Source organism: Gordonia alkanivorans (assembly GCF_004011905.1).
In the GTDB taxonomy this organism is placed as follows: domain Bacteria; phylum Actinomycetota; class Actinomycetes; order Mycobacteriales; family Mycobacteriaceae; genus Gordonia; species Gordonia alkanivorans.
In genome coordinates, this window is the sequence record NZ_CP027114.1 from 4425170 (window position 1) to 4540512 (window position 115343).

Consider the following 115343-nt stretch of genomic DNA (forward strand, 5'->3'; position numbering starts at 1 on the left):
CGCCAGGACAAGAAGCACCGCGGACGCGAGCCCATCTCGGCCCGCCTCATCGCCGACCTGCTCAAGACCGCGGGCGCCGACCGCATCATCACGGTCGACCTGCACACCGATCAGATCCAGGGCTTCTTCGACGGTCCGGTCGACCACATGCACGCCCTCGGCCAGCTCGCCGGCTACGTCTGCGACAACTACGGCACCGACAACATCACCGTCGTCTCGCCCGACTCCGGTCGTGTGCGCGTGGCCGAGAAGTGGGCCGACGCCCTCAGCGGCGCTCCCCTGGCCTTCATCCACAAGACCCGCGACCCGCTGGTTCCCAACCAGGTCAAGTCGAACCGCGTGGTCGGTGAGGTCGAGGGACGCACCTGCGTCCTGATCGACGACATGATCGACACCGGTGGCACCATCGCCGGCGCGGTCCGCGTGCTCAAGGAGGCCGGTGCCGGCGACGTCATCATCGCGACCACCCACGGCGTCTTCTCCGACCCGGCGGCCGAGCGTCTCGCCGGCTGCGGCGCCAAGGAGGTCATCGCGACCGACACGCTGCCCATCCCGGCCGAGAAGCGTTTCGAGAACCTCACCGTCCTGTCGATCGCCCCGCTGCTCGCGCAGACGATCCGCGAGGTCTTCGAAAATGGTTCGGTCACAAGCTTGTTCGACGGCATCGCCTAGTCTTTCGATTCCCTCTCACCACCGCGCCCGGATGTTCTCACGAACATCCGGGCGCCGTGGTTTTTGTCGTCGTCGGCTCCTTAGGCACCCGCCATCCGCCGCGTCTCCGACGGCGCGACCCCGTACTTGCGTCGATAAGCGGCGGCGAAGCGACCGGTGTGCATGACGCCCCACCGGGTGGCGATGTCGGTGACGGTCGAGGTCCCGCCGCGAGTCAGCAGGTCGTTGTGGATGCACTCGAGCCGAACGTCGAGCACGTACTCCATGGGACTCATCCCCACGCACTCGCGGAAGCTCTGCTGCAGGCGTCGAGCGCTGACCGCCCCGATCTCCGCCAGCTCACCCACGGTCCACGGTCGCGCCGGGTCGGCGTGGATGGCGTCGATGACGCGCTTGACCATGCGCGGGCGGGTTCCGGCCATCGGCTCATCACTCTCGGGCAGTGCGGCCAGCACCAGGGCCGTGGTGAGCATGCCGCCCAGCTGCTCCGCCATTCGCGGGTTGCGCAACAGGATGCCCTCGCACTGCGCGACCTGCTGACGCGCCGACCTCAACAGCCCCAGCCATTCGGCGCCGGCACCGGTGCGCAGATCGAGCTGGCGGGTCAATGACCGGCCCGGGCGGCCGGCGATCCGGTCGATCTCGCGCTGCAGGTAGTCCCGCTCGACCTTGAAACCGATGATCTCGCAGGTCTTGCTCCAGTTGGTGATGACCGTCGAGGTGTCCGGCGGGTTGAGCGTCGCCTGACCTGGTTCGGAGACGATCTCCCGGCCGTCGGTGACCGACGCGATGCTGCCGGACAACGGAACGTTGATGGCCCATGCCCCTGGATGGTCGGTGTCGATCGACACGTCTGCGCCGAAACCGATCCGCGCGAGCACCGTCGGACCGATCGCCGTCGACTCCAGGCGGTAGTGGGAGGCGTCGTCACGGGACAGCGGCCGCAGCTCATGGGGGAAGTACGCGTCCGCGACGACTTCGTGGACCTCATCCCAGTCCGCGATCCCCGACCCCACGACACGACGGGGCGGCGGCGTCGCCTGCGACACCGGCACCCGCGGTCGGTTGGTCCCCGAAATGGGCGGCCCTGCGCTCACGTCGTCCAGCGCAACTGTGACCGCTGTCACGAACTGCCGTCGGGAGCGATCCAGATCGCAACGTTGCGCACATCGGATCGACGGTTCGCAATGCGGATCGACGGGATGTGATCGCGGTCATACGTTTGGTCGCACCGTCACACCAGACACCCCCACCAGCCACTGCCAGAGCAAAGGAGCTGATCCCCGTGGACCAACGCACGATGCGCAACATCTTCGGACAGTTCGCCACCGGCGTCACCGTCATCACCTGCGCGAACGACGAGGGCACCCCGCACGGCGCGACGGTCACCGCGTTCACCCCGATCTCGATCGAGCCCCGCCTCTGCCAGGTCACGCTGACCCGCAAGTCGAAGGCCTGCGGCTACCTCGACGAGACCTCCGGCGCCGCCGCCTACTGCGGCAGCCTCGACGATCCGCACAGCCGCTGGTTCGACGCGACCGCGCGGTTCACGCCGAGCTGCGTACCGCTATCCGCAGTCTCTTGACCGACCATCCGTCCACCGATCAACTCTACTGTCGCACAACCGAAGTGAGGATAACCATGACCGCAACCGACATCGCCCCCGACACCGAGACCACCGAAGCGACGATCGTCGACCGCTCGAAGGTGAACGTCGCCGCCGACAGCGAGGCGAACCGCACCGAGAACTTCGCCTCCAAGCCGATGACCGGCGACGAGTACATCGAGTCGCTGCGCGACGACCGCGAGATCTGGCTCAACGGCGAGCGCGTCAAGGACGTGACCACCCACGAGGCATTCCGTAACCCGATCCGGATGACCGCCCGCCTCTACGACGCCATGCACGACCCGGCGACCAAGGACAAGGTCACCGCCCCCACTGACACCGGCAACGGCGGCGTGACCATGCCGTTCTTCCGCGCACCGAAGTCTGCCGACGACCTGCGCGCCGACCGCGACGCCATCGCCACCTGGGCGCGGATGACCTACGGCTGGATGGGCCGCAGCCCCGACTACAAGGCCAGCTTCCTCGGCACCCTGCACGCCAACTCCGAGCTGTACGCACCGTTCCAGGCCAACGCCGAACGCTGGTACAAGGAGTCGCAGGAAAAGGTTCTGTACTGGAACCACGCGATCATCAACCCGCCCGTCGACCGCCAGCTGCCGCCGGACGAGGTCGGCGACGTGTTCATGAAGGTGGAGAAGGAGACCGACGCCGGTCTCATCGTCTCCGGCGCCAAGGTCGTCGCGACCGGTTCGGCAATCACCAACTACAACTTCATCTCCCACTACGGACTCCCGATCAAGAAGAAGCAGTTCGCCCTGATCTGCACCGTCCCGATGGACGCCCCGGGCGTGAAGCTCATCTGCCGCTCGTCGTACACCCAGCAGGCCGCTGTGATGGGCACGCCGTTCGACTACCCGCTGTCGAGCCGCATGGACGAGAACGACACCATCTTCGTCTTCGACAAGGTGCTCGTGCCCTGGGAGAACGTCTTCATGTACGGCGACGTCGACAAGATCAACGCCTTCTTCCCGCAGTCCGGCTTCCTGCCCCGCTTCACCCTCCAGGGCTGCACCCGTCTCGCGGTCAAGCTCGACTTCATCGCCGGCCTGCTGATGAAGGCCCTCGACTGCACCGGCGCCGGCGGGTTCCGCGGCGTGCAGACCCGCGTCGGCGAGGTCATCGGCTGGCGAAACCTGTTCTGGTCGTTGAGCGATGCCATGGTCAACAACCCCGAGCCGTGGATCGGTGACACCGTCATCCCGAAGCTCGAGTACGGCCTGACCTACCGGATGTTCGCCCAGCAGGGCTACCCGCGCGTGAAGGAGATCATCGAGCAGGACGTCGCCTCCGGCCTGATCTACCTGCCGTCGAGCTCGGCGGACTTCAAGAGCCCCGACGTCCGTCCGTACCTGGACAAGTACGTCCGCGGTTCCGACGGCATCCTCGCCGTCGATCGCGTGAAGGTGATGAAGGCGCTGTGGGATTCGATCGGCAGCGAGTTCGGCGGCCGCCACGAGCTGTACGAGCGCAACTACGCCGGCAACCACGAGGGCGTGAAGGCCGAGCTTCTCATGTTCGCCGACGCCCGCGGCACCGTCGGGGAGATGAAGGGTCTCGCCGAGCAGTGCCTGTCCGAGTACGACCTGGACGGCTGGACCGTGCCGGACCTCATCGGCAACGACGACGTCAGCTTCTTCCGGAACCGCTGACCGACCCTCTCGCACAGCCCTTTCGAACAGGAGACATCATGACCACCATCGAGCGGCCCGCCCCGGTCGCATCAGCGACCACCGTCGAATCCCCGACCGCCGCCGGTTCCGGAAGTGCGGCCACCGCAGCGTTTGCGGGCCATCGGTTCACCGCCGACACCTCACCGGAACGTCTGTCGGCCATCGCATCCGAGGCCTTCGCCGGTTTCAGCGCGCTCATCGACAAGTACGAGATCACCTACGACGAGTACCGGGTCCTCAAGCAGTGGCTCATCGACGTCGGTGAGGGTGGTGAGTGGCCGCTGCTCCTCGACGTGTTCGTCGAACACGACATCGAGGAGGTCAACTCACGGAAGTACCAGGGCACCAAGGGAAGCATCGAGGGTCCGTACTATCTGCCGGATTCCCCGCTGCTGCCCGCACGCTGCACACTGCCGATGCGCAGCGTCGACGCCCGCGAGACACCGTTCGTGATGCACGGCCAGGTCACCGATCTCGACGGCAACCCGATGGCCGGCGCGACGATCGAGATCTGGCACGCCGACGCCGAGGGCTACTACTCGGGATTCGCGCCGCACATCCCCGACTGGAACCTGCGGGGCACGATCGTCACCGACGGTCAGGGCCGCTACGAGATCACCACCATCCAACCCGCGCCGTATCAGATCCCGACCGACGGTCCGACCGGCAAGTTCATCGAGGCCGCCGGGTGGCACCCGTGGCGACCTGCGCACCTGCATCTGCGCGTGGCGGCGAAGGGCCGGCATCCGATCGTCACCCAGCTGTACTTCACGGGTGGGGACTGGCTCGACAGCGACGTCGCCTCGGCGACCAAGCCGGACCTGCTCCTCGACCCGAAGCCGGACGCCGACGGCCGGAACGTCGTGCAGTACGACTTCGCACTCGACCCCGAGTAGCGATCCCCCGCGGAACGGGTACGCGAGCGGTCCGGGTTCTCCCCCTCTGGGGCCCGGGCCGCTTTGCGCTGGGTACGGTGTCTTCGTGGACGCGACGATCTATCACAACCCGAAGTGCTCGACCTCGCGCAAGGCGCTGCAGGCTCTGCGCGACGCCGGCATCGAGCCGACCGTCGTCAAGTACCTCGACGAGCCGTACACCCGTGAGCAGCTGGTGCAGCTGTTCGCCGACGCCGGGCTCACCCCCGCGCAGGCCGTGCGCAAGCGTGAGGCCCTCTACAAAGAGCTCGACCTCGCGTCGGCCACCGATGAGGCGATCCTCGACGCGATGGTCGAACACCCCATCCTCGTCGAGCGTCCGATCGTGGTGACCCCCAAGGGGACCCGCATCCCGCGGCCGTTCGAGAAGCTCGACGAGATCCTCTGAAGGGGTATAGCCATGAGCTACGAAGCCAAGATGATCATCCTGTCCACCGAGAACCTGGACGAGTCCATCGAGTTCTACACCGAGACGCTGGGCATGTCGCTGAAGTTCCGCGACGGCGCCCACTTCGCCGCCCTCGACGGGGGGCCGGTGACGATCGCTCTCGCCACTGCGGTCGACCACCCGATCCCCGGCAAGGTCGTCGTCGGTATCAAGACCGCCGACGTCGACGCCGCGGCGAAGGCGATCGAGGCCGACGGCGGCGCCATCGTGAAGGGCCCGTACGACGACGCGCACGAGCGTCGTGCCGTGGTGTACGACAACCAGGGCAACGGACTCGTGTTCTACAGCCCGCTGAACCGCTAGGCCGCAGCCGGCAGCGGTTTCTGCACCGACGGCAGGGCCAGTGCCGCGATACCGCGCAGCAGCTCCTTCGTCATGTCGAAGTAGTCGAAGTAGTCGCGCCACACCACGATCCGTCCCTCACGGATCTCGAAGCGGCCGCACACCCAGAACTGCAGATGCAGCCGCCCGAAACGCAACTCGTCGACGCGTTCGGTGAGCACGACACCCGCCTCGTCGGAACTCACGTTGAGCATCCGGTAGTTGAAGCCCACCCACGACTTCTTCGCGACACCGCCGAGCACACCGGCCACCTTGCGCTTGCCGTTGATGGTCGGCAGCGAGACGTTGGTGTACGCGATGTCGTCGTCGATGGTCTCCAGCGCGCCGGCGATGTCCTCGCGCGCGAATGCGTCGAGCAGGGCCGTCACGATCTCGATCGGGGTCTGTGAGGTCATGGCAGCCCAGTATGCCGGGACCGCATCCGGCGAGGGGTGCGATGTGACATCTCGGCAGGTCCTCGACTATCCTTGCCACCGTTGTCTCGGCGAGGGTGACCCAGTCACCGTGATCGGCGCGACCATCGCAGTCTCCTCGGGTGCCCACGTGTGGCCCGGTGGGTGTCCGCGGTCGGAATGCGTGCCCGTTGCTCGTCGCGACGGACGAACGACCGCAACCACCGATCAGAGGAGATCCTCATGGCTACTCAGACCTCCAAGCTGTCTGTCAGCACCCGCACCGAGAAGGGCAAGGGCGCCGCTCGCCGCGCTCGCCGCGAGGGCAAGGTTCCCGCCGTGCTCTACGGCCACGGCACCGACCCGCAGCACCTGCACCTCCCGGCCCGCGACTTCGCCGCGATCCTGCGTAACAACGGCCTCAACGCCATCATCGAGCTCGACATCGAGGGCACCAGCCAGCTCGCGCTCACCAAGCAGGTCGACGTCCACCCGATCCGCAACTACATCGAGCACGCCGACCTGCTCCTCGTCCGTCGCGGTGAGAAGGTGACCATCGAGGTCGCCATCGTCGTCGAGGGTGACGCCGCCCCGGGCACCCTGGTCGTGTCCGACGCCAGCGTCGTCGAGGTCGAGGCCGACGCCCTGTCGATCCCCGAGCAGATCGCCGTCAGCGTCGAGGGTGCCACCGCCGGCACCGCCATCCACGCCTCCGATCTGGACCTGCCGGAGGGCGTCACCCTGATCGCCGATCCGGAGACCCTGATCGTCGCCGTGAACGAGGCCCAGGCCGCGGCCACCGAATCCGACGCCGACGCCGCCGAAGGTGCCGAGGGTGAGGCTGCCGAGGCTCCCGCGGAGTCGGAGTGATCCGACCCCCGACTGCTCTACTCGAGTGGTGAAAATCGTTGTCGGACTCGGTAATCCCGGGTCCAAGTACGAGAAGACGAGGCACAACGTCGGCGCGATGGTCGCCGACGGCCTCGTCGACTCGGCAGGCGAGCGCTGGAAGGTTCACAAGAAATCCGGTGCGGAGGTCGCCGAGGTTCGCCTCGGCGGCCAGTCTGTTCTCGTGGCCAAGCCACGCGTCTACATGAACGAGTCCGGCCGGCAGATCGGCCCGCTGGCCAAGTTCTATTCGGTCGCGCCCGCCGATCTCATCGTCGTGCACGACGAACTCGACATCGACTTCGGTCTCGTGCGCCTCAAACGCGGCGGCGGCGAGGGCGGCCACAACGGGCTGCGTTCGATCAGTCAGGCCATCGGCACCCGCGACTACCTGCGCGTGCGGATGGGTATCGGCCGTCCGCCGGGGCGTCAGGATCCCGCCGACTTCGTGCTCAAGCCGTTCCCGTCCGCGGACCGGGCCGAGGTCGAGCTGATGATCCGCAACGGCTGCGACGCCATCGAACTCCTGGTCTCCCAGGATCTGGAGAGCGCACAGAACACCGTGCACGCCTGGTAACCCGACAATCGATCGGTAACGATGTGCCACGGGAATGCGGTACTTCCCAGTAAGTGGCCGGGTGAGTACCGTCGTATGTCGGGTCACATAATCGGAAGGAAGACCATGGCAGTCATCGCGGACACCTCAGGGATCAACAACATCGGCATGCTCGGGATCGGCGCCTATCGCCCTGAGCGTGTGGTCACCAACGACGAGATCTGCGAGCACATCGACTCCTCCGACGAGTGGATCTACACCCGCACCGGCATCAAGACCCGCCGCTTCGCGCGCCGCGACGAGAGCGTCATGGAGATGTCGGTCAACGCCGGACGCAAGGCCATCGCCAACGCGCTGCTGCAAGGCTCCGACATCGACGCGGTCATCCTCGCCACCAACACGCACCTGCTCCTGACCCCGGCCGGCGCGACCAAGGTGGCCACCGAACTCGGCTGCAACGGCGTCCCCGCCTTCGACGTCACCGTCGGCTGCGCGGGCTTCGGTTACGGCATGGCCCTCGCGTCGGACATGATCCGCGGCGGCAGCGCCACCAACGTGCTGGTCATCGGCGCCGAGCAGCTCTCGGTGGCCCTCGACATGACCGACCGCACCAACTGCTTCATCTTCGGCGACGGCGCGGGCGCCGTGGTCGTCGGACCCACCGAGGAGCAAGAACTCGGCCCGGTGGTCTGGGGTTCGGACGGCTCGCAGTTCAACGCCATCCGCCAGGACTTCGACTGGGTGACCTTCCTCGACGGTGACCGCGTCCAGCGCCCCTACCTCCGCATGGAGGGCACCGCGGTGTTCCGCTGGGCCGCCTTCGAGATGGGCAAGGTCGCCGTCCGCGCCCTCGAGGCCGCCAAGATCGGCTCCGAGGACCTCGACGTCTTCGTCCCCCACCAGGCCAACGCGCGCATCAACGAGCTGCTCGCCAAGAACCTCAAGCTCCGCGACGGCGCCGTCGTCGCCAACGACATCGAGTACACCGGCAACACCTCCGCCGCGTCGATCCCGCTGGCCATGGAGGATCTCCTCTCCACCGGCAAGGCGCAGCCGGGCCAGACCGCCCTCCTCCTCGGCTTCGGTGCCGGACTCTCCTACGCCTCCCAGGTCGTCAAGCTTCCGCCGGTGCCGTTCGAGTAAGACACCTCCTACCAGTTGCGGCAGTTGGTCCCGGATTCCGGGACCAACTGCCGCATCTGTTTCAGGCGTCGAGTGCCTGACGGACGCGGTCGACGACGTACCCAGGACGTTCCTTGAGGTCAGCCCACGTGAAGTTCAAGACCGTCCAGCCCTGAGCGATCAGGTCGTTTCGACGACGCCGGTCGCGCTGGAACGTCTCGGCGTCGCGGTGGTACGCCATCCCGTCGATCTCGACGGCGAGCATCTGCTCCGGGAAAGCGACGTCCACGAAGTAGCCCTCGACGGGATGGTTGGACACGAATCCCTCGACCCCTCCCTGTCGAAGCAGATCGACTGCGAGGCGCTCGGCCTCAGAGCGAGCGCCCTCCTCGACCCCGGCGATGAGAGACGCGATACCCGGTGCATCCGCCCTCCTACGACGGCGCTTCGCTGCGGTTCGCAACTGCTCGATCGACACGCGGCGTAACAACAGTGCGGCATCGAGGACCGTGCTGTCCTTCTCGACCGAGGCCTCCAGCACAGACAGCGGCAACGAGGTGACCAGCAGATCATCCCGGGTGACCGTCTCGGCGTCCTCGAGCGCCCGATACCGGATACGAACGCCGTCGACCGACTTCGCGTGCCTCGACCGCGGTGCGGTCACCGTCAGCTTCTTCGGTGGATCTTCGACGATCCCGTGCCACCATGCAGCGCCCAGACCGGACAGGGCGGCACCGCGACCGACTTCGGCGACCGCGAGCCGAGCACGCGTCCTGGCCGTGACCGGGTGGTCGGCGAGCGTATAGACCCCACGCGACTGAGGTGTCCACAGCCCGGAGTCCACACGTCGATGGACACCCGACTTCGTCATCCCGAACTCGAGGGCTTCGGCGATCGTCACGACGCCGTCGCGGGCGAGCGCGTGGCGTCGGAGGCGGGAAGGCGTCTGCACGACGATTGGACGCACCGACCCTCACATCGGTTCCCAGAATATGGGATTGCGGCAATTGGTCCCGTATTCCGGCACCAACTGCCGCAACATCATTGATGGTGAGTTTGGAGCCCTCCCACCAGCCGAGTAGCCTCGAATCTCGTGAGTTCTGACGTCGCAACCGAGGTCAAGCGCCGACGTACCTTCGCGATCATCTCCCATCCGGACGCCGGTAAGTCGACCATGACCGAGGCCTTGGCGCTGCATGCGCGCATGATCAGCGAGGCGGGTGCGATCCACGGCAAGGCGGGACGCAAGTCCACCGTCTCCGACTGGATGGAGATGGAGAAGGCCCGCGGCATCTCGGTCAGCTCGACCGCCCTGCAGTTCAACTATCTCGCCGAGCACAGCGAGCCGGGCATCCCGAGCGTCATCAACCTGGTCGACACCCCCGGTCACGCCGACTTCTCCGAGGACACCTACCGCGTCCTGACCGCGGTCGACGCCGCGGTGATGCTCATCGACGCGGCGAAAGGCCTCGAGCCGCAGACCCTGAAGCTGTTCCAGGTGTGTCGCCACCGCGGCATCCCGGTGATCACGGTCATCAACAAGTGGGACCGCCCAGGTCAGACGCCGCTCGAACTGATCGACGAGATCAGCGAGCGCATCGGCCTCACCCCGACCCCGCTCTTCTTCCCGGTCGGCATCGCCGGCGACTTCCGCGGTCTGCTCGACCGCCGCACCGGCGAGTACGTGCACTTCACCCGCACCGCCGGCGGCGCCAAGATCGCCCCCGAGGAGATCATGAGCGCCGACGACGCGGCCGCGCGTGAGGGCGACGAGTGGACGGCCGCCGTCGAAGAGAGCGAACTGCTCTCCGAGATGGGCCAGGACCACGACCAGGAGATGTTCCTCGCCGGCCAGACCTCGCCGATGATCTTCGCCTCGGCGATGCTGAACTTCGGTGTGCGGCAACTGCTCGAGGTGCTCGTCGAGCTCGCTCCCCCGCCCGCCGGCCGCGTCGACGTCGAGGGCAGGGAACGTCCGGTCACCGACCCGTTCAGCGCCGTCGTGTTCAAGGTGCAGGCCGGAATGGACTCGAGCCACCGAGATCGCCTGGCGTACATGCGGATCGTGTCCGGCGAGTTCGAGCGCGGCATGGTCGTCACCCACGCGCAGACCGGAAAGCCGTTCGCCACCAAGTACGCCCAGGCCGTCTTCGGCCGGGACCGTTCCACCGTCGACACCGCCTACCCGGGCGACGTCGTCGGCCTCGTCAACGCGACCGCGCTGGCCCCCGGCGACACCCTCTTCGACGGCCCGAAGGTGCAGTTCCCGCCGATCCCGTCGTTCGCGCCGGAGCACTTCTCGACGCTGCGCGCGACCACCGCCGACAAGTACAAGCAGTTCCGCAAGGCGATGGACCAGCTCGACAGCGAAGGTGTGGTGCAGGTACTGCGCAATGACACCCGCGGCGACATGTCGCCGGTGCTGGCCGCGGTCGGCCCCATGCAGTTCGAGGTCGTCACCGCCCGCATGAAGGCCGAGTTCAACGTCGACACCATCATCGAACCGCTCGGCTACACACTGGCCCGACGCACCGACGCCGAGAGCGCACCCGAACTCGACCGGCAGCGCGGCGTCGAGGTGTTCACCCGCACCGACGGTGCGATCCTGGCGCTCTTCAGCGACAAGTGGCGCCTGCAGTACATCGAGAAGGAACACCCCGACCTGACGCTGCAACCCCTTGTCGCCGCGGCGGATTGAGCCGATGAGGCGTCCCCTCGTGCGCACCTCCGGTGTCGGCGCGCTTGCCGCGGTGTCCGCGGCTGCGCTCCTGATGTCGGGTTGCGCCGGAAATCCGGCACCGGCACCGACGTCGACAAGCACAGCCCCCACCCCGACCGCGCGCCCGATCGATCCCGCGAAATGCGCGGAGAAGCCGCCGCAGGGCAAGGTCGACCGCGGCGGGCACGACCTCCGATTCCGTTCCGGCGACATCCGGATCGCGATCACCGAGCCGGCGGCCACGACGTCCGGACTCCCGGCCGCCGGAAGCGGCGCGAGCGCCGACAAGGCGACGAGCTGCTACGAGTTCAACCGCTGGGGCCCGGAACGACCCGACGTCCCGCCGGACTCATTGTTGTTAGTGTTCAAGGGAATCGGGACCGACGGCGCCCAGATCGAGTTTCCCATCAGCGAATTGACCGGCGGCACGGTGCCACCCGTGGGCGGCGGACCGCGCCCCACCGCGGGTCCGCTGACCAAGCCGATCAACGCGCAGATCGGCGTCTCCGTCGACGGTGTCTACCACCAGTCCTCGGCGTGCCAGCTCAGCATCAGCGGGATGTCGGGCAAGCTCGCGGCCGGGTCGTTCACCTGCTCGGAGGCCTCCCGCGTCGACGCCAACCCGTTCGCCCCCGACGACGACGTGGCCTACGACGCCGACGAGTCGTCGACGAGCCCGCGGCCCGACACCGGCACCCCGCCGACCGTCGTACTGTCCGGGCGGTTCCAGCTCACGCCGTAGGTTTCGACACGGCTCGTCGCACGCGCTCACGCACCCACGATCCGCGCGACGACCGCCGGATCGACGTCGTCGATCGCGGCGGGGTCGAAGACCGGGTTGCGGTCCTTGTCGACCAGCACCGCCCGCACTCCTTCACGGAAGTCGTGGGTGGCGGTGATCTGTTCTGCCGCATGCAGTTCGCGGTCGAAGCACTCGTCGATCCCGGACTGCGCGCCGGCGTTGATCATCGCGGCCGTCACCCAGAGGCTAGTGGGTGAGGCCTTCTCGAGCAGGCCGATCATCTCCTCGGCCCACTCGTCGCCGATCGCTCCGCGCAGACCGCCGACGATGGCGTTGATGTTGTCGTCGGCGAAGTACTCCCCGACCTTGCGGAGGGGGACGTCGCTGGTTTCCGTGGTCCCCGAAGTCGCCAGCGCATCGGCCAGCGGATCTCCGGAACGGATCGACTCGGCGACGCCGGCGATATCGGCCGATGCCACGAAATGCGTTGCCAGGCCGACGGCCACCGCGTCGATGCCACGGATGCGCGCACCGGTGAGACCGAGCCACATGCCGACGCCCTCGGGCAGCCGCGGCAGGAAGTAGGTGGAACCGATGTCGGGGAAGAAGCCGATCGCGGTCTCGGGCATCGCGATCATCGCCTTCTCGGTGACCACGCGGATCTCGCCGTGCACGCTGATGCCGAGTCCGCCGCCCATGGCCGCGCCGTCGATGAGGCTCACGTACGGCTTGGGATAGTCGGCGACCATCTGATCCAGCCGGTACTCACTGCTGAAGTAACGGGTGATGGCCGCGGTGTCGCCGTCGAGCGAATGCTCGCGGATCGCCCGGATGTCGCCGCCCGCGCAGAAGGCGCGGTCGCTCGCGGAGGTGACGAGGACGGTCTCGATCGAGTCGTCGTCACCCCAGTCGCCGAGCGCGGCGTACATGTCGTCGATCATGGACTGGTCCAGCGCGTTCAGGGCTTTCGGCCGGTCGAGGACGATCTCGCCGACACCGTTGGACACCGAGGTGCGAATGAAGGACATGCCCCCAACCGTAGCGGTGAGGGAAGACAAGCCGGAGAAAACCCGTTGGCAGACCCGGACGCGTCCACTACCGTGGACCCCGCACACGCAGCCGACCCGAGGAGTGATCCCGCACGATGAAGAACTGAAGTGGCCCCGGCCGGCGCGCGATGTCGTTGCGACACCCGTCGGTGAACCCGAACCACTTCAGGAGATCTCGTGTCTACTCCCCTGCCCCTTTCTTCCCAGCCGTCGGTGGTGCTGTCCGATGTCTCATTCGTCTGGCCCGACGGCACCGCGGTCTTCGATCGCCTCAATCTCGCGCTGGGAGCGTCCACCTATTCGCTGATCGGCGCCAACGGCGCAGGTAAGTCGACGTTGCTCGGCCTGATCTCGCAGCGTCTCCGCCCGGCGTCGGGCAGTGTCAGCATCTCCGGGGCCACGTCCGCGCCGGAGGTGGGGATCGTTCCGCAGGACCCGCAGTCGGATCCGGAGTCGACGGTGTCGGCAGCTCTCGGCATCGACGGCATCCGCAGTGCGATCGGTCTCATCGAGGGCGGCTCGGTCGACGCCGACGACTTCGATGCCGTCGGTGACGACTGGGATGTCGAGGAGCGGGCGATCGGACTCCTCGCCCAGATGGGTCTCCCCACCGACCTCGACCGTCGGGTCGGCGCCATGTCCGGCGGCGAGGCGACGCTGCTGTCGATCGTCGCCGCACTCATGCGCCGACCCTCGGTCCTGCTGCTCGACGAGCCGACGAACAACCTCGACACCAGCTCACGGGCAAGGCTTTTCGACGCCATCGGCGCCTTCGCCGGCACGGTGATCGTCGTGAGTCACGATCTCGAACTTCTCGAACGCGTCGACGCGACGCTCGAGTTGTACCGGGGCCGGGTCCGGGTGTTCGGCGGCCCCTACTCGCATTACCGCGAGATCGTGGACGCCGAGCAGGAGGCGGCCGAGGCCGCGGTGGCAACTGCGGCCGGCGATCTCCGCAAGCAGCGTCGGGAGCTGGTCGACGCCCAGATCAAACTCGACCGGCGCGCCCGCACCGCGTCGACCGCTGAACGGGAGAAGCGGGTGCCGAAGATCATCGCGCACTTGCGTCGCGGTGAGGCGCAGGTGTCGGCGGGGAAGCTGCGCAACGCCCATCAGGACGACGTGGCTGCGGCCGCCTCCCGCCTCGACGGGGCGCGCGAGGAGGTTCGGAAAGATCGCACCGCCCGGATCGTGGTGCCGGAGGCCGACCTGGCCTCGCGGACCCAGGTCGTCACCGACGACCGGCTGCGCATCAACGGCCCGGAACGGATCGCGCTGGTGGGGCCCAACGGTTCCGGGAAGTCGACACTCATCGCCGACCTCGTCGCGCGCGAGGCGATCGTGGTGCCGTATGCGTATGTGCCGCAACAGATCGTCTTCGACAACCCGTCGATGTCGATCGCCGGCCTGGTGTCGGCACATCATCCGGACATCAGCACGCAGGAGGTGCGTTCACATCTGGCCCGGTTCCTGTTCCGGGGTGCACGTGCCGACCGCGCGCTCGAGGAGCTCTCCGGCGGCGAGCGTCTGCGTGTGGGTCTCGCAGACGCACTACTCGGCGATCCCACCCCGAAGCTGCTGATCCTCGACGAGCCGACCAACAACCTGGATCTCGACACGGTCAGCCAACTGGTCGCCGCGCTGGAGCTTTGGAGTGGCGCGCTGCTCGTCGTCTCCCACGACGCGGGATTCCTGGATCGGATCGGGATCGACCGTCGCGTCGAGGTGGGCGGGTCGTCACCAGAGCTGGCCCCCGACACATAGGCAGTTCCTCAGGGCGCCTGAGCCGCCCCCACTTTGAGCATGACGGGGCTCGCATGATCGGATGACTGTTGCGCGTCGCAACTCTTCGTCCGATGCGCCGGGAACGATGACGGCTCAGGAGGTCAAGGATGGCCACGATCGAGGTGACCGGTCGGCGTCAGCAGCAGGCTTGGGCCGACAAGGTGCTCCCCCCTGTCGAGGAGGTGCGCCCGGGTCTGTGGTCGATCCCGGTGCCGATGGGCCCCAACCCGTTGCGCTACGTCCTGGTCTACGCCCTCGCGCTGCCCGACGGCGGCCTGGCGCTCATCGACGTCGGGTGGCCGTCGGACGAGTCCTGGCGAGCCCTTGTCGACGGCATCCGCAGCACCGGTCACGACGTCACCGACGTGCGATCGGCGGCCATCACCCACTTCCATCCCGACCACTTCGGCTTGGTCCCGCGCCTGCTCGAACAGACCGACGTGGAACTGTTGATGCACCGCGCCGACGCGTGTCACCTCCGCTATCACTCCGACGACGAGGTGGAGAGTCAGCTCGACGACGCCCGGTGGGAGTTGCGGGTGCTGGGTGCACCGGCCGACGTCGCCGGGCTCGGGCTCGTCGACTTCGTGCGGCTGCCCGACGGCCGGACCGTCGACCGGGAGCTGACCGCCGACGCCCCGCTCGACATCCCCGGCTGGAATCTGCGCGCCATCTGGACGCCCGGTCACACACCTGGCCATCTGTGTTTCGCCGACGACGACGCGGGGATCATCTTCACCGGCGATCACCTGCTGCCGCGCATCAGCCCCAATGTCTCCACGAGTCCGATGCAGACGGAGAGCCCACTCGCGGACTATCTGGTGTCGCTGGCCAACACCGAGAAGATGCGGGACCACGAGGCCCTGCCATCGCATGAATACCGCTTCCGCGGTCTGGGCGCCCGGGTGACCGGACTCCTGTCGCATCACGAGGATCGTCTCACCGAGATCACCGAGGCGGTCGCGGCCCGGCCCGAGTCCACGGCGTGGGAGATCACCCAGGCCGTGAGCTGGTCCCGGCCGTTCAGCGACCTCAACCTCACGATGAAGCGGCTCGCGCTGCGCGAGACCGACGCTCACCTGCTGGTCTTGAGCGAGCGCGGAATACTCGCCTCGACACCCGCCCCCACCCTGGCCGATCTCGCCGACGTCACCGTCGAGCCGGTCCGGTGGTCGCTCTCGCCGGTGTCCGAACACCGCACCGCGTCGAGCCTGTCGCTACCGAACTGACCGCGACCCGTGTCCCCGCCGGTGGACGTCCCACCGGCGTTCCCCACCGATCAGAGGAGGATCCCCCATGAGCGCCGTGCTCACCGAGTTCGCCGACGGAGTCGCCGTCATCACGATCAACCGGCCCGAGGCGAAGAACGCCGTCAACCTCGAGGTGTCCGAGGGAATCGCGGCCGCCATCGACGAGCTCGAGTCGCGCGACGACCTCACCATCGGCATCCTCACCGGCGCCGGCGGCACGTTCTGCGCGGGAATGGACCTCAAGGCGTTCTCGCGCGGCGAGCAGGTCTCGCTGAAGGACCGCGGTTTCGGCGGTCTCACCGAGGCCCCGCCCAGTAAGCCGCTGATCGCGGCGGTCGAGGGCTGGGCCCTGGCCGGTGGCTGCGAGCTCGCACTGTCCGCCGACCTCGTCGTCGCCGCCGAGAACTCCAAGTTCGGCATCCCCGAGGTCAAGCGTGGTCTCGCCGCGGCCGCAGGCGGTCTACTGCGTCTGCCGAAGATCCTCCCCTACCAGGTCGCGATGGAACTGGCCCTGACCGGAGACCCGCTGTCCGCCGCGCGCGCCCACCAGTTCGGCCTGGTCAACAAGGTCACCGCGCCCGGCGAGGCCCTCGCCGGTGCTCGTGAGCTCGCCGCGAAGATCGCCGCCAACGGACCGCTCGCCGTCAAGGCCACCAAGCAGGTCACCTCGATGGCGATCAACTACACCGACAAGGACCTGATCAAGAAGCAGTGGGAGTACCTGACCCCGGTCTTCTCCTCCGAGGACGCCCAGGAGGGTGCCAAGGCATTCGCCGAGAAGCGCGCACCCCAGTGGAAGGGCCGCTGATCCAGACAGTGGAAGGGCCGCTGATCCGCGAAAAGGTCGGTAACTAGAGTGGCTGAGGTGGACCTGCACCTCGTGACCTACTTCGTCGCAGTCGTCGACCACGGAGGGATCACGAAGGCCGCCCAGTCGCTCTACATCTCGCAACCCTCCCTGTCGCAGGCCATCCGGACGCTCGAGAAGCGTCTCGGAGTCACGTTGTTCGACCGGACCGGACGCCGCCTCGAACTGACCGAGGCCGGCCGCAAGCTCGACGACGCGGCGCGGCGCATCCTCGCCGACGTCGAGCGCGCCAAACGGAAGGTCGACGCGGTCCGGGAGCTCCGGTCCGGGCGCGTCGACGTGGTGACGTACGCGGCGTTCAGCATCGATCCGCTCGTGAACGTCGTCCGACTCTTCCGGGAGCGCTTTCCCCGGCTCGCGGTCCGCGTCCTCGCGGCCGACGGTCCGGCCGGTGTCCTCTCCGCGTTGCGGTCCGGCGACGCGGAGATCGGGGTCATCGACTCCTCCGCCGAACACGCGACGTTCTCGGCCATCCCGATGACGGAGCAGGAGCTCGTGGTGGCGTCCCCCGACGCCCTGGTCGCGGGACTCCCGGACACCGTGCCGCGCAGCGCCATCCGGTCGGTCCCATTGGTGATCGATCACAGCGATCAGCACACCGCGGCCTTGCTCGCCGATCTCCTCGACGACGCCGCCGGCAATGTGGTCGTCGATTGCCCGTTGCCCGCGGCGGTCTGGAATCTCGTCGAACGCGGTACGGCCGCAACGGTTGTCCCGCGTACCGTGGGCGACACACAGCTCGCCGGTACCCGGCAGCTCCTACTCGATCCGCCGTTGACGCGACCCTGGGGACTCGTGCTGCGTTCGGGTCTCCCCTCGCCTGCGGCGCTCGCGTTCATCTCCGCGGCCCGGGCCCACTCCGGCCTGAGCCAGGAGCCGACCGAACTCCCGGACTGGTAGGCCACCATGGAATTACGCCAGGTCGAATACTTCCTCGCGGTCGTCGAGAACAAGGGCATCGGCGGCGCCGCCTCCGCGCTGGGTGTCGCGCAACCGACGGTCTCACAGGCGTTGCGGGCACTCGAACGCGAACTCGGCGTCCAGCTGTTCCACCGCATCGGTCGCGGCATGGTGTTGTCGGCGGCGGGCCGCACGATGGTCGGCCCGGCCCGCCAGATCATCCGCGACGTCGACGCCGTCGGCGATCTCCTCGCCGCCGAGGAGGACGAACTCACCGGACACCTCGATCTGCTCGCGTCCCCGGCCACGGCCGTCGGCCCGGTCGTCGACCTCGTCGCCCGCTTCCGTGCCACCTATCCGCGAGTGTCGGTGCGGCTCGGCGACCTGCGTGACGAGACGCGGGCCGCGTCCACCATCGAGGACGGGCACTGCGAGTTCGCCGTCGCCCACCTGCCGATCGCCGGCGACGCGCTCGAGGTCATCGAACTCGGCGAGCAGGAGTACGTACTCGTCTATCCCGAGGGATCCGAGGTCCCGGACGGACCGATCCCGCTGGGGAATCTCCCGTCACTCCCGATGGTGTTCGTACCGCGCGGCCAGTCGGTGGCCGACGAGCTCGAGGAGGCCATGCGGGTCGGAGGCGCCCGGCCACCGGTCGCCGTGCTCTCCGAACATCGCGAGGAACGGCTTCCCATGGTGCTGGCCGGGATCGGCGGCAGCCTGCTGGAACGTTCGATGGCCGAGTCTGCTGCGGACCGCGCCGTCATCCGCGAGACCGAACCCCGCTTCGTGCGGCCGTTCGCGATCGCCTTCGATCCCGCGTCCCTGTCGCCGGTGGGTCAGGCTTTCGTGGAACTCATTCGCGCGCAGGTGGATGAGAACGTAACGGCGCCCCCCACCCCGCCGGCCGAGTAGCGTCGCCCCAGCAGAGCAACGTGACGCCCCACCCCCGTCGGCCGAGTAGCGTCGACCGAGCGAAGCGAGGGCGCCGCGTATCGAGGTCCGTCAAGCAACCCGCTCGAAGACCGCGGCGAGACCCTGGCCGCCGCCGATGCACATCGTCTCGAGGCCGTAGCGACCCTCGCGGCGCTGCAGTTCGCGGGCCAGCGAGGCCAGCATGCGGCCGCCGGTCGCGCCGACCGGATGGCCGAGCGAGATGCCCGAGCCGTGGACGTTGGTGCGGTCGAAGTCGCCTCCGGAGCCGAAACGGCCGAAGCCCCATTCGCGAGTGACGGCGAGCGCCTGGGCGGCGAAGGCCTCGTTGAGTTCGATGAGGTCGATGTCGGCCAGGGTCAGACCGGCCTTGGCGAGTGCCTTCTCGGTGGCCGGCACGGGGCCGATGCCCATGGTGCGCGGCGGGACGCCGGCGAGACCCCACGAGACGAGCTTGACGAGCGGGCGCAGGCCCAGCTTCTCGGCGACCTCGGTGGTGGTGACGATGGCCATCGACGCGGCGTCGTTCTGGCCGCTGGCGTTGCCCGCGGTGACGGTGGCCTCGGGATCGGCCTTGCCCATGATCGGCTTGAGTTTGGCCAGCGACTCCAGCGAGACGTCCGGGCGGGGATGTTCGTCGGTGTCGATGATCGTCTCACCGTTACGTCCGGGAACGGTGACCGGGATGATCTCCTCGGCGAGCACGCCGTCCTTCTGGGCACGGACTGCCCGCGTGTGGGATTCGACGGCGAGCTCGTCCTGCTCTTCGCGCGAGATCTCGTACTCCTTGCGGAGGTTCTCGGCGGTCTCGATCATGCCGCCGGGCACCGGGTAGTGCCTGCCGCCGGCGGTCGAGCGGGCGCGGACGAGGCTGTCGTGCATGGCGATTCCGGTGCGCGCACCACCCCATCGCATGTCGACGGAGTAGAACGAGGCGTTGCTCATCGACTCTGCGCCACCGGCGACGACGAGATCGTTGTCGCCGGCGGACACCTGGTAGGCCGCCTGGATGACGGCCTGCAGACCCGAGCCGCAGCGACGGTCGATGTGCATGCCGCCCACCGTGATCGGCAGCCCGGCGTCGAGTGCGATGACGCGACCGAGGGCCGGCGCCTCACTGTTGCCGTTGCAGTGCCCGAGGATCACGTCCTCCACCTTCTCCGGGTCGATACCCGTACGCTCGATCAGACCCTTGAGCGCGGTGACGCCCAGGTCGACTGCCGTGAGGCTCTTGAACATCCCGCCGTAGCGGCCGATGGGGGTACGGACCGGTTCGCAGATGACGACGTCGCGCATGGGTGAGACCTTTCGCAGATCAGAGTGGAAGTATGTGCGTGAGAACAGGTCTCACATGAAGCGACCGCCGGTCACCTCGAGCACGGTGCCGGTCATGTACGAGGACATGTCCGAGGCGAGGAACAGCGCGACGCTGGCAACCTCGCCGACCTCGCCGGCGCGGTGCATGGGGATCTCCGACATCTTCTGGTCCCAGGCCTTCTGCGGCATCGCCTCGGTCATCGCCGAACGGATCAGGCCGGGCTGGATCGCGTTGACCCGCACGCCGTGGTGCGCCATCTCCTTGGCGGCAGCCTTGGTCATGCCGACGATGCCGGCCTTGGCGGCGGAGTAGTTGGTCTGGCCGACCATGCCGACCTTGCCCGACAGCGAGGAGATGTTGACGATCGCGCCGGACTTCTGCTCGCGCATGATCGCGGCGGCCTTGCGGGTGCCGTTCCAGGTGCCCTTGAGGTGGACCGAGATGACGAGGTCGAAGTCCTCTTCGGTCATGGTGCGCATGGTGGCGTCGCGGGTGATGCCGGCGTTGTTCACCAGCACATCCAGCGAACCGAAACCGTCGACGGCCTCGGCGAGCAGCGCGTCGACCTCGTCGCCGTCGACCACGTTGCACTTCACGGCGCGGGCGACGTCGCGGCCACCGAGCTTGTCGGCGGCGGCCTGCGCGGCGTCGAGGTTGAGATCACCCAGGACCACCTTGGCGCCCGCGTCCACAAAGGACCGGGCGATCTCGAAGCCGATGCCCTGGGCGCCACCGGTCACGACGGCGGTTCGTCCCTCGAGCAGCGGCTGGGCGGTGGTGGATGACATCTTCGGTCCTTCCGATGGGGTTCTGGTGCAGACACCAGCGGCGGCGTGAGGCGCCGGGTGATGCCAGTAATCTAACCCGCGAATCCGGCGTCGAACGCGTTCGTTTCATACGCAACGGCTATCGGAGCGATCCCGGTTTCGTATTGGACCCCTCACCGTGGACGCGCAAGAGTGGCACCATGACCGGAGTGACGCAACAACCGACCGCCACCTCTCAGGTGAGCGCGGAAGACTTCGCCGACATCCTGGCGGCGACTCGAGAATTCGTGCGTGAGGTCGTCGTGCCACGCGAACAGGAGATCCTCGACACCGACGCGATTCCCGAGGATATCCGCCAAACCGCCAAGGACATGGGCCTTTTCGGTTACGCGATCCCGCAGGAATGGGGCGGGCTCGGACTCGACCTGACCCAGGACGCCGAACTCGCCATGGAACTCGGCTACACCTCGCTCGCACTGCGCTCGATGTTCGGCACCAACAACGGCATCGCCGGCCAGGTGCTGGTGAACTTCGGCACCGACGAGCAGAAGGCCGCCTGGCTGGAGAGGATCGCCTCCGGTGAGGTCGTCGCCTCCTTCGCACTGACCGAACCGGGCGCCGGTTCGGACCCCGCGGGCCTCCGCACCAAGGCCGTTCGCGACGGCGACGACTGGGTCATCACCGGGGAGAAGCGCTTCATCACCAACGCGCCGCTGGCCGACCTCTTCGTCGTGTTCGCCCGCACCCGCCCGGCCGACGAGAACGGCACCGGCATCGCGGTGTTCCTCGTCCCGGCCGACTCCGCCGGACTCACCGTCGGCACCAAGGACCGCAAGATGGGCCAGGAGGGCGCCTGGACCGCCGACGTCCACTTCGACGGCGTGCGCGTCCCGAACGCCGCGCTCATCGGTGGCAGCGAGGACGTCGGGTACAAGGCCGCGATGATGTCCCTCGCCCGCGGTCGCGTGCACATCGCCGCCCTGTCGGTCGGAACCGCCCAGCGTGCGCTCGACGAGTCGATCGCCTGGGCCGCGACCGCCACCCAGGGCGGCAGCCCGATCGGGGAGTTCCAGCTGGTCCAGGCCATGCTGGCCGACCAGCAGACCGGCGTGATGGCCGGCCGGGCCCTGGTGCGCGACGCCGCCCGCGCCTGGGTCGACAACACCGACCGGCGCGTCGCACCGTCGGCCGCGAAGCTGTACTGCACCGAGATGGTGGGCAAGGTCGCCGACCTCGCCGTGCAGATCCACGGCGGCAGCGGCTACATGCGCGACGTCCCGGTCGAGCGCATCTACCGCGAGGTCCGCCTGCTGCGCCTCTACGAGGGCACCAGCGAGATCCAGCGCCTCATCATCGGACGCAACCTCTACAAGCAGGGCACCAAGAACGCCCAGCGCTGAGCGCAACGACAACAGCGGCCCATCCTCGCGAGAGGATGGGCCGCTGTTCGCGCGGGACCAATTCCTTCCCGCTGATCGGCCGGCACACGCGGGAAGGAAGCGAGCCCGCGGGAGGGAAACCCTCCCGCGGGCTCGTGGCTCAACCGACGAGGGCGTGGCTCAGGCGTGCGTCAGACGCTCCCGCAGGGCGACCTTCTGGACCTTGCCGGCCGCCGAGGTCGGCAGCTCCTCGACGACGACGACGTCGCGGATCTTCTTGTAGGGCAACACCTGTTCGGCGACGAACGCGGCGACCGCGTCCTCGTCGATGACGTGGCCGCCCTTGGGGACCAGGAACGCCACCGGTTCCTGGCCGACGGGTCCGGCCTCGCGTCCGACGACCGCGGCAGCCGCGACGTCGGGGTGGGTCACCAGGATCTCCTCGAGCTCACGCGGATACACGTTGTAGCCCTTGTAGATCAGCATGTCCTTGGCGCGGTCGCAGATGTAGATGTAGCCGTCGGCGTCGCGGAAGGCGATGTCGCCGGTGTCGAGCCAGCCGTCGACGAACTGTTCCGCGGTCTTCTCGGGATGACCGAGGTAGCCGTCGGTGACCTGTGGTCCGCGGACCCAGAGCTGTCCCCGCTCCCCGGTCGGCAGGACGACCGTCGGGTCGTGGGCGGCCCGGATCTCTACTTCGGTGTCGAAGGTCGGGAGTCCGACGCTGCCGAGCCGGTACTGGCCTTTCGCGGTGAGCGGCGCCGAGGAGACCAGGCACGTCGCCTCGGTGAGGCCGTAACCCTCGACGATCGCCGCCGCGGGAAACGCCTTCTCGAGCTGCTCGAGCGTCACCAGGTCGATCGGGGCGGCGCCCGAGGAGACCACCCGCACCGAGGTCAGATCGCGCGACTCGACGTCGGGGTGGACGGCCAGTGCATGCCACATCGCCGGGCTGCCGGTCACATACGACGCCCGGTGCTGCTCGATCAGCGCGAGCATCCGCCCGGGTTCGAATCGTCCGGCGAACACATGCGTTGCGCCGCACAGCAACAGGAACGTCATGTTGATCAGCGCGTGGGCGTGGAACAGCGGTGACACGACGACGGTCGCGGCATCACCCGGGACCACTCCGCGATCGGAGCCCGCACGCGGTGTCAATCGCAGCAGACCGTGGTCGCCGACCTCGATCGCGTGCCCGGCACGCCACCCGATCATCTGGGTGGCGTTGCCCAGAACGTTGCGATGAAGAACCCGAACGCCTTTCGAGACGCCGGTGGTCCCACCGGTGAACGCCAGATGCGCGACGTCCTCGGAGGTCACGGTGACGGCGGGAGCTTCAGCGTGCCCGGCGACGAACTCGTCGAGCGAGGTTACCCGCACGCCCTCGGCCCCCAGGCCCTCGACCGCCGCGGCCGAACCGTCGACGACCACCACGGTGGACAGCGGCGAGTCGGCGGCGGCCGACAGGAGCCGACCGGACTGTTCGAACTGCGTGAAGCCGGCCACCGCACCCGTTTCGACGATCTGACGATGCAAGCCGGGTACCGGCTGCAACGGGTTGACGAGGGTGACCGTGGCACCGGCGCGCAACGAACCGTAGTAGGAGACAACGAATTCGATGCTGTTGGTGAGGTAGATCAGCACCACGTCTCGTTCGGCGACACCCGCCGACCGGAGCGCCGACGCCACCGCCGCCGACCGCGCGTCGAGATCGGTGTACGTCAGCGTCGTCTCGCCGTCGACCACCGCCGCACGGTCGCCGTACAGCGCGGCCATGCTGGCGGGGACGACCGCCATGCTCGTGTCCGGGTAGTTGAGCGTCGTCGGCGTGCCGTCGCTCATCGCGGTGCCATGCGGATCGCGCCGTCGAGTCGGATGGTCTCGCCGTTGAGGTACGCGTTCTCCAGGATGTTGGCCGCGAGCTGGCCGAACTCCTCGGGGCGGCCGAGACGCGACGGGTTGGGGATGCTCGCCGCGAGGGATTCGCGCACGTCGTCACGCAAGCGGGCCAGCAGCGGGGTGTCCATGGTGCCGGGCGCGATGGTGTTGACGCGGATCAGCTTGCTGGCCAGGTCGCGGGCGGCCACGAGGGTCATGCCGACGATGCCGGCCTTCGAGGCCGAGTAGTTGATCTGGCCGATCTGGCCCTCGAACGCGGCGACCGAGGCGGTCATGACGATGGCGCCACGCTCGCCGTCGATGGGTTCGAGGCGCGCGATGCGCTCGGCACCCAGCGACAGAGCGTGGAACGAGCCGACGAGGTTGAGCTTGATGACGAACTCGAAGTCCTCCGCCGATCCGGCCTTGCCCTCCTTGTCTAGGATGCGCATACGACGCCCCGCGCCTGCGCAGTGCACGAGTCCACGCAGTCCACCGCGCTCGTCGGCGACATCGAGTGCGGCCGCGAACTGTTCGGCGTCGGTGATGTCGGCGGCGGCGAAGGACGCCGCCGAACCCAGACCGTCGGCGACGGACTGGCCGTCGGAGGACGGGAGGTCGATCAGGGTGACCAGGCCGCCGGCGTCGACGACGCGCTTGGCGGTGGCGAGGCCCAGACCGGAGGCGCCACCGGTGATCGCGACCGAGAGTCCCTTGAGTTCCATTGTGCTGTTGTGCCTTTCGAAGTGGGGTGACCCGGATCAGGGGTGTAGGTCAGAGGAGTTCGAGGATGGTGGTGTTGGCCATGCCGCCGGCCTCACACATCGACTGGAGGCCGTAGCGGATCCCGTTGTCGCGCATGTGGTGCACGAGGCGGGTCATCAGGATGGCACCCGAACCGCCGAGCGGGTGGCCGACGGCGATCGCGCCGCCGAGCGGGTTGAGTCGCTCGATGTCGGCGCCGGTCTCGGCCTGCCAGGCCAGCGGCACCGGCGCGAAGGCCTCATTGATCTCGAAGGCCCCGATGTCGTCGATCGACAGACCGGAACGCTTGAGCGCCTTGGCCGTCGACGGGATGGGGCCGGTCAGCATGATGACCGGGTCGTCGGCGGCGACGACCGCGGTGTGGATTCGGGCGATCGGCGTCAGGCCATGCGATTTCGCCGTCTCCGACGACATGATCAGCAGTGCACCCGAGCCGTCGGAGATCTGCGAGGAGTTGCCGGCGTGGATGACGCCGTCCTCGGCGAACGCGGGCTTGAGCTTGCCGAGCGACTCCAGGGTGCCGCCGCGGCGGATGCCCTCGTCACCTTCGAGCACACCGGGGATCGGGGCGAGCTGACCGTCGAATGCACCGCGGTCGACGGCGGCGGCCGCGAGTTCGTGTGAGCGCAGGGAGTACTCGTCGAGGCGGGTGCGGTCGAAACCCCACTTCGAGGCGATGGTCTCCGCGCCCAGGCCCTGGCTGAACTTGTCGATGCCGTAGCGGTCGAGGACGGTGGCCGGCTGGTGCTCGCCGTTGGGGGCCGAGCTGCCCATCGCGACCCGGCTCATCGACTCCACGCCACCGGCGATGACGACGTCCTGCTGGCCCGAGATGACCGCGGCGGCGGCCTGGCTGACGGCCTGCTGACTCGATCCGCACGCACGAGTGACGGTGGTGCCGGGGACCGATTCCGGCCATCCGGCCGCGAGGATCGCGGTACGCGCGATGTTGCCGGCCTGCTCCGACGACTGGCTGACGCAACCCCACACGACGTCGTCGACGATCGCGGGTTCGACCCCGGTCCGCTCGACGAGAGCCTCGAGGACGTGGGCGGACAGGTCGGCCGGGTGGATTCCGGACAGGGCTCCGCGGCGGCGTCCGATCGGGGCGCGGACGGCGTCGACGATCACTGCATCGCGCATGAGGTCTCCTAAGAATGTCGGGCAGTGGATGTGCATTGTGGGTGGAACCGAGGACGTCCGTGAGCGGAAGTCACCCGTCCTATCGAGCCGACCACGAACGGGTCTGGCGGACAAGTCGATTCCCACTCACGGACGATGAGGCGCTGCCTATGGGCGAGGTGCTTCCTCAGGCGGTCAGGACCGCATGCGGGCGCAGACGCTTGCGGTCGCGCACCGGGTTGGCGAAGACCAGCGTCAGCACGGCACAGACCGAGGCGACCAGTCCGAGCACCTGGAACGCGGTGGCATAGCCCTCGGCCGGGGTGGCCGCGGCGTCGACGATGACACCCGTGGCGTACGGCGCAACGAGGCCGCCGATGGCCATGATCGCCAGGAAGACACCGAGGGTGCCGGCGGTCTGGCGCGGCGGACAGATCTCCGCAACAGCTGCGTTGAACAGCGGGAACACCATGGCGGCGAACCCGTAGCCGACCGACAGGATCAGGACACAGATGATCGGGGTGCTGATCGACGGCAGCAGGAAAAGCATCACACCGGAGATCAGGACGCCCACCGACGGGACGACGATGCGGAGCACCCGCGGTGACGCGCCCTTGGTGATCATGCGGTCGCTGGTGACCGAGCTCAGCAGCATCAGGGCGAGGCCGACGATCGACGGGAACGCGAACATCGAACCGGACTGCAGCTGGCTGTATCCGAGGCCGTCCTCGAAGTACGACGGCAGCCAGGTCAGCACGACGGACACCAGTGCATAGACACTCATGACGAGCAGGGCTCCGGTGATGAAGGTCGGCGCGAGGAAGATCTTGATCCACGGGGTGGCCGGCTCGGCGTCGGCCGGGGAATCCTCACCCTTCTCACTGTCGTCGACCTTCTTGGTCTTGCCGCTCGCGATGTAGGGTCCAGGGCGCCAGACCGAGAGCCACACGACGGCCCAGACGACACCGGCGGCGGCCAGCGCGAACAGTGCCCAACGCCAGCCGAAGCTGACGGTGATCACGGTGAGCAGCGGCGCGATGGCGATCTTGGAGATCGACGCGGAACCGGCCAGGAGTGCACCGGGCAGCGCGCGGCGGGCGGGCGGGTGCCAGGCATAGGCGGCCGTGTGCAGCAACGCCGACGACGGCCCCTCGGCGAGGCCGAGGAACAGCCGGCTGATGAGGAGGACCGCAAAGCCCGCGACCGCGATCATCGGGAGCATCGCGGCGGCCCAGCACAGTCCGAGGAGGACCAGCGACCAGCGCAGCGTCATCCAGCGGTTGAGCAGGCCGGCGAAGAACCCGCCGATGGTGAAGGTGAGGAAGAACAGGCTGCCGACGAGGCCGATCTGCGAGGCGCTGAGGCCCAGTTCCTCACGCAGCGGCTTGGCGATGATGCCGAGCACGGCCTTGTCGGCATAGTTGATGACGTACAGGCTGACCAGCAAGGAGGTCAGGCTCCAGGCGGTGAGCCGGGATTCGCCGAGCGGGCCGACGCCGCCGCGCTGGGCGGCGAGCGTCTCGAAGTCGGAGGTGGTGGGAGCGTCGGCAGCGGCGGAGGCCGAGGGCTTCCTGCCGGGGCCGGATCCGGAGGCGGTCGTGACCGTCATAGGGGTGTACCTCTTCCAGGGGGAATGGAATCGGGGGTCTGGGGGACGATGCGAATCAAGTGTGGTGGATCACATCTGCACCCGATTGAACGGGGCGTGTTCCCGTCGCCGCAACAGGCGCTCGATGAAGGCTCCGACTGTCGCAGCCTATGTGTCAGGGGTCACAACGCCGTGAACAGGCCGCATTGGTCAGCCCTATCGGAGGGTTAGGCGCGAACACTGTCCGATCCGCTTCCGGAGACGGTCGTGGGTCATTGGCCCGCGCTATCGCACCCTTAGCGCATCGCGTCTACTTCCGCCGGACGCCGGACGGCATGCTTGGGTATGTTGCGTCCCACATCCGCCCGTCGGTGCGACCCGCACCGCCCACTCACGGGAGAGAACTCACCACCATGACCCGTCTCGCGCAGACCCTGGGCCTCACCGAGATCCAGACGGAGATCGTCGCCAACGTGCGATCTTTCGTCGACAAACAGATCATCCCGAATGCGCAGGAACTCGAGCATGCGGACGAGTACCCGCAGGCCATCGTCGACGGCATGAGCGAGATGGGCCTGTTCGGCCTGATGATCCCCGAGGAGTACGGCGGCATCGGCGAATCGCTGCTCACCTACGCACTGTGCGTCGAGGAACTGGCCCGCGGTTGGATGAGCGTCTCGGGCGTCATCAACACCCATTTCATCGTCGCGTACATGCTGCGCCAGCACGGAACCGACGAGCAGAAGCAGCGGTTCCTGCCGCGGATGGCCACCGGCGAGGTGCGCGGCGCGTTCTCCATGTCGGAACCCGAACTCGGCTCCGACGTCGCGGCGATCAAGACGACCGCCAAGCGCGACGGTGACGACAATTACGTGATCAACGGTCAGAAGATGTGGCTGACCAACGGCGGGTCGTCGACTCTGGTTGCGGCCCTTGTCCGTACCGAGGAGGGCGAGGAGCGCCCGCACAAGAACCTGACCACGTTCCTGGTGGAGAAGCCCGCCGGTTTCGGCGAGGTGGTCCCGGGCGTGACCATCCCCCGCAAGCTGGACAAGATGGGCTACAAGGGAATCGACACCACCGAACTCGTCTTCGACGGCTACCGCGCGCCGGCCACCGACATCCTCGGCGGCGTGCCCGGCAAGGGTTTCGCGCACATGATGGACGGGGTCGAGGTCGGCCGCGTGAACGTGTCCGCGCGGGCGTGCGGAATCGCCCAGCGCGCCTTTGAACTCGGCGTGAAGTACGCCCAGCAGCGCTCCACCTTCGGCAAGCCCATCGCCGAGCATCAGGCCATCGCCTTCTCGCTCGCCGAGATGGCGACCAAGGTCGAGGCCGCGCACCTGATGATGGTCAACGCTGCGCGGCTCAAAGACTCCGGCGAACGCAACGACGTCGCCGCCGGGATGGCCAAGTACCTGTGCAGCGAGTACTGCGCCGAGGTCACCCAGGCGTCGTTCCGCATCCACGGCGGCTACGGCTACTCCAAGGAGTTCGAGATCGAACGCCTGATGCGCGACGCCCCGTTCCTGCTCATCGGCGAGGGCACCAGCGAGATCCAGAAGCAGATCATCTCCAAGGGACTCCTGCGCGAGTACCGCGAGCAGTAATCAACCCCCCTCTTCCCCAACACCTTTAGGAACTGACCATGCAGCGTCGCATCTTCACCGAGGACCACGAGGCCTTCCGCAAGACGATCCGCGATTTCATCGCCAAGGAAGTCACGCCCGTCTACCACGACTGGGAGAAGCAGGGGCACTCCCCGCGCGAGTTCTACAACCGGCTCGGCGATCTCGGCGTCCTGGGCATCGAGGCCCCCGAGGAGTTCGGCGGCGGTGGCGTCAGCGACTTCACCTACTCACTGGTGATCGCCGAGGAGACCTCCGCGGCCGGCGTCACCTTCGGCAGCTATTCGGTGCACTCGAACCTGATCCTGCCCTACCTGATGGAGTACGGGACCCAGGAGCAGAAGGAGCGCTGGATCCCCGGATTCTGTTCCGGCGAACTCATGTTCGCGATCGCGATGACCGAGCCCGGCACCGGTTCGGACCTCGCGAACATCGCGACCACCGCGAAGCTGTCCGAGGACGGCTCGCACTACGTACTCGACGGCGCGAAGACCTTCATCACCGGCGGCGCCCTCGCCGACCGCATCCTCGTCGTCGCCCGCACCACGCCGTTCGATCCCGAGAACCGTCGTGCGGGGCTGTCGATCCTGGTGGTGGACACCAAGTCCGAGGGCTTCGCGGTGGGCCGCAAGATCGAGAAGATCGGGCTCAAGGCGTCCGACACCGCCGAGCTGTCCTTCGACTCGGTGAAGGTGCCGGTGGAGGATCTGCTCGGCGAGGAGGGAGCCGGCTTCACGTACCTGAGCCACAACCTCGCGCAGGAGCGTCTGACCATCGCGATCGGGGCATCGGCCACCGCCGCCGCGGCCGTCCAGCACGCCATCGCCTACACCAAGGAGCGCGACGTCTTCGGCAGGCCGGTCGCGGCGTTCCAGAACACCAAGTTCGTGCTCGCCGAGTGCTCGGCCGAGGTCGAGGCCATCCGCGCCATCGTCGACCGTGCACTCGAGCTGCACAACGAGGGCGAACTGACCGTCCCCGATGCCGCGCGCGCCAAGCTGTTCGCGACCGAGACCGCGGGCAAGGTCATCGACAAGTGCCTGCAGCTGCACGGTGGTTACGGTTACGTCCTCGAGTATCCGATCGCCCGCCTCTACGCCGACACCCGCGTCACGCGCATCTACGGCGGCACCAGCGAGGTCATGAAGACGATCATCGCGAAGGATCTGGGGCTCTAGGTTCCCGCTCTCGCCCAGAGTGCGGGATGAGTGCTGGATTCCAGCACTCATCCCGCACTTTGTGTTTGGCGTAGAGCGTATTCGACCTGCGCCGCAACGTACCCCGGCTTCTCCAGCAGGTCCGCCCAGGTGAAGTTGAGAACCGTCCACCCGGCGGTGATCAGGACGTTGCGTCGGGTGCGGTCGGATTGGAAGACCTCAGTGTCGCGGTGGTAGGCCATCCCGTCGATCTCGACGGCCACCTTCTCGGCAAGGAAGGCAAAGTCGATGACGTAGCCTGCGGCGGGATGATTGGCGACCCACCCGGTGATGCGGTGCTCCTCGAACACGTCGACGGCGAGTCGCTCCGCAGCAGATCGGGCACCCGACCCGACCAGGACGAGCATCTTTCCCATCTCGGCAGCGCCCTGGCACTTGCGTCGACGTTGATACACCGCGACCAACGCCTCGACCGTCACCTTCTCGCGCTGGAGTGCCCGATCGATCACGTCCATGCTGTCTTCGACAGCGCCCTCGAGGACGGACAGTGGAAGCGCCGTCACGCGAAGGCCCTTGTGAACGACGACGTCCGCGCCGCTCAGGGTTCGCCGGATGACCTTTCTGCCCTTCACTGCCGTGCCCTTCCAACTCTTGGGACCGGTGACCGTGACGACGGCGGGCCGCTTGGTCGCCACACCGTGCCACCAGGCCGCTGCCAGCCCGCTGAGTACCGCGTCCTGAGACACCGACAACGTCGCGACCCGGGTTCGGGAGCGGTTGGTGACCGGATGATCAGCCAGGCGGTAGAGCCCGTGCGCCTCACGAACCCACTCCCCGGACTTCACCCGACGCGCGATCGCGCCGTTGCTCAGGCCGTGCTCGTGAGCCTCGTCGACGGTGACCAAGCCGTCATGGGCGAGGGCGAGGGTGCGGAGCGCCGTCGGTATCACCATGCTTCGTTGGACGCATATGGGCCGTTGCTGGTTCCGAAGTAACGCCGTCCCCACATAATGCGAAATCAGTGCCGAGAGGCAGCACCGATGACGCACTCTGCGTACGGGCGTGATCTGCTTGCCTTAATATTCGCTGAGCGAAGCAGTGGGTCGGGACGTGGGAAAGTGCGGGAAACAGTTGGTGCGGGAGTCTAAGCGCGGGGTACGTCTACTGGCGGCGGTCTTGATCACCGCATTCGTGACAGCACTGGTGGCCGCAACGGCATCCCCCGCGCAGGCCGCGCCCACCCGCTTCACCGGCGGCCCGTACATCGCCATGGGCGACTCGCGCGCGTCGGGCGGGTTCTTCACACCGACGCCGGGCTACTTCGACGGCTGCAAACGGTCGGCGCTCAATTATCCGAAGTACGTGGCGGCGATGACGCTGCCGCGGCGCTTCGTCGACATCTCGTGTGCCGGGGCGCAGTCCGCGCATCTCTATCGCGCCGCGCAGCACACCCCGCGCGGGGCGAAGACGGCCCAGCTGAACCTGGTTCCCCGCGATGCGCAGCTCATCACCGTCAGCATCGGCGGCAACGACATGCAGTGGGCCGCGATCCTCTCGCAGTGCAAGATCCGCCAGCCGCTCACCGACCGACGCTGCCGGAACAATCCGCGCCTCGAGAACGAGGTCCGGTGGCGCGTGCAGCGCATGGAGGACCGCGTCACCCCGGCGCTGCGGGCGATCCGCAAGAAGGCACCCCGCGCACAGATCATCGTCGTCGGCCTCGGCGGGTTCATCGGCAACAGCGGTTGCTGGCCGCTGATCCCGCTCAGCGATCCCGACGCCCGGTGGATGCGGCAGGTGTTCCACCGCGCCAACGACGCCCTGCTGCGCGCGACGACCAAGGTCGAGGGCCGTTTCGTCGACGCCAATCGCGGGTCGCTCGGGCACGATCCGTGCAATCTGATCACGCCCTGGTACGAGAGCGCGCTGTCGAACCGGATCGCGATGCCCTATCACGTCAACCAGGCGGGAGCATTCGCGATCGCCATGATGATCAACGGCGCGATCCGCCGGTAGCTCGCACATGACCGGTCACTAACCTGGTCGGCGTGGCTCATCTTCTCGGCGCGGAAACCCTAGGTCTGGAATACCCGACGACCAAGGTCTTCGACTCGGTGTCCCTCGGCGTCAACGAGGGCGACCGGATCGGCATCGTCGGGCGCAACGGCGACGGCAAGTCGAGCCTGCTGGCGATGCTCGCGGGCCGCAAGCAACCCGACTCCGGCCGCGTCACGGTGCGCGGCGGGGTGCGCGTCGGCGTCCTGGACCAGGTCGACCGCTTCGACGACGACGAGACCGTCGGACACGCCGTCGTCGGCGACCGTCCCGAACACGAATGGGCAGGCGACGCGAAGGTCCGCGACGTGATCGGTGGACTGCTCGGCGACGTCGACTGGAATGCCACGACGGGTTCCCTGTCCGGCGGTCAGCGCCGCCGCGTGTCGCTCGCCCGGCTCCTGGCCGGCGAACACGACGTCCTCGCGCTCGACGAGCCGACCAACCACCTCGACGTCGAGGCCATCACGTGGCTCGCCGACCACCTCAAGCGCCGCTGGCCCGCCAACGCCGGCGGACTGCTGGTCGTCACCCACGACCGCTGGTTCCTCGACGAGGTCTGCACGGTCACCTGGGAGGTGCACGACCGGATCGTCGAACCGTTCGAAGGCGGATACGCCGCCTACATCCTCCAGCGTGTGGAACGTGACCGGCAGGCCGCGACCATCGAGGCGCGGCGGCAGAACCTGGCACGGAAAGAACTCGCGTGGCTGCGCCGCGGCGCACCGGCCCGCACCTCCAAGCCGAAGTTCCGCATCGACGCGGCCAACGCCCTCATCGCCGACGTCCCGCCCGTCCGCGACAAGGTCGCCCTCCAGTCGCTGGCCACCGCACGCCTCGGCAAGGATGTCGTCGACCTCCTCGACGTGTCGGTCTCCTACGGCGACCGCGACGTCCTCGACGGAGTCGAATGGCGCCTCGCCCCGGGTGAACGGACCGGCATCCTCGGGGTGAACGGTGCAGGAAAGTCGACGCTGCTCGGGCTCATCGCGGGCACGGTCGAAGCGACCGGCGGAAAGGTCAAGCGCGGCAAGACCGTCAAGGTCGCCACCCTCACCCAGCGCCTCGACGACCTCGACCGCTTCCTCGACGACCCGGTCCGGAAGGTGATCGCCGACCTCCAGACCACCTACACCTTCGGCTCCGGCTCGAAGGCGCAGGAGCTCTCCCCCTCGCAGCTGCTCGAACGCCTCGGCTTCGACAGTGCCCAGCTGTCCACCCCGGTCAAGGACCTGTCCGGTGGTCAGAAGCGTCGTCTGCAGTTGCTGCTCATCCTGCTCGATGCCCCGAACGTGCTGATCCTCGACGAGCCGACCAACGACCTCGACACCGACATGTTGGCCGCCCTCGAGGATCTCCTGGACTCCTGGCCCGGCACCCTCATCGTCGTGTCGCACGACCGGTACTTCCTCGAGCGTGTCACCGATCAGCAGTTCGCCGTGATGCACGGCAAGCTGCGCCATCTCCCCGGCGGTGTCGACGAGTTCCTGAAACTCCGTGCAGCACAGCAGAAGGAATCTGCGTCCGCGACGCCGTCGGGCTCAAGCGGCTCGTCGAGCGAATCCACCTCTGCACTCAGCGGCGCGGAACTGCGGGCAGCGAACAAGGAGCTGGCGGCACTGGAGCGCCGGATCGACAAGCTGCACAGCAAGATCGACGAGGCCCGCACCGCTCTCGCCGACCACGACCAGTCCGACTATCAGGGTCTGGCCGCCGAGACCGAACGCATCCGGGAGATGGAGTCCGAACTCGCCGAGATCGAGGAACGCTGGATGGAGCTCGGCGAAGCCCTCGAGTGATCAGCCGAACCCGCCTAACGACCGAAGGCCTCTCGGACGGCCGCCATGACATCGGGCAGTGACCCGTCGACGACGCTGCTGTGGTCGGCGCGGGCATAGGTCTTCAGGTCGACGCTCGTGCCGTTGCGCTCCATCGCCGACCGCAGCGAACGGCTCAGCGGATACGGCAGGACCGGGTCGAGGATGCCGTGGGCGATGGTGACCTTGGCCGGGTAGCCGGCGGTCGGGACCTCGGCATAGGCACGCAGCGCGTCACGGAACCTCTGATCCTCGGTGAACGACGACGCGACAAGCGATCCCGGCGACACCGACCGCAGCGCGGCGACGACGTCACCGTTGCAGCGGGCGCGGGACCGGTCCAGGAACCGTTTGCCGCTGTCGGTGAGAAAGTCTTCGATCTTCAATTCCGGCTGCGAATGGTCGAGGCCCGCAAGGGTGTAGAGGAACGGCGCGCTCAGGACGTTGAGGGCACCGAGTCCTGGAATCCGGGGTCCGAAGAGACCGAACAGGTTCTCCAGAGACGACACCGGGGCGATCGCGACCGCACCCTTGACCGGGAGCTCCGGGGCATACGCCGGTTGACGGTGCGCCGCATGCAGAGCCGCGTGGCCACCCTGGGAATGTCCGACCGACACCCAGGAATCGCCGAGCGCGGCGTCGACCGACCGTGCAGCGCGGATCATGTCGATGACCGAGTACGCCGCGGCGGCACCGCCGAGATAGTCGGTCTCCCCGGCCGATCCGAGTCCGGCATAGTCGGTGGCGGTCACCGCGTAACCGGCGTCGAGCGCGGCCCGCACGGGTGCTTCGACCCCGTCCCCCAGCCGGTGCTTCGTGGGCGCACAATCGTCGGCGATACCGACGGTGCCGTGTGCCCAGGAGACCACCGGCCATCCCCCGGCCGGCGGTGTGCCGCGCGGGACCCAGAAGACACCGGTCGCCATCGCCGGACGTCCACGCTGATCCCGCGTCGCATAGGTCAGACGGGTGCCGGCAGCCGCTGCCGACGGGAGCTGATCGTCGGAGACGTCGGTGGTGGCGAAGACGAATCCGTTGTCGGGGGCCGCGGCCGACGACAGCGGCGTCGATACGAACGACCCGAGGCCGACGAGCACGGCGACGAAAAACGTCAACACGGCGGTCAGGAGTCTGCGGAGCACCCGCACTACTGTAGTGACTCGCCCGAGAAGACGAGGTCAGGGAGTTGTGCCGGTCTCAGTCCGTGCCGAGGACGCGGGTTCCCGGTGCGGGACCACTCGCGGTGCGGACCGCGCGCGCGACGCCCGCTCCCGACAGCTCGGCGGCGACGTTCACCGCGGATTGCTCGTCCGCACACAGGAACGCACACGTCGGGCCCGATCCCGACACGATCCCGTTGAGGGCACCCGCGTCCACCCCGGCACGCAGCGTGCGACGCAGCGTCGGCTGCAGACTCAGCGCGGCCGGTTGGAGGTCGTTGTGCAGCAACGGTGCCACCGCGCGGGGATCACCGGAGGCGAGCGCCTGCATCAGGTCGTCGGGGGAACGCAGGAAGTCGCCCTCCTCGTCGACGTCACCAGACCTGGTGTCGCGCAACCGGTCCAGCTCCTTGTACACCGCGGGCGTCGACAAACCCTCGCGCGCGAGGGCGAGCACCCAGTGGAACTCGCCGCGGGAGAGCACCTGCATCAGCTGCTCACCGCGGCCGGTGCCCAGCGCCGTGTTGCCGTGGAGGGCGAACGGGACGTCGCTCCCGAGACCGGCTGCGATCTCGGCGAGTTCGTCACGCGAGATGTCGAGCTTCCACAGATGCGCGAGCGCCACGAGAGCCCCGGCCGCATCCGCGCTGCCGCCCGCCATGCCCCCGGCGACCGGGATCGTCTTCTCGATCCCGATCGCGACGTACCCCGCACGGTCCGCCCACCCGGCCAGGGCCTGAGCCGCACGGGCCGCGAGGTTGGAGGCGTCGGCGGGCACCGAACCGGCGCCCTCACCACGAACTGTCACGGACAGCTCGTTGGCACGCGCGACCCGGATGTCGTCGTGCAACGAGAGCGCTTGGAACACGGTGACCAGATCGTGGTACCCGTCATCCCGGCGCGGGCCCACACCCAGGTGGAGGTTCACCTTCGACGGGGCGCGCGCGGTGACCGAGTCGGTAACCACCGACAGCGACGTTCGCGACACAGTGAGTCAGACTAGTCGGGCCGATACGGATACGCGCTCAGGGCTGCTCCGCGGCGATCTCAGGGCCGCCATCCGCGGCGCGCGAGTTCACCGACGTGGTCGACGACCAGGACGGCCCCGGCATCGCGGAGCTCGGCCTCGGCGAATCCCCCGGACCGGACCGCGACACACTCGGCGGGGAGCCGATGTGCGGAGGCGACATCCCACACCGTGTCCCCAACCACGATCGCCCGGCCGCCGCCGGCCTCCGTCAGCGCCACTTCGAGAATGTCGGGTGCGGGTTTCGAATCGTCCGCATCGTCCGACGAGGTGACCGCCGCCAGGTCGTCCCGCTCGAAGCCCATCACTTCCAGTGCGGCATCGGTGAATTCGGCCTTCCCCGACGATGCCAGCGCCACCCGATAACCGGCATCGAGCAGGCCCCGGACGAAGTCGACGGCACCGGGCAACGGTCGGACGTCGGGTACCAGCTTCCGATAGTGGCGCTCCCAGTCGTCGCGCAGCGTGTCGCCCAGCGACTCCTCGACCTCGTCGCCGCAGATCTCGCCGACGAGGCGGTCGCCACCCATTCCGATGGCGCGGTGGACCTCCCACCACTGCGGGGTGAGATCGTGCGCGGTGAAGGCCTGCATCCAGGCGAGCGCGTGGAGATACGTCGAGTCGATCAGTGTCCCGTCGACGTCGAGCAACACGGTGTCAACAGAACCGCTCTCGTTGGCCTGGGTCATCTGCACCTGCTTTCCGGGTCGGAGCACTGCGAGCCGTCCGTTTACCCGAACGGCTCGCCGGCTACACCGGAGCGACTGATCTCCGCCCACGAGCGACGCGCAGAGGAGTTGAAGATGACAACCCGATTCGGGTACACCCTGATGACCGAGCAGGCCGGCCCCAAGGACCTCGTCCGCTATGCCATCGGAGCCGAGGGCGCCGGCTTCGACTTCGAGGTGTCCAGCGATCACTACTTCCCGTGGTTGTCCTCGCAGGGGCACGCCCCGTACGCGTGGTCGGTCCTGGGGGCGGTGGCCCACGCGACCGAACGCGTCGAGCTGATGACCTACGTCACCTGTCCGACGATCCGCTACCACCCGGCCGTCGTCGCGCAGAAGGCCGCGACCCTGCAGATCCTCGCCGACGGCCGCTTCACTCTCGGGCTGGGCTCGGGTGAGAACCTCAACGAGCACGTCGTCGGCGCGGGCTGGCCCGCGGTCACCGACCGCCAGGACATGCTGGCCGAGGCCATCGAGATCATCCGCAAACTGCACACCGGCGACCTCGTCGATTTCCGCGGCGAGTTCTTCCAGGTCGACGCCGCGCGCATCTGGGATCTCCCCGATCAGCCGGTGCCGATCGGCGTCGCCGTGGCCGGCGACTCCGGGATCGAGACCTTCGGACCGCTGGCCGATCATCTGATCGCGGTCGAGCCGAACGCCGACCTCATCTCCGCATGGAACGCGCAGGCGGCCACGGGGACGGTCGACGGCACGGGCACCCGCGCCATCGGGCAGATCCCGATCAGCTGGGGCCCGGACCGCGATGCCGCCGTCGAACGGGCCCACGACCAGTTCCGCTGGTTCGCCGGCGGCTGGGACGTCAACGCCGACCTCCGCACCACCGCGGGCTTCGCCGCCGCGACCCAGTACGTCACCCCCGACGACATCGCGGCCAACATCCCGTGCGGCCCCGACCTCGATCAGATCGTCGACGCCGTGAAGCCGTTCCGGGAGGCGGGATTCACCGACATCGCACTGGTGCAGATCGGCGGCGAGACGCAGGACGACTTTCTGCGAAACGCGGCCCCGGAACTGCTGGAGAAGCTGCGCGCGGCGTCGAACTGAGAACTCAGACGGTCCGGGCCAGGCGCACGAAGTCGTCGACGTCGAGTTTCTCGCCGCGGATACCGGGATCGATGTCGGCGGCGCGCAACCGGCGCTCGGCCTCCGCCGGGGAGCCCGCCCAGCCGGCCAGTGCCGACCGCATCGTCTTGCGGCGCTGGGCGAACGCGGCGTCGATCACGGCGAACACCGTCCGCCGGAACACCGGGTCGATCGGATAGTCGTCGGTGCGCTCGATGCGCACGAGACCGGACTCGACCTTGGGTTCGGGCCAGAACACGTTGCGCCCCACCGCACCTGCGCGACTCACGCGGCCGTGGTACCGGGCCTTCACGCTCGGCACGCCGTAGGTGCGGCTGCCGGGCGGGGCGGCGAGCCGGTCGGCCACCTCCGCCTGGACCATCACCAGGGCGGTCGTGATCTCGGGGAACAGTCCGAGCAGGTGCAGCAGGACCGGGACCGACACGTTGTACGGGAGGTTGGCGACGAGGGCGGTCGGCACGACGGGCAGGTCGTCGCGGGTGACCTGCAGGGCGTCGGCGAGCACGACGTCGAAGTTGCCGCTCCGCGCCGGTGCGTATTCGGCAACGGTCTGCGGAATCCGTTGCGCCAGAATCGGATCGATCTCGATGGCGACGACCCGGCCGGCGGTGCCGAGAAGGGCGAGGGTCAGCGACCCGAGTCCGGGGCCGACCTCGAGGACGACGTCGTCAGAGCCGACGCCGGAGGCCGTGACGATCCGGCGAACGGTGTTCGCGTCGTGGACGAAGTTCTGACCGAGTGTCTTGGTCGGCCGTACACCGACTTCGGCGGCGAGATCGCGGATCTGCGCGGGTCCGAGCAGTCGCGGTGCGTCGCCTGGCGTGTCGTCGTTCAGCGCAGGCCCAACTTGGACGTGCACGACGGCCATGCGCCCCAGCCCTGCGCGGCCTGGGTCTTCTTGGCGATCGCGATCTGCTCTTCGCGGGTGGCGAGGTCGGCGCGCGGTGCGTACTCGAGACCGCCCCAGCGCTCCCAGGTGTTCTGGTCGAACTGGACGCCGCCGTAGAACCCGTTGCCGGTGTTGATGGCCCAGTTCCCGGTGGCCTCGCACTGCGCGAGGGCGTCCCAGACGGAGCCCGGCGGGACGAACGGCGCTCCCGGCTTGGTGCCGATGCGGACGGTGGCGGCGACGGGCTCGCTGAGCACCTCGCTCGTCAACTTGTCGCGCTTCACGACTCGTCCGTTCACCTTGGTGACCTTATACGTCACCCGCGCCTCACCGGGGGTGCCCTTCTTCTCGACGACCTTGCGGTCGCGGACGAGGGTGGGATCTTCCTTCTTGACCTCCGGCGGGGCGACCGGCTCGGTGACGGTGACGTCCTCGGTCTTGATGCGCGTGACGATGATCTTCAGGTCCGGGGTGACCTCGGTGTCGGCGGCCGGGACGACCTTGTCCTCGGCGCCGAGCGGCGTACCGAGTGCCTCCAGGAGGTCCTTGACGGTGTGGGCGGCGACCACCGGGCGCTTCTTGGCCGGACCGTCGACCAGTTGCACCGGCTTGGGGAGCGCGACGTCGATCTTGCCGCCGTCGACGGGCAGTTCCTCGGTGCCGAAGTCGGCTTCCTCGGCGGCGTGCTCCAGGCCCCGCTCCTCGAGCAGCTGGTCCACGGTGGACGCGTTGGTGATGATGGTCTCGCGCTTGCCCTCGATGTCGAGGGTGAGCTTCTTCAGACGGTTGACCTTGATGGTCTGGCCCTCGCCGAAACCGGAGTCGAGCGACGGGTTGACCTTGTCACCGTCGGCCGGGGCGAGACCCTCGGACTCGAGCAGGCTCTCCACCGACATCGCCATCGTGGAGACCTGACGAGTCTGCCCGTCGACGTCGATGGTGACGGTCTTGTGCATCGCGACGCCCATGACACCACCGGCGGCGACGGTCGCGCAGACGGCTCCCACCGCCAGGCGGGCACGCAGGGAATCGGTCCCGTTGATCTTGGAGAAGACCGACGTGGGCGAGACTGAGGGAGGCAGAGAAGGCAAGGCACAACAATCTGGTCGGGAACAAGGCGCCGCCGCGACCGGAAGACCATCCGAGCTGTTCGGGATGCGTGAGCATCGCAAGCGTGAACCGCTGAGAGCCGGATGTATCGCTCTGGCCGAGCGGGATCACAGTACGATAACGAACCGGCCAGATTATGGCAATGGGATGTTGTAGGCGCGTCGCGCATTGATGCCTAACAGACGGGCCATCTCCTCTTCGGGCACCCCTCTGACCTCGGCGATCGCCCGCGCCGTGTAGGGCAGGCAGTACGACTGATTCGGCTGGCCACGGTAGGGATGCGGCGTCAGGAACGGCGCGTCGGTCTCTACCAGGATCTGTTCGTCGGGCACCAATTCGGCCGCGACGCGCAGTTCGTCGGCATTGGCGAAGCTCACAGTCCCGGCAAAGCTCAGGATGTACCCGCGGTCGACGCATTCTCGGGCAACGTTCCGGTCACCGGAGAAGCAATGCATGATCACGGTCTCGGGGGCACCTTCGGCGGCCAGGATGTCCAGCAGATCCCGGTCGGCCTCCCGGTTGTGGATCATCAGCGGCTTGCCGACCCGCTTCGCGAGATCGATGTGCCACCGGAACGTCTCGTGCTGGACCTCCGGCGACGCGCAGTCGTCGGACTTACCCGGCCAGTAGTAGTCCAGTCCCGTCTCACCCACCGCGACGACCCGCGGATGACGGACCATCTGCTCGAGTTCGGCGGCGGTCTCGCCGTTCAGGTCGCCCGCATGCATCGGATGCAGTGCGACGGCCGCATAGACCCGGTCGTCCCACTCCGCCGCGGCGACCGCCCAGCGGGCGTCGACCATGTCGTCGGCAACAGTCACCATCTGGTCGACGCCGACCGCCTGCGCGTGGTCGAGGATGGCGCGGACCGACTGGGCATCCCGCCCGCCGCACGCCGCGAGGTGGGTGTGGGCGTCGACGAGGCCCGGCAACGGCGTCGGATCCGGCGGCGGCTCGCGCCGGCGGCGCTTCTTGGCCGCCTTGTTGCTCAGGGTCTCGGCAGGAGCGTCGGCGGTGGCTCCGGTCGGGGGTCCGGCTGCGGCGTCGCTGGCGTCGCTCATGGCAATCACCTTGGCACAGACCGCGGACGTCTCGTGCCGGACTACAGCGCGACTGTGCCCTCGATCACGGTCGCGGTGTCGCCACCGACCCAGATGTTCTCCCCGTCGTCGTGGACGTGGACGCGACCGGCGCGACCGATTGCCGCACCCTGGGCGGCGACATAACTCTCCGGCGCCTGCCCGGTTGATCGGAGCCAGGTCGCGATCCCCGCGTTGAGGCTGCCGGTGACCGGGTCCTCGGGAACGCCGATGCCCGGGACGAAGGCGCGGACCTCGGCGAAGACGTCGCCCGACGAGTAGAGACCGAGCAGGCCGACCTCGTGGTGGCCGAGGGCGGGGATGTCGGGGCGGACCTCGAGCACCCGCTCCCCCGATCCCAGCTGGATCACCATCCACTCGGGACCGTTGTCGACCCATTCCGCCGCGAGCACCTCCCCGGGATCGACACCGAGCGCCGCCACGACCTCGTCGACGGTGTCGGAATCGACCGGCCCCGACCGGCGCAGCGGCGGCGCCGCGAAGGCCAGCCGTGGGCCCGATCGGCGGATACGGACGAGTCCGACGCCGCATTCCTGCACGATGTCCTCACCCTTCGGCCGTCCACCCGAGGTCAGCCACGCATGCGCGGACCCCAGCGTCGGGTGGCCGGCGAACGGCAGCTCCCCGCCCGGCGTGAAGATCCGCAGTTTGTAGTCGGCGGCCGGATCGGTCGGCGGCAGCACGAAGGTGGTCTCCGAGAGGTTGGTCCAACGCGCGAAGGCCGCCATCCGGTCCTCCGCGATGGGAGCACCGGGACCACCGCCATCGACGACCACCGCCACGGGATTGCCCTCGGTGCCGGTGGACGAGAACACATCGACCTGAGCGAAACGACGAGTCATGTCGCCATCGTCTCATCGGGGTTCACGCACCGGCCACGGGATTTCCGGCGAAGTGGACCGGCCAGTAGGGTCCCGCGCCGGTTAAGGTCGATTGAGCGACGCGAACGGACGGAACGATCGATGCCCCCCGGGACCACTACACAGGACACAGCTGGCCGTCGAGGTGGCCGACTACCTGCGCACGCGCATCATGACCGGTGTCCTGCGGCCGGGCGACTTCGTCCGGCTCGACGAGACCGCATCGGTACTCGGGTGCAGCGTCACCCCGGTCCGCGAGGCGCTCGCGACCCTCCGCGGCGAGGGACTCGTCAAGCAGTCCCTGCACCGCGGCTTCATCGTCGAGACGCTCACCCGTGGCGACATCGTCGACACCTTCTGGATGCAGGCCGAACTCTCCGCACGCCTCGCGAGTCATGCCGCCCAGAACCCGCATCTGGACGAACATCTTGGCGAACTGGCTGCGCTCGTCGACGACCTCGAGACTGCCGTCGACTCCGGGCGAGCCGACCAGGTGCTGTCCGCGGAGTTCGCCTTCCACCGCAAGGTGCACCTGATGGCCGAGAGCAAGAAACTCGCCTGGTTCCAGTACTCGGCCAGCAAATACAATCCGCTGCAGCTGTATTCGAGCGACACGGAGTGGGGCCTGTCCGCCGCGGCCAGCCACCGGCGACTCATCGAACTGCTGCGCGAGGGCGACACCGCCGGCATCAAGGCCGAGATCGTCTCCGCCTTCGAGGACGCACGCGACCGCCTGATCGCACAGCTGGAATCCATCGGTTTCTGGGACGACGGTCGTTCGCCGGCAACAGGAGCCCAGTCGGTCAGCTCCGCCTGACGCGCGCTATCGCGCTTCATCGCGCCTTACCCGACTCAGGCGGGTAGCGTTGCGGATCGTGTTGGGATTGCCAGAAGTGATCACTGTCGCGCTCTTCGATCTCGACGGGGTCCTCACCGAAACCGCGGTACTCCACCGCAAGGCTTGGAAGAAGACGTTCGACGCCTTCCTCGCCGATCGCGCGGGCGGCGTGGACGCGCCCGGCTTCGTGGAGTTCACCGACCAGGACTACCTCGACTATGTCGACGGGCGTCCCCGCGAGGACGGGGTACGGGCCTTCCTGGCGTCGCGCGGGATCACCGACGTCGACCCCGCGACCGTGGCCGCGATCGGGAACGGCAAGAACGACATGTTCCTCGTCAGCCTCGCCGAAGACGGAGGTCATGCCTACCCCGGTTCGGTGCGGTACCTCAACGCGGCACGCGATGCCGGTCTGCGCATCGCGGTCGTGACGTCGTCGAAGAATGGAGGACCAGTGCTCGAAGCTGCCGACCTGTCGGGATTCGTCGAGGTCCGCGTCGACGGTCTCGAGATCGCCGCGCGTGGCCTCAACGGCAAACCCGCTCCCGACTCCTATCTCCTGGGAGCCGAACTGATGGGCGTCGAACCCGCTGCGGCCGCGGTCTTCGAGGACGCCATCTCCGGCGTACGGGCCGGTAGCGCAGGCAAATTCGGCTACGTCGTGGGCATAGATCGTGTCGGCGGGGGTCAGGCCGAGGCGATGCGCGCCGCCGGCGCCGACATCGTCGTCAACGATCTCGACGAATTGCTGCCCGCATGAGCGCGGACAAGGCACACGGGTTCGAGATCCACCCGTGGCAGCTGAAGTGGAGCGGCGGAGTCGACCTCGACATGCTCGGCCGCACCGAAACGTTGTTCGCGTTGTCCAACGGGCACATCGGTTTACGCGGCACCTTCGAGGAGGGTGAACCGGTCGATCATCCGGGTACCTACCTCAACGGCTTCTACGAGTTGCGCGGTCTCCCCTACGCGGAGAGCGGTTACGGCTACCCGGAATCGGGCCAAACGGTCGTGAACGTGACCGACGGCAAAATCATCCGCCTGCTCGTCGAGGACGAGCCGATGGACCTCCGGTACGGCCGTACCGAAGAACACGAACGGACACTCGACTTCCGCACCGGCACACTGCGTCGCCACACCCTCTGGACGTCCCCGACCGGGCGCACCGTGCGCATCAAGTCCGAACGTCTCGTCTCGTTCACCAAGCGCACCATCGCGGCCATCCGCTACGAGGTGGAACCCGTCGACGAGGACATGAAACTCGTCCTGCAGTCCGACCTCCTGGCCAACGAGCCGGTCCCGGCCCCCGGGAACGACCCGCGTCTCGCCGCCGCACTCGACGCCCCGCTGGTGTCGGACCTCGCGACCTGCCGCAACTACTGGGGCATGCTGGTCCACCACACCAAGCAGTCCGGTCTGCACATCGCCGCCGGCATGGATCACGAGATCTACTTCCCGGACAAGGCCGACACCTTCATCCGCGCCGACGGCGACCTCGCCCGCCTCACCATCGCGGCGAACGTGCCGAAGGGCAAGAGCCTGACCCTCACCAAGTACATGGGTTACGGCTGGTCGGCCCGACGCTCGGTCCCGGCGCTGCGCGCACAGGTCGACGCGGCGCTGGCGATGGCGATGGAGACCGGCTGGGACTCGCTCAAGGCCGATCAGGTCCGCTACCTCGAGGACTTCTGGCGCGACGCCGACATCGAGCTCGACGGCGATCCCGAACTCCAGCAGGCGGTTCGGTTCGCCCTGTTCCACGTCCTGCAGGCCGGCGCCCGCGGGCAGTCCCGCGCGATCCCGGCCAAGGGACTCACCGGTCCCGGTTACGACGGCCACACCTTCTGGGACACCGAGAGTTTCATCCTGCCGATGCTCACCTACACGGTGCCCGCCGCGGCCGGCGAGGAGCTCCGCTGGCGTCACGCCACCATGGACAAGGCGAAGGCCCGCGCCGCCGAACTCGGCCAGCGCGGTGCGATGTTCCCGTGGCGGTCGATCAACGGCGACGAGTGTTCGGGTTACTGGCCCGCGGGCACGGCCGGTGTGCACGTGTCCGCCGACATCGCCAACGCCACCGCCCGCTACCTGCGCGCCACCGACGACGAACAGTTCGAAACCGAGTGCGGCGTCGAACTTCTCGTGGAGACCGCCCGGTTGTTCGCCGGCCTCGGACACCACGACGTCAACGGCAAGTTCCGGATCGACGGCGTGACCGGGCCGGACGAATACACGGCGGTGGTCAACAACAACGTCTTCACCAACCTCGCAGCGCAGCAGAACCTACGCGACGCGGTGGCGGCGGTCCACCGCCGCCCCGACCTCGCCGAACAGTTCGGGGTGACGACAGCCGAAGCAGCACACTGGGAATCGTGCGCGGACGACATGTCGATCCCCTATGACGAGGCACTCGGGGTGCATCAGCAGTGCGAGTCCTTCACGCTCCTCGGCGCTTGGGATTTCGAGTCCTCAGTCGGTCGCTACCCGTTGCTCTTGAACTATCCGTATTACGACCTCTACCGCAAACAGGTCGTCAAGCAGGCCGACCTGGTCTATGCGACCTACTTGTTCGGCGATTCGTTCACCGCCGAACAGAAGCTCCGCAACTTCGACTACTACTACCCGATCACCGTGCGCGACTCGTCGCTGTCGGCGTGCTGTGAGGCGGTCACCGCGGCCGAGGTCGGCTACCTCGACCTCGCCTACGACCTGTTGGCCGAGTCGGTGTTCACCGATCTTCACGACCTGCACAACAACGTCAACAGCGGCCTGCACATCGCCGCGCTCGCCGGCGCGTGGACCGACTGTGTCGCCGGTTTCGGCGGCATGCGTGACTTCGGCGGGCAGATCACCTTCGCACCGCGGTTGCCGAGCCGGTTGACGTACATGTCGTTCCGCATGATCGTGCGGGAGTCGAAGTTCGTGGTCGCGGTGGACAAGGAACACGCCACCTACCGTTTGCTGTCCGGACCGCCGATCGACCTCTCGCACCACGGCGAGAAGTTCACCCTCACGTCGGCACCGGTGAGCATGAAGATCCCCGACCTCGAGTATCGGGAACCGCCCAAAGCGCCTCCCGGTTGCGAGCCCTACCGCCGCGAGATCTGAGCAGACCTCGACACCTCGTCGTCACCCTTCTTGACCTTCACACTGTGACAGGGTCTGTAGTGGGTGCGAGGAGGTGTTGACGATGACCCAGACGATCACGGCCGCACTGTACGCACCCGACCCGTCGACGCGTCTGCGTGCGGCGCTGGCGGCGGGCACCCAGCCGGACCCGCTTCTGACCGGCGATCTGATCGCGCGCTGCGGCGTCGAAGAAGACTTCTTCGTCCGGGACATGCTGACGTGGGCGCTGACCAGGCTTCCTGCGGAGGTGACGGTGCCGCGGCTCGTCGGCGAGCTGGTCTCGGACCTGCCGCAGGCCCGCAGCCAGGCGCTGCACACGCTGTCGAAGGTCGGCGACCGGTCCGCGTGGCCGGCCGTCACCACAGATCTGCTGCACGACGCCGATCCCGAGGTCGCCCGGACCGCATGGCGCGCCGCAGTGGCCCTCGTCCCGTCGGGCGAGGAGCCGGCACTCGCGGGCGAACTGGCCCGGGAACTCGGGCGAGGCCCGATCGAAATGCAGCGCAGCCTGAGTCGGGCGCTGGCCGCCCTGGGTGAGGCGTCCCTCGAGGCACTCACCACGGCTCGTCGCCATCGAGAGCCCAGGGTCCGTGCGCATGCCGAGGCCACCGCGCGACTCCTCGACGACCCGGACAGCGACTTCGCCGCTGCGCTCGAGCATGCCACGCGGATGACGAAAATCGGCGCGTCCGTGGAGGATTCGAGTCCGCCGTGCTGATCGGCGAGGTGGCGCGGCGTTCGGGTGTCAGCACCCGGATGCTGCGTCACTACGACGCGCTCGGCCTCGTCCGGCCGACCGGCCGCACGACGGGCGGTTACCGCGAGTACTCCGACGCCGACATCGAACGTCTGCTGCACGTGGAAAGCCTGCGGTCGCTGGGGTTGTCGCTGCGCGACGTCGGCCGCGCCCTCGACGATCCGTCCTTTGCGCCGGACGCGTTGATGGAGAAGCTGATCCAGGACACCAGGGATCGGATGGCCGCCGACGCCCGGTTGCTGAATCGACTGCAACAGATCCGGGTGACCGGCGCCGACGACTGGCCGGCCGTGCTCGACGTGGTCGGCCTGCTCCGTGCGGTGCACTCCGAACACCCCGCCCACCGCCAGCGCGCGGCGCTGCGAGCAGGCGAGGCCGGACTGTCCGCCGAGGCGCTGACCGACGCCCTGCTCGCCGAATCCGACGAGAACGTCGCCGGCGCGCTCCGCTGGGCGCTGGCGCAGACTCCGGGAGCGCTCGACCAGCTCGCCGCCCGGCTGACCGATGGCGACGCGACGGTGCGGCGACGCGTGACCACCGCACTCACCGCGATCGACGACGCTCGGGCCACCGCGGTGCTCGAGGCGTCGTTGACCGACCCCGACCCCGGGGTCCGGCGAACGGTCGCCCTCACCCTCGGCCGTCGCGGCGTCGACACCGCGGTGGACGTCCTCGTCGAACTCGTCGCCGCCGGGGACCGCGATGTCGAGGCCGCCGAGATCCTGGCGACGCAGGACGACAACGGCGGGATCGTCGCCCGGCTCGTGGACCGCCTCGGCACCGATCCGGACCCGTCGGTACGGCTGCGCCTGGTCCAGGCACTGGCGGAGATCACCGGCGATGCGGCGTCGAGGACCCTGACCGAGCTGGCCGACGATGCCGACGAGACGGTCGCCCGTACCGCGCGGGCGATCGGGCCGTTCCGATCCCGGTGAGCGGGGCCGACCCGCGATTGGCTGTCGGCGGCTGCCGGTCGGTACTCTGTGGAGCACTATGGCACCCGATCTGACCAGCCCTGATCTGTCCGGCCCGGCCGAGGACGGCACCTCGTACGGCGCGGGGCGGCCGTACTACCTCACCACCGCGATCGCGTATCCCAACGGCGCACCGCACATCGGGCACGCCTACGAGTACATCTCCGCCGATGCTCTCGCACGGTTCAAGCGACTCGACGGATTCGACGTCCGGTTCCTGACCGGCACGGACGTCCACGGGCAGAAGATGCAGCAGACCGCGCAGGCCGAGGGCATCCCCACCGCCGAGCTCGCCAACCGGAACTCCGACCGCTTCCAGTCGTTGCAGGAACGCCTGGGCTCGAGCTTCGACCGTTTCATCCGTACCTCCGACGAGGACCACAAGAGGGCGTCGGAGGAACTGTGGAAGCGGATGAGCGACCGCGGTGACATCTACCTCGACAAGTACTCCGGCTGGTACGACGTGCGCGACGAGACCTTCTACGCCGAGGCCGACACCGAGATCAAAAACGACGCCGGCGAGCGCGTCGCCTCCGACACCGGACACGTGGTGACCTGGACCGAGGAGGAGACCTACTTCTTCCGGCTCTCGGCCTACCAGGACAAGCTCCTCGAGCTGTACGAGGCGCAGCCCGACTTCATCGGTCCCGACGTCCGCCGCAACGAGGTCATCAGCTTCGTCAAGGGCGGGCTGACCGACCTGTCGGTGTCGCGCACGACGTTCGACTGGGGTGTCCCGGTCCCCGACCATCCCGAGCACGTCATGTACGTGTGGGTGGACGCGCTGACCAACTACCTCACCGGTGTCGGCTTCCCCGACGACGCGGTGACCTTCGAGCGTTTCTGGCCCGCCGACCTGCACATCATCGGCAAGGACATCATCCGGTTCCACTGCGTGTACTGGCCGGCGTTCCTGATGAGCGCGGGCGTCGAACTGCCCAAGCGGGTGTTCGCGCACGGCTTCCTGTTCAACAAGGGTGAGAAGATGTCCAAGTCGGTCGGCAACGTCGTCGACCCGGAGAACCTCATCGACGAGTTCGGCCTCGACCCGGTGCGCTACTTCTTCCTGCGCGAGGTGTCCTACGGCCAGGACGGCTCGTACTCCGCCGAGGCGATCGTGTCGCGCATCAACGCCGACCTGTCCAACGAGTTCGGCAACCTCGCCCAGCGCACCCTGTCGATGATCGGCAAGTACTTCGACGGCGTGGTCCCAGCGGTCGCCGATCTGACCGACACCGACAAGGCCCTGCTGGACCGGGCCGACTCGCTGCTCGGCACCGTCCGCGAGCACTTCGACAACCAGGCCATCCACCTCGGGCTCGAGGCACTGTGGTCGACGCTGGCAGAGACCAACCGGTACATCTCCGCGCAGGAGCCGTGGAAGCTCGCGAAGACCGACCTCGACCGCACCGGCACCGTGCTCTACGTGTGCGCCGAGGTCGTGCGCATCGTCGCGGTGCTGAGTCAGCCGGTGATGCCGGAGTCGTCCAACAAGATCCTCGACCTGCTCGCGGTCGGCGACGACCGTCAGTTCAGCGCCGTCGCCACCCGCCTGGCGGCGGGAACCGCGCTGCCGAAGCCGTCACCCGTGTTCCCGCGTTACGAGAACTGACCGACCTCGCCACACATGGCCGCGTCCGCGCTCGATGCACTCCGGGCCCTCCACGCCGAGACCGTCAACCGGGGACTCCCGCCGCCCGCGGCGCTGATCGGCGACTGGCTCGGCGCCGACGCGGTGATCGCGCCGAGCGTCGAGATCGTCGCGGGCTGCACCCCGCCCGACGACCCGGACCGCTTCTGGTTCGGGCACATCGGCTTCCCGGTGCGCGCCGACGAGTCGGCGCTGCCGACGAATGCCGGCGGCCTCACCGACGGTGTTCTCGTCCTCCGCGACGGCGAGTGGTCCACACTCGGCACCGGCATACCCGACTGGGCGCACGCGGTGCTCGACGCCCCGCACCCGCAGGTCGAGCGCCCCACGACGACCGCCTGGAACCCGCCGGCACGCGAACCGCATCTGGCCGCGATCGGACACTGTCTCGACGCCATCCGCGCCGGCGAGGTGTATCAGGCGTGCGTGTGCACCCGGTTCACCGGCACGTTGTCTTCAGACCCGGTGGACTTCTTCGCCGACCTCGCCGGAGCCACGGCCCCTCCGAAAGCGGCTTTCCTGCAGGGTGTTTGGGGTGCGGTGGCAAGCCTGTCGCCGGAGACCTTCCTGCGTCGTACCGGCAACATCATCAGTTCCTCACCGATCAAGGGGACACTGCCCGCACACGCCGACCCCGACGCACTGTCCGCCTCCGCGAAAGACATCGCGGAGAACATCATGATCGTCGACCTCGTCCGCAACGACCTGGGGCGGATCGCGGTCACCGGCAGCGTCCGGGTGCCCGAACTCCTGTCGGTGGTGCCCGCGCCCGGCGTCTGGCACCTGGTCTCGCGAGTCGAGGCGATCGTGCGGCCCGGCACCGGCAACGACGCCGTGCTCGACGCGACCTTCCCGCCCGCGTCGGTCACCGGCACCCCCAAGCTGCGCGCGATGGAACTGCTCGCCGATTGGGAGCATGCCGCCCGCGGCGTCTACTGCGGGGCGATCGGCATCGCCGGACCCGACCGGGCCCTCGATCTGAACGTGGCCATCCGTACGGTCGAGATCGCGCCGGACGGCAGTCTCGGACTCGGCGTCGGCGGCGGCATCACGATCGACTCCGTCCCGGAGAGCGAGTGGCAGGAATGTCTCGACAAGGCTTCCAGCATCGTCGCTAACATTTGACCGCATACGCTGCAGCATCCTATATACCGGACTTGATCGTTGATTTCGGTAACATTCCGTCCATGACTCTGTCCATCCAGGCGACAACCGACCTCACGGAGCTCGTCCGGGAGATCAATCGCGACCGCGAGGCCATCATGTCCGGCGCGACACCGCCTCCCGGATTCGCGGGTGAGGTGGTCGAGTCCTGGAGCCGCGTGCAGGCCGCGGACCATCCCTCGACGGTCGACGATCACCATCGCGGACGCATCAGCCGCGACGAGCTCGAAGCCCGCCGGGCCGCCCATCCGCTCCGCCACGCGGTGGACTCCCTCAAGCGGGTGTTCGCCCAGTCGACCGACGACCCGCTGATGGCCCTGGGCATCTTCGACGCCGACGGCGTGATGCTGTGGCGCGGCGGCTCGCCCGCGGTGTTCCCCGAGGCGAACCGCCTCGGTCTCGTGGAGGGCAGCCGGTGGGACGAGGATTCCGCCGCGACCACCGCCGTGGGTCTGGCGATCCGCAACCGCCGACCCAGCCGGCTCTTCGGCCCGGAGCACTACAGCCGATCGCTGCACGGGTTGTACTGCACCGCGACACCGGTCCACGACCCGCGCACCGGCGAGATGATCGCGGTCGCCGGGCTCGCCGGCCCGGCGATGCAGATGCAGCCGGCGGTCTCGGCGTTCACGGCCGCCCTGGCCACGCTGGGCGAGCACGAGGTGACGCTCGCCCATCAGCGCGCACTCGCCGACCTCCGCTACCACGGCGCGGCCCAGCTGGCCGGCCTGCACGGGCCCGGACTCCTCATCGACGACGACGGCTGGGTCGCCGAAGGTCGTGGGTGCACGCCACCGGTCCGGGTGGCCGCGCCGACCGAGGACATGCGTCAGTTCGTACCCGGACTCGGGATGTGCGTCGTCGAACGACTCGGGACGGGCTGGCTGGTGCGTCCGGCGGGCCCCTCGGGCCCGGTCATCGCCGAACTCGACCTCGACGGAGAGCCGACGATCACGGTCTCCGGCGACGACGACCCGTGGCGCACGGTCCTCACCCGTCGCCACGCGCAGATCCTGCTGCTGCTGGCCGATGCGGGCGACCAGGGACTGACCTCACAACAGTTGAGCCAGTTGCTCTTCGGCGACCAGAATCACACCGTCAGCGTGCGCGCCGAGCTGTCGCGACTGCGCCGCGTCGTGGGTGCGCTCGTCTCGAGCCGGCCCTACCGGCTGGCGCCGCGCGTCGAGCTGCGGGTCAGCTCGGATCAGCTCGACGCCTATCGAGAACCGACTGGTAGACGTCGCGCCGCGAGGCACCCGAGCCCTGCGTGACCTCTGCGCAGGCGTCTTTGAGCCGCATCCCGCCGGCCACCAGTTCCTCGGCGCGGTCGGCCAGATCCTCGACGTCGGGTTCGGTGGGCACCGCGCCGGCGATCACCACCGTGATCTCGCCCCTGACGCCGCCCGCCGCCCAGTCGGCCAGTTCGGCCAGACCGCCGCGGCGGACCTCCTCGTAGGTCTTCGTCATCTCCCGGCACACCGCGGCGCGCCGGTCGGGTCCGAGGATCTCGGCCGCCGCGGCCAGGGTGTCGGCCAGCCGGTGCGGCGACTCGAAGAAGACGGCCGTGCGCGGCTGTGCGACGAGTTCGCGCAGCCAGTCCGCGCGTGCCCCGGGCTTACGCGGCGCGAATCCCTCGAAGCAGAACCGCTCCGACGGCAGTGCAGACACCGCGAGTGCCGTCGTCACCGCCGACGGGCCGGGCAATGCCGTCACGGGCAGACCGGCCTCTGCGCAGGCCACCACGATCCGGTAACCGGGGTCGCTGACCGACGGCATCCCCGCGTCGGTCACGAGCAGGACCGTCTCGCCACCGGCGATCGCTTCGACGAGTCCGGGTGTCCGGGCCGCCTCCACCTGGTCGTAGTAGCTGACGACGCGTCCGCCGATCTCGACGCCGAGCGCGGTGGCCAGCGCGCGGGTGCGGCGGGTGTCCTCGGCGGCGACGATGTCGGCCGTCTGCAGGGCCGACCGCAACCTGGGCGAGGCGTCGCCGACCTGCCCCATGGGTGTGGCGGCCAGCACCAGCCGGCCCGTCGTCCCGGTGTCGGGTGCGGGGTCGTCGGTGGAGTGCGTGTCGGGCTCGGCGGCATTCATCGTCAGCCAGCTTACGAGGGCCCACTAGGATCGAGCGGGTGACCATCACCGCCGCGCGTGACACCTCTGTGCCCGCCGGTGTCCCGGTCCCCGCCGCGGTCCCGCCGCCCCGCCTCGGACCGGAGGTCCCGGCCCCGCTGTTCGGTGCGCCGGATCGCGGTCGCGGCCTGGTGGTCGGCGTCGTCATCACGCTCGTCGCCGTCCTGACCCGGTTCTGGAATCTGAGTCACCCCACGGACAAGGGCACCCCGGTCTTCGACGAGAAGCACTACGTGCCGCAGGGCTGGCAGGTGCTCACCGGCGGCAACTGGATCGAGGACAACCCGGCGTACGGGCTCGTGGTGCATCCACCGATCGGCAAGTGGATGCTCGCAGCATCAGAAGCCGTGTTCGGATACGGCCCGCTCGGCTGGCGGGTCGCGCCGGCGATCTCCGGCGTCCTCATCGTCGTCCTCGTCTACTGCGTCGTGCGGCGGTTGACGCGGTCCACACTCGTCGGTGCGATCGCCGGCATCTTCGCGATCTGCGACGGCGTGCTCTTCGTGCAGTCCCGGATGGGGATGCTCGACATCTTCCAGGCCCTGTTCATCGTCGCCGCCTTCGCCGCGCTCGTCGCCGACCGCGACCAGGTCCGCGAACGGATGTACCGCGTCTACCTCGAGGGCCGGATCGACGACAGTCCGTTCGGACCGCGCCTCGGTTTCCGCTGGTACCGCTTCACCGCCGGTGTGATGCTCGGGCTCAACTGCGGGACCAAGTGGTCGGGCGTCTACTACGTCATCTTCTTCACGGCGCTCGCCATCAGCTTCGACGTCGCGGCCCGCCGGGCGTATCACGTGCGGCGTCCGTGGGTCGGCACGCTCGTCCGCGACGTCGTGCCCGCCGGCGCGAGCCTCGCGGTGATGCCGGTGGTCATCTACTTCCTGACCTACATCCCGTGGTTCAACAGCGAGACCGCCGTCTACCGCTACTCCGAGGGCAATGCGATCGGGACCGGCGGAACCTTCTCATGGGTACCCGGGGCGTGGCGTTCGCTCTGGTACTACGAGTCCGGCATCCTCCAGTTCCATTCGGGGCTGACCAACTCCGCGGGAAACCAACATCCCTGGGAGTCCAAGCCCTGGACCTGGCCGATGAGCCTGCGGCCGATGCTCTACGCCCTCGAGAACGGGCCCGACCAGTGCGGCACGGGCGAGTGCGTCCGCGCCCAGATGCTGATCGGGACACCGGCCCTGTGGTGGCTCACCCTGCCGATGTTGCTGTGGGGCCTGTGGTCGTGGATCGTCCGCCGCGACTGGCGCTACGCCGCGGTCGTCGTCGGCTACTGCGCCGGCATTCTGCCGTGGTTCCTGGCCCTCGACCGCCAGATGTACTTCTTCTACGCGACGGCGCTGGCCCCGTTCCTGGTGATGGGCCTCGCCCTGTGTTGCGGTGATCTGTTGCGCTCGACGGCGGCCACGGCCCGCGCCCGGCCCGAACGACGGGTGCTGTCGATCATCGTTGTCGCCGTCTACGTGGCGCTGGTGGTCACCAACTTCGTGTGGCTGTGGCCGATCCTCACCGCGTCCCCGATCTCGCCGGGACTCTGGCGGCAGCAGATCTGGCTGCCCAGTTGGGGCTGAGCGCCGCCGCCAGAGTGCCTCGGTAAAGCGGTCAGGCCGGTGAACCGTCCTTGCCGGCGGCCGGGGTCGTCCCGTCGCCGTTGAGCCCGGCCTGTTCGACGATGTCGGGCTCGATGATCTCCAGGTGCCGCACGGCGTCGGCGTGGATCGAGTCGAGCTCGCCGGTGGCGATCGCCTCGGCCTGCTCCCGGACATGCTCGTCGACGCGTGCGGACAGGACGGTGCGGGAGACGATGAGCGGATCGTGCCGGAGATCCAGGTACAGCGACAGGCACATGCCGATCATGACCAGGACGAAGGGCAGGGCCGCGATGATCGCCATCGTCTTGATGCCGTCGAGGGCGTCGTCGCCGCTGATGGCCAGCAGCAGTGCGGCCACCACGCCGGTGAGCACACCCCAGAACACCGTGATCAGGCGTGAGGGTTCCTCCGCGCCGCGCTGGGACAGCGTCCCCATCACCAGCGAAGCGGAATCTGCACCCGAGACGAAGAAGATCGCAACCAGGATCATCACCAGCGCTGAGGCGACACCGGTCCACGGCAGGTTCGCCAGCACGTCGAACAGGGTGTCCTCGCTGGCGTCGTTCGCCGCGTCGAAGTTCAGCACGCCGGTCATCTGCTCCCGGATCGCGGTACCACCGAACACGCAGAACCAGACCAGCGACACCGTCGTCGGGACCACCATCACGCCGATCACGAACTCGCGGATGGTCCGCCCACGACTGATCTTGGCCAGGAACAGGCCGACGAACGGGGTCCACGAAACCCACCACGCCCAGTAGAAGATCGTCCAGTCGGCCAGCCACTGCTCCCCGGCCTCGGTCGCGACCGTCGCATCCGAACGCGCGGCGAAGGTCGTCAGGTCGGTGAAGTAGGCACCGAGCGTGGTCGGCAGGAGGTTGAGGATGAAGATGGTCGGGCCGACGACGAAGACGAAGGCCGCGAGCACGACGGCGAGCACCATGTTGATGTTCGACAGCCACTGGATGCCGCGGGCGATGCCCGAGACCGCGGATGCGACGAAAGCAGCGGTGAGGATCGCGATGATCCCGACCAGGAGGAGCTTCGTGGGTTCGTGGACCCAGCCGACCTTGTCCAGACCCGAACCGATCTGCAGCGCACCGAGACCCAGCGACGCGACCGTACCGAACAGCGTCGCGAAGATGGCGAGGATGTCGATGACCTTGCCGGCCGGACCGGTGGACACCTTCGGACCGAACAGGCGCTCGAACACCGAGCTGATCAGCTGCGTACGACCCAGGCGGAATGTGCTGTACGCGAGCGCCAACCCGACGACCGCGTACATCGCCCAGGGATGGAATCCCCAGTGGAACATCGTGGTGGCCATCGCGGCGCGAACGTCCTCGGCGGCGATCTCCGGTGGCGGACTGACGAAGTGGAAGAGCGGTTCGTAGGCGCCGAAGAACATCAGGCCGATACCCATTCCGGCGCTGAACATCATCGCGATCCAGCTGACGGTGCGGAACTCCGGTGCCTCGTCGTCACGGCCGAGAGGTATGCGCCCGTACTTGGACACCGCGAGGAACACCGCGAAGATGACGAAACCGGTCGCGGACAGGATGAACAACCAGCCGAGGTTGGTGGTGATCCACCCCAGGACGTCGGCACTGGTCGAGTTGAGGCCGTCCTTGTCCGCGAGGCCCCAGGCGACGAAGGCGATGACGATGAGGGCAGTGACCGAGAAGACCACCGGATCCAACCGTGGTCGTGAGAGCCGGCTCCCCCCACCACGTCCGCGCGAGGAGTCCTGCGCACGGCCAGACGGCACGTTCTGTTCACTTGTCATGAGTCCACCAAAGCAACGTCGGTGCTGCCATTTCAAGTCGCGCGCAGCGCCCGCTCCACCAGAGCGACGATCGTTTTGTCGTCAAGACCCAGGTCACGGGCGGTCTCGACGTAGGTCGTCGCCGCCGCGAACCCGGCATCGTGGGCATCGTGCCGACCGGCCCTGATGAACGAGCCCGAGCGTCCGCGGGTCTCGATCACACCGGCCGCCTCGAGTTCGCGGTAGGTCTTCGCCACGGTGTTGGGGGCGAGGTCGAGATGCGCGGCGAGTGCCCGGACGGTCGGCAGGCGTTCACCGGTGAGCAGCGTGCCGTCGGCGATCAGTTCGATGATGCGGAGCCGCACCTGCTCGAAGGGTGGCCGGTCCGAAGCCGGGTCCACCGTCAGATTGTCCAGCAGCGATGAGCTCATGGCCGGTCCTCACAACAGATCCCGCGCCAGCGGACACGACATGCACCGGGGCCCACCACGACCCGAGCCGAGTTCACGGCCCTCGATCTCGATGACCTCGATACCCGAATCACGCAGGCGGCGATTGGTTTCCACGTTCCGGTTGTAGGACACGACGACGCCCGGGGACAGGGCGAGGGTGTTGTTGCCGTCGTCCCACTGCTCGCGCTCGGCGGTCACCGGGTCGAGGCCGGTGTCGATCACCCTGAGCTTGCCGATACCCATCGCCTCGGCGGCCGCTTCGACGAAAGGCCGCTCCCCCGTGACGTGTACGGCGTCGGTGGCCGGGTCGTGGGCGAGGGTGAACGCCGACATGTGGTCGCGGATGTTGGGATACATCACCACCGCATCGGTGTCGACCATGGTGCAGACGGTGTCGAGGTGCATGAACGCCCGCGCCTGTTCGATGGGCACCGCGAGCACGGTGTGCGCGAGATGATCGTCGAAGAGGCTGCGCGCCAGCGCTTCCGCACCGGCCGGCGTGGTGCGCTCCCCGACCCCGACGGCTACGACACCCGGGGCGAGGAGCAGCACGTCTCCGCCCTCGACCGGCGCGACCTGCGACTCGTAGGCGCGTCGGGCACCGGTGAAACGAGGGTGATGCGCGTAGATGAGGTCGGTCAGCGATGTCTCGCGTGCCCGCGCGGGAAGTGCCAGGGAGGTGATCGCGAACCGCGAACCGATCCAGAACGAGCTGTCGCGGGTGAACAGCAGGTTCGGCAGCGGTTCGATGGCGAACTCGGGGCCGTGATGCATCCGGCGGACCAGCGACGAACGCTCCGCCGACGGCGTGATCGGGAGCTCGTCGAAGGTCATCCCGGCGGTCAGGACGTGTGACAGCTCCGCGGGCGCGAGTCCGCGCAGGTGCCTCGCGAGATCCTCGGCGAGATGCGTCCCCAGACGGCGTGCGCTGACGGCGGCCGCGATGCCCTGGATGCGGGCGGCCCCGCTGTGCGCGATCGTCTCGGTGAGCAGGTCGCCGAGCAGATAGACGTCGACGCCGCGATCCCGCAGCACCGCGGCGAATGCGTCGTGTTCCTCCTGCGCACGGTCGACCCAGGGCAGCCCGTCGAACAGCAGTTGATCGTTGTTGCGCGGCGTCAGGCGCCGCAGCTCGTCACCGGGACGGTGCAGCATCACCGCACGCAACGTGCCGACCTCGGAATCGGCCCCCAGGGCGTAGTCCCACCCGGTCGCGGCACTCCCGTTCGCAGCGTCCTGCTGCCCGTCACGCGTCATCGCTCAACCGTAATTCGTTCCGTCACGATCGGCCGCCTCATCGTGGGTGAACGTCGGACCCTGACCGACGATCGCCGGTGCGGTCTCGCGGGCGAACAGCCACGTGACCAGGGCAATCGATGCGACCACACCGGTCAGCACGAACGCGGGACCGAAGCCGACCCGATCGGCCACGAACCCGACGATCACCGGCCCGGTCACCGCACCGAGGTCGGAGGACATGCCGAACGCGGCGAGCGCCGACCCACCCTGCTGGCGGTTGCCCAGGACGTCGGCCAGCGCGGCCTGATGGGTGGGCGCGAACAATCCGGACCCGACACCCGCGAGCACCGACAATGCCAGCGCGACGGGGACGTTGGGCGAGAAACCGAGCGCGATGGTGGCGACGACGGTGATCGTCAGGCCCGGCAGCATGATCGGCCGACGACCGAACCGGTCGGAGAGCCTGCCCGCGACGAGGATCGCGAGGACGTTGCCGGCCGCGTAGACCGCCAGCACGATCCCGGCCATCCCCGCCCCCGCACCGAGCCCCTCGGTGATGAACAGCGGGACGACCGCGACGCGCACGCCCATCGATGCCCAGCCCTGCGTGAAGTTCGACGCGAGGATGGCCCGATAGGCGCTGTCGCGCAGGGCGGTCCGGAAACCGATGAGGCCGGCCGTCGGGCCCTCGGCCTGATCGGGGGCGATCACCTCGCGCAGCTGGGTGGCCACGACCGCCGATGCGACCAGCAGCGCGACGGCGTACACGACGAACGGCACGCGCAGGCCGAAACCCACCAGGGCGGCACCGATCAACGGTCCGGTGATGCTGCCGATCAGGAACCCCGCGGAGAACAGGCCCGACACCCGACCCCGAATGTCGCTGGGCGACATCCGGATCAACAGTGCCATCGCCGAGATGCTGAACATCGTCGACCCGATGCCGCCCAGACCGCGGAAGACCAGGAGCTGCCAATACGACTGTGCGAAGGCACAAGCCAGGGTGCTGGCCGCGACGATGAGGAGCCCGGTGAGGTAGATGCGTCGTTCGCCGAACATCGTCACGAGACGTCCGCCCGTCGGGGCGAACAGCAGGCGCATGATCGCGAAGGCGGACACCACCGCGGTGGCCGCGGTGAACGAGACGTTGAACGCGCGAGCGAAACTCGGCAGGGCGGGCGCGATGAAGCCGTAACCGAGTGCGATGACGACGTTGGCCGACAGCAGCACCCAGATGCCGCGAGGGATCTGCCTCATGGCAGCTCGGGCAGATCGTCGAGAGCCTTCGCGGTGAGTTCGCGTCCGAGATCGATCATCTCGGTGGCCTTGTGGAAGTCGAGGGTGCGCACCGCACGACGCGGCACGCGGATCAGGACGTCCGGCGGATAGCCGGCGACCTGATAGCGGGTCAGGGCCTCCTGCATGATGTCGAGCGACCGGCTGAGCACCTCGACGCGACCCATCCGCTGAGGCTCGTCGGCGGTGTCCGGAGACACCGCGGCGGTATCGACCACGACCGCGCCCTCCTCGTCGGGGACGGCAGCCGGCGCGACCTCGTCCGCGCCGTCGGTCGCGACCTCGGTATCCGCGAGGTCGCCGGTCTCCGAACCGAAGCGGTCACGCACCGAGCGCACGAACTCGTTGTCGAGGATGGGCGCGACGTTTCGTCGGAGCAGGCCCTTCGCCTTGGGCTGCCGGCTGGCACCCGTCTCGGGCCCGCCGTCGGAGCCGAGGATCACGCCGATCGTGACGTCGCTGGGGACGCCCGAGGTCGGCGCGACGGGAAGCGGGTCGAGGATGCCGCCGTCGGCGAGCAGTCGCCCCTTGTGTTCGTGCGGGCTGATCACGCCCGGGATCGCGATCGAGGCACGGAGCGCGTCGGCGAGGTTGCCGCGCTGGAACCACACCGCACGACCGGCGGACAGGTCGGTGGCGATGGCCGTGAACGGGATCGGCAGATCCTCGATCGCGGTGTCGCCGAGGATCTCCCGCACGCGGGTGAGGATGCGTTCGGCACCGATGACGCCGGGTTTGGTGAGGGAGACGTCGAGGAGCCGCACGACGTCGAGCTGGGACAGGCCCGAGGTCCAGTCGACGTAGTCGTCGAGCTTGCCCGCGCAGTACAGTCCCCCGACCAGCGCACCCATCGATGATCCGGCGACGGTGACGATCTCGAATCCACGTGCCTCGAGCTCGGCGATCACGCCGATGTGCGCGTACCCGCGAGCGCCGCCACTTCCCAGAGCCAGCGCCACGCGCGACGGTCGAGCCATGCCGCAACCCTACCGCCGCAGGTCTGCCCGCCGAGATCGCGGGACGTGATCACTCGGTCATGAGGCGGCGGGGGCCGGGACCGAGTTTGTTCAGTTCGTCTCCCGGGTTGAGCAGGTGGCATTCGCCGAGCGACAGGCATCCACACCCGACGCAGGAACCGATCATGTCGCGCATGCTCTCGAGCAGGGAGATGCGGTGGTTGATGTCGTCCATCCAGCGTTTCGACGCCGCCTCCCACATCGACTTCGACGGGGATTCGTGGTCACCGAGTTCGGCGAGCACCTCGCCGATCACCGACAGCGGGATGCCGGCGACCTGCGAGGCCCGTATGAACGCGACCCGGCGCAGCATCGCCCGGTGGTAGCGCCGCTGGTTGCCGGCGGTCCGCCGGCTGAAGATCAGGCCCTGCTCCTCGTAGAAGCGAACCGCCGACGGCGCGATGCCCGCCCGCTGGGCGAGCTCCCCGACCGAGAGCTCGAGTCTCTTCAGCGTCATGCGTCGATGGTAGGCACCGCCCCGGTCAGTTGCGCACCACCAAGACCGGGCATTCGGCGTTGTGCATGACCTTCTGGCTGGTCGAGCCGAGCATCAGTCCGCGGAATCCGCCGCGTCCGCGGCTGCCCACGACGACGAGCTGGGCGTCGGTCCCGGCCGTGTCGAGCAGCGCCTTCGCCGGCTCCTCGGGCAGCACGCGGCGTTCCACCCGGACGTCCGGGTAGTCCTGCGCGTACCCGGCCAGTCGCTCGGCGAGCACCTCGACCGCGTCCTGGGTCATCCGCTCGACCTCTTCGGGGCCGATCCCGTACCCGTGCAGGGCGTCGGCGTCGAGCGGGGTCCAGGTGTGGACCGCGACCAGCGGGGCGTTGCGCAGCGACGCCTGCCGGAACGCCTCGGCCACGGCCACATCGCTGATCGGCGAGCCGTCCACGCCGACCACCACCGGACCGGTGTCGGAGCCCTCCGCGGCGACGACGGCCACGCGGCCGTGCGCGTGGGCTGCGACGTTGATGCTCACCGAGCCGAGGAACAGGCCCTTCACGCTGCCCAGCCGCCGGGTGCCGACCACGATCATCGCGGCGTCCTTGCCCAGCTCGAGGAGGACGCGCGCCGCGTCCCCGTCGACGATCGACGTCGTGACACTGACGTTCGGCGCTGCCGTCTTGGCGACGTCGTTCGCAGTATGCACGGCGTCCGATGCGTCCTGCCGGATGGCGTCGACGACATCCTGCGGGATGATCAGGCCGGGCGCGTAGTCGCTGGTGCTCGCGTCGTAGGCGCCGACGATCTTGAGATCGAGACCTTCCGCCGCCGCAGCCTTGGCCGCCCATCGCACCGCACCGGTGGCCGCCTCCGAACCGTCCACGCCAACGAGTATCGCGTTCATGTCGGTGATCTCCTCTGGGCTCATCTCGTCTCGTCACGACCCCCTCGTGGAAGCCGAGTCCTCGAACTCCATCCTGCTCCGGAGAACTGCCGGCATCAATGAGCACTAAGTCCTTCCGACCGGCGTGTCGGGGGCCGTGTAGCGTGGTGCTCACCATGACCTCCCCGACTCCGCAGAACTCCAACGACTTTCGCGCAATCGTGATCCACGTCGCCATCACCGTCGTGTTGGGACTGGGCCTCCTCCTCGTCGGACTCGCCGCGTCGGAGTCGGTGCAGAACGTGCTCGTCATCGCCTCACCCGTGGTGGTGATGATCGGTGCGATCGCGATGCTGGTTCGCACCTACCGGGTCTGGAAATCCGGTGGACGCTGGCAGATGTGGCAGGGCGGGGCATGGTTCCTGCTGGTGTTCTTCATCGTGATGCTGTTCAACTCGGCACCCGTGCTGTTCGAGTCGAACACCGAATAGCGCCTCCGGCGGCCGGTAGAATTCGAGCTCTCACACCACAGGGAGCCAAGCGTGTCCTTCGACCTCACCCGCGGCGCGTCACCCGCCCACGGCTCGGTCGTTCCCGGATCGGTGGTCGCCGGGCATCGCATCGAGCGGGTGCTCCGTGAGTACGAGGTCGGCACGACCTGTCGCGCGATCCCGGTGCCGCCGGTTCCTCCTCCCGCGGGCCGACCGGAACCCGACCCGGTCGTCCTCACCGTCATCGACCGCGCACGTTCGGCGGATGCGCGGTTCCGCAGCTGGTTCGCCCACTCCAATGAATTGGTCTCGGGCATCAGGCATCCCGCGATCGCCCGGATCGCCGGGCACGGTCTCACCGACGGCCGGCTGTGGGTCGCCACCGCGCCGATACCCACCACCGACGCCGCGGATCTGATCCGACGCCACGCGGACGGTGTCGACATCGACCTGGCCGTACGGATCGTCGCCGCGGTCGGCGAGGCACTCGACGCCGCCCACCGTCGAAGGCTCGTGCACGGCGGAGTCACCACCGCCGACATCCTGATCACGACCCGCAGAGACCCCGCCGCCGAGATCACCGCATCCGACCTCACCGACCCCGGTGCGGTCACACTCCGCGGCTTCGGCCTGACACCACCCGCGCCCGGGGAGACCACCCCGCACCCGGACTCCGACGTGGCCGCCCTCGGCCGCACGCTCGTCGAACTCCTGACCGGGACCACATCGGTTGCCCGGCACCGGATCTCCGGCGCGGTGTCCCCCGCCTTCCATTCCGTCCTGGCGCGGGCCCTCGATCCCCGGCCCGACCACCGTTATCGGACCTGCGCCGAGTTCGTCCGGGCCGCCGACCTCGCCCTCCACCTCACCCACACCGACGGGGAGCCACCGACCGAGAAGATCGACTCGCCACCGCGCGTCTTCCAACCCGCCGGCAATGCCGACCGGCTGACCGAGCTCGTCGCCGGCCGCCCCGAGGATCGTCGCCTGGATGTCGAGTCACGTCCTGTCCGGCCGCCTGCCCGGTCTGCCGCCGCGCGACGACGCCGGAATCTCACACCGATTCTGGTGGCGCTCGTCGTGGTCGCGGTCTGTGTGGGCGCCGTGATCGTCCTCGGCGCGCGCAACGCGCCACCACCGTGGCCGGCGTCGGTCGGACCGATCGCCGACGCGTTCCCGCGACTGCTGCCCGACTCCCCCGATCAGCAGGGCTGGCGGGATGCGTCCTGCCAGGCCACGTTCCGCGACGGCCTCGACGCCATCTCCTGCTCCGACGCCGAGCAGGTCACCTACGTCGTCTGGCACACGGCCACCCCCGGCGCACGGGACAGCGTCACCGCACCGCTCAAGGGTTATCCGGGTGACGAGATCCAGTGGCGGGACGGTCCCGCGTCGTCGAGCCGCGACAGCCTCGCCGACGGCTGGGTGGTCACCAACTTCGTCGAGCCGGTGCGCGAGCCGTACACGGTGATCACCACGTGGCCGGGCCATTCCGGCCGGCAGATCCTCGACGCCTGGTGGCGATCCGCACCACTCGGGTGACCGGCGCCCGGTTCGGCAACGATCCTCAACGACCCCGCAGGGCGTCGATCCGTTCGGCCACCTGCAGCGCGGTCGACGGCCGGCTCCCGGCCAGCGCCAGACAGTTGGCGATCAGTGTGCGCTCGTCACGATCGAGCTTCTCCGACAGCGCAGGTGGGGTCGACAGGGCGGCTCGGATCGCCAGCAGCGGCTGGGCGTCGGGCACCTCGCCATACACCCCTTCGTCGGTGAGCGCGCGGTGCAGACACGCACCGAGAGACCAGATGTCGGTCGCGCGGGACGGCACGTCACCGGCCAGAAGTGCCGGGTCCATGTACTGCACGGCGCCCGGCTGGGCGAAACTGGTGATCGGCTCCTCGGCCGCGAGCACCCGGGCGAGACCGAGATCGGAGATCTTCCCGCCGGTCTCGATCACCATGATGCTCGACGGGGTGATGTTGGCGTGGGCGATGCCGGCCTCGTGCAGGGCGTCGACGCCGCGCGCCGCGTCGGCGACCGCGGCCAGGCGTTCGTCCCGGCTGAGGGGACGCGCCGGCGTTCCGAGCGATCCCATCGGGAAGTACTCCATCGCATACATGAACTGGCCCTGGAGGACCGCGTCGTACAGACCGGCCAGATAGGGCGAGGCGACCGCGGCGAACGCCCGGAGTTCGCGCACGCCGCGACGGTAGGCGTCGTCGCTGCACACCCCGCTGAAGACCTTGACCACCACGCGATCGGCCGCCAGGCCGAGACGTGCAGGAGGCACCGCGAGGTAGAAGGTTCCGTTGCCGCCGACTCCGAGCTTCTGGAGCACGGTGAAATCCGCAAGCTGTTGCGGGATCTCGACAGTGGCCATGTCAGTGCCTCTCTGGTGATGACGTGGTGTGAGTGGTACCGGCGTTCGGCGTGGGATCGGTCGATGCCGTCGCCTCGGCGTACAGCGTGGTCATCCGGTCCCCCAGTGCTTCTTCGCTGGTCTCGGTGTGGTCGACGACGATCACGGGCGTGTCCGGACCACGCCCGTGGGTGGGGTCGTCGGCGGCGGCAACGGTGAAGGCGGCGTCCTCGCCGCGGTGACGCTTCGGCTCGACCAGGGAGACCCGGACACCGCGATCGATCACGGGCCGCAGGTCGGCGAGCCAGCGCCGCCGTGAACCGGTGGACACGATCGTGAGGGACCTCGACCCGAACAACGCCAGACCGGCTCCCACCACGGCGGCGGTCCGACCGCTGCGGCTGTCGGCGACCACGCAGGTGATGACGCTGCGGCTGGGTGCCGCACCGGCCGCGGCGTTCTCGTCGACGATCGCCACCGGCGCAGCGCGCAACATCTCGCCGAGTTCGCGGTCGGCGGCGTCGATGACGATCACGTCGGCGTTGGCGTTGCGGGTCATCGCGTCGAGGTCGCTGGCCGGGTCGGATCCGAAGCGGCACAGGACCGACACCGATCCGGCTCCGCTCAGCGAGGCACCGAGCAGGTTCAGCTTCTCGACGGCCGAGGCCATGGCCGCGAAGTCGGGCACCACCGGCACGCCGACCTCGAGGCGTTTGGCCGGGTTGTCCGTCGTGGTGAGCAGGCCGGCCAGCACGACGTCGTAACCCGTTGTGCAGTCGAACAATCGACGGTGTCGAGCGCGCAGGTCCTCGACCGTGCCATCGGGGTCGCGCAACACCACCAGCACCCGCGGGGCGGTCGCCGCGGCCAGCGCCCGACGTTCGGCCGCGGCGATGTCGTTGGCCACCACCGTGTCCGGGTAGACAAGCCGCAGCAGTGGTTCGGTCAGCACCGTCGTCAACAGCGCCATCACCACGAGCATCGCGAAGAGGTCGTCACTGAGGACACCGAGATCGCGTCCGGCCGACAGGATCACCAGCTCGGTGAGTCCGCGGGTGTTCATGAGAACGGCGATGGCCGCGCTCTGCCGTGTGGGGATCGCCGAGACCCGGGCGCCCGCATAGGCGCCGAGGAACTTGCCGGCGATCGCGACGACGAGCACCAGGCCCAGCTGCCACAGCCCCGACAGTCCGATCCCGGCGAGATCGACGCTCAGGCCGGTGACGACGAAGAACATCGGCAGCAACAGCAGCACGCTGACCTGTTCGAGCCGTTCCAGGATCTCGCGATGCAGCTGCTCGGCACCGACCTTCGGCATCACCGCGCCGAACATGAAGGCACCGAAGATCTGGTGGATGCCGATGACGTCGGTCGCCGCCGAGGACAGGAACACGCCGATGAGGATGACCGCCAGAATGTCCGGGGTCAGGCGTCCTGCCGAGTCGCGCCACTCGACCAGCTTGGCCAGCAGCGGGCGCACGATCCCGAACATGATCGCGGCGTACACCAGGGTCATCCCGACGATCTTGGCCACTTCCAGCGGACTGCCGCCCTCGATGATCGCGATGATGAACGCGAGCAGGGTCCAGGCGAGGATGTCGTCGACCGCGGCGGCGGCCAGGCTGAACACCCCGGGGACGGTCCGCATCATCCCGCGGTCGGCGAGGATGCGGGCCAGCACAGGGAACGCGGTGATCGACATCGCGACGCCCATGAACAGGACCATGCCGAGCCGTTCGATCTCGACTCCCCCGACGGTGTCATGCGACGGGTACAGCAGAAGTCCCAGTGCGGCACCGAGTCCGAACGGCAGCACGATCGAGCACGCCGAGATGCTCGCCGCCGCACGCTCACGCCCGCGGGTCAGTCGCATGTCGAGTTCGAGTCCGACGATGAACATGAAGAGCACGAGCCCGATCTGGGCGAGTCCGCCGAGGAGTGGCCGCACCTCTTCGGGGAACAGCCACTGGTCGGGGTTTCCCGGGAGGAGCCCCAGAAGACTCGGCCCAAGGGCGATCCCGGCCGCGATCTCGCCGACGACGGCCGGCTGCCGCACCGCGCGCGCGATCATCCCGCCGATGCGGGCGACCGCGATGATGACCGCGACATCCAGGAGGAGGAACGCGACCGTGTGCTTGTCCATCTCAGATCCCGGCTGTCTCAGATGCGCGCATGATGCGACTCGAAGATGAAGTGGCGTCCTCCGATTCGTACGTGCGACCCCGGGACCAGGACATGCGGACGGTGCGGGAGCAGGCGCACCTCCCGGTTACCGCTGCTCGGGTCGGCGACGAACGTGCCGTTCGCCGAGCCGAGGTCGACGAGCTGAACGGTCCACTCGACCAAGCGGATCTCGACGTGGCGACGCGACAGCTGTCCCGTCTCGTCCTGCACGCGAATCGGTTTCGGGGAACCTGCCCGTCCTCCGCCGGAGGATCCGGGTTCACGACCGATGACCAGGTCCTCGTCGAGCAGGAAGGTGAAACCGTTGTCGAGCAACAGCCAACCCAGCGGCGGGCGCTCCCCCTCGACCAGGAATGTCGTCAGCTGATCCATCCGGATGCCGCAGACACCGCACAACCAGGATTGCGGGTGGTTGAGATGTCCGCGCGAGCATCGGATGCCGTGCACCTTCGCCCGCGACGCCTCGATCTTCACGACCTCGGTCGCGGGACGCTGATGTTCTTCCTTCGGCAGCGGGGCGCGCGGTTCGAGGGGTTCGGCGAGCGGGTTCGGTCGAGCAGCGGGTGCGACCGGCATCGGGTCCGTCGGGAGCGGCTCACCCGGCTCCGGCTGTTCTACCGGCGTCCCACCGAGGGGGGTCGACGTGAACGGCAGGGGTTCGGCGACGTCCGGTCGCATCCGCTCGGTCGTACCCATCGGGTCGGGTTCGGGAACAGCCGGTTCAGACGGGGCCGGCGCAGGCGGGGTGGGCGGCGCGGACCGAGACGGGAAGTCGGCGAACGGGTCAGATGCCGGCTCGGGCTCCGGCTCGGGCTCGGGCTCGGGCCCGGGTTCCGGCGCCGCGGTCTGCGTAGCCGCGGGCAGCGGGTGGAATTCGGTGCCGCGCAATCCGAGCGGCGTGTGCAGCAACGTCCCGGAGGCGGGCACGACACCGTCGACGAGGTCGAACCGTTCCTCCCCGACCTCGGCCGGGACGGAGCCCTCGAGGTACAGGCCGAGCCCCTCGAAGGGCCACGGGATCGCCTTGTCGTAGGCGTCGCCGGGTGGCGGTTCGATCCGTTTGCCGTCGGTCTCGCCGTAGACCCTCCCCGACATGAAGATCGCGATCCCCACGTTGTCCGGCGCGGCGAAGGCGATGTCGATCTGCTCATCGGCCGTGAGCACGAGCTGCGCCAGTGCGCGGACGAGATGGCGGCCGCGCCGGGGTGCCGAATCCGGTACGGACACTGCGGATTCGATGTCGAGCAGGTCCGTGATGAACGCGGCGGGCACCGTGTCGGAGATCAGGCAGAGGAACGCCGGCTTGCGGATCACGATCCCGGCGCCGGGGATCAGCGTCACCGTCGGGGTCACGCTCGGGATGTCACCCGGAATGGTCACAGGAACCGGCCTCCTCGGAATCGCCAGTGCGGGAAGACCGCTCGCAACGGGCCGTTGACCGCGACCCACACCAGCAGCCAGGTGGTGAGGAACTGGACCGTGAACACGAACGGCGACGGCCGCAGTTCCTCCGGCAGCAGACCCGTCCCGTCCACGACGAGCCACACCACGACGCCCTCGTTGATCGCGGTGAGCAGACCGAACAGGGTGGGCCAGTCCTTCTCCCAGCGGAACTGCTGCAGGAAGTGGTAGACGAACTCCCAGGCGACGCCGAGCACGATGACGGTGAACAACACCGTGAACGCGACGCGGTAGACCTCGACGACGGTGGGGTCACCCGACGAGATCAACCACAGGAACGGCACCAGGACGATGGTCCACGCCCCACCGAGGATGCCGAGCACCAGCACGCGGGTCTGGATCCGCCCCCACAGGGTGGGCAGCATCAGTCGACTCCCTTGTTGTTCATCCACCGCCACCACTGGGCGGTCGAGCGCCACGGTGTGAGTCGTTTGCAGAAACCCTGCCGCGCGAGGTCGTCGACGATCTCGAGAGCGGCGATCTGCAGACCGAGGAAGGTGTCGACACCCGGGAAGTACCCGCCGAGCGTCGCGCTGCCCGATGCGTACAGCTTCCCGTCGCCGTTGCGGGTGCCCTTCAGCTCGAAGTCGCGTTCGACGTCCATCCGGCCGACCGGGTTGATCCCCGCCCCGGTGTGGTCGAGAAGGTCGCGCAGCAAGCGGTGTTCGCGCACGTCGGCCTCGAGTCCGGTGCAGTCGATGACGTAGTCGGCGTACAGCTCGAAGGTGCCGTCCGGCCGGTGCTCCTGCCTGATGGGGGCGTGCGGGTCGACGCGAACCGTCGTCACCACCCCCTGGCCGCCCGGCCCGGGTACCAGGCGCTCGGCCTTGCCGACCGCGGCGCGGTACCACCCTTCGCGGCGGCCGCGCGCGAGCTGTTCCTGCCAGTCGTCGCGGACCGGGGTGTTGGTACCGCCCATCTGTTTGTACGCCTCGGCACGGTCGTGGCCCTCGAGTTTGCGGATGCGCGCTTTGAGCTGACCGCCCCACACCGATTTCGGGTAGTTGAATCCCTGGTAGGCCCAGCCGTCTTTGCCCTTGCGCCGCATGAAGATGTGCGGGCCGTGCGGTTTGTCGTAGTACGTGCGGAACAGGTGCACGATCTGCGTCTGCAGGCCGAGCGCGTCGCGGTCGTCGATGAGGCGTTGCAGCACACGGGATGCGACGATCCCGGCGCCGCGGATCAGGACGGTGCCCGGCTTGCGCTGCAGCGACTGGTAGACGTGTTCGTGGGATTCGTAGGCGTTGACGACCTTGCTGGCATCGCGATAGGTCTCGCGGAAAGCCTGCAGGTCCGGCAGCAGTTTGATCCCCGGATACCCGATGGCCACGTGCACCCAGCGACTGCGGAACGCCACCCGTTTGGTCGGCGAACTCCCCTGTGGCGGTGTGAGGATCGTGAAGTAACCGCCGCCCGCGCGGCGTCGGATCATGCGCACCTGCCCGCGGCGCAGGCAGTTCAGGTAGCCGATGCGATGGCACTCCTTCTCCATCGACTCGAACGCCTGCCCCGCCTTCGGGGTGTAGTAGTTCGCGAAGATGGGTTCCACCAGGACGTTCCAGAGCGGTTTGAACTTCCTGTCGGCCCACGCCTCACGGACCGCATAGGACGGAAACCCCCAGATGTTGTCCGGTGTCGACGCCGAGTCCGACCGGAGTCGTTCGCCGCGCGGGATCTGCGACACCCGGGTCAGGTACTCGTAGCTGTGCCACGGCACGTCCTGCGGACCGAGGACCGCGATCTGCTCGAGCGGGACACCACAGATCCGCAGATAGTCGACGGTCACGAAGGAACCGATCCCCGAGCCGACGGTGACGAACGGGACGTCGACGATCGGGATGCCCGCCGCCTCCACCATCGCCTCGGTCCAGACGTCGGTGTCGACGAGTTCCGGGGTGAGATCACCGAGGCCGCCGGGGCCGGGCCGCGCGGCGCGCCGGGGCGGGACCGTTCCCGGCATCCGGGGCGGATCGGGTACGCGGGGGCCCGGCGGGAACTGACCCGGGGCGGGGAATCGCGTCGGTCCCTGCGGGGGTCGGCTCACCGGCGTCCCCGGACGGATGCGCGCGCACCGGGACCCGGTTTGCTCGGCGCGTACGGGACACGACGGGACATCGCTGGTTCCTCCGATGAGGTCGGGTGGCACGGGATCGTGCGGTAACTCTAGCGCGCGAAGCGGTCCGGAACGGTGTGAAACCAACCGATCGAATTACGGCCGTCTCGGCTGGTCAGCGGATGAACCGGACATGGTCCGGCGCGCCCCGCGAACCCGCCCCGACCACGGAACGTGACATTGAGTGTTGACAAATAGCGGAGCGTCGAAATACGTTCGGATCATCCGCTGTGGCCGCCCTCACGCGGCCCGGCCCACCTCGAAGGACGCGACGATGACCAAAGCATTGACGAATCCGAACTCCGTTCACACCGCCGGCGACGGCCCGGCACGCTACGTTCCCGAACACGACAAAACGGGCAGCGAGCAGGACTACGGACAGGTGCTCGACGACCTGTCCTCGGCCTCGGTCCACCGGAATTTCGATCCCTACGTGGACATCGACTGGGACGCGCCGCACATGGCGATCACGGAGAACGATCCGCGGTGGATACTCTCCTACGAGGTCGACCCGATCGGGCGACATCCCTGGTACCAGCAACTCCCGGAGAGCAAGCAGATCGAGATCGGCATGTGGCGTCAGGCCAACGTCGCCAAGGTCGGCCTGCAGTTCGAGTCCGTGCTCATCCGCGGCCTGATGCAGTACAGCTTCAAGCTCCCCAACGGCGCACGCGAATTCCGGTACACCACGCACGAATCCAAGGAGGAGTGCAACCACACCCTGATGTTCCAGGAGTTCGTGAACCGCGTGGGCATGGACGTTCCCGGCGCGAAGGTCGGGTACCGACTGATCTCGCCGTTCGTCCCACTGGTCTCGACGGTCTTCCCGATCGTGTTCTTCTTCGGCGTACTCGGCGGCGAAGAGCCGATCGACCACATCCAGAAGGACTTCCTGCGAACCCGCGCCCGCCTGCACCCGACGATGGCCGCGGTGATGCAGCTGCACGTCGCCGAGGAAGCACGGCACATCTCGTTCGCCCACCACTTCATCCGCGAACAGGTCCCGCAGCGCAACCGCTTCCAGCGTTTCCTGCTGTCGCTCATGCTGCCGCTGACCATGCGCACCCTGTGCAGCGCGATCGTGGTTCCGCCGCGTTCCTTCGCCAAGGAATTCGACGTCCCGCGCGAGGTCATGAAGGACATCTTCTGGCGATCCGAGGAGTCGAAGCGCTTCCTGCGCAACGTCTTCGGCGACGTCCGTATGCTCGCCGACCAGAGCGGGCTGATGAACCCGGTGTCGCGCCTGCTGTGGCGCGTGCTCGGGATCAGCGGCCGCCCTTCGCGTTTCCGTAGCGAGCCGACCTACACGGCCGCCTGACCCGCCGGCGGAGATCCGCCCCTCACACACAGGTAGCGAACCGACCTCATGCCTCACGTCGTCACCCAGGCGTGCTGCGGCGACGCGTCGTGCGTCTACGCATGCCCCGTCAACTGCATCCACCCCACCCCGGAAGAGCCGGATTTCGGCATCGCCGAGATGCTCTACATCGACCCGGCGACCTGCGTCGACTGTGGTGCGTGCGTCAGCGCCTGCCCCGTCGGCGCCATCGTTCCCGGTCACCGCCTGCCCGCGGGGCAGGAGCGATTCGCCGAGGTCAACGCCTCGCAGTACCGCGAAACCGTCGACGGTGCAGCACGTTTCCCCGTCGATCCCGCACGCCGGCTCCCGCTCGCCCCGATCGACCGGCCGCGTCAGCTGGCAGTCGAGGAGAAGGTGTCGATCGGCATCGTCGGATCGGGCCCGTCGGCGATGTACGCCGCGGACGAACTGCTGCGGCATCCCCAGGTCTCGGTGACGATGTACGAGCGTCTCGACCGGCCCTTCGGCCTCGCGCGCTTCGGCGTCGCCCCGGACCATCTGCACACCCGCAAGGTGATGCGCCTGTTCGACGACATCGCACGCAACCCGAACCTGGAGATCCTCCTCGACACCGAGGTGGGTCGCGACATCACGCTCGACGACCTGCGGTCCCGCCACCAGGGCGTCATCTGGGCCGGCGGCGCCCCCACCGACAAGACACTGGACCTGCCGGGGATCGGCCAGGCAGGAGTCACCAGCGCCACGTCTTTCGTCGGCTGGTACAACGGCCATCCGGATTTCACCGACCTCGACGTCGACCTGTCCACCGACCGCGTGGTGGTCGTCGGCAACGGCAACGTCGCTCTCGACGTCGCACGCATCCTCGTCGCCGACCCGGCTGCACTCGTCGACACGTCCATCTCTCCGGCCGCGCTGGCCGCCCTGAAGGAGTCGTCGGTGCGCGAGGTGGTCGTGCTGGGACGACGCGGACCCGCCCATGCCGCGTTCACACTGCCCGAACTGATCGGCCTGGTGGATTCGGGCGTGGCGGTGACCGTCGATCCCGCCGATCTCCGATCCGCCCAGGTGGACGGCGAACTCGACGCCACCATTCGCGCCAAGCTCGACATCCTCGCCGAATGCGCCGCCGCCGGCGAACCCGAGGGTCGTCGTATCCGGTTGGCGTTCTTCTGTTCTCCTCTCGAGGTGTCCGGCGAGGACGGACGCGCGACCGGCGTCGTCGTGGGCCGAAACCGGCTGACGGTCGACGATGCGGGTGTCGTCACCGGAATCGAACCCACCGGTGAGATCACCACCCTCGACGCCGGCCTCGTGCTGACCTCGGTCGGTTACCGCGGCGTCGCCGTGCCGGGTTTGCCCTTCGACGACGCCACAGGTGTCATCCCGCACCGCGCCGGCCGGGTGATGGACGGCGAGCAGACGGTGCCCGGCGTGTACGTGACCGGCTGGATCAAGCGCGGACCGTCCGGCTTCATCGGGACCAACAAGACCGACTCCGCGGAAACCGTGGCGTCGTTGCTCGCCGATCTCGAAACCGGTGCGCTCTCGGATAGATTGATCGACCATGGGGCCCGCGTACCAGCGCACCACCGTGCGCGCCGATTTGTCCGCTCTTCCGGCCGACCTCGCGGCGGCGTTGCGTGATCATGCCGAGTCGCGCCAACTGACCATCACCGACGATCTGCCCGCCTGGAGCACCCGGAGCATCAACCCACCTGCCTCGTCCACGATCGGCAGACTGCTCGGCCGGCGCGCGAACCCCGTCGACCCCGACTCGGAGAACCAGACGCTCGTTGTCCTGCATCCGACGCACCTGCTGATCGTCAACTCCGGGGCGAAGCGCGGGATCTCGGCACTGTCGGTACCGCTGGGGATCGCCTCGATCGGGACGCCGGAATCCCCGGACGGGTTCGCGGTGACCGGCTTCGCCGGCGAGAGCGGTCGTCCGGGCAGCTACTACCTGGGCGTCGGCGAACCGCAGGGCGAGGAATGCCGGGAAGCGGTGCGTGCGGCGATCGTGGCCGCGAAGAACCCGTGAGCAGCCCTGTTCAGACCCGTGGCCGCTCCCGGCCGTCCATCGGAATCGCATTGGCGCTGTTCTCGTCGGCGTGCTTCGCCATCTCCGGGGTCCTGGCGCGGGCGATGATCGAATCCGGGTGGTCGGCGGGAGCGACCGTGACCGTGCGCATCGCGGTGGGCGCCGCCGTGCTGGCGATTCCCGGGTTGGTGGCCTTCCGTGACCGGCAGCCACTCTTGCCGCCGCCACCGCAACCCGGCCACCGATCCGGGTGGGTCGTGATCGCCTACGGACTGCTCGCCGTCGCGGGGTGCCAGCTGGCCTACTTCTATGCCGTGACCTACCTGCAGGTCGGGGTGGCGCTGCTGATCGAGTACACCGCACCGGTCGCGGTGCTGGTGTGGATGTGGTTGCGGCACGCTCAGCGACCCACCCGCGTCACCGTGTTCGGCGCCGCTCTCGCGCTCGCCGGCCTCGCCCTGGTCCTCGACCTGACCGGGGAGGTCTCGATCAGCGTGGTGGGCGTCCTGTGGGCTCTGGCCGCCATGGTGGGCGCCGCCGCCTACTTCGTGATCTCCGCCGACGAACGAACCGGCCTGCCGCCTCTCGCACTCGCGGCCGGCGGCCTCGTGATCGGTGCGATCACGCTCGCCACGGCCGGGCTCGTCGGAGCGCTGCCGATGACGGCGTCGACCTCGGTGGTCCGCATCGGCGACCTCTCGCTGCCCTGGTGGGCTCCCCTGCTGATGCTGGGTGTCGTGTCGGCCGCCATGGCCTATGCCTTCGGCATCGCGGCCGGCCGGGTACTCGGCGCCCGGGTGATGTCGTTCGTCGCCCTGTCCGAGGTGTTGTTCGCGGTGTTGTTCGCCTGGCTCGCCCTCGACGAACTCCCGGCGCCGATCCAGCTTCTCGGTGGCCTGCTGATCGTCGCGGGTGTCGTGTTCGTCCGATTGGGCGAGGCACCCTGAACCCGGACTCCAGACCTTGGATCACCGCGGCTCGATATCGGATGACGTTGTGCGCGTTCCGCATAGGCGCCGTGAACCGACCCCGTTCCGAAGGATGTGTCGCACGTCGCATCACGCACGAGTAGTCTTGCGGCCCATGTGGGGGAGGAACCACGCGTGACGGGGATGTTCTCGAGGTTTGACTACACCGACGCCGCGCTGACCACCGGGGAACGCTTTCTGGAACTCGTCGAGGGGGTCGACGAGCCGGAGACGCGTGTGCCGCACACACCGGGCTGGACGCTGGTCGACTGTCTGGGTCACGTCGCCCTGGCACCTACGCGATTTCTGGCGCTCGCGCGCGGTGAGGGGGAATGGTGTCGTCAGGCGATCGACGTCCCGGACTTCAACGCGAAACAGATCGCGAATCTGCCGACCCGTGAGGTCTCGGCTCTCGCCCGCCAGCTGAGAGAAGACCTCGACACGCTGGTCGACGCCGTCTCGCACTTCAACGCGCAGGTCCCGAAGATGCGATTCGACGGTGACCGGCACATCCGGGCCGACGCCGCGCTGGGCATCCTCATCGGCGAGTTCGTGGTGCACGGCTACGACGTCGCGCGTGCGGTGGGTGCCCGCTGGTGGGTCGAGCCCGAGGTGGTGCTGATGATCATCCGCGGACGACAGCAGATACTGCCCAGCTGGGTGGACACGACGGCGGCGGTCGGACACCAGGCCACCTACGACATCCGGCTGCGGGGATGTTCGGAACGCTATGTCTACGAGTTCACCGACGGTGAACTGATCATCAACCCCGACCAGCCCCGACGCCCCGACGTCCACATCAGCGTCGACCCGACTGCCGCACTGCTGACCGGCTACGGCCGAATCTCACCCACCTGGGCCGCGCTGACCGGCCGGGCCTTCGCATGGGGAAGCAAGCCGTGGCTTGCGCCACGGCTTGCTCAGAAGTTCTTACCCGCCTGACTCAGCGGCTGGTCGGCGAACCGGCCGGACGGCTGGAGGAACGACGTCCGCCCTGTGCACGTCCACCGGCACGATGCTGGTCACCGGTGCGGGGCTGACCCGCCGAGCGACCCTGCCCTGCCGAGCGCGACTGTCCTGCCGAACGGGACTGACCGGCCGAGCGAGCGTCGGTGGAACGCTGTCCACCCGAGCGGTGCGACGATCCGGTGCCACCGGTGCGCGACTCGCCGCCCTGACCGCGTGCGCCGCCACGGCTCTCACCGCGACCAGCACCGTTGCCACGGCCTTCGCCGCGAGCGCGTCCCGGGCGTCCGCCACCACGGCGACCACCCTGGGAACGCCCACCCTGCGAACCACCGCGCTGGCCGCCACGAGCGGCTTCGGCAGCCGCGCGCTCGGCAGCGGAGACGCGGGGTGCGCGCTCGCCGACGAGCTCGTCGACGGCGCCGGCCTTGGCGTCGACCTGCTTCGGGGTGACCTTGATCTTGGCCTTGCGCAGCAGCTGCGAGACCTCACGACGCTGCTCCGGCAGGCACACTGTGACGACGTCACCGGAGCTGCCCGCACGCGCGGTGCGGCCCGAGCGGTGCAGGTATGCCTTGTGCTCGGCGGGCGGATCCACGTGGACGACCAGCTCGATGCCGTCGACGTGCACACCGCGGGCGGCGACGTCGGTGGCCACCAGCACGCGGACGTCTCCCTCACCGAAGGCGGCGAGGTTGCGGTCGCGCTGGGCCTGGCTGAGGTTGCCGTGCAGATCGACTGCCGGGATGCCCTGCTCGCTCAGCTTCTTGGCGAGCTTCTTGGCCTGATGCTTGGTGCGCATGAACAGGATTCGACGACCGGCGCCGGACGCGAGTTCGGCGACGAGGTCGGCCTTGCCCGCGGACGACACCTCGAAGACGTGGTGGGTCATGGCGGCGACCGGCGACTCGGCGGAGTCGACCGAGTGCAGGACCGGATTGTCGAGGAAGCGCTTGGCCAGCTTGTCGACGCCGTTGTCCAGGGTTGCCGAGAACAGCATCCGCTGGCCCTCCGCCGGGGTGGCGGCGAGGAGCTTGGTGACGACCGGGAGGAAGCCGAGGTCGGCCATGTGGTCGGCCTCGTCGATGACGGTGATCTCCACCTCGTCGAGCTTCACGATGCCCTGGCGCATCAGGTCTTCGAGGCGTCCCGGGCAGGCGACGACGATGTCGACGCCGCGGCGGAAGGCCTGTTCCTGACGGGCCTGCTTGACGCCACCGAAGACGGTGGTGACGGTGAGGCCGACGGCAGCGGCCAGCGGCTCGACGACGGCGGCGATCTGGGTGGCCAGTTCGCGGGTCGGAGCCAGGATGAGGCCGGTCGGTGCACCGACGTAACGCTTGACCTCCATCTCGGCCAGTCCGGCGACCAGCGGGATGGAGAAGGCGAGGGTCTTGCCCGAGCCGGTCTTGCCGCGGCCGAGGACGTCCTTGCCGTCGAGGGTGTCGGGCAGGGTGTCGGCCTGGATCGGGAAGGCGTCGGCCTTGCCCTGCGATGCCAGGACCTCGACCAGTTTGCTTGGCACGCCGAGGGATTCGAAGGAAACCTGGGGGGCGGTGGTGTCGGCGGGAATGGTCTCGACGATCTGGGTTGCAGTTGCCGAGGGGGTCTCGAGGACAGCAGTCATTATGTGAGCGGAGCTCTTCCTGTGCGTGGCACGCGAGCAGGACGGCAGATCACTGCCGAAGGTCGGTGCCGATGGCGAACACGCGGGTACGCGGGCTCGTTCGCCGTATGAAGTCAATGGCAGGCGGTGGACATCTCGAGTGTCCGACCTCGACGACCACGTTCAGTGGGCCCCGACCTGCGAGAGAAGCGTTCTACGACGCGTTGATGCAACCAATCAGGGTGCAACACTGCGATCGACACTACGCGCCGGTAACGAAAGAAGCGAACCGGTGTGACCGACGTCGCGGTCACCCGCCCCCGCAGACCGGTCAGAACGCCTCACTCAACATGACCGCGACTGTGCCGGGTTCCAGGGCGTCGAAGACATGCTCGACATCGCCGGGGTAACAGATGTAGTCACCGGGACCGAGGACCTCGGCGGCATCGCTGGGCCCGAGGCGGGCGCGACCTGCACTGATGACGACATGTTCGAGGACTCCGCGGGCATGCGGCGCGGACACCCGCGGCTTACCCGGTTCCGCCCGGATGACGTACATGTCGCGTCGAGAACCGGGCGCGGCAGTCGACAGAAGCGTGGCCGAGTAGTCGGCATCGGCGGCCGGGATGACCGGCCCCTCTCCGAAGCGGATCACCTCGACGGTCGGCGCCGGCGAGTCCAGCAGCGCCGAGAACTGCACGCCCAGGGCGGTGGAGAGTGCCCACAACGTCTCTACGCTGGGGTTTCCTTCTCCGGATTCAAGCTGGGACAGCGTCGACTTACCGATTCCTGCACGTCGCGCCAGCTCCGTGAGGGAAAGGCCCGCACGGGTGCGTTCGCGCTTCAGCGACGCGGCGACCAGCTCTTTCGGATTCACCTGCCCGGCATTGTTCATCTAACCGTCCGATCGTCCATCTTGACGAACACTTGTCTCGTGTTCACTATGATAGTCATGCGTTCGGCATGGAGAACACTCGATTCGGCGACTCTGCGCGCCGTGGTCGTGATGTGCCTGTCGGTGCTCGTGATCGGCGCGTCGTACGGCGTTGCCGCGCACAGCGCCGGGCTCGCACTGTGGCAGATCGTGCTCATCGCGACCGTCGTACTCGCCGGGTCGTCGGAATTCGTGTTCGTCGGCGTACTCGCCGCCGGTGGCGTCCCTGTCGTTGCAGCCCTCGCCGGACTTCTGGTCAACACAAGGAACTTCGGATACGGCCTCGCGGTGGGTAAGCACCTGCGCGGACTGCCGGAAATGGTTCTCGGGGCGCATCTCATCAACGACGAGACGGCGGCGATGACCACCGCGGAATCCGAGCCGCGTCGCGCCCGGGCCGCATTCCTGCTGTGCGGATTGGGAATTCTCGTCTGCTGGCCCGTCGGCGCCGGACTGGGCGCTCTACTCGGAAGCAGCGTCGCCCGCCCCGAGACGCTGGGGCTCGACGCCGCGTTCCCCGCCCTGCTTGCCGCACTTGCCGTTCCGGCGCTGCGCACGCGCACCACCTGGGCCGCGGTCGCCGTCGGCGGTGCCGTCGCGATCGCCTCGACACCGTTCCTGCCCGCCGGACTGCCGATCCTTTGTGCGCTGGCCGGATTCGCCGCCGTCGAAGCCGTCCGGAGTCTGCTACCGCGCCCGGCCCCTACCCCGCCCCGAACTCTCGTCGGCAGCGACGCGCCCCGATGACCTCCGGACTGTCCCTCGGCATCGGAATCGCGGTTCTCGCCGTCGGCACCTACCTGATCCGACTGGCCGGACCACTCCTCCGCAACCGTCTCACCGTGTCGGCGAGCACGGAGGAGCTGATGGACCGGGCCACCGTGGTGTTGCTGGTTGCGGTGGCGCTGACCGGCGCCTTCTTCGTCGACCACGACTTCGCCGGATGGGCACGGCCGGCTGGTGTTGCCGTCGGCATCCTCGCGGCCGTCCTGCGCGCCCCGCTCGCGGTCGTGGTGATCCTCGCCGCGGCGACCGCCGCCGGTCTACGCGCGGTCGGCGTCGCCTGACCGACAGACACACTCACCCTTTTTCCGTATTCCCGCCCTCCATCGGGGTGGTGGGAATACGGAAAAGCGGAGGGTTTGCGGGAGTACTTAACGCACAACCGCCGGCTCGGCACAGCTGTCCGGGACATCCACCAGCGAGCACGGGACCGGCAGCCGCGTCGGGCGATACCCGGGCGGGACTCCCCCGGCCCGCGTGATGTCTCGGTACGCGGCGACAGCGTCGGTGGGTCGCCGCGCCAGCGACGGGTCACGTTGCGCGTCAACGGTGTAGAGACCGAAGCGGGAGTCGAAATCGCCCCACTCGTAGTTGTCGGTGAGGCTCCAGTAGTTGTACGACTGCACGTCGATGCCGTCCTGCTTGGCCCGCTGCAGCCAGTACACCGTGTCGCGCAGATGATCTGAGCGACGGTAGCCATCGGGGCGCCGGCCATCAGGATCGGTGGCCAAGCCGTTCTCGATCACCCGGATCGGCTTGCCCGGAAACTGCCGAGCCACGTGCCGGAGTACGTAGTAGATGCTCTCTGGCGCCTGCGAACTCTTCCAGAACTCACCGAGCGCACCGTAGGCCACCGACGCATCGGTGGCCGAGAACGAGTAGTAGTGGTCGACGCCGACGAAGTCCAGGGTGTCGCGCATCCGTTGCGGGAAGATCGATTCCAGCCACGGTTGCAGAACCGCGATCGGATAGTAGGCGAAGTTCGACGACACCTGCGCGCCCGGTTGCACCCGATGGATGTGCCGATAGATGGCGCGATGCGCCGCGACGATCCCGTCGGCCATCCGGCCCAGGTTCTGAGGTGCCACCCCGCCGTACTGGAGTTCGCGTCGAACGTACTCGGTCGGCTCGTTGAACGTGATCCACAGCGGGTCGGCCCAGGCATACCGGTCGACGACCCGCTCGGCGAACGCCACCATGTCGCCGGTCATGCCGGGACGGTTCCAGCCACCGAGATCCACCGCCCACCCGGGATGCACCCAGTGATTCAGGGTGATCATCGGCCGCATACCGGCGTCGACGACCTCGCGGATCACGCGATCGTAGAACGCCCAGCCCGCCGGATCATCGTGCCCGCGTGCGGGTTCGACACGAGACCATTCCACCGAGGTGCGGTAGATGCCCACCCCCAGCGACGCGGCCCGATCGATGTCCTCGGCGTAGCGATGGAAGAAGTCGACGGCGTTGCCGACAGGCTGATCCACTTTGCTCTGTTTGCCGTATCGCAGCCAGTTCGAATCCCGGTTGAATCCCTCCGACTGGAAACCGGATTGGGCGACGCCGAAGTCGAAGTCAGGACCCAGTGGCGGAACCCCGGCTCGGGCAGGCGAGCTGACGCCGACGAGCAGCAGCACCGCCGCCACCGCGATCACGAGGTGAAGAGCGCGGTGAGGAGCGCGGCGCAGAACTCTGTGCACGACGCTCAGAACGGGCTGCCGGTGAACGGCGCAGCGCGGTCACAGGGCACGCGTCGTGGATGTTCGGGATCGAGCGCGTTCAGCACGAGGTACGCCGTGCGACGCGAGCCCGCCATCCCCGCGTGTTCGGTGTAGTCGACCGAACAACCTTCCTGCACAACGATGTTGCGGACGTTCTTCCCGCCCGGCGGGAGGCCGTACCAGTACGGGACCACCAGTTCGTCGTAGCGGGTGGCGATGTTGGTGTACTCGATGCCCGGCTCGTAGTAGCCGCCGTCGGCGACCTTGCGGAGGAACGCAGCGCCGGGATCGAGGTCGAAACACGCCTGGCACAACGGAACTTGCTCGGGTCGCACGCCGAGCCCGCGGACGAACGGGCCGATGGCATCGGCGGCGGCGACGGTCGTCCCACGCCACACCGGGGCCAATGCGACATACTTGTCGACGCTGTCCTCACCGCCGAGGTACTTGACGTAGTAGGCCGGGACCACGGTCCCCTGCGAATGCCCGATGATGTCGACCTTCGACGCGCCGGTCGTGCGACGCACCTTCGAGACGAAATCGCCCAGCTCGCGCGCGCTCTCGGACATGAGACCCATTCCTCCGATCGCGCTGATCGGCCACGGGGCACCCTTGATCGCACCGTATGTCGTCGTGAAGACGCAATATCCCTCGTTCTTCAGCAGCGGGACGTAGGTTCCCCAATTGGTCTGCTGCGATCCTCCGGTCCCGTGCACGAGGATCACCGGGTTGGGATGACGGGCGGACGGCTTGCAGTTCCAGTCGTTGGCCCCGGGCAGCGAACCGCCCGGGTTGGTCAGTTCCCCGGGGATTCCGGAGAGAAAGTTGTAGGTGACCGGCAATGTGTCTGCCCGCGCGGGCGCGGCGGTGGCGACCAGCACCCCGGCCAATGCCGCCACGACCAGCCCCAACAGCAGCTTCGAGGACCTCATCGCACAGAACCTAACAAACACCTGCCGACCCGGTCGGGCGTTTACCCAGACCGGTTGCCGGACTCCCGATCAACGGGAACCGACTGGCCGGGACGCGCCGATCTCTGATGGCGTAGGACGGTGACGCGAACACAGAAAGCTCAGTTGGACCCTGCCGCCATGGCCGACGTGGTATCCCGGTATCTGTCGTTCCTCGGCGCCGGCACCGGTGAGGACATCGCGGGCCTCTTCGCCGCGGACGCCGTGGTCGAGGATCCGGTCGGCGGGCAGGTTCTGCAGGGACGTGACGCACTCACGTCGTTCTACTCGCGGGTGACCGCCGCCGAGAACTCCGCGGAGTTGCTGACCATGCGCATGGCCGGCAACTCCGCCGCCTTCCATTTCCGGGTGGTCACCACGACCGAGGACCAGGTGATCACCATCGAACCGATCGATGTCATCACCTTCGACGACCACGGCCTGATCACCGGTCTCCGTGCCCACTGGTCGGCCGAGGACGTCCATACCGTCACACGATGAGAGGTCACGTCGCACAATGAGAGGTCGACGGGAGGCCGTGCGGTCATGCGCCTAGGGATCACGAGTCCGGTCCTGGTCCAGCACCCGAGCACCCGCTCGGACTGGGAACAGGCGGCGACCATCGACGACGTCGCCCGGATCGCGCGACGCGCGGACGACCTGGGCTTCAACCACATCACGTGCAGCGAACACATCGCGGTACCCGTCGAGGTGGCCGAGGTCCGGGGCGGAACCTACTGGGATCCGTTGGCCACGTTCGGATACCTTGCGGCCGCCACCAACCGGCTGCACCTGGTCACGAACGTTCTCGTGCTGGGCTACCACCACCCGCTGGAGATCGCGAAGCGATACGGAACCCTCGATCGGGTCAGCCGCGGCCGTCTGGTGCTGGGCGTGGGCGTGGGCACGCTCAAGGAGGAGTTCGACCTCATCGGGGCACCGTTCGACGATCGCGGCGCCCGCGCCGACGACGCGATCGCGGCCCTGCGCGCATCGTTGTCGACGGCCCGGCCGGAGTACCACGGGCGCTTCTACGACTATGCGGACCTGGTGGTGGAGCCGCACGCCGTGCAGGATCATGTGCCGATCTGGGTCGGCGGCCGCACCAGGCGGTCGCTGCGCCGGGCCTGCGCGCACGGTGACGGCTGGGCCCCGTTCGGTCTCGGTTCGGACCAGCTGCGCACGATGCTGGCGGACGCCCCGATTCCACCGTCGTTCGACGTGGTCCTGTCCTCGCCCCGGGCCCTCGATCCGCTCGGTGCGCCCGACACGGTGACGCGGACCCTGAACGATCTGCGCGACGCGGGTGCGACCATCGCCGGCGGTCCATCGGCGCGGAAGGGCCATCGGCACGCCCAGTTGCTGTCCGGCTTCCACCAGGGTCACGTTTCGTCCCCGCTCGGCCAGGAACTCCGAGAGTTCCAGTCCGACAAGGGAACCACCGATCACCACCACGTCCTTCCCCATCGGCAGGAACGCGCGGGTCACGGTCCGGATGGCCTTCGGACTCCTGGTGATGCCGGACAATCGGCCCAGTCGGCCGGCCATCCGGAGGAACCACGACACCTGCGAGAGGTCCCCGCTCCCGGTCATCACCGCGCGCAGCGAATCGCCGGTGTGCACATGGGGCAGATGTCCACCGGGCACGTCCGGCCGGTCGCGCACCGCACCGGTGGCCACGATCACGACGTCGGGGGCGAGGGACCCGACCGACTCCTTCGTGGCCTCGGTCCTCAATCGGATGTCCACATCGAGTCGCTCGACCTCGTTCTTCAGCCACCGCAGCAGCCGATGATTGTCCGGGGTGGTCAGGCTCGAGAACCACAGCGTGCCGCCCAGACGATCGCCCTTGTCCAGCAGGGTCACCCGGTGACCGCGTTCGGCGGCCACCCGCGCGGCTTCGAGTCCGCCGGGACCCGCACCGACGACCACGACATGCTTCGGGCTCGCGGTGCGGACCAGCGGGAGGACGGTCTCGTCACCGAGCGCCGGATTGACCGCACAGACCGGGGTGCCGTCCCAGAAGTTCTCCTGCACACAGACATAGCAGTTGATGCACGGGCGAATCCGCTCCGGCCGTCCGGCACGCAGCTTCGACACCAGGTCGGGGTCGGCGAGCAGTTGCCGACCCATCGCGACGAAGTCGGTCTTTCCCTCGGCGATGGCGGCCTCGCCGACCTCGGGAAGCATCCGGCCGACCGTGATGACCGGGATGGACACCGCCTTCTTCACGTCCGCGGCGAGCTCGACATAAGCCCCGACCGTGTCCGGCAGTGGGCCGTCGGTGAAGTTGGAGAACGGGTTCCGGCCCCAGCCGGTGACATGGATGGCGTCGGCACCGGCGGCCTGGAACAGCTTCGCCGCGCCGACCGCCTCCTCGGGGGTCAGGCCGCCCTCCTCGCCGAACTCGCGACCGGCGACGCGGACGATGACCGCCAGCGAGTCGCCGACCCGCTCCTTGACCGCGGCGATGACCTCGCAGGCCAATCGGGCCCGGTTCTCCAGCGATCCGCCGTAACCGTCGGTCCGCTGGTTGTCGGCGCGACTCAGGAAGCCGCCGAGCACATAGCCGTGCGCGCAGTGGATCTCCACCGCATCGCCGCCCGCGGCCTGCACCCGGCCGGCGGCATCGGTGAAACACCTTACGAGCCAGTCGATGTCGTCTTGCGTGGCCTCGTGGTAGGTGGCCGACTTTCCGCCGGACACGGCGGCCATCTTCTGGAGTTCGGCTGGAGTGTTGTCCGCCAGGGCGGACAGGTCACGGGAACCGGCCGGTGTCGAGGCAACGAGGAGCGGACGGTCGTCGATCGTGTCGATCCGCGCCACCCGGCCGTGGTGGGTATCTGGACGCACAGCTTGCTGCCTTCTGCATGCACCGCGTCGGCCAGGGCCGCGAGACCCGGGATGAAACGGTCCTCGGACAGTCCTGGTTCCTTGGTGCTGGCGCACCCGACCGGATAGGCCACCGCACAGCAACCGGTGATGATCAGGCCCGTACCACCAGCGGCGCGAGCCGCGAAATGGGCGACATCACCCTCTTCGATCTCGCCGTCGACGCACAGGTTCATGTCCATCGCAGGCAGGACAACGCGATTGGGTACCGCCATCGGGCCGATGGCGCCGGGCGCGAGCAGGTGGGCATACCCGCTGGATCGGATCTTCACCACCGCACGGTAAATCGTGGTCGCAGCGTCCGGCGCGAACGGGTCCCGGTCATCGGGACGCCCGGGTGCAGACGTCGGGCGTCAGGACGTGGAGAGCGACCGGCGCGCGAGTTCCAGAATCCGTTCCGCACGACGAAATTCCAGCGAATGCAGCTGACTGTCCGGGGACACGGTGTTGCTTGCCTGACGCAGCAGGATCGCGGCCAGCGACGATGCGGTCCGCGGTGGGATGACCAGAAGCGTCACGACGACCCCGCCTGCGGTCAGTGTCATCAGCGGGGGCGTCATGGGAGAGTCCGGCGAATCCAACCCGGGGATGCGGCGGAAGCTACTCCAGTTGACGTCCATCCCGGTGACGTCGCCGATCTGTGGTCGAGCCGCGGCGAGCACGCCGGGCAGCTCGTCGGCGAGCTGGACCGTGTACGGGTACCACGCGCCGCCGATCGGCGCCGACGGATCTATACCGAACCGCACCCGGGGCGGTCCCAGAAGCGGAGGGACGCTCATCGTCGCACCGCCTCGACGACGACAACGATGCTGAGGGACTCGGAGGTCACATTCCCACCTGACGTGTTCACCAGACGGAGAGTGGACTGTCTACGGTCTGACACCGGACAGGCCGACAGAGATCTGTCGGATGTTCGATCCGGATACTGAGAAGGTTACCCCGGCAGCGCGACGGCGCGCCCGGCGGCTCGGCATGACCGGCGTGAGAGTGGTGGAGCTAAGGGGAATCGAACCCCTGACCTACTCGATGCGAACGAGTCGCGCTACCAACTGCGCCATAGCCCCGGAGGGTCGTCGTGCGACCAACCGGGAGCCACTTTAGCAGCCCCACCGCGGTGGATCCCAAACGCCTGGACTCATGGCTAGGCTGGGCCGGTGCCTCGGATGTCTGATCAGCAGTTGACCGGTGTTCTCAGCAACGTCGTGGGGGTGATCAACCCCGTTCTCGACGTGCTCGCCGAACGCGACCCGCTCGGCCTCAAGGGCCACACGTTCCACGACCACGACCACCCCGATTCCCGCATCGAGCAGGCTCAACACGCGGCGGCGAAGCTCCTCGACGTCGCCGACTGGCCCGGCACCAAGGGTTGGAGCGAGCGGTCGATGCAGAAGCGCGCCAGCTGGTGGGTGACCCGCATCGGGACGCTCAACACCGGTGCGGTCGCCTTCCCCGGCGTCTTCGGCATCTGGGCGAAGCGCCTCCCGATCACGCCCTACCTGGGGTTCGCCAACCAGGCGATGGTGCTCGTCGCGATCGCCCGCGAGTACGAGGTGACCGACCGCGGCCGTCAGGTCGCGCTGCTCGCGTCCGTGCTGTGCGGGCGGGACATCTCGACACCCGATCTGTCCTCGGAGTCCGGTGCTCCCCTGCCCACCGAACCCGAGGAACGCAAGAAGTCGCTGTTCCGCGGGATCTGGGACGCCGCGAAGCTGCTGCGGGCCGTCGACGACGAGTTCGAGAAGCGCCCCCAGCCGATGATCCTGTTCCGCATGCTCGGGTACATCCCGGTGGTCGGCGCGCCGGCGACCTATCTCGGTGAACGGTTCGCCCTCTCCACGGCCGCCAAACGCGGTCAGGCGTGGCTGGATTCGCACGGGAAAGCGTCGCTGACCAAAGGTCGCTGAAACGAGTCAGCAGTAGGTTTCGCTGAGCGAAACCTACTGCTGATCGAGTTTGCTGCTGTTCGGGTCTTCTGCAGGTCAGCCGACCCGGCGGAACTCCAGATCCTCGCGGTCCATGCGACGACGCTGGAACGGCGGCAGGTGTTCGAACACGGGGTCCTCGTCGTCGATCTCGAGAACCACTGCGCCACCGGGGCGTCGGAGGCGCGGAGGCGGCGGTGCGGCGGCGAACTCGGGTACCGCGGCGGCGCGTCGACGACGCTCCTCTTCGGCGCGCTGCGCACGCTTGGCACGGGCGAGTCGCTGAGCCCGGATCTGTTGCTCCACCTTCACGGCCCGACGCAGATACGCGAGGTAGCCGACCAGCATCAGGCCGACGAGACCCGTCGCGACCCAACCGGTGGTCCCGATCAGGAAGCCGGACACCAGCGCCAGGATCAGGAGTGCGAACAGACCCAGCGTGACCCGCTGGCGCTCGCGGTACTTCAGTTCGCGTTCCTTCTCCGAGGAGTAGACGTTGCGTCGACCCCGCTCGGGCTGCGGCTTGCGCGCAGCCGGACGATCGTCTTCCACCTCGTCGACGACCGCTTCCGGCTCGGCCTCGGTGTGCCGGGACGCGCGGGCGTAGTCGTCGTATTCGTCTTCGTCGAGATCGTCGGTCGCGTCCTCGTACTCGTCGGTCTCCGAGTCCTCGTACTCGGCGTCCTCGTACTCGGCGTCTTCGTGCTCGGCGTCTTCGTACTCGGCACCGTCGTCGTACTCGGCGACGTCCGAATCGTCCTCGTACTCAGCTTCTTCGGAGTCCTCGACCTCGAGATCCTCAGCCTCGTCGGTCAGATCGTCGTCGGCTTCGGCGGTTTCGTCGTCCTCGACATCGTCGGTGACATCGTCGGCCTCGTCATCAGCGACGTCCTCGGTATCGTCCGTGGCCTCGACCGTCGGCTTCTCCGCCTCGACGTCCGCGACGCGCTGAACCTTGGTGGTGACGTCGGCGTCCTCGGTTTCGGTCTCGGTGTCGTCCTCGACCTCGTCGACGACGGCGGTCGCGGTCGCGGTGCGAGAGGACTTCCAGGACGGGTCGTGCGGGTGGCGAGCCGACGAGCGGCGTCGCGCGGTCGACGGTGCCGTGGCGCGCGAACCACCGCGGTGGAGCAGTCGCGTCTTCTTCGCGGCCTCGGTCGATTTGAGGATCTGGGGACGACCCTTGATCACCATCGGGACCAGCACGAAGAGCCAGACCGCGACGAGACAAACCCACAGTACGGAGTTGGGCATGCGACTCTCCCTTCATTCACTCTGGTCACACGAGGCCACTCCACAATCTAGGGCCCGAAAGTCCCAGTTCCGCGCAGACGCGCCGGAGCGCGACCATGTCGGTGCGGATTCACATGCCGCTCTCACCTCACTCGGCACGAAACCGTAGCTTCACTCGGCGCGGAAACGCGCGTCCACCGCGACGCCAGCGGACATGGTCGACCGCCACCCCCTCCTCGCCGGACCAGGTGTCGATGAACTCCGACAGCTTCTCGAAGTCCACGAACTCGGCGTCGAGACGAATGCGGGTGTTGTACATCGGGTCCCGCGGCTCACCGTCCTGCGAGTAGGCCCGGGACGAGTACACCCGTACCGATTCGGCGGTCCACCGGTTCACCGCACCGGCCGACTCGAGCTCGCCCAGAGCGCCGGTGATCCGCGAATGCAGTGCCACCGCAGCCTCGTACACGGTCGCTTTCACGGGACCTTCGAGATGGACGGCGAGGTCGATCACGCCGCGTTCCGGGGCGTACCGACCGCGTGCGTTACCGCGAACCACGATTTCGAGATCAGTCATGCCGCGAGCTTAGTTATGAAAAGGACGCCCGACCCGAACGGACCAGCGCCTCGGCCGCGGACCCGACGACCTCCTCGGCCGTCAACGCGAACAACATGTGGTCGCGCCAGCGCTTGTTGACGTCCATATACCGGACCAACAGGCCTTCCTGTCGAAAACCGATGTTCTTCAACACCTTTTGGGACGCCTCGTTGGCCGGCTGCACCGTCGCGTCGAGCCGGTGCAGCCCGACCGGACCGAAGCAGTGGTCCACGCCGAGTGCGACGGCCGCCGTCGCGATGCCCTGGCCGGCGTGCGCGTTGTCGACCCAGTAACCGATCCACGCACTGCGGACGGCTCCGCGCTGGATGTTGCCGACCGTCAGCTGCCCCACGTACTGATCGTCGAGCTCGATCACGAACGGCAGGATGGCGCCGCGCTTGGCCTCCGACTTCAGCACCGCGAACAGGGGCGGCCACGACGCGGGCTGATGGCGGTCCGCCCAGCTCCCGACGCCGGTGGGTTCCCAGGGCAACAGCGAGTTCTGGTTACGGATGCGCAGTTCGCTCCAGTTCTTGCCGTCGCGGACCTTCACCGGGCGCAACGTGACCGTCCCGGCCTTGGTGCGCAGCGGTCCGAGGGTCGCCGGCCAACCCGGGCTGCCCGCACTGCCGCTCAACCACCTGAACACGATGAGTCAGTTTAAGCGCAATCACGCCCCGGATGCGGTCAGCCGCGCTGGGCGAGGAACGCGACCTCGACCTCGTCGCCGGTGCTCATCTCCTCGACCTCGGGGTCGACCATGATGAGACAGTTCGCCTCGGCGAGTTCGGCCAGCAGGTGCGACGAGCCGGTCGGCGACGCGCCGAGCACCTGGACGAGGTAGTCCCCGGTCCGTTCGTCGCGCATGAGCTGTCCGCGGAGGTATCCCTTGCGACCGCGCACCGAGGCGATCGGCCCGATGGTGCGGGCCTTGATGATCCGACGCATCGGCTGCCGCTTGCCGAGTGCGATGCGGATCAGCGGGCGCACCATCACCTCGAAGGTGACCAGCGCGCTCACGGGGTTCGCAGGCAGCAGGAAGGTCGGCACCTCGTCGCGACCGAGCCGGCCGAAACCCTGTACCGATCCGGGGTGCATGGCCACGCGGACGATCTCGAGTTCACCGAGGTCGGCGAGGGCGTCGGCGATGGCCTTCGACGCACTGCCGCCGACCGCGCCGCAGATCACCACGATCTCGGACCGGATGAGCTGCGCCTCGACCACCTCACGCATCCGGGAGGCGTCGCGTTCGGCGATGCCGACCCGGTTGACGTCGGCGCCGGCGTCGCGCGCGGCGGCCGCGAGGGCATAGCTGTTGACGTCGTAGATCTGTCCCGGTCCGGGAGTGCGGTCGATGTCGACGAGTTCGCTGCCGACCGAGATCACCGAGAGACGCGGTCGGGGATGCACCATCACGCGCGACTGTCCGACGGCGGCGAGCAGACCCACCTGGGCGGGACCGATGATCGCGCCGGCGCGGACCGCGACATCACCGGGCTGCACGTCGTCGCCGACCCGGCGCACGTAGTTGCCGCTCTCGACGCCGTGACCGATCTTGACCTTCTGATCGCCGCCGTCGGTCCAGCGCAACGGCACGACCGCGTCGGCGAGCGTCGGCATCGGCGCACCGGTCTCGACGCGGACGGCCTGGCGCGGTTGCAGTCGGGTCGGGGTCCGCGACCCCGGGCCCACCTCCCCGACCACGGGCAGCGACACGATCATGGGCTCGCCCGTCTCGAGGTCGACGAGTTCGGCACCGTTCGGATCGAAATCCTCGAGATCCTCGGGCGCCAGAACACCGGCCAGGGCCACGTCGACCGCACGCACCGCGTAACCGTCGATGGCCGCCTGGTCGAAACCCGGCATCGGATGTTCGGTGACCACTTCCTCCGCGCACATCAGACCCTGCGCCTCGGAGATCGCGACACGCACCGGCCGCGGCGCCACCGCGGCGGCGGTCACGAGCGTCAGATGATCTTCGACCGACCGCATCTCACCGCACTTCCCGCACTGCTCGATACAACACAGACGAACGGTATCGGTCCCGCGCGCCGGAACGGCCGAGGCGCGCGGGAGCCCGGGCGATCAGCTGTCGGCGAGCCTCTTCTCGAGCCACTCACGCAGATCAGGGCCGTAATCGTCCCGATCGAGCGCGAAGTCGACGGCGGCCTTGAGGTAGCCACCCGGGTTACCCAGGTCGTGGCGGGTACCGCGATGCACGACGACGTGCACGGGCTCACCCTCTTCGATGAGCAGCGCGATGGCGTCGGTGAGCTGGAGCTCGCCGCCCGCGCCCGGCTTGATCCGACGCAGCGCGTCGAAGATCTTGCGGTCGAGGATGTAGCGTCCGGCCGCGGCGAGATTCGACGGCGCGTCCTGCGGCTCCGGCTTCTCGACCATGCCCTTGAGCTTCATGACGTTGGGGTTGTTGGCGTCGGGCAGCGGCTCGACGTCGAAGACGCCGTAGGCGCTGATGCGGTCCTCGGGGACCTCGATCGCGCACAGGACCGAACCGCCACGACGCTGCCGCGTCCGGGCCATGACCTCCAGCACGCCACCGGGCAGGACCAGGTCGTCGGGCAGCAGCACTGCGATGGCGTCCTCGTCGTCGTCGAGGCGGTCCTCGACGCAGCCGACGGCATGGCCGAGGCCCAGGGGCTTCTCCTGGACGACCGATGCGACCTCGAGCAGGTTGGGCGCCTTGCGGACCTTGGCCAGCATCGCTTCTTTACCGCGCTTGGCGAGGGTGCTCTCGAGGACGAGGTCTTTCACGAAGTGCGCGACGACGCCGTCCTTGCCGGGCGAGGTGACGATCAGCAGGCGCTCCGCGCCGGCCGACTTGGCCTCCTCGGCGACCAGCTCGATGCCGGGGGTGTCGACCACCGGCAGCAGCTCCTTGGGCACCGTCTTGGTGGCGGGCAGGAAGCGCGTCCCGAGACCCGCTGCCGGGACCACCGCCGTGCGCGGGATCGGCGGGGTGTTGGGTACGGATTCGTACTCACTGAAGCCATCTTTGGACGCAGTCATGAAACCACCCTAAGACAGGTGTCCCCGAGCGGCCGGACGGACAGCAGTGACCCAGACCTCACCCGTACCGGGGTCGAGGTCCGATACAGTTCGGGCGTCGGCGAGCCACCCACGGCATGAAGGACGGTCGCGTCGTGCGAACCCTGAAGGATCAGCGGCGAGAGGAAGCCGCGAACCGTCGGTCGGGCATGTCGGCGGTCGCGCGCGAGCGGGCTGCCGACAACCTCGCCGAGTGGATACACACCTGCCCGTTCCGGCTCGAGTACGACGTCACCGTCGCGGCCTACGTGCCGGTCGGCGACGAGCCGGGTTCCACGGCGATGCTCGACGCGCTCCTCGATCGCGGCGTGACGGTGCTGCTGCCGGTGGTCCCCGCCGGCGAACCCGCCCCGCTCGACTGGGCGCGCTACACCGGTCCCGGCTCTCTCGCGCCGGGGCGCTGGGGCCTGCTCGAACCCACCCACGACCGTCTCGGTGTTCCCGCGATCCGCGCGGCGTCGGTGGTCCTGATCCCTGCCCTGTCCGTCGACAAGACCGGCGTCCGCCTCGGCCGGGGCGCCGGGTATTACGACCGCACCCTCGTGGGACTGTCCGCGGACCTCGTCGCCGTCGTCTACGACGAGGAACTCGTCGACTCCCTGCCCGCCGGCGACCACGACGTCGCCGTCGGCTGGGCGCTCACCCCGGGCGGCGGATTCCAGGAACTGGGCTGATCTCCGGCCGGTCCTGAGACGACAGAACCTGGGCGGCACGTCCGGAAACGATCCTGCCCAGGTTCTGCTGTGAAGTTGTGCGCGACCCGTCAGGCGGGTGTGGCGGCCTTGCTGTCGGTCTTGGTGGTACTGCTCGAGCTCGCGGACGAATCCGACGAGGACGAGGAGCTGCTCGACGTCGAGCTGTCCGACGACGAAGACGACGACGCGGTGTCCGAAGAGGACGAACCCGACCGCGAGTCGGTGCGGTAGAAACCGCTCCCCTTGAACACGATGCCGACCGAGTTGAACAGCTTGCGCAGGCGACCGGTGCACTGCGGGCATTCGGTCAGCGAGTCGTCGGAGAACGACTGGACGATGTCGAACTTGTTGTCGCACTCCGTGCAGGCATACGAGTAGGTGGGCACCTGAACCTCCGAAAGTCAGTAAACGCTGACAAGTGTAACCGATTTTGGCACTCCCACATTCCGAGTGCTAACGCCGGGTCCGATGACGACGCCGATGCCCCCTCGATGGGACAGTTCGGGCGACATCAGGCAAGGTGTTTTCCACACTGCGGCCACACCCCGGTCGTTCACCTGCCAAACTACCGTCACCTTCCGATGGCCTGAAGCAACCAGGGCTGCTGACCTATCGCTGGAGTGAGATGACCGACTTCCTCAACGACCTCAACAGCCTGATCTGGAGCAATCCCCTGATCTACCTGTGCCTCGGCTCAGGCGTGTACTTCTCCATCCGGTCACGCTTCATGCAGATCAGGCAGATCCCGGAGATGATCCGCGTGATGATCCGCGGCGAGAGCTCGCCGGACGGGGTGTCGTCGTTCCAGGCACTGATGATCTCGCTGGCCGGTCGCGTCGGCACCGGCAACATCGCCGGCGTCGCCACCGCCATCGCCTTCGGTGGCCCCGGCGCACTGTTCTGGATGTGGGCGATGGCCTTCCTCGGCGCGTCGACCTCCTTCGTGGAGTGCACGCTCGGCCAGATCTACAAGACCCGCGACCGCCTCACCGGTGAGTACCGCGGCGGCCCCGCGTACTACTTCAGCCAGGCCTTCGCTCACACCAAGGCGGCCCCGTTCTTCAAGATCTACGGACTCCTGTTCGCCGCGGTCACCGTGCTGGCGTGCGGCCTGCTCATGCCGAGCGTCCAGTCGAACTCGATGGCTGTCGCGATGAGCCAGGCCTGGGGCATCGCCGACTGGGCCGCCGCCATCGGCATCGTGATCATCCTCGCCTTCGTCATCATCGGCGGCGTCAAGCGCATCGCGACCTTCGCGTCGATCGTCGTGCCGTTCATGGCGGTCTTCTACATCCTGTTCGCCCTCGTCGTCGTCTTCACGAACGCCTCGCAGATCCCCGAGGTGCTGCGACTGATCTTCGCGAGCGCCTTCGGCGTCGACGCGGCGTTCGGTTCGATCATCGGCGCGGCTGTGATGTGGGGCGTCAAGCGCGGCATCTACTCCAACGAAGCCGGCCAGGGAACCGGACCGCACGCCGCGGCCGCCGCCGAGGTCTCCCACCCTGCCAAGCAGGGGTTCGTCCAGGCCTTCGCCGTGTACATCGACACGCTGTTCGTCTGTTCGGCCACCGGCTTCCTCATCATCTCGACCGGGGCATACCGGGTCTTCGAGGGTGAGAGCGCCGACGGCGCGGTCCTGTCCGACGGCGGACTGCTCCCCGATGTCGTCGACGTCGGCCCGACCTACGTTCAGGTGGGTTTCGACAGCGTGTGGAGCGGCGCGGGGTCGACGTTCGTGGCGATCTCGCTGGCCTTCTTCTGCCTGACCACGATCATCGCCTACTACTACATGGCGGAGACCAACCTGCGGTTCCTGCTCGGCAAGGCCGCAACCGTCTACATCCGCCCGCTGCGCAGCACCGTCGGCTCCAACCTGACGATGCTCCTGCAGGCCCTGATCCTGTTCTCCGTCGCCTACGGCGCGGTGTCGACGGCCAAGGACGCGTGGACCCTCGGCGACATCGGCGTCGGCCTGATGGCGTGGCTCAACATCCTCGGCATACTGGTCCTGCAGCAACCCGCGTTCAAGGCACTGCGCGACTACGAGCGCCAGAAGAAGCAGGGCAAGGACCCGATCTTCGACCCGATCGCGCTCGGCATCGTCGGAGCGACCTTCTGGGAGACCTACGAGCACAAGGATCGCTTCCGCGAGGAGAAGCCGATCCCGAGTTCGGAAGGTTCGAGCCCCGACGTCTAGACGGTATGGGTGACTCCCCGATGGTGTGTTGGGGGGTTGCGGGCCGGAGCCTCACGCACAAAGACTCGTGGGTTACCGAGCAGGAGGCGCCTGCCCGGCCTATCCGACATTTGTGGGAGGCCCCGGTGTTTACAGAGCGTACGAGTGTAGGACTCGATGTGCACGCACGATCGATCGTCGCGGCTGCTCTTGACGGCCAAACAAGTGAGCTTCATCAGGCGCGGCTGACGCCGTCGTTTGAGCACGTCAGATCATGGCTGGCGACGTTGCCAGGCCCTGTCGCGGTGGCCTATGAAGCCGGTCCGACCGGCTTCGGGCTGTACCGGGACCTGACCGCGGCAGGGATCCGCTGCGAGGTGGTTGCGCCGAGCAAGCTGCAGCGTCCGGTCGGTGACCGGGTCAAGACCGATGTGCGCGACTCGATTCACCTGGCGAGGTTGCTGCGGCTTGGCGAGACCACTTCGGTGTGCATCCCGACTGTCGCCCAGGAAGCCGCGCGTGATCTGGTCAGGGCCCGCGAGGACTGTCGGGGTGATTTGATGCGGGCACGTCATCGGTTATCGAAGCTGTTGCTGCGTCACGGCCTGGTCTATGACGGTGGGACGGCCTGGACCGGCGCGCATGACCGGTGGTTGCGAACAGTCGCAGCGTCGGCGTTGACCGGGGCGGCCACACGGGTGGCCTTCGATGCCGATTACGAACACGTATTGACGATGAAAGCTCGACGTGACCGTTTGGACGTGGCGATCGTAGCGATGGCCGGTGATAGTGAGTTCACCCCGATCGTGCGGCGGATGTCGTGCCTGCGTGGAGTGAGCACGCTGACCGCGTTCGCGTTGACCGTGGAGATCGGTGATTGGGATCGGTTCACCGGCAACAGCATTGGCTCATTCGTCGGGTTGGTTCCCAGCGAATATTCTTCAGGAATGTCGCGGGTGCAGGGGGCGATCACCAAGACCGGCAACACCCATGCCCGCCGATTGCTCGTCGAAGCAGCCTGGCACCATCGGGCGCGCTATCACGTCGGTGCGGTGATGCGGGAACGCTGGGAACAGGCTCCCGCAGCGGCTCGGGTGCGTGGCGATGAAGGTAACCGTCGCCTCCATCAGCGGTGGGTGAACTTCCTTGACCGCCGGAAACGCCCCGTCATTGCCAACGTCGCCATCGCGCGTGAGTTGGCCGGCTGGTGCTGGTCGTTGGCCGTGATGGACTGCTGACAGCAATTGGCCTGCTTTATGAGCCGATCGGTGGTGACAGCGCGTGGATCGACCCGCGATACAACTATGAGCAAACCCGGTCACGGGTTGACGCTCGACCCTAGACACGCGGTCGCGATCCAGCCGAAACCCCGTCCTGCGGTACCCAATCCGCGAATATCAGTCTGACCGCGCGTCGTGATACGACACGCTCACCACACAGATCGCTCATGAAGCACAGAGGTACCGCCGGGATAGCTTCCCGGCGGTACCTCGCCCTGCGAACTTGACAAACTTCTCTACATATCAGTTGTACTGACCCGGAACGTTAGGTACAGAGTTCGGCGAGTCGACGTGACATAGGGAAGACCTCCGAGTGAGGTGTGGAGCTGTCTAAGAACCGCTCCTCAACCCGGAGGTCTTCATGTCCCACCGTAATTCACCGCTGTCCCCGACTGGCCGGTTGCGTCTGGCTCGGTGTGTTGTGGACGACCGGTGGCCACTGCGCCGCGCAGCTGACCGGTTCAACGTGTCAGTCACCACGGCCAAGCGATGGGCGGATCGCTACCGCGACCACGGGCCGGCCGGAATGGGTGATCGGTCCAGCCGGCCCCGATCGTGTCCGCATCGCACCAGCCGGCGCCGGGAACGCCGGGTCGTCGGGTTACGCGTCTCCCGCCGCTGGGGGCCAGCCCGGATCGGATACCACCTGGGGTTGAACGTCTCCACGGTGCACCGCATCCTCACCCGCTACGGCTGCCTACGACTGTCGTGGATCGACCCGGCAACCGGGGCGCCGGTACGTGCCCGCAGACGCGAGATTCGCCGGTACGAACACCAAGCGCCCGGAGACTTGATCCACGTCGACATCAAAAAGCTCGGCAGAATCCCCGACGGCGGTGGACATCGCGTACACGGCCGCGCCCAGGGCACCCGCAACTCCAGTGCCCACCGCGAGCCTGGACGAACCCGCAAAGTTGCTGGCCGCCCCAACCTGGGGTACGCGTATCTGCATCACGCCGTCGACGACCACTCCCGCTACGCCTACTCCGAGATCCTCGCTGATGAGAAGAAGGAAACCGCGACCGCGTTCATGACTCGGGCGTTGGCGCACTTCGCCTCGATCGGTGTCACCACCGCGCGAGTGATGACCGACAACGGGTCGTGTTACCGGTCCCGAATATTCCGGGACTTGTTGGACGAAAACGGGATTAAGCACAAGTGGACCAGACCGTACCGGCCGCAAACCAACGGCAAGGTCGAACGATTCAACCGGACCCTGCAGGAGGAATGGGCCTACGCCCGTCCCTACCTCAGTGAAACCGAACGCGTCGCGGCCTTCCCCGAGTTCCTTCGCATCTACAATCACGAACGCGGCCACACCGCACTCCGAGGCAACTCACCCGCCGACCGCGTACCCAACCTGTCGGGTCAGTACATCTAGTCGCGGAACAGGCCCCGAGACCTAACCGCCGATGACATCCCGGTTGGTGTCCGGGATGTTGTCGCGGTTCATGTCCGCGTCGCGTGCCTGGCGTGCATCCCAGCGCAACAGGGCCGCGGCGAGTGCCGCCGAGACGACCGAGCCGACGAGGATCGCCGCCTTGGCGGCCGCGGCATGGTCGTCGGCCCCTCCCTCGAAGCTGAGTTCGGCGATGAGGAGAGCCACGGTGAAACCGACGCCGGTGAGCATGCCGATCGGCAGCAGGTCGCGTAGTCCGATGGCGTCGGGAAGTCGAAGGGGCGTGAACTTCGTCATCAGCCACGTCGATCCCAGGACGCCGACGAGTTTGCCGACGACGAGTCCGAACACGATGCCGACCGACACGGGCTGCACGATGGAACCCTCGCCGCCGATCACGGTGACGCCGGCGGCCGCGAACGCGAAGACCGGAAGCGCAATCGCCGCCGAGTACGGACGCACCGCCTCGTCGAGCCGTTCCGTACGGGGGATCTTCTCACCGTGGATCGCGACGGCGGGTACGACGAAGCCGAGCAGGACGCCCGCGACGGTGGCGTGCACGCCGGATGCGTGCATCAGGGCCCAGGCGACGACGCCGACCGGGATGAACAGCGGCCAGAGCCGCCACGAGCCACGCACCAGGACGCCGAACACCGCGACCACGACGAGTGCGCCGCCGAGCATGACGAAGTCGATCTCGTCGGTGTAGAAGGTCGCGATCACCACGATGCCGAGCAGGTCGTCGACGACGGCCAGCGTGAGCAGGAACGTCCGCAACGGCAGCGGGAGGCCGCGACCGAAGATCGCGAGGACGGCGAGCGCGAAGGCTATGTCGGTGGCGGTCGGGATCGCCCAACCGCGGAGACCTTCGGGGTCGCCGAGGGCGACGACGACCACGTAGAAGAGTGCGGGGGTGACCATTCCGCCCACTGCCGCAGCGATCGGCACCCCGGCGAGCTTCAGATCGCGGAGACCGCCGGCCACGAACTCGTGTTTGAGCTCCACACCGACCACGAAGAAGAAGATCGCCAGCAATCCGTCCGACGCCCAGTGCGCCAGCGAAAGATTCAGATGCAAGAAATCGGGTCCGACCTCGGTGTGCAGCACTGACGCGTAGCTCTCCCGCCACGGCGAGTTGGCCCAGACGACGGCGATGGCCGCGGTGATGAGCAACAGCACGCCGCTGGTGGTGTCGAGTGCGGCCCACTGCCGAAGGCGGTCGCGTGTCATGGAGCTCCTCTGTCCGCGGGCACACGTATGCCCACATCACGCCGCCCGTGACCGGGCAGCGGCCGACCAGACTTCCCGGCACACCATTGATTTCGTTCCCAGGTCACCCTATCGGAGGCCACTTGCGGTGGCGGACTGTGGACAGTGCGGCCCCGACCGTCGGACAGTCCACAACAGGACCGCAACTCCGTGTTCGGGGTGGTCACCGCCCTACCGTCCACACATGCCTCCCACTCGGATGTCGCTGCCGCGCGACCGACTCGGCCCACGCCTCCGCGACCGGCTCGCCTCCGCCGCACGCCCCGGGTGGACGCGCACGCTGGCGGTCCGACGCCTCGTCGCGGCAGCACTGGTCGTCACGGCCGCCGTGATCGCCCTCGCCGGAACCCGAGCCGACGGCGAGTTCGAGGTGCTCGTCGCGGCGCACGATCTGCTGCCCGGTCAGGTGGTCGCCGCTGACGACCTGACGCGCCGGCTCGTCGAGGGGGGCACCGTTCCCGCCGGCGCGATCTCCGATGCCGCGCTCGCAACCGGGCGCACCGTCACCGGTCGCGTACGTGCCGGCGAGATGCTCACCGACACGCGGTTGCTGTCGTCGCGCCTGCCGGCCGACCTGACCGGGGTCGGCGACGCCCGCCTCGTGCCGGTCCGGTTGTCCGACGAGGCCGTCACGTCGTTGCTCAGGCCCGGAGACGTGGTCGACGTCCTGACCGACTCCGCGGATGTCCTCGCTCGACGCGCCGTCGTGGCGATGCACACGGGCCAGACCTCGCCGACCGGGATCTCCGCTGGCCGCAGCACGGTGGCACCGGTTCTTCTCGCGATGGACGTCGCCGCGGCGCATCGCGTCGCGGCTGCCGGGCTGGAGTCATCGCTGGCGGTGGTCCTGCACTGAATCAGACAAACCCCAGCATTCAGCTGCGACACTCCGGCCGATTCAAGGCAAATGGATCGGATCGTTCACGATCGTGGATAGGGTAATACGAGTTTGCACAGCAAATGTCGGATTTGCACCGACTGAGACCAATTCATTGAAACAAGAGCGGAAGACCAAGGAGAGGCCGCACACCGTGCTCAAGGGATTCAAGGACTTCATACTCAAGGGCAACGTCGTCGAGCTGGCTACCGCAGTCATCATCGGTGCGGCCTTCACCGCGATCGTGACCGCGTTCACCGACGGCATCGTCCAGCCGATCATCAACGCCATCCCGGTCGGCTCGGATGCCGCCCAGGGACTCGGATTCCAGATCACCGACAAGGCCTCGACGTTCGTCGACATCGGCAGTGTGATCACCGCCGTCATCAACTTCCTGATCATCGCGGCGGTGGTGTACTTCATCATCATCCTGCCGTACAACAAGCTCGCGGAGCTGGGCGGCTTCGGCAAGAAGGCGGAGGTCACCGAGGTCGCGCTGCTGACCGAGATCCGCGATCTGCTCGATCCGGAGGGGACGTCGAAGGCCAAGGCCGAGGCGGAGAGCGACCTGCCGCCGCATCTGTCCGAGCCGGGTGCGCCGGCCGGCGAGGCGTACGCACCCCAGTCGGGGCCGCTCGCGCCATACGAGTCTCCGTCGGGCGCCGGTACGACGCAGCGCATCTCGGCTCCCCCGCAGTCGGGCGGCCAGCCGTCCCAGCAGGGTCCGTCCCAGCCGGGCCCCTCGCAGTCGGGACCGCAGGCGTCGCCGCTGTTCGGCTCTCCGCAGGGTCAGCCCGGCGGTCCAGGAGGCCAGCCGTACCCGACGCCGCAGCCGGCTCCGGGCAACTACCCGCCGCCCGGTAACTACCCGCCTCCGGGCAACTACCCGCCGCCCGGTTCCCAGTTCCCGGGCGAGCAGTACCCGGGCGACCAATACCCGGGCGAGCAGTACCCGGGTGAACAGTTCCCGGGTGACGGTCCGGACGCTCCGGGACGCCACTCGCGCTGAGTTCCCAGGAGGCTGACAGCGCGCACCATTCGTATCCCAAGTGTGCGCTCCTACTTTGGGATTCGTCGCACAGAGAGGTTGCGACCCGCCGGGGATGACACCCGGTGCGAATCTCGACATGAGGATGGACGAATGCCGAACAAGCCCCAGAACCACAAGCCGCAGCAGCCCAACGGCGGACGGCCCGGCGCTCAGCAGCGCAAGCAGCCGCCGCGTCCCAAGGCCCGTCCCCAGCGGCTCCCGTGGTTCTTCGGTAGCTGACACATCGACAACGAGCCCCTGCCGCCTCGCGCGGCAGGGGCTCGTTGCGTTTCCCCGGATGACTGGTCGAGTCGGCAGCAACGCCCGCTCGAGAGCCGGCTCAGGCGGACCGGCCAGTAGCGTGAAATCGTCCGTCGCGCAGCTCGATCCGTCGGTTCGCGATCGCCAGGACACGCGGATCGTGGGTGATCATCACGGTCGTGCGGGACGACGCCAACCTCGCGAGCGGTTCCAGCACCTCGTCAACGGTCTCGGCATCCAGTCCGGTGGTCGGTTCGTCGAGGATCAGCAGTGGCGCGTCTCGTAAGAAGGCTCGGGCCAACGCGATTCGCTGTTGCTGCCCACCGGAGAGGTTGTCCCCGCGTTCGACGACCTCGGCGTCGAAGCCACCGGGGAGTCGCTCGATGAACGGTGTCGCACCGGCCAGATCCGCGGCAGCGACGATGTGTTCCCGCGCGACGTCCGTGCGCCCGAACGCTATGTTCTCGGCGATCGAACCGCTCATCAGCGCCGGTCGCTGATGGAGTACCGACATGTGAGCGCGCAGGGTCGGGGTGGACATGGTTCGGATGTCGTTGCCGTTGAGGAGGATCGATCCCGAGTCCGGGTCGTAGAAGCGCAGCAGCAGGTACGTCAAGGTGCTCTTGCCGGCTCCACTCGGCCCGGTGACGGCGACGAGGTCACCGGCGCCGATCTCCAGGTGCACGTCATCGAGCACCGTTGCGCTCGACTCCGGGTACGCGAACGACAAACCGTCCAGGGTCACTTTCACCGTGTGCGCCACCGGTCCCGGCTGCGTTTCCTGCCCGTCCGAGGTCTCTGCCACCCCGACGGGGGCGTCGAGCACCTGGGCGACGCGTTCGGCGCTCGCGGTGGCCGCAGTGACGTCGACGACGAGTCCGCCCAGCGTCTGGATCTGCGGGTACAGGTAGCCGAGATAGCCGGTCAGCGCGATGAGGGTGCCCAGTTCCGCTGTGCCGGCTGATATCTGCCAGGCACCGAGGACGATCACCGCGATCATGCACAGCACCTCGACGACGGTGACCGCCTCGGAGAAGGCGGCGTCGGCACGGATCTCCGACATCCGGGCATCGCGCCATCGTCGACTCTGCCGCCCCATTCTGCGCCGGTCTCGATCGAGCTGACCTGCGGCCTGGATGGCGGGCGCATTGGCGACGCCCTCGGCGACCAGGGAACTGATCCGGCCGGCCGACGATCGTTCGCGGCGCGACGCACGCTTGACGATGACGCCGAAACGGCGGGCGATCAGCCACAGCAGGGGTGCGAGGATCGCGGCAGCCAGGGCGAGCTGCCACTGGGTCACGAAAGCCGCGACGGCATAGACGATCAGGCTCACGACGGCGACGGCGGCGGTGACGACCCCGGAGGACAGCAGACTGTCGACCGCTTCCACGTCGGCGGTGTTGCGGGACACGAGATCTCCGGTGCCGAACCGGTGTCGCGCGTGCGGTGCGAGTCGTTGCGTGTGCAGGTACGACCGGTCGCGCAGCCGGAGCAGGAGTTCTTCGGTGACCCCGCCGGTCAGCACCGCTCCCCCATACGATCCCGCCGCCCCGGTGAGCACCGCCGCGATCCAGAGGATCATCGGGTCGAGTAGGGCATGGAGGTCGCCGGTGACGAGGACGTTGTCGACTACGTGCGCGAACACCGCGACGGTCACGACTGTGGTCGCAACGTGCACCAGGTAGCAGAGGATAGCGACGACGAGTCGCCACCTCAGCCCCGAGAGCAGCGGACCGAAGCGCCGCATGGCCGCGCCCAGTGACAACGAGTCCGGTTGTTCCATCAACGCCTCTCCCAGCGACGGCATCCTCACCGCCGAGCCCGAGGCTAGCGCGCATTGCTTGGGAAACCCCCTGCGCGGGGGCCGATCACAGGACCCTCACAGAACATCGGCAGCCGTCGGACAGCGGATTACGGCCCACGAAAAAACACCGCGGGGCGGGAATCCGGATCGGATTCCCACCCCGCGGTGGAGTTGCTGTGTCAGCGAGTCGATCAGCCGAGGCTGAACGGCTTGCCGTTGAGCACGACGACGCCCTTGACGGCGTCGGTGCTGACCGTCACCTGAACGAAGGCGCGAGCTGCAGCGTAGCCAGCGCAGCTCTCGACCTTGAACTGCTCCTGACTGTAGGCGACGCCACCCTTGTTGCCCTTGAAGGTGTATCCATTAAGCTCATAGTCGGTATACGACTTGTTGGTGCCGGAGGTCTCGTTGATCAACCACACGCGGTTGACCTGGCCCGGCCCTAGAGAGAGACTTCCCGAGGTTGTCACTCCCGTTGACGCTCCGTCGACAGTGTCATTCCCGAGCTCTCCGTCCGCGCCCACACCGCCACCACCGAAGTGCACCTGGCAGCCGACGTCGTAACCAACCTTGACAGACCCACCCGCAGCCTTACCGCCGACCGTGACCCGAACCTTGCCGGACAGCCACACTTCTCGGGTAGTCGGGACGTTGCTGATCGGACGCTGAACGTTGACGAACTCGTCGAACAGCTGGACCGTAACGGGAGTCCCGTCGACCAGGGTCTTGGAGATCTTACCCCCGGGCAGAGGACCTGCGGTGGCACCACCAGCAGCCAAGCTGGTCAGCCCCATCGCGACGGCGCCGGTGACTCCGGCAGCCGCAACCACGCGACGCGTGATGTTCTTCTTCATGATTCCCCTTCGTGGAATATCAATCTGCGCTCGGCAGATAAGTCAGGAAGTGCTAGTTATCTGCGCCCGGTCAGTTGATGGTGAAGGGCTTGCCGTAGAGGGTGGACTGGACGAGGGTGCCTTCACCGCTCAGAGAGCCGTCGTCGGTGCTGTACCCCTTGGCGCCGATCACCTTCGCGACCGAACGGGCCGACGCAAAACCACCGCAGTTATTCAGGTAGAACGATGTCTGCGACAGCTGGATAGCCGCGACGCCCGAATCAGAAAAATCCTTGTCGGTGATGTCAACGAGTGCCACCTGACCCGGGGCGAGGCCCAGACTGATTCCGCCGCTGAGTCCGCCAGTCAAGCTGTCCGCGTCGAGTCCAAGGGAGCCACCAAGCGCAAGGTCGATCCCACCGACGTCTACCTGGCAGCCGATAAGGTATTTGACCGCGAGCTTGCCGTCAACGCCCTTCGAGGCCTTCGCCGTGTAGGTTCCGGAAAGCACGAACCCGCGGGAAGCAGCGTTGTTGGCGACGGTGGCAATGGGGTAGGCGTTCTCGCCAGTGCGCCACGTCTGGATGGACTCGCCCTCGATGCCCGAGGCCTTCTTGTATCCGTTGGCCAGCTTTCCTGCTGCCGCATCACCGGCGCCCATGCCGGCCAGGCCCACGACCGCGGCCGAGGCGATCGCGACGGCGCCCGCGGCGCGGCGCAGCCCAAGCTTGCTGAACTTGCTCATTCGTTCCCTCTCACAGGATTCGGCTGTTACCCCGCGGAATGTATTCACATCCGCAAGTCATGACCCTCGGCGTCGATGGTTTCCACACAGTTACCACTAAGCAAACTCTTACGCATGTCTTAGCGGACGTTAAGAATCCATCGAATTCCTGGTCACTGCTGCGTTGTCACTCGCGACAGATCGCAGGACTTCACTCAGCCCCCGACTCTGGGCGCCGAGCGTTGTCGTCGCGAACGTTATCGGAGGGGTCTCAGAACGGGCAACAGCTGGACTCAGGCGTGTCACAAACCGGACACGCAGCATCACAAATATCGAATACGCGATCTATCGACGGACGAAAGTTAACGACAGATAAACACCCTGATGCGGCTATGTGCAAGTTCTCGCATTTCACTCGTAATGAGGCGGGCGCTGGGCCTCGAACCAATCCTGAGAGTGGCCTTTGTGATCTTCGCCACACTCATCCTTGGTGACGTCCGGCAGGTCGTCACCGAAGACGGAATCGAGCTTCGCACGCCGGGGAGCACGATGGGCAGCAGCGTCATCGCTGCTGCTCATCGAGTGTTTTCCGGGGCTTCCGGAGTCATCCGTCATCGAAGGGAACGCCTATTTCCGGTCGGTCGACAGTCCTTGTCGAAGCCGAGATCCTTAGCGCTGCTGAGGTTTATGGCTGTATGTGGCGGCCGACACCCTCAGAATTCGCTGATGGACTCGATCACATACTTCGCGAGGGGGGTGGCGGTCGCCATTCCATCGCGCACCGCGGCGCGGGAATTGGCCAGATTGACAACCAGGGTCTGCCCGGAGATTCCGGCCAGCCCGCGCGAAAGTCCACCGTCGGTCGCCCCGGCGGCGAGCCCGGAGCTACGGATCGCTTCCTCGATGCCGCGCAGCCGGCGGTCGAGCAGCGGCTCGGTGGCCTCCGGGGTCACGTCGCGGGCGCCGACGCCCACACCGCCCACCGACACCACCAGGTCGACGCCACCGATCACCGCGGTGTTCAGAGCGTTCCTAATCTCCACCTCGTCGCCGGATACGACGACGGCGGCGTCGACGTGGAATCCCGCCTCGGCGAGCAGTTCGCCGACGAGCGGCCCGAGCAGGCGCTGGTCTTCACCGTGCGCGGCCTCGTCGTCGACGACGACGACCAGTGCCCGGCCGATCTCCTCGCCCTGCGGGCGGTGCGCGGCCTGTTCGTGGCGCGCGACGAACTCGCGCGCCGCGGCGTCGGCGGCCACCACGTCGGCCGGATCGACCTGACCCGGACCACCCGCGAGACGAACGTCCAGTGACTGCCCTTCTTCTACGGTGTCGCCGGAGACGGCGGTGCTTCCGGGAACGGTGGATCCGGCGTCAGACATGGCAGGCCCTTCTCTCTCGTCTCGGACCGTCCGATGGACGGTCGTGCGGGGCTGTGTAGTTGTGCGTGGTCGCGGCGGCGCCGCGTGTCACTTCGCCTCGAGCGTGCCCAGCTTGACCTGTGCGGTCTTGCTGTTCCCGCCGTCGGTGTAGGTCACCGTGACCGTGTCCCCCGGCGCGTGGGACCGGATTGCCGCCACCAGCGCGTCTCCCGACGCGATCGGACGGTCGTCGACCTTCGTGATGACCGCGTTCTTCGGGATACCCGCGCCCGCCGCAGGTCCACCCGGGGTCACATCGGTGACGACGGCGCCGGGCGCGTCGGAGTCACCGCTCGGGCGCACGGACACACCGATGTTGGCGTGGCTGGCCTTGCCCGTGGACTCGAGCTGCTTGGCCACGCGGATCGCCTGGTCGATGGGGATCGCGAACCCGAGTCCGATGCTGCCACCGGCCTGTTGCTCGCCTCCACCGAGGGTGGCGATGGCGGTGTTGATGCCGATCAGCGCTCCCCTGGCGTTCACCAGCGCACCGCCCGAGTTGCCGGGATTGATCGCGGCGTCGGTCTGGATCGCGTCGATCACCGACGTGGTGTTGGTGCCCGGATCGCGGGAGGTCAGGACAGGTCGGTTGAGGGCACTGATGATGCCCGTGGTGACCGTCCCGGCGAGTCCGAGCGGCGAACCGATGGCGATGACGTCCTGTCCGACCGCCAGGTTGTTCGAGTTGCCGACCGTGACCGCGGTCAGATCGTTCCGGTCGACCTTGATGACCGCGATGTCGGAGATCGGGTCGGCGCCGAGCACCCGAGCCTGTGCGCGCGAACCGTCGGAGAAGTTCACCGCGACCTTGGCGGCGGGGGCGTTGCCGCCGGCGCTCACGACGTGGTTGTTGGTCATGATGACGCCGTCCTCGCTGAGGACGACACCCGATCCCGAACCCATGGCGCCGGCCGAGGCGACCTCGATGGAGACGACCGACGGGAGCACCCGGGAAGCCACCTCCTGGACCGAGCCGGCCGGGGCCTCGACGGGCTTGCTGTTGCCGTTCGCGTTGGGGTCGCCGCCGAGCGGACCACTGCTCGTGCTGATCGACGACCCGTCGGAGCCGTCGGCCAGCGTGTAGCCGATCGCACCGCCCGCACCGCCGGCGACCAGAGCCACCACCAGGGCGCCCGCGCCGAGTGCGGCCAGGCGTCCACCGCCGCCCTTCTTCCCGGGGGCCTGGGGCGGCAGTTCCCCACCGGGGCCGCCGAACGCCGGCCGCGCACCGGTCTGCGGTCCGAACGCGGCCGGACCGGGCTGCGAGTAGGCACCCGCGCCGGGACCGCCGTACGGACCCTGCGACGGAAGAGGACTGGTTCCCGAGGTTCCGTACCCCGATGTGGGTGCGTTGTTGCCGCCGAAACCGGGCTGGCCGCCCTGCGCGGGGAACGCTCCCGAGGCCGGCCCGGGGTGACCCTGGGGGCGCGCCTCGTGCTGACCCTGCCGGCCACCTCCGTACGGACCGCCACCTTGCGAACCGCCAGTCGTCATCTTCGTCTCTTCCTCGTCGTCTGACCGGCACAGCGCCGGCACGCTTCGTTCCCGAACAGCGCCTTCGGTCAACCCTAGGGGATCGATCACCAGGTCACACCGGGTAACCACACAGCTGTCGGTGATGTGGACGACGGCCGTCGTGCCCCGCCGATGCACGGCGCTTCATCCTTATTGACGAATCACTTGCGGAGATGGTTCCGCAGGAGTTGCCCGGCCCGGCAAAGTCATCCGGATGAGTGCACCGCCACGCGGCGAGGTGTCGGCGACGACCGTGCCGCCGTGACGCTCGACGACCTGCCGCACGATCGCCAGTCCGAGACCGGAACCCGGCATCGACCGCGACTGTGTCGAACGATAGAAGCGTTCGAAGACGAGACCGCGGTCCTCCTCGGGGATTCCGGGACCGGAGTCGGCGACGGTCAGCTGCGCGGTGGACATCCCCGTCTGTGTCAGCGCGACGGCCACCGAGGTGCCCGGCGGACTCCACTTCGCCGCGTTGTCCAGCACATTCAGTACCGCGCGGGACAGTCCGTGCTGCTCGCCGAAGATGTACCAGGGCGCGACGTCGAGTTCGAATTCGACGTCGTTGCGGCGGCGTCGGACGCGCTCGAGGGCCTGCTCGACGATCTCGGCGAGGTCGACCTCCTCGTAGACCACCTCGGGCGCATCCTCCCGGGCCAGGTCGACGAGATCGCCCACCAGCGTCGACAATTCCTCGATCTGGGCCATCACGTCGGCACGCAGGTCGACCATGTCCTGTTCGGGAACGGCCGGTGCCCCCGGCCTGCTCGCCGCGATCAGGAGTTCGAGGTTGGTACGCAAGGAGGTCAACGGAGTTCGCAGTTCGTGACCGGCATCGGCGACGAGACGTGCCTGGCGGTCCCTGGATTCGGCGAGTGCCCGGAGCATCGCGTTGAAACTCGCGGTGAGTTTGGCCAATTCGTCGTTCCCGGTCACCGGGATAGGGGTCAGGTCATTCGTTCGCGCGACCCGTTCGACGGCCCGGTTGAGCCGGGCCACCGGTCTCAGTCCCGCCCGTCCGACCGTCGTGCCGGCCAGGGCCGCCAAAGCCACTCCGCCGCAACCGACCACGAGCAGGACCCAGGCCAGGCGTTTGAGCACGCGGTCGGTCTGGATGAGGCTCTGAGCCAGGACGAGGGTGTTGCCGTCGTCGAGTTTGCGCGTCAGCACCCGCTGGTTGCGCGTGGTGCGCAGACTCTGCGGATTGGTCCCGGGAACCGATGGTGCGCGGACGATCTCGCGTTCGGGGTCCTCGAACGGGACCTGCCCGATGAGGTATGTCTGACCGCTCGGCGTCACCAATGCCACCGAGATGTTGGTGGAGAACACCGTTCCCGCGACCAGCTGCTCGGGTTGGCTGCGCAGCACACCGGCACGCGCGAGGGCGGCCATGCCGTCGGCACGACTCTCCAACTGCTGGTCGACCTCGTTGTACATCGCCCGGTACACCACGAAGTAGGCGGCCGCGGCCATCAGACTGACCGACACCAGCACAACGGTCGCCGACAGGATGGTGACCCGCGAACGTAGGGACACCGCCCGCGTCAAAGGCATCGGCGCCCGCATCTCCTTCTCCCCGGACGCTCCGGAGCCACCGGCGAGTACGCGCGTGAGCTGCTCGCGCAACCGCGAGAACGACGCCACTAGGGCGGGGTCTCCCGGAGCACGTATCCGACGCCGCGCACGGTGTGGATGAGTCGCGACTCCCCGTCGGCCTCGGTCTTGCGGCGCAGGTAACCGACGTACACCTCGAGGGCGTTGCCCGAGGTCGGGAAGTCGTATCCCCAGACCTCCTCGAGGATGCGGCTGCGGGACAGCACGCGGCGCGGGTTGGCCATCAGCATCTCGAGCAGCGCGAACTCGGTGCGAGTGAGGCTGATCGGCCGCTCGCCGCGGGTTACGTCGCGCGTCACCGGGTCGAGGGAGAGGTCGGCGAAGGTGAGCGTCTCCGAGTCCGCGTCGTCGTCGGGTGCGGCCCGCCGCAACAGCGCCCGCAGCCGTGCGAGCAACTCTTCGAGCGCGAACGGCTTGGGCAGGTAGTCGTCGGCGCCGGCGTCGAGTCCCGAGACCCGCTCGGAGACCGAGTCGCGGGCGGTCAGGACCAGGATCGGCAGGTCGTCACCGGCGGAGCGGAGTCGGCGGCACACCTCGAGGCCGTCGAGGCGCGGCATCATGACGTCGAGGATGACGACGTCGGGTCGATCGGCGAGGATCTTCTCGAGTGCCTCGATGCCGTCGCCCGCGGTCTCGACGCTGTATCCGTTGAAGGTGAGCGACCGTCGCAACGACTCCCGGACCGCCCGGTCGTCGTCAACCACGAGGATGCGCATGGCATACAGTCTTATCCACCTCGGCTGAGATCCGCCTGAGCAACGCCGCAAACGGAACCATCCGGTCTCGGAATTGCGCGCGACCTGCGGTTTCATCTACGTTCACACCACTGGCGATCCACTGTGAGATCAAGTTGATAGCCGCGTAACGCCGGCCTTCGGGTTGCGAAACATCCGACTTCGACGCTGGAGAACGTGACCGCCTCCCCCACCACGCACCCCGTCATGTCCCCATCGGCCATGTCGCGGTCGGTGATGTCACTGTGCGCCTACTGCGGCGTCGGCTGCGGCATGGAGATGCGGATAGACGAGTCCGGCGGTCTCACCAAGACCGTCGGACGCGCCGACCACCCCACGAACTTCGGACGGTTGTGCACCAAAGGGTCGACCACCGCCGACATGCTCGCCTCCGGTGGCCGGCTCGACGCTCCCCTCGTCCGTGACGACCGGGGCGGCCGGTTGCATCGCGGCGACCTCGACACCGTCATCACCGACACCGCGCGACGGCTGCGCGCCATCGTCGACGAACACGGTCCCGACGCCGTGGCGCTGTACGTCTCCGGCCAGATGTCGCTCGAGGCCCAGTACCTGTCGAACAAACTCGCCAAGGGTTTCATCGGCACCAACCAGATCGAGTCCAACTCGCGGCTGTGCATGGCCAGCGCAGGAACGGGCTACAAGCTGTCGCTGGGGTCCGACGGTCCGCCCGGGTCCTACCAGGACTTCGACCATGCGGACGTCTTCCTCGTCATCGGCTCGAATATGGCCGACTGCCACCCGATCCTGTTCCTGCGGATGATGGACCGGGTCAAGGCGGGTGCGAAGCTGATCGTCGTCGACCCGCGACGGACCGCGACCGCCGACAAGGCCGACTTGTTCCTGCAGATCGAGTCCGGCACCGACCTCGCGTTCCTCAACGGGCTCCTGCATCTGCTGATCTCCGACGGTCACACCGATGACGAGTTCATCGCGTCGTTCACCGACGGGTTCGAACAGATCCCGGAGTTCGCTGCGCAGTATCCGCCCGAGGTGGTCGAGTCCATCACCGGCATCCCTGCCGACGACCTGCGCGCCGCGGCCACGATGATCGGCGAGGCCGGCAATTGGATGAGTTGCTGGACAATGGGTCTCAACCAGTCGACCCACGGCACCTGGAACACCAACGCGCTCATCAACCTCCACCTCGCGACGGGCGCGATCTGCCGACTCGGCAGCGGACCGTTCTCCCTGACCGGGCAGCCGAACGCGATGGGCGGCCGCGAGATGGGTTACATGGGACCGGGTTTGCCCGGTCAGCGGTCCGTGCTGTCCGAGGCGGACCGAACATTCGTGGAGACCGCGTGGGGCATACCGGCAGGCACGCTGCGCACCGATGTCGGCGGCGGAACCATCGACATGTTTCGTAGGATGGCCGACGGCGACATCAAGGCCTGCTGGATCATCTGCACCAATCCCGTTGCCTCGGTGGGCAATCGCAAGACCGTCATCGAAGGGCTCGAACGTGCCGACCTCGTGATCACGCAGGACGCCTTCGCCGAGACGGAGACCAATCAGTATGCCGACGTGGTGCTGCCGGCGTCGTTGTGGTCGGAATCGACCGGCATCATGGTGAATTCGGAGCGGAACCTCACGCTGTTCGAACCCGCGCTGAGCGCACCCGGGCAGGCGATCCCCGACTGGGAGATCATCGCGCGCATCGCATCGGAAATGGGGTATGCGCACGCGTTCACCTATTCCAGTACCGAGGAGATCTTCTCCGAGATCAAGCAGTTCGCGAATCCGGACACCGGTTACGACCTGCGCGGGGTGACCTATGACGGCCTGCGTCGGACGCCGATGCAGTGGCCGTGCCCGCCCGCCGCCGACGATCTCGTCGAAGACGGTGCGCGCAACCCGATCCGGTATCTGAACGACGGCCGGAGTCAGACATTGCATCGTCTCGACGACGGGACGGTGCCGCGACTGGCGTTCGCCACGCCCACGCGCCGCGCCCAGTTCTTCGCGCGCCCGCACCTCGACGCGGAAGAACTGCCGGACAACGACTATCCGTTCCTGCTCAACACCGGTCGGCTGCCGCATCAGTGGCACACGATGACCAAGACCGGCCGGGTCGCCAAGCTGAACAAACTCAACCCGGAGCCGTTCGTCGAACTCCATCCGGAGGATGCCGAACGACTCGGCATCGGCGCGAAGGACAAGGTCGAGGTGGCGTCGCGTCGGGGTCGAGCGGTGTTGCCCGCCAGGGTCTCCGACCGGGTGCGTCCCGGGAACTGTTTCGTGCCGTTCCACTGGAACGACGTCTTCGGCGAGCACCTCTCCATCAACGCGGTCACCTCGGATGCGGTGGACCCGCTGTCGCAGCAGCCGGAGCTGAAGGTGTGTGCCGTGACGTTGACCAGGGTCGCCGGGTCGCCGTCGGCGGTGCTTCCAGTCACCGGTTCGTCCGGGTTGGCTGTCGCACTGGGAGTTTCGGAAGTCAGCGCGCCGGAGCTGTCACCGGCGGAGCAGCTGTATCTGGCGGGCCTGGCCGCGGGTGTTCCCGCTGCGCCGTCGGGGGTTCCGTCGGTTCCGGCCGATGCGCCACTGCGGGCCGAGGTTCGGCTGTGGGTGTCGGGCCTGCTGGCCGGGATGTTCTCGCGGACCGATGCCGCCCCGCCGAGCGCGGGGTCAACGGACACGGTCGAGTCGACCAGCACGATCACCGTGTTGTGGGCGTCGCAGATGGGCAATGCCGAAGAACTGGCCACCGAGACCGCCGAGCGGATGAAGGCGAACGGCCTCCGGGTCGACGCGAAGTCGATGGACGAGGTCGAGGTCGGCGAGTTGCGTGGCACCGCGCTGTTCGTCACGTCCACCACCGGCGACGGCGATCCGCCGGACAACGGTTCGGCGTTCTGGGATGCGCTGAACGGTGCCGAGGCACCGGACCTTTCCGGCGTCGACTACGCGGTGCTCGCCCTCGGCGACTCGAACTACGACGACTTCTGCGGCCACGGACGCAAACTCGACGAACGGATCGGCGAGCTCGGCGGTCGTCGGATCGTCGACCGGGTCGATTGCGAACCCGACTTCGAGGAGACGGCCGGCGGCTGGCTCAACGAGATCATCCGCGCGATCAGCATCGGCAACCGCGCACCCACGTCCGGCGTGACCGACGAACGCGTCACCGTGGTCAGCGAACCCGCGGACTCCGCGGCCGCCCCGTCGGTGCGGACCGCACCTGCCTACTCCCGCAAGAAGCCACTGGTCACCTCGCTGGTACGCAACGTGAAGCTGAACGCCGAAGGCTCGCAGAAGGATGTACGCAACTTCGGGTTCCGGCTGCCCGCGGACACCCTGACCTATCAGGCCGGCGACGCGCTCGGCGTGTGGCCGTTGAACAATCCGACTCTCATCGAGGAGTTTCTCGACCGGACCGGTCTCGACGGCGCGCACACCGTGACGGTGGGCGGCGACGCCATGCCCCTGAAACTGGCGCTGCGCGAACGACTCGAGTTCGCGCGGGTGACGCCCGATCTGGTGCGGTTCGTCGGGGAGCGTTCGGGTTCCGACGACCTGCAAACCCTCGTCGCGGCGGGCAACAAGTCGGCGTTCAACGACTGGTCCTGGGGTCGTCAGTCGGTGGATGTCCTTGCTGAGCACCCGATCCACGCCGACGTCGACGAATGGCTCACGATCCTCAAACCGCTGGTCCCGCGGTCGTATTCGATCTCATCGAGCCCACGGGAAAGCCCCGACGAGGTGCAGCTGACCGTGAATGCGGTGCGCTACAACCGGTGCGGTATCCAGCGCGGCGGCGTGTGTTCGACCTTCCTCGCCGACCACGCCGAGGACACCGAGGTCGGGGTCTTCGTCACCTCTACCACGCACTTCCGGCCGCCCGCCGATCCCGACACCCCGATGATCATGATCGGGCCAGGCACCGGCATCGCCCCGTTCCGCGGCTTCCTCCGCGAGCGGGAGGCGTTGGGCCACAACGGCAAGAACTGGTTGTTCTTCGGCGAACAGTATTCGGCCACCGACTTCTACTATCGCGACGAGCTGACGACGATGCTCGGCGACGGCCTGCTGACCCGCCTCGACGTCGCCTTCTCCCGCGACCAGGACCGCAAGATCTACGTCCAGGACCGCATGGTCGAACACGGCGAAGAGCTCTACCAGTGGCTGCACGACGGCGCCCACGTCTACGTCTGCGGTGACGCGTCCCGGATGGCCAAGGACGTCGACGCGACACTGAAAGGCATTGTCGCGCAGCATGGTCGCCGCTCCCCCGCGAGCGCCGAGGCCTACGTCAAGGCCCTGGCCGCCGACAAGCGGTACGTGCGGGACGTCTACTGACGCTCTCGCTTCTGAGATGCAGAAAGCCCACCCACCCCGCTCCATGAAGTGCGAGGAGCGCAAGCGACGACCCCCCACCCCGCTCCCTGACGTGCGAGGAGCGTAAGCGACCGACCCCGCTCCCTGACGTGCGAGGAGCGTAAGCGACCGACCCCGCTCCCTGAGGTGCGAGGAGCGTAAGCGACCGACCCCGCTCCCTGAGGTGCGAGGAGCGTAAGCGACCGACCCCGCTCCCTGAGGTGCGAGGAGCGTAAGCGACGAGCCACGAAGGGCTCGCAACCCAAGAATGCACAGTGACAACACCGTCGCGACAACCGTCCACAGCGTCCGTTCAGCGCGCCGATCGGAACAGTTCGGTACCGCATGATCGCTGTCCATGGCCATGAGAAAGTCCCCACTGGTGGCCAGGTCGAGGTCCCCGCTGGTGGCCAGATAAAAGTCCCCACCCTGTGTTCGTCGTGTCGACCCGGAACTGAGGGCCCAGGCGATGACGGTGAAGGTGCCAACCGATCACTGTCACCGCCTGGGAGTTCCATTGAAGTCTGCGAAGGACCGTATGGACATCATTTCTGCTTACCGAGAACTCGGAAGCTATCGCGCCGCCGCCGAGGTGTGCGGCACCACCCACAAGACCGTCAAGCGTGTGGTCGACCGGTTCGAGGCCGACGATCAACCACCAGATCGCATGGTACGGGCCCGCAACTACGACACCGTTGCCGAGCTGGTCGCTGAGCGAGTCGAGCGGTCGCGCGGCCGGATCACCGCGAAACGTCTGCTATCAGTAGCGCGAGCGGCGGGTTATGCAGGCTCGGCCCGCAACTTCCGTCGTCTCGTCGCTCAGGAGAAAACACAGTGGCGCCGTGACCATCATCGTGGGCGTCGCCCGGCAGTGTGGGCTCCGGGTGACTACCTGGTCATCGATTGGGCCGTGATCGGCGGGCTACACATGTTCTGCGCGGTGTTGGCGTTCTCACGCTGGCGGTTCGTTCGGTTCGCCACCAACGAAACATCCACCACCACACTCGGATTCATCGCCGAGGCGTTGGAAGAGATCGGTGGAGTACCCAACAAGGTACTCGCTGATCGGATGGGCTGCCTCAAAGGTGGGGTCGTCGCCAACGTCGTCGTACCGACCCCCACGTATGTGCGGTTTGCCACCCACTACGGGTTCGCCCCGGACTTCTGTCACGGCGCCGATCCGGAATCGAAAGGGATCGTGGAAAACCTGTGCGGGTACGCGCAGTCGGATCTGGCGCAACCGTTGTGGACCGAAGCCAAGATCGCCGCAGGTCGTGACGACGTGCAGCTGGATGTGCACGCAGCGAACCGGGCCGCGCGGGACTGGTGTGTCGAGGTCAACACCCGCCGCCACAGCGACACACTGTGCGTGCCTGCTGAGCAACTCGATGTGGAACGAGAAGTGCTGTCGAAGTTGCCATCTCTGCGGGCCCAAGTCGGTCCACCGCCGGTCACCCGTAAGGTCGATCGCCTCTCGTGTATCCGGTACGCCTCGGCCCGCTACTCGGTACCCAACCGGCTCATCGGCACCACCGTGACCCTCATCCAGGACGGTGAGCGGCTCCTGATCGCCGAACCCGCCTCCGGTGAGATGGTTGCCGAACATCTGCTGGCCGCACCCGGAGAGGTCGTCCTCAACGACGACCACTACGGGGGGCCACGCACACCGCCCAGTCGTGCACCACGACCCAAAACTGCGGTGGAGAAACAGTTCTGCGCTCTCGGTGAGGTTGCTGAGCAGTTCCTGGTCGGTGCCGCGGCGATCGGCAACACCCGCCTGGGCGGTGAACTCGATGACATCCTCGGCCTGGTCACCTCCCACGGCCATCAACAGGTGCTCACCGCTCTGACCAGGGCGGTGGCGTTCCGACGGTTCAAGGCCGCCGATGTGCGTTCGATCCTCGATGCCGGAGCCGGCACCCCCAACCCGCGACCGGCCGGCACAGCACTGCTCGGGCATCTGCCTACCGCGCCCACCCGCTCGCTGGATGCCTACAAGCTCGGCGCCGGCGACAAGGAGGTGTCATGACCACCACAACATCGACATCAGTTGCACCCCAAACAGTGC

The 115343-nt window shown here is 67.9% G+C and carries 103 protein-coding genes, 1 tRNA gene and 2 pseudogenes (2 of these 106 running past the window's edge); 53 read left to right on the forward strand and 53 right to left on the reverse strand.

What is annotated here, in order from left to right; genetic code table 11:
• A protein-coding gene (locus C5O27_RS20105; protein ID WP_005200959.1) for a ribose-phosphate diphosphokinase crosses the window boundary here: on the forward strand, window positions 1-672 show its 3' portion. The gene continues 306 nt to the left of window position 1, outside the view; only the last 672 of its 978 coding nucleotides appear in the window; the start codon falls outside the window, past its left edge; the stop codon is at window positions 670-672.
• A gap of 80 nt (window positions 673-752) precedes the next feature.
• On the opposite strand, the gene C5O27_RS20110 is transcribed toward C5O27_RS20105, so the two are convergent.
• Window positions 753-1727: an AraC family transcriptional regulator gene (locus tag C5O27_RS20110; protein ID WP_127963893.1), complete on the reverse strand. Its 975-nt coding sequence runs from the start codon at window positions 1725-1727 to the stop codon at window positions 753-755.
• Between the two features lie 65 nt (window positions 1728-1792).
• Between C5O27_RS20110 and C5O27_RS20115 the strand changes: the two genes are divergently transcribed.
• The 5 genes from C5O27_RS20115 to C5O27_RS20135 all read left to right on the forward strand — a co-directional run bounded on the left by C5O27_RS20115 (window position 1793) and on the right by C5O27_RS20135 (window position 5655).
• Window positions 1793-2257, forward strand: a complete 465-nt coding sequence (locus C5O27_RS20115; RefSeq protein WP_482788945.1) for a flavin reductase family protein — start codon at window positions 1793-1795, stop codon at window positions 2255-2257.
• Window positions 2258-2313: 56 nt separating this feature from the next.
• Window positions 2314-3948 carry a 4-hydroxyphenylacetate 3-hydroxylase family protein gene (locus C5O27_RS20120; RefSeq protein ID WP_035750392.1) on the forward strand — a complete coding sequence of 545 codons (1635 nt, stop codon included), beginning with the start codon at window positions 2314-2316 and terminating at the stop codon, window positions 3946-3948.
• Window positions 3949-3986: 38 nt separating this feature from the next.
• Window positions 3987-4865 (forward strand): catechol 1,2-dioxygenase, encoded by an 879-nt coding sequence (gene catA, locus C5O27_RS20125; RefSeq protein WP_006357897.1) that lies wholly within the window; start codon window positions 3987-3989, stop codon window positions 4863-4865.
• Between the two features lie 85 nt (window positions 4866-4950).
• On the forward strand, window positions 4951-5292 hold the full coding sequence (gene arsC, locus C5O27_RS20130; RefSeq protein WP_006357896.1) for an arsenate reductase (glutaredoxin): 342 nt from the start codon (window positions 4951-4953) through the stop codon (window positions 5290-5292).
• A 12-nt stretch (window positions 5293-5304) separates the two neighbouring features.
• On the forward strand, window positions 5305-5655 hold the full coding sequence (locus C5O27_RS20135; RefSeq protein WP_035750874.1) for a VOC family protein: 351 nt from the start codon (window positions 5305-5307) through the stop codon (window positions 5653-5655).
• Here the strand turns inward: C5O27_RS20135 and C5O27_RS20140 are convergent.
• Window positions 5652-6089 carry a limonene-1,2-epoxide hydrolase family protein gene (locus C5O27_RS20140; RefSeq protein ID WP_035750389.1) on the reverse strand — a complete coding sequence of 146 codons (438 nt, stop codon included), beginning with the start codon at window positions 6087-6089 and terminating at the stop codon, window positions 5652-5654. The two genes, C5O27_RS20135 and C5O27_RS20140, sit on opposite strands and share 4 nt — an antisense overlap.
• Window positions 6090-6329: 240 nt before the next feature.
• Between C5O27_RS20140 and C5O27_RS20145 the strand changes: the two genes are divergently transcribed.
• From C5O27_RS20145 to C5O27_RS20155, 3 genes are all read left to right on the forward strand, one after another.
• Entirely contained in the window at window positions 6330-6956 is a 627-nt protein-coding gene (locus tag C5O27_RS20145) for a 50S ribosomal protein L25/general stress protein Ctc (protein ID WP_035750873.1), read from the forward strand.
• A 28-nt stretch (window positions 6957-6984) separates the two neighbouring features.
• Window positions 6985-7551 carry an aminoacyl-tRNA hydrolase gene (gene pth / locus C5O27_RS20150; protein WP_040004037.1) on the forward strand — a complete coding sequence of 189 codons (567 nt, stop codon included), beginning with the start codon at window positions 6985-6987 and terminating at the stop codon, window positions 7549-7551.
• Between the two features lie 105 nt (window positions 7552-7656).
• Window positions 7657-8673, forward strand: coding sequence for a beta-ketoacyl-ACP synthase III (locus C5O27_RS20155; RefSeq protein ID WP_006357891.1), 1017 nt, complete (start codon window positions 7657-7659; stop codon window positions 8671-8673).
• A gap of 61 nt (window positions 8674-8734) precedes the next feature.
• Here C5O27_RS20155 and C5O27_RS20160 read toward each other — a convergent pair whose 3' ends face one another.
• Entirely contained in the window at window positions 8735-9604 is an 870-nt protein-coding gene (locus C5O27_RS20160; RefSeq protein WP_164905365.1) for a type IV toxin-antitoxin system AbiEi family antitoxin domain-containing protein, read from the reverse strand.
• A gap of 141 nt (window positions 9605-9745) precedes the next feature.
• On the opposite strand from C5O27_RS20160, the gene C5O27_RS20165 reads away from it, so the two are divergent.
• Window positions 9746-11350 (forward strand): peptide chain release factor 3, encoded by a 1605-nt coding sequence (locus C5O27_RS20165; protein ID WP_127963499.1) that lies wholly within the window; start codon window positions 9746-9748, stop codon window positions 11348-11350.
• Between the two features lie 19 nt (window positions 11351-11369).
• Window positions 11370-12113: a hypothetical protein gene (locus tag C5O27_RS20170; RefSeq protein WP_006357888.1), complete on the forward strand. Its 744-nt coding sequence runs from the start codon at window positions 11370-11372 to the stop codon at window positions 12111-12113.
• A 26-nt stretch (window positions 12114-12139) separates the two neighbouring features.
• Here C5O27_RS20170 and C5O27_RS20175 read toward each other — a convergent pair whose 3' ends face one another.
• The gene (locus C5O27_RS20175) at window positions 12140-13141 is read right to left on the reverse strand and encodes an enoyl-CoA hydratase/isomerase family protein (RefSeq protein WP_035750385.1); all 1002 of its coding nucleotides are present in this window, start codon (window positions 13139-13141) and stop codon (window positions 12140-12142) included.
• A gap of 198 nt (window positions 13142-13339) precedes the next feature.
• Here C5O27_RS20175 and C5O27_RS20180 point away from each other — a divergent pair, with 198 nt between their 5' ends.
• The 5 genes from C5O27_RS20180 (at window position 13340) to C5O27_RS20200 (ending at window position 18880) form a co-directional block, all read left to right on the forward strand.
• The gene (locus tag C5O27_RS20180; protein ID WP_040004031.1) at window positions 13340-14926 is read left to right on the forward strand and encodes an ATP-binding cassette domain-containing protein; all 1587 of its coding nucleotides are present in this window, start codon (window positions 13340-13342) and stop codon (window positions 14924-14926) included.
• A 128-nt stretch (window positions 14927-15054) separates the two neighbouring features.
• Window positions 15055-16176, forward strand: coding sequence for an MBL fold metallo-hydrolase (locus C5O27_RS20185; RefSeq protein WP_006357885.1), 1122 nt, complete (start codon window positions 15055-15057; stop codon window positions 16174-16176).
• Between the two features lie 67 nt (window positions 16177-16243).
• Window positions 16244-17005: a crotonase/enoyl-CoA hydratase family protein gene (locus tag C5O27_RS20190; protein ID WP_035750381.1), complete on the forward strand. Its 762-nt coding sequence runs from the start codon at window positions 16244-16246 to the stop codon at window positions 17003-17005.
• 57 nt (window positions 17006-17062) lie between these two features.
• Window positions 17063-17965, forward strand: a complete 903-nt coding sequence (locus tag C5O27_RS20195; RefSeq protein ID WP_035750379.1) for a LysR family transcriptional regulator — start codon at window positions 17063-17065, stop codon at window positions 17963-17965.
• A 6-nt stretch (window positions 17966-17971) separates the two neighbouring features.
• Window positions 17972-18880: a LysR family transcriptional regulator gene (locus C5O27_RS20200; protein ID WP_035750377.1), complete on the forward strand. Its 909-nt coding sequence runs from the start codon at window positions 17972-17974 to the stop codon at window positions 18878-18880.
• Between the two features lie 90 nt (window positions 18881-18970).
• On the opposite strand, the gene C5O27_RS20205 is transcribed toward C5O27_RS20200, so the two are convergent.
• Window positions 18971-20194: an acetyl-CoA C-acetyltransferase gene (locus C5O27_RS20205; protein WP_035750375.1), complete on the reverse strand. Its 1224-nt coding sequence runs from the start codon at window positions 20192-20194 to the stop codon at window positions 18971-18973.
• Between the two features lie 51 nt (window positions 20195-20245).
• On the reverse strand, window positions 20246-21004 hold the full coding sequence (gene fabG / locus C5O27_RS20210; RefSeq protein ID WP_035750374.1) for a 3-oxoacyl-ACP reductase FabG: 759 nt from the start codon (window positions 21002-21004) through the stop codon (window positions 20246-20248).
• Between the two features lie 179 nt (window positions 21005-21183).
• Here fabG and C5O27_RS20215 point away from each other — a divergent pair, with 179 nt between their 5' ends.
• The gene (locus C5O27_RS20215; protein WP_127963500.1) at window positions 21184-22383 is read left to right on the forward strand and encodes an acyl-CoA dehydrogenase family protein; all 1200 of its coding nucleotides are present in this window, start codon (window positions 21184-21186) and stop codon (window positions 22381-22383) included.
• A gap of 159 nt (window positions 22384-22542) precedes the next feature.
• Here the strand turns inward: C5O27_RS20215 and C5O27_RS20220 are convergent, their stop codons facing one another.
• The 4 genes from C5O27_RS20220 to C5O27_RS20235 all read right to left on the reverse strand — a co-directional run bounded on the left by C5O27_RS20220 (window position 22543) and on the right by C5O27_RS20235 (window position 27736).
• Window positions 22543-24204, reverse strand: a complete 1662-nt coding sequence (locus C5O27_RS20220) for a class I adenylate-forming enzyme family protein (protein WP_035750370.1) — start codon at window positions 24202-24204, stop codon at window positions 22543-22545.
• Window positions 24201-24965 (reverse strand): SDR family NAD(P)-dependent oxidoreductase, encoded by a 765-nt coding sequence (locus C5O27_RS20225; protein ID WP_006357877.1) that lies wholly within the window; start codon window positions 24963-24965, stop codon window positions 24201-24203. Before C5O27_RS20225 ends, C5O27_RS20220 begins: the two co-directional genes overlap by 4 nt.
• A 49-nt stretch (window positions 24966-25014) precedes the next feature.
• Window positions 25015-26148 carry a thiolase family protein gene (locus tag C5O27_RS20230; protein ID WP_006357876.1) on the reverse strand — a complete coding sequence of 378 codons (1134 nt, stop codon included), beginning with the start codon at window positions 26146-26148 and terminating at the stop codon, window positions 25015-25017.
• Window positions 26149-26314: 166 nt separating this feature from the next.
• The gene (locus C5O27_RS20235) at window positions 26315-27736 is read right to left on the reverse strand and encodes an MFS transporter (RefSeq protein ID WP_006357875.1); all 1422 of its coding nucleotides are present in this window, start codon (window positions 27734-27736) and stop codon (window positions 26315-26317) included.
• Between the two features lie 392 nt (window positions 27737-28128).
• On the opposite strand from C5O27_RS20235, the gene C5O27_RS20240 reads away from it, so the two are divergent.
• Both C5O27_RS20240 and C5O27_RS20245 read left to right on the forward strand, forming a co-directional pair.
• The gene (locus C5O27_RS20240; protein ID WP_035750367.1) at window positions 28129-29325 is read left to right on the forward strand and encodes an acyl-CoA dehydrogenase family protein; all 1197 of its coding nucleotides are present in this window, start codon (window positions 28129-28131) and stop codon (window positions 29323-29325) included.
• 38 nt (window positions 29326-29363) lie between these two features.
• Window positions 29364-30521 carry an acyl-CoA dehydrogenase family protein gene (locus C5O27_RS20245; protein WP_127963501.1) on the forward strand — a complete coding sequence of 386 codons (1158 nt, stop codon included), beginning with the start codon at window positions 29364-29366 and terminating at the stop codon, window positions 30519-30521.
• A 47-nt stretch (window positions 30522-30568) separates the two neighbouring features.
• Here the strand turns inward: C5O27_RS20245 and C5O27_RS20250 are convergent, their stop codons facing one another.
• Window positions 30569-31453: a type IV toxin-antitoxin system AbiEi family antitoxin domain-containing protein gene (locus C5O27_RS20250; protein WP_006357872.1), complete on the reverse strand. Its 885-nt coding sequence runs from the start codon at window positions 31451-31453 to the stop codon at window positions 30569-30571.
• A gap of 178 nt (window positions 31454-31631) precedes the next feature.
• Between C5O27_RS20250 and C5O27_RS20255 the strand changes: the two genes are divergently transcribed.
• Complete coding sequence (locus C5O27_RS20255; protein ID WP_035750869.1) at window positions 31632-32516, forward strand: SGNH/GDSL hydrolase family protein; 885 nt, start codon at window positions 31632-31634, stop codon at window positions 32514-32516.
• A gap of 32 nt (window positions 32517-32548) precedes the next feature.
• Window positions 32549-34354, forward strand: a complete 1806-nt coding sequence (locus C5O27_RS20260) for an ABC-F family ATP-binding cassette domain-containing protein (protein WP_006357870.1) — start codon at window positions 32549-32551, stop codon at window positions 34352-34354.
• Between the two features lie 14 nt (window positions 34355-34368).
• Here the strand turns inward: C5O27_RS20260 and C5O27_RS20265 are convergent, their stop codons facing one another.
• From C5O27_RS20265 to C5O27_RS20275, 3 genes are read right to left on the reverse strand one after another with little or no spacing between them, the layout of a single operon-like run.
• Complete coding sequence (locus tag C5O27_RS20265; protein ID WP_414538642.1) at window positions 34369-35514, reverse strand: alpha/beta fold hydrolase; 1146 nt, start codon at window positions 35512-35514, stop codon at window positions 34369-34371.
• 55 nt (window positions 35515-35569) lie between these two features.
• Window positions 35570-36520: a 4-(cytidine 5'-diphospho)-2-C-methyl-D-erythritol kinase gene (locus C5O27_RS20270; protein WP_006357868.1), complete on the reverse strand. Its 951-nt coding sequence runs from the start codon at window positions 36518-36520 to the stop codon at window positions 35570-35572.
• Between the two features lie 59 nt (window positions 36521-36579).
• Window positions 36580-37248 carry an HAD family hydrolase gene (locus C5O27_RS20275; protein ID WP_035750868.1) on the reverse strand — a complete coding sequence of 223 codons (669 nt, stop codon included), beginning with the start codon at window positions 37246-37248 and terminating at the stop codon, window positions 36580-36582.
• Between the two features lie 114 nt (window positions 37249-37362).
• Between C5O27_RS20275 and C5O27_RS20280 the strand changes: the two genes are divergently transcribed.
• Window positions 37363-38355, forward strand: coding sequence for an LLM class F420-dependent oxidoreductase (locus tag C5O27_RS20280; protein ID WP_127963502.1), 993 nt, complete (start codon window positions 37363-37365; stop codon window positions 38353-38355).
• Window positions 38356-38359: 4 nt separating this feature from the next.
• Here C5O27_RS20280 and rsmA read toward each other — a convergent pair whose 3' ends face one another.
• The 4 genes from rsmA to C5O27_RS20300 form a co-directional block, all read right to left on the reverse strand.
• The gene (gene rsmA / locus C5O27_RS20285) at window positions 38360-39262 is read right to left on the reverse strand and encodes a 16S rRNA (adenine(1518)-N(6)/adenine(1519)-N(6))-dimethyltransferase RsmA (protein WP_127963503.1); all 903 of its coding nucleotides are present in this window, start codon (window positions 39260-39262) and stop codon (window positions 38360-38362) included.
• The gene (locus C5O27_RS20290; RefSeq protein ID WP_187346474.1) at window positions 39226-40374 is read right to left on the reverse strand and encodes a resuscitation-promoting factor; all 1149 of its coding nucleotides are present in this window, start codon (window positions 40372-40374) and stop codon (window positions 39226-39228) included. The genes rsmA and C5O27_RS20290 overlap by 37 nt, the downstream gene beginning before the upstream one ends.
• A gap of 153 nt (window positions 40375-40527) precedes the next feature.
• The gene (locus C5O27_RS20295) at window positions 40528-41454 is read right to left on the reverse strand and encodes a TatD family hydrolase (RefSeq protein WP_035750356.1); all 927 of its coding nucleotides are present in this window, start codon (window positions 41452-41454) and stop codon (window positions 40528-40530) included.
• 41 nt (window positions 41455-41495) lie between these two features.
• Window positions 41496-42335: a PhzF family phenazine biosynthesis protein gene (locus tag C5O27_RS20300; RefSeq protein WP_035750354.1), complete on the reverse strand. Its 840-nt coding sequence runs from the start codon at window positions 42333-42335 to the stop codon at window positions 41496-41498.
• Window positions 42336-42498: 163 nt separating this feature from the next.
• Here C5O27_RS20300 and C5O27_RS20305 point away from each other — a divergent pair, with 163 nt between their 5' ends.
• From C5O27_RS20305 to C5O27_RS20340, 8 genes are all read left to right on the forward strand, one after another.
• Window positions 42499-43170, forward strand: a complete 672-nt coding sequence (locus tag C5O27_RS20305) for a GntR family transcriptional regulator (protein ID WP_262338886.1) — start codon at window positions 42499-42501, stop codon at window positions 43168-43170.
• 58 nt (window positions 43171-43228) lie between these two features.
• Complete coding sequence (locus C5O27_RS20310) at window positions 43229-43951, forward strand: HAD family hydrolase (protein WP_035750865.1); 723 nt, start codon at window positions 43229-43231, stop codon at window positions 43949-43951.
• Window positions 43948-46299: a glycoside hydrolase family 65 protein gene (locus C5O27_RS20315; protein ID WP_035750352.1), complete on the forward strand. Its 2352-nt coding sequence runs from the start codon at window positions 43948-43950 to the stop codon at window positions 46297-46299. The genes C5O27_RS20310 and C5O27_RS20315 overlap by 4 nt, the downstream gene beginning before the upstream one ends.
• Before the next feature lie 82 nt (window positions 46300-46381).
• The gene (locus C5O27_RS20320; protein WP_035750348.1) at window positions 46382-47038 is read left to right on the forward strand and encodes a HEAT repeat domain-containing protein; all 657 of its coding nucleotides are present in this window, start codon (window positions 46382-46384) and stop codon (window positions 47036-47038) included.
• Window positions 47032-48012: a HEAT repeat domain-containing protein gene (locus C5O27_RS20325; RefSeq protein WP_035750346.1), complete on the forward strand. Its 981-nt coding sequence runs from the start codon at window positions 47032-47034 to the stop codon at window positions 48010-48012. Before C5O27_RS20320 ends, C5O27_RS20325 begins: the two co-directional genes overlap by 7 nt.
• A gap of 58 nt (window positions 48013-48070) precedes the next feature.
• Window positions 48071-49663, forward strand: a complete 1593-nt coding sequence (gene metG, locus C5O27_RS20330; RefSeq protein ID WP_127963504.1) for a methionine--tRNA ligase — start codon at window positions 48071-48073, stop codon at window positions 49661-49663.
• 15 nt (window positions 49664-49678) lie between these two features.
• Window positions 49679-50827, forward strand: coding sequence for an aminodeoxychorismate synthase component I (locus tag C5O27_RS20335; RefSeq protein ID WP_035750342.1), 1149 nt, complete (start codon window positions 49679-49681; stop codon window positions 50825-50827).
• Window positions 50828-50889: 62 nt separating this feature from the next.
• The gene (locus C5O27_RS20340; RefSeq protein ID WP_006357854.1) at window positions 50890-52137 is read left to right on the forward strand and encodes a helix-turn-helix domain-containing protein; all 1248 of its coding nucleotides are present in this window, start codon (window positions 50890-50892) and stop codon (window positions 52135-52137) included.
• On the opposite strand, the gene rsmI is transcribed toward C5O27_RS20340, so the two are convergent.
• Window positions 52061-52960: a 16S rRNA (cytidine(1402)-2'-O)-methyltransferase gene (gene rsmI, locus C5O27_RS20345; protein WP_127963505.1), complete on the reverse strand. Its 900-nt coding sequence runs from the start codon at window positions 52958-52960 to the stop codon at window positions 52061-52063. The genes C5O27_RS20340 and rsmI overlap by 77 nt on opposite strands.
• A gap of 38 nt (window positions 52961-52998) precedes the next feature.
• Here rsmI and C5O27_RS20350 point away from each other — a divergent pair, with 38 nt between their 5' ends.
• Window positions 52999-54582 carry a dolichyl-phosphate-mannose--protein mannosyltransferase gene (locus tag C5O27_RS20350; protein ID WP_127963506.1) on the forward strand — a complete coding sequence of 528 codons (1584 nt, stop codon included), beginning with the start codon at window positions 52999-53001 and terminating at the stop codon, window positions 54580-54582.
• A gap of 31 nt (window positions 54583-54613) precedes the next feature.
• Here C5O27_RS20350 and C5O27_RS20355 read toward each other — a convergent pair whose 3' ends face one another.
• From C5O27_RS20355 to C5O27_RS20385, 7 genes are read right to left on the reverse strand one after another with little or no spacing between them, the layout of a single operon-like run.
• Window positions 54614-56389, reverse strand: a complete 1776-nt coding sequence (locus C5O27_RS20355; RefSeq protein ID WP_244216545.1) for a BCCT family transporter — start codon at window positions 56387-56389, stop codon at window positions 54614-54616.
• A 32-nt stretch (window positions 56390-56421) separates the two neighbouring features.
• Window positions 56422-56799, reverse strand: a complete 378-nt coding sequence (locus C5O27_RS20360) for a GntR family transcriptional regulator (protein WP_006357849.1) — start codon at window positions 56797-56799, stop codon at window positions 56422-56424.
• Window positions 56800-56808: 9 nt separating this feature from the next.
• Window positions 56809-58077, reverse strand: a complete 1269-nt coding sequence (locus C5O27_RS20365) for an arginine deiminase (protein WP_006357848.1) — start codon at window positions 58075-58077, stop codon at window positions 56809-56811.
• 3 nt (window positions 58078-58080) lie between these two features.
• Window positions 58081-59316, reverse strand: a complete 1236-nt coding sequence (locus tag C5O27_RS20370) for an MFS transporter (RefSeq protein WP_035750334.1) — start codon at window positions 59314-59316, stop codon at window positions 58081-58083.
• Window positions 59313-60332, reverse strand: coding sequence for a patatin-like phospholipase family protein (locus tag C5O27_RS20375; protein WP_127963507.1), 1020 nt, complete (start codon window positions 60330-60332; stop codon window positions 59313-59315). Before C5O27_RS20375 ends, C5O27_RS20370 begins: the two co-directional genes overlap by 4 nt.
• Window positions 60333-60381: 49 nt before the next feature.
• A complete protein-coding gene (gene soxR, locus C5O27_RS20380) occupies window positions 60382-60828 on the reverse strand; it encodes a redox-sensitive transcriptional activator SoxR (protein WP_006357845.1) in 447 nt (148 codons plus the stop codon).
• Between the two features lie 25 nt (window positions 60829-60853).
• The gene (locus C5O27_RS20385) at window positions 60854-61717 is read right to left on the reverse strand and encodes a universal stress protein (protein ID WP_127963897.1); all 864 of its coding nucleotides are present in this window, start codon (window positions 61715-61717) and stop codon (window positions 60854-60856) included.
• A 155-nt stretch (window positions 61718-61872) separates the two neighbouring features.
• On the opposite strand from C5O27_RS20385, the gene C5O27_RS20390 reads away from it, so the two are divergent.
• Window positions 61873-62187 (forward strand): hypothetical protein, encoded by a 315-nt coding sequence (locus C5O27_RS20390; protein ID WP_075862888.1) that lies wholly within the window; start codon window positions 61873-61875, stop codon window positions 62185-62187.
• Between the two features lie 51 nt (window positions 62188-62238).
• Window positions 62239-63729, forward strand: a complete 1491-nt coding sequence (locus tag C5O27_RS20395) for a serine/threonine-protein kinase (RefSeq protein ID WP_127963508.1) — start codon at window positions 62239-62241, stop codon at window positions 63727-63729.
• Window positions 63730-63754: 25 nt separating this feature from the next.
• Here C5O27_RS20395 and C5O27_RS20400 read toward each other — a convergent pair whose 3' ends face one another.
• Genes C5O27_RS20400 through C5O27_RS20420 form a run of 5 tightly spaced genes read right to left on the reverse strand, consistent with a single transcriptional unit; the run spans window position 63755 to window position 70151 of the window.
• On the reverse strand, window positions 63755-64567 hold the full coding sequence (locus C5O27_RS20400) for a protein kinase domain-containing protein (protein ID WP_127963509.1): 813 nt from the start codon (window positions 64565-64567) through the stop codon (window positions 63755-63757).
• 1 nt (window position 64568) lies between these two features.
• Window positions 64569-66689 carry a cation:proton antiporter gene (locus C5O27_RS20405; protein WP_127963510.1) on the reverse strand — a complete coding sequence of 707 codons (2121 nt, stop codon included), beginning with the start codon at window positions 66687-66689 and terminating at the stop codon, window positions 64569-64571.
• 17 nt (window positions 66690-66706) lie between these two features.
• Complete coding sequence (locus tag C5O27_RS20410) at window positions 66707-68110, reverse strand: FHA domain-containing protein (RefSeq protein ID WP_127963511.1); 1404 nt, start codon at window positions 68108-68110, stop codon at window positions 66707-66709.
• Complete coding sequence (locus C5O27_RS20415) at window positions 68107-68556, reverse strand: hypothetical protein (protein WP_006357838.1); 450 nt, start codon at window positions 68554-68556, stop codon at window positions 68107-68109. Before C5O27_RS20415 ends, C5O27_RS20410 begins: the two co-directional genes overlap by 4 nt.
• Window positions 68556-70151, reverse strand: a complete 1596-nt coding sequence (locus tag C5O27_RS20420) for an FAD/NAD(P)-binding protein (RefSeq protein ID WP_035750327.1) — start codon at window positions 70149-70151, stop codon at window positions 68556-68558. Before C5O27_RS20420 ends, C5O27_RS20415 begins: the two co-directional genes overlap by 1 nt.
• A gap of 427 nt (window positions 70152-70578) precedes the next feature.
• On the opposite strand from C5O27_RS20420, the gene C5O27_RS20425 reads away from it, so the two are divergent.
• The 5 genes from C5O27_RS20425 (at window position 70579) to C5O27_RS20445 (ending at window position 75573) form a co-directional block, all read left to right on the forward strand.
• Entirely contained in the window at window positions 70579-71622 is a 1044-nt protein-coding gene (locus C5O27_RS20425) for an AurF N-oxygenase family protein (RefSeq protein ID WP_006357836.1), read from the forward strand.
• A 48-nt stretch (window positions 71623-71670) separates the two neighbouring features.
• Window positions 71671-73269, forward strand: a complete 1599-nt coding sequence (locus tag C5O27_RS20430) for a 4Fe-4S binding protein (protein ID WP_127963512.1) — start codon at window positions 71671-71673, stop codon at window positions 73267-73269.
• Window positions 73190-73663, forward strand: coding sequence for a hypothetical protein (locus C5O27_RS20435; RefSeq protein ID WP_042375924.1), 474 nt, complete (start codon window positions 73190-73192; stop codon window positions 73661-73663). Before C5O27_RS20430 ends, C5O27_RS20435 begins: the two co-directional genes overlap by 80 nt.
• Window positions 73660-74610: an EamA family transporter gene (locus tag C5O27_RS20440; protein WP_127963513.1), complete on the forward strand. Its 951-nt coding sequence runs from the start codon at window positions 73660-73662 to the stop codon at window positions 74608-74610. Before C5O27_RS20435 ends, C5O27_RS20440 begins: the two co-directional genes overlap by 4 nt.
• Before the next feature lie 156 nt (window positions 74611-74766).
• Window positions 74767-75573, forward strand: coding sequence for a maleylpyruvate isomerase family mycothiol-dependent enzyme (locus C5O27_RS20445; RefSeq protein ID WP_035750860.1), 807 nt, complete (start codon window positions 74767-74769; stop codon window positions 75571-75573).
• Between the two features lies 1 nt (window position 75574).
• Here C5O27_RS20445 and C5O27_RS20450 read toward each other — a convergent pair whose 3' ends face one another.
• Entirely contained in the window at window positions 75575-77224 is a 1650-nt protein-coding gene (locus tag C5O27_RS20450) for a DEAD/DEAH box helicase (protein ID WP_006357831.1), read from the reverse strand.
• A gap of 310 nt (window positions 77225-77534) precedes the next feature.
• Window positions 77535-78098, reverse strand: a complete 564-nt coding sequence (locus C5O27_RS20455) for a helix-turn-helix domain-containing protein (protein ID WP_006357830.1) — start codon at window positions 78096-78098, stop codon at window positions 77535-77537.
• 57 nt (window positions 78099-78155) lie between these two features.
• On the opposite strand from C5O27_RS20455, the gene C5O27_RS20460 reads away from it, so the two are divergent.
• Together C5O27_RS20460 and C5O27_RS20465 are read left to right on the forward strand one after the other, a co-directional pair.
• Complete coding sequence (locus C5O27_RS20460) at window positions 78156-78884, forward strand: AzlC family ABC transporter permease (protein WP_127963514.1); 729 nt, start codon at window positions 78156-78158, stop codon at window positions 78882-78884.
• Window positions 78881-79204, forward strand: a complete 324-nt coding sequence (locus tag C5O27_RS20465) for an AzlD domain-containing protein (protein WP_127963515.1) — start codon at window positions 78881-78883, stop codon at window positions 79202-79204. Before C5O27_RS20460 ends, C5O27_RS20465 begins: the two co-directional genes overlap by 4 nt.
• 87 nt (window positions 79205-79291) lie before the next feature.
• Here C5O27_RS20465 and C5O27_RS20470 read toward each other — a convergent pair whose 3' ends face one another.
• Together C5O27_RS20470 and C5O27_RS20475 are read right to left on the reverse strand one after the other, a co-directional pair.
• Entirely contained in the window at window positions 79292-80563 is a 1272-nt protein-coding gene (locus C5O27_RS20470; protein WP_127963899.1) for a family 1 glycosylhydrolase, read from the reverse strand.
• Window positions 80564-80622: 59 nt separating this feature from the next.
• Window positions 80623-81570 carry an esterase/lipase family protein gene (locus C5O27_RS20475; RefSeq protein ID WP_127963516.1) on the reverse strand — a complete coding sequence of 316 codons (948 nt, stop codon included), beginning with the start codon at window positions 81568-81570 and terminating at the stop codon, window positions 80623-80625.
• Window positions 81571-81729: 159 nt separating this feature from the next.
• Between C5O27_RS20475 and C5O27_RS20480 the strand changes: the two genes are divergently transcribed.
• Together C5O27_RS20480 and C5O27_RS20485 are read left to right on the forward strand one after the other, a co-directional pair.
• Window positions 81730-82089 carry a nuclear transport factor 2 family protein gene (locus tag C5O27_RS20480; protein ID WP_127963517.1) on the forward strand — a complete coding sequence of 120 codons (360 nt, stop codon included), beginning with the start codon at window positions 81730-81732 and terminating at the stop codon, window positions 82087-82089.
• Between the two features lie 45 nt (window positions 82090-82134).
• Window positions 82135-82941 (forward strand): annotated as a pseudogene (locus C5O27_RS20485) (LLM class F420-dependent oxidoreductase); the annotation flags it as partial.
• Here the strand turns inward: C5O27_RS20485 and C5O27_RS20490 are convergent.
• The 3 genes and pseudogenes from C5O27_RS20490 to C5O27_RS20500 form a co-directional block, all read right to left on the reverse strand.
• Window positions 82909-84752: pseudogene (locus C5O27_RS20490) on the reverse strand (oxidoreductase); the annotation flags it as partial. The pseudogenes C5O27_RS20485 and C5O27_RS20490 sit on opposite strands and share 33 nt — an antisense overlap.
• Window positions 84753-84833: 81 nt before the next feature.
• Window positions 84834-85259: a DUF5994 family protein gene (locus tag C5O27_RS20495; protein ID WP_035755660.1), complete on the reverse strand. Its 426-nt coding sequence runs from the start codon at window positions 85257-85259 to the stop codon at window positions 84834-84836.
• A 209-nt stretch (window positions 85260-85468) separates the two neighbouring features.
• Window positions 85469-85544: transfer RNA gene (locus C5O27_RS20500), tRNA-Ala, on the reverse strand.
• 90 nt (window positions 85545-85634) lie between these two features.
• Between C5O27_RS20500 and C5O27_RS20505 the strand changes: the two genes are divergently transcribed.
• Window positions 85635-86384, forward strand: a complete 750-nt coding sequence (locus C5O27_RS20505) for a hypothetical protein (RefSeq protein WP_081790174.1) — start codon at window positions 85635-85637, stop codon at window positions 86382-86384.
• A 75-nt stretch (window positions 86385-86459) separates the two neighbouring features.
• Here the strand turns inward: C5O27_RS20505 and sepX are convergent, their stop codons facing one another.
• The 5 genes from sepX to C5O27_RS20530 all read right to left on the reverse strand — a co-directional run bounded on the left by sepX (window position 86460) and on the right by C5O27_RS20530 (window position 91260).
• Window positions 86460-87656, reverse strand: coding sequence for a divisome protein SepX/GlpR (gene sepX, locus C5O27_RS20510; protein ID WP_127963518.1), 1197 nt, complete (start codon window positions 87654-87656; stop codon window positions 86460-86462).
• Window positions 87657-87783: 127 nt separating this feature from the next.
• The gene (locus C5O27_RS20515; protein ID WP_419773235.1) at window positions 87784-88212 is read right to left on the reverse strand and encodes an SIMPL domain-containing protein; all 429 of its coding nucleotides are present in this window, start codon (window positions 88210-88212) and stop codon (window positions 87784-87786) included.
• 13 nt (window positions 88213-88225) lie between these two features.
• Window positions 88226-88882: a GNAT family N-acetyltransferase gene (locus C5O27_RS20520; RefSeq protein WP_040004022.1), complete on the reverse strand. Its 657-nt coding sequence runs from the start codon at window positions 88880-88882 to the stop codon at window positions 88226-88228.
• A 38-nt stretch (window positions 88883-88920) separates the two neighbouring features.
• On the reverse strand, window positions 88921-90225 hold the full coding sequence (glp, locus tag C5O27_RS20525) for a molybdotransferase-like divisome protein Glp (RefSeq protein WP_006357820.1): 1305 nt from the start codon (window positions 90223-90225) through the stop codon (window positions 88921-88923).
• Window positions 90226-90318: 93 nt separating this feature from the next.
• Window positions 90319-91260, reverse strand: a complete 942-nt coding sequence (locus C5O27_RS20530) for a UTP--glucose-1-phosphate uridylyltransferase (RefSeq protein ID WP_042378629.1) — start codon at window positions 91258-91260, stop codon at window positions 90319-90321.
• A 134-nt stretch (window positions 91261-91394) separates the two neighbouring features.
• Between C5O27_RS20530 and C5O27_RS20535 the strand changes: the two genes are divergently transcribed.
• Complete coding sequence (locus C5O27_RS20535; RefSeq protein ID WP_187346473.1) at window positions 91395-91973, forward strand: 5-formyltetrahydrofolate cyclo-ligase; 579 nt, start codon at window positions 91395-91397, stop codon at window positions 91971-91973.
• An 89-nt stretch (window positions 91974-92062) separates the two neighbouring features.
• On the opposite strand, the gene C5O27_RS20540 is transcribed toward C5O27_RS20535, so the two are convergent.
• Window positions 92063-92380, reverse strand: a complete 318-nt coding sequence (locus C5O27_RS20540; RefSeq protein WP_127963519.1) for an FmdB family zinc ribbon protein — start codon at window positions 92378-92380, stop codon at window positions 92063-92065.
• 239 nt (window positions 92381-92619) lie between these two features.
• Between C5O27_RS20540 and C5O27_RS20545 the strand changes: the two genes are divergently transcribed.
• From C5O27_RS20545 to C5O27_RS20555, 3 genes are all read left to right on the forward strand, one after another.
• Window positions 92620-94191: an alanine/glycine:cation symporter family protein gene (locus C5O27_RS20545; RefSeq protein ID WP_042378636.1), complete on the forward strand. Its 1572-nt coding sequence runs from the start codon at window positions 92620-92622 to the stop codon at window positions 94189-94191.
• 125 nt (window positions 94192-94316) lie between these two features.
• The gene (locus tag C5O27_RS20550; RefSeq protein WP_044505579.1) at window positions 94317-95408 is read left to right on the forward strand and encodes an IS110 family RNA-guided transposase; all 1092 of its coding nucleotides are present in this window, start codon (window positions 94317-94319) and stop codon (window positions 95406-95408) included.
• A gap of 403 nt (window positions 95409-95811) precedes the next feature.
• Window positions 95812-96831: an IS481 family transposase gene (locus C5O27_RS20555; RefSeq protein WP_127963520.1), complete on the forward strand. Its 1020-nt coding sequence runs from the start codon at window positions 95812-95814 to the stop codon at window positions 96829-96831.
• 21 nt (window positions 96832-96852) lie between these two features.
• Here the strand turns inward: C5O27_RS20555 and nhaA are convergent, their stop codons facing one another.
• The gene (nhaA, locus tag C5O27_RS20560; protein ID WP_127963521.1) at window positions 96853-98079 is read right to left on the reverse strand and encodes a Na+/H+ antiporter NhaA; all 1227 of its coding nucleotides are present in this window, start codon (window positions 98077-98079) and stop codon (window positions 96853-96855) included.
• 223 nt (window positions 98080-98302) lie between these two features.
• On the opposite strand from nhaA, the gene C5O27_RS20565 reads away from it, so the two are divergent.
• From C5O27_RS20565 to C5O27_RS23160, 3 genes are all read left to right on the forward strand, one after another.
• Complete coding sequence (locus tag C5O27_RS20565) at window positions 98303-98974, forward strand: SAF domain-containing protein (protein ID WP_425269581.1); 672 nt, start codon at window positions 98303-98305, stop codon at window positions 98972-98974.
• Window positions 98975-99149: 175 nt separating this feature from the next.
• Window positions 99150-100004, forward strand: a complete 855-nt coding sequence (gene mscL / locus C5O27_RS20570; protein ID WP_127963522.1) for a large conductance mechanosensitive channel protein MscL — start codon at window positions 99150-99152, stop codon at window positions 100002-100004.
• A gap of 132 nt (window positions 100005-100136) precedes the next feature.
• Entirely contained in the window at window positions 100137-100265 is a 129-nt protein-coding gene (locus C5O27_RS23160) for a hypothetical protein (protein ID WP_279636558.1), read from the forward strand.
• Between the two features lie 100 nt (window positions 100266-100365).
• Here C5O27_RS23160 and C5O27_RS20575 read toward each other — a convergent pair whose 3' ends face one another.
• From C5O27_RS20575 to C5O27_RS20605, 8 genes are all read right to left on the reverse strand, one after another.
• Window positions 100366-102096: an ABC transporter ATP-binding protein gene (locus tag C5O27_RS20575; protein ID WP_127963523.1), complete on the reverse strand. Its 1731-nt coding sequence runs from the start codon at window positions 102094-102096 to the stop codon at window positions 100366-100368.
• A 188-nt stretch (window positions 102097-102284) separates the two neighbouring features.
• The gene (locus C5O27_RS20580) at window positions 102285-102947 is read right to left on the reverse strand and encodes an MspA family porin (protein WP_127963524.1); all 663 of its coding nucleotides are present in this window, start codon (window positions 102945-102947) and stop codon (window positions 102285-102287) included.
• Window positions 102948-103017: 70 nt separating this feature from the next.
• A complete protein-coding gene (locus C5O27_RS20585; RefSeq protein ID WP_127963525.1) occupies window positions 103018-103671 on the reverse strand; it encodes an MspA family porin in 654 nt (217 codons plus the stop codon).
• A gap of 390 nt (window positions 103672-104061) precedes the next feature.
• A complete protein-coding gene (locus C5O27_RS22790; protein ID WP_164905333.1) occupies window positions 104062-104229 on the reverse strand; it encodes a hypothetical protein in 168 nt (55 codons plus the stop codon).
• A gap of 134 nt (window positions 104230-104363) precedes the next feature.
• On the reverse strand, window positions 104364-105032 hold the full coding sequence (locus C5O27_RS20590; RefSeq protein WP_042378606.1) for a MogA/MoaB family molybdenum cofactor biosynthesis protein: 669 nt from the start codon (window positions 105030-105032) through the stop codon (window positions 104364-104366).
• 87 nt (window positions 105033-105119) lie between these two features.
• Window positions 105120-106565 carry a S1C family serine protease gene (locus C5O27_RS20595; RefSeq protein WP_208651397.1) on the reverse strand — a complete coding sequence of 482 codons (1446 nt, stop codon included), beginning with the start codon at window positions 106563-106565 and terminating at the stop codon, window positions 105120-105122.
• A gap of 171 nt (window positions 106566-106736) precedes the next feature.
• Complete coding sequence (locus tag C5O27_RS20600; protein ID WP_127963527.1) at window positions 106737-108233, reverse strand: HAMP domain-containing sensor histidine kinase; 1497 nt, start codon at window positions 108231-108233, stop codon at window positions 106737-106739.
• On the reverse strand, window positions 108233-108919 hold the full coding sequence (locus C5O27_RS20605; RefSeq protein ID WP_127963528.1) for a response regulator transcription factor: 687 nt from the start codon (window positions 108917-108919) through the stop codon (window positions 108233-108235). Before C5O27_RS20605 ends, C5O27_RS20600 begins: the two co-directional genes overlap by 1 nt.
• Before the next feature lie 255 nt (window positions 108920-109174).
• Here C5O27_RS20605 and C5O27_RS20610 point away from each other — a divergent pair, with 255 nt between their 5' ends.
• The 3 genes from C5O27_RS20610 to istB all read left to right on the forward strand — a co-directional run.
• Window positions 109175-113257: a bifunctional nitrate reductase/sulfite reductase flavoprotein subunit alpha gene (locus tag C5O27_RS20610; protein WP_127963903.1), complete on the forward strand. Its 4083-nt coding sequence runs from the start codon at window positions 109175-109177 to the stop codon at window positions 113255-113257.
• 535 nt (window positions 113258-113792) lie between these two features.
• The gene (istA, locus tag C5O27_RS20615; protein WP_127961568.1) at window positions 113793-115304 is read left to right on the forward strand and encodes an IS21 family transposase; all 1512 of its coding nucleotides are present in this window, start codon (window positions 113793-113795) and stop codon (window positions 115302-115304) included.
• A protein-coding gene (istB, locus tag C5O27_RS20620; RefSeq protein ID WP_006902471.1) for an IS21-like element helper ATPase IstB crosses the window boundary here: on the forward strand, window positions 115301-115343 show its 5' portion. It continues 746 nt past the right edge of the window; 43 of the gene's 789 nt are visible here — the first part of the coding sequence; its start codon is at window positions 115301-115303; its stop codon lies beyond the right edge, outside the window. The genes istA and istB overlap by 4 nt, the downstream gene beginning before the upstream one ends.

Bases quoted from the DNA above. Each gene is read 5' to 3' on its own strand.
- C5O27_RS20590 (WP_042378606.1), bottom strand. From the start codon at position 105,032: ATGTCTGACGCCGGATCCACCGTTCCCGGAAGCACCGCCGTCTCCGGC.
- C5O27_RS20515 (WP_419773235.1), bottom strand. From the start codon at position 88,212: ATGACTGATCTCGAAATCGTGGTTCGCGGTAACGCACGCGGTCGGTAC.
- C5O27_RS20425 (WP_006357836.1), top strand. From the start codon at position 70,579: ATGACCAAAGCATTGACGAATCCGAACTCCGTTCACACCGCCGGCGAC.
- C5O27_RS20565 (WP_425269581.1), top strand. From the start codon at position 98,303: ATGCCTCCCACTCGGATGTCGCTGCCGCGCGACCGACTCGGCCCACGC.
- C5O27_RS20595 (WP_208651397.1), bottom strand. From the start codon at position 106,565: ATGACGACTGGCGGTTCGCAAGGTGGCGGTCCGTACGGAGGTGGCCGG.
- C5O27_RS23160 (WP_279636558.1), top strand. From the start codon at position 100,137: ATGCCGAACAAGCCCCAGAACCACAAGCCGCAGCAGCCCAACGGCGGA.
- C5O27_RS20480 (WP_127963517.1), top strand. From the start codon at position 81,730: ATGGCCGACGTGGTATCCCGGTATCTGTCGTTCCTCGGCGCCGGCACC.
- C5O27_RS20355 (WP_244216545.1), bottom strand. From the start codon at position 56,389: ATGACAAGTGAACAGAACGTGCCGTCTGGCCGTGCGCAGGACTCCTCG.
- C5O27_RS20140 (WP_035750389.1), bottom strand. From the start codon at position 6,089: ATGACCTCACAGACCCCGATCGAGATCGTGACGGCCCTGCTCGACGCA.
- C5O27_RS20135 (WP_035750874.1), top strand. From the start codon at position 5,305: ATGAGCTACGAAGCCAAGATGATCATCCTGTCCACCGAGAACCTGGAC.
- C5O27_RS20390 (WP_075862888.1), top strand. From the start codon at position 61,873: ATGACCTCCCCGACTCCGCAGAACTCCAACGACTTTCGCGCAATCGTG.
- C5O27_RS20530 (WP_042378629.1), bottom strand. From the start codon at position 91,260: ATGACTGCGTCCAAAGATGGCTTCAGTGAGTACGAATCCGTACCCAAC.
- C5O27_RS20230 (WP_006357876.1), bottom strand. From the start codon at position 26,148: ATGCGCGATGCAGTGATCGTCGACGCCGTCCGCGCCCCGATCGGACGC.
- C5O27_RS20220 (WP_035750370.1), bottom strand. From the start codon at position 24,204: ATGAGCGACGGCACGCCGACGACGCTCAACTACCCGGACACGAGCATG.
- C5O27_RS20435 (WP_042375924.1), top strand. From the start codon at position 73,190: ATGGGGCCCGCGTACCAGCGCACCACCGTGCGCGCCGATTTGTCCGCT.
- C5O27_RS20185 (WP_006357885.1), top strand. From the start codon at position 15,055: ATGGCCACGATCGAGGTGACCGGTCGGCGTCAGCAGCAGGCTTGGGCC.
- C5O27_RS20120 (WP_035750392.1), top strand. From the start codon at position 2,314: ATGACCGCAACCGACATCGCCCCCGACACCGAGACCACCGAAGCGACG.
- C5O27_RS22790 (WP_164905333.1), bottom strand. From the start codon at position 104,229: ATGAGCAGCAGCGATGACGCTGCTGCCCATCGTGCTCCCCGGCGTGCG.
- sepX (WP_127963518.1), bottom strand. From the start codon at position 87,656: ATGCCCAACTCCGTACTGTGGGTTTGTCTCGTCGCGGTCTGGCTCTTC.
- C5O27_RS20465 (WP_127963515.1), top strand. From the start codon at position 78,881: ATGACCTCCGGACTGTCCCTCGGCATCGGAATCGCGGTTCTCGCCGTC.
- C5O27_RS20315 (WP_035750352.1), top strand. From the start codon at position 43,948: ATGAGCGCGGACAAGGCACACGGGTTCGAGATCCACCCGTGGCAGCTG.
- C5O27_RS20225 (WP_006357877.1), bottom strand. From the start codon at position 24,965: ATGGAACTCAAGGGACTCTCGGTCGCGATCACCGGTGGCGCCTCCGGT.
- C5O27_RS20400 (WP_127963509.1), bottom strand. From the start codon at position 64,567: ATGGCCACTGTCGAGATCCCGCAACAGCTTGCGGATTTCACCGTGCTC.
- C5O27_RS20495 (WP_035755660.1), bottom strand. From the start codon at position 85,259: ATGAGCGTCCCTCCGCTTCTGGGACCGCCCCGGGTGCGGTTCGGTATA.
- C5O27_RS20450 (WP_006357831.1), bottom strand. From the start codon at position 77,224: ATGACTGCTGTCCTCGAGACCCCCTCGGCAACTGCAACCCAGATCGTC.
- C5O27_RS20375 (WP_127963507.1), bottom strand. From the start codon at position 60,332: ATGGCTCGACCGTCGCGCGTGGCGCTGGCTCTGGGAAGTGGCGGCGCT.
- C5O27_RS20175 (WP_035750385.1), bottom strand. From the start codon at position 13,141: ATGTCCTTCATTCGCACCTCGGTGTCCAACGGTGTCGGCGAGATCGTC.
- C5O27_RS20420 (WP_035750327.1), bottom strand. From the start codon at position 70,151: ATGCCGGGAACGGTCCCGCCCCGGCGCGCCGCGCGGCCCGGCCCCGGC.
- C5O27_RS20245 (WP_127963501.1), top strand. From the start codon at position 29,364: ATGCAGCGTCGCATCTTCACCGAGGACCACGAGGCCTTCCGCAAGACG.
- rsmA (WP_127963503.1), bottom strand. From the start codon at position 39,262: ATGGCCGTCGTGCACGTCCAAGTTGGGCCTGCGCTGAACGACGACACG.
- C5O27_RS20360 (WP_006357849.1), bottom strand. From the start codon at position 56,799: ATGAGCTCATCGCTGCTGGACAATCTGACGGTGGACCCGGCTTCGGAC.
- nhaA (WP_127963521.1), bottom strand. From the start codon at position 98,079: ATGACACGCGACCGCCTTCGGCAGTGGGCCGCACTCGACACCACCAGC.
- C5O27_RS20275 (WP_035750868.1), bottom strand. From the start codon at position 37,248: ATGACCCAGGCCAACGAGAGCGGTTCTGTTGACACCGTGTTGCTCGAC.
- C5O27_RS20405 (WP_127963510.1), bottom strand. From the start codon at position 66,689: ATGGACAAGCACACGGTCGCGTTCCTCCTCCTGGATGTCGCGGTCATC.
- fabG (WP_035750374.1), bottom strand. From the start codon at position 21,004: ATGTCATCCACCACCGCCCAGCCGCTGCTCGAGGGACGAACCGCCGTC.
- rsmI (WP_127963505.1), bottom strand. From the start codon at position 52,960: ATGAATGCCGCCGAGCCCGACACGCACTCCACCGACGACCCCGCACCC.
- C5O27_RS20190 (WP_035750381.1), top strand. From the start codon at position 16,244: ATGAGCGCCGTGCTCACCGAGTTCGCCGACGGAGTCGCCGTCATCACG.
- C5O27_RS20575 (WP_127963523.1), bottom strand. From the start codon at position 102,096: ATGCCGTCGCTGGGAGAGGCGTTGATGGAACAACCGGACTCGTTGTCA.
- C5O27_RS20295 (WP_035750356.1), bottom strand. From the start codon at position 41,454: ATGAGCGACGCCAGCGACGCCGCAGCCGGACCCCCGACCGGAGCCACC.
- C5O27_RS20280 (WP_127963502.1), top strand. From the start codon at position 37,363: ATGACAACCCGATTCGGGTACACCCTGATGACCGAGCAGGCCGGCCCC.
- C5O27_RS20250 (WP_006357872.1), bottom strand. From the start codon at position 31,453: ATGGTGATACCGACGGCGCTCCGCACCCTCGCCCTCGCCCATGACGGC.
- C5O27_RS20455 (WP_006357830.1), bottom strand. From the start codon at position 78,098: ATGAACAATGCCGGGCAGGTGAATCCGAAAGAGCTGGTCGCCGCGTCG.
- C5O27_RS20300 (WP_035750354.1), bottom strand. From the start codon at position 42,335: ATGACTCGTCGTTTCGCTCAGGTCGATGTGTTCTCGTCCACCGGCACC.
- C5O27_RS20205 (WP_035750375.1), bottom strand. From the start codon at position 20,194: ATGCGCGACGTCGTCATCTGCGAACCGGTCCGTACCCCCATCGGCCGC.
- C5O27_RS20145 (WP_035750873.1), top strand. From the start codon at position 6,330: ATGGCTACTCAGACCTCCAAGCTGTCTGTCAGCACCCGCACCGAGAAG.
- soxR (WP_006357845.1), bottom strand. From the start codon at position 60,828: ATGACGCTGAAGAGACTCGAGCTCTCGGTCGGGGAGCTCGCCCAGCGG.
- C5O27_RS20610 (WP_127963903.1), top strand. From the start codon at position 109,175: ATGTCACTGTGCGCCTACTGCGGCGTCGGCTGCGGCATGGAGATGCGG.
- C5O27_RS20460 (WP_127963514.1), top strand. From the start codon at position 78,156: ATGCGTTCGGCATGGAGAACACTCGATTCGGCGACTCTGCGCGCCGTG.
- C5O27_RS20365 (WP_006357848.1), bottom strand. From the start codon at position 58,077: ATGACGCGTGACGGGCAGCAGGACGCTGCGAACGGGAGTGCCGCGACC.
- C5O27_RS20415 (WP_006357838.1), bottom strand. From the start codon at position 68,556: ATGCTGCCCACCCTGTGGGGGCGGATCCAGACCCGCGTGCTGGTGCTC.
- C5O27_RS20580 (WP_127963524.1), bottom strand. From the start codon at position 102,947: ATGAAGAAGAACATCACGCGTCGCGTGGTTGCGGCTGCCGGAGTCACC.
- C5O27_RS20200 (WP_035750377.1), top strand. From the start codon at position 17,972: ATGGAATTACGCCAGGTCGAATACTTCCTCGCGGTCGTCGAGAACAAG.
- C5O27_RS20235 (WP_006357875.1), bottom strand. From the start codon at position 27,736: ATGACGGTCACGACCGCCTCCGGATCCGGCCCCGGCAGGAAGCCCTCG.
- glp (WP_006357820.1), bottom strand. From the start codon at position 90,225: ATGCGGTCGGTCGAAGATCATCTGACGCTCGTGACCGCCGCCGCGGTG.
- C5O27_RS20335 (WP_035750342.1), top strand. From the start codon at position 49,679: ATGGCCGCGTCCGCGCTCGATGCACTCCGGGCCCTCCACGCCGAGACC.
- C5O27_RS20555 (WP_127963520.1), top strand. From the start codon at position 95,812: ATGTCCCACCGTAATTCACCGCTGTCCCCGACTGGCCGGTTGCGTCTG.
- C5O27_RS20215 (WP_127963500.1), top strand. From the start codon at position 21,184: ATGACCGGAGTGACGCAACAACCGACCGCCACCTCTCAGGTGAGCGCG.
- C5O27_RS20155 (WP_006357891.1), top strand. From the start codon at position 7,657: ATGGCAGTCATCGCGGACACCTCAGGGATCAACAACATCGGCATGCTC.
- C5O27_RS20240 (WP_035750367.1), top strand. From the start codon at position 28,129: ATGACCCGTCTCGCGCAGACCCTGGGCCTCACCGAGATCCAGACGGAG.
- C5O27_RS20545 (WP_042378636.1), top strand. From the start codon at position 92,620: ATGACCGACTTCCTCAACGACCTCAACAGCCTGATCTGGAGCAATCCC.
- C5O27_RS20430 (WP_127963512.1), top strand. From the start codon at position 71,671: ATGCCTCACGTCGTCACCCAGGCGTGCTGCGGCGACGCGTCGTGCGTC.
- C5O27_RS20585 (WP_127963525.1), bottom strand. From the start codon at position 103,671: ATGAGCAAGTTCAGCAAGCTTGGGCTGCGCCGCGCCGCGGGCGCCGTC.
- C5O27_RS20320 (WP_035750348.1), top strand. From the start codon at position 46,382: ATGACCCAGACGATCACGGCCGCACTGTACGCACCCGACCCGTCGACG.
- metG (WP_127963504.1), top strand. From the start codon at position 48,071: ATGGCACCCGATCTGACCAGCCCTGATCTGTCCGGCCCGGCCGAGGAC.
- C5O27_RS20370 (WP_035750334.1), bottom strand. From the start codon at position 59,316: ATGAGGCAGATCCCTCGCGGCATCTGGGTGCTGCTGTCGGCCAACGTC.
- C5O27_RS20340 (WP_006357854.1), top strand. From the start codon at position 50,890: ATGACTCTGTCCATCCAGGCGACAACCGACCTCACGGAGCTCGTCCGG.
- C5O27_RS20385 (WP_127963897.1), bottom strand. From the start codon at position 61,717: ATGAACGCGATACTCGTTGGCGTGGACGGTTCGGAGGCGGCCACCGGT.
- C5O27_RS20605 (WP_127963528.1), bottom strand. From the start codon at position 108,919: ATGCGCATCCTCGTGGTTGACGACGACCGGGCGGTCCGGGAGTCGTTG.
- C5O27_RS20475 (WP_127963516.1), bottom strand. From the start codon at position 81,570: ATGAGGTCCTCGAAGCTGCTGTTGGGGCTGGTCGTGGCGGCATTGGCC.
- catA (WP_006357897.1), top strand. From the start codon at position 3,987: ATGACCACCATCGAGCGGCCCGCCCCGGTCGCATCAGCGACCACCGTC.